At 58.2% G+C, this 112,754-nt stretch carries 111 protein-coding genes, 1 tRNA gene, 1 pseudogene and 1 riboswitch (2 of these 114 only partly in view); of the genes and pseudogenes, 51 read left to right on the forward strand and 62 right to left on the reverse strand.

The window, feature by feature from the left end:
* The 4 genes in view from ACR0NF_RS05575 to ACR0NF_RS05590 are tightly spaced (at most 13 nt apart) and all read left to right on the forward strand, a layout consistent with a single transcriptional unit that may run on beyond the window.
* Window positions 1-1,038, forward strand: the 3' portion of a protein-coding gene (locus tag ACR0NF_RS05575) for a formate dehydrogenase subunit gamma (RefSeq protein WP_480777895.1). It extends 171 nt beyond the left edge of the window; the window shows 1,038 of its 1,209 coding nt (coding positions 172-1,209); the start codon falls outside the window, past its left edge; it ends in the stop codon at window positions 1,036-1,038.
* Window positions 1,039-2,301, forward strand: a complete 1,263-nt coding sequence (locus ACR0NF_RS05580; RefSeq protein WP_480667052.1) for a c-type cytochrome — start codon at window positions 1,039-1,041, stop codon at window positions 2,299-2,301.
* Between the two features lie 13 nt (window positions 2,302-2,314).
* Window positions 2,315-2,440, forward strand: a complete 126-nt coding sequence (locus ACR0NF_RS05585; RefSeq protein ID WP_480667053.1) for a hypothetical protein — start codon at window positions 2,315-2,317, stop codon at window positions 2,438-2,440.
* Window positions 2,441-3,313 (forward strand): substrate-binding domain-containing protein, encoded by an 873-nt coding sequence (locus ACR0NF_RS05590; RefSeq protein ID WP_480777896.1) that lies wholly within the window; start codon window positions 2,441-2,443, stop codon window positions 3,311-3,313.
* 38 nt (window positions 3,314-3,351) lie between these two features.
* Here ACR0NF_RS05590 and ACR0NF_RS05595 read toward each other — a convergent pair whose 3' ends face one another.
* The 10 genes from ACR0NF_RS05595 to ACR0NF_RS05640 form a co-directional block, all read right to left on the reverse strand.
* Window positions 3,352-4,164, reverse strand: a complete 813-nt coding sequence (locus ACR0NF_RS05595) for an ABC transporter substrate-binding protein (RefSeq protein WP_480470074.1) — start codon at window positions 4,162-4,164, stop codon at window positions 3,352-3,354.
* Between the two features lie 22 nt (window positions 4,165-4,186).
* On the reverse strand, window positions 4,187-4,921 hold the full coding sequence (locus ACR0NF_RS05600; RefSeq protein ID WP_480470075.1) for an ATP-binding cassette domain-containing protein: 735 nt from the start codon (window positions 4,919-4,921) through the stop codon (window positions 4,187-4,189).
* Entirely contained in the window at window positions 4,914-5,627 is a 714-nt protein-coding gene (locus ACR0NF_RS05605) for an ABC transporter permease (protein ID WP_480470076.1), read from the reverse strand. Before ACR0NF_RS05605 ends, ACR0NF_RS05600 begins: the two co-directional genes overlap by 8 nt.
* 159 nt (window positions 5,628-5,786) lie before the next feature.
* On the reverse strand, window positions 5,787-6,776 hold the full coding sequence (locus ACR0NF_RS05610) for an ABC transporter substrate-binding protein (protein ID WP_480657968.1): 990 nt from the start codon (window positions 6,774-6,776) through the stop codon (window positions 5,787-5,789).
* A 56-nt stretch (window positions 6,777-6,832) separates the two neighbouring features.
* Window positions 6,833-7,678 carry an ABC transporter permease gene (locus ACR0NF_RS05615; protein ID WP_480777897.1) on the reverse strand — a complete coding sequence of 282 codons (846 nt, stop codon included), beginning with the start codon at window positions 7,676-7,678 and terminating at the stop codon, window positions 6,833-6,835.
* The gene (locus ACR0NF_RS05620) at window positions 7,675-8,592 is read right to left on the reverse strand and encodes an ABC transporter permease (protein ID WP_480470079.1); all 918 of its coding nucleotides are present in this window, start codon (window positions 8,590-8,592) and stop codon (window positions 7,675-7,677) included. The genes ACR0NF_RS05615 and ACR0NF_RS05620 overlap by 4 nt, the downstream gene beginning before the upstream one ends.
* Window positions 8,589-9,020 carry a GNAT family N-acetyltransferase gene (locus ACR0NF_RS05625; RefSeq protein WP_480470080.1) on the reverse strand — a complete coding sequence of 144 codons (432 nt, stop codon included), beginning with the start codon at window positions 9,018-9,020 and terminating at the stop codon, window positions 8,589-8,591. The genes ACR0NF_RS05620 and ACR0NF_RS05625 overlap by 4 nt, the downstream gene beginning before the upstream one ends.
* Entirely contained in the window at window positions 9,020-9,817 is a 798-nt protein-coding gene (locus ACR0NF_RS05630) for an ABC transporter ATP-binding protein (RefSeq protein ID WP_480777898.1), read from the reverse strand. Before ACR0NF_RS05630 ends, ACR0NF_RS05625 begins: the two co-directional genes overlap by 1 nt.
* A 54-nt stretch (window positions 9,818-9,871) precedes the next feature.
* Entirely contained in the window at window positions 9,872-11,326 is a 1,455-nt protein-coding gene (gene hydA, locus ACR0NF_RS05635) for a dihydropyrimidinase (protein WP_480777899.1), read from the reverse strand.
* A gap of 92 nt (window positions 11,327-11,418) precedes the next feature.
* Window positions 11,419-12,669, reverse strand: coding sequence for a Zn-dependent hydrolase (locus tag ACR0NF_RS05640; protein ID WP_480667143.1), 1,251 nt, complete (start codon window positions 12,667-12,669; stop codon window positions 11,419-11,421).
* Between the two features lie 171 nt (window positions 12,670-12,840).
* Between ACR0NF_RS05640 and ACR0NF_RS05645 the strand changes: the two genes are divergently transcribed.
* Window positions 12,841-13,449 carry a TetR family transcriptional regulator C-terminal domain-containing protein gene (locus tag ACR0NF_RS05645; RefSeq protein WP_480658573.1) on the forward strand — a complete coding sequence of 203 codons (609 nt, stop codon included), beginning with the start codon at window positions 12,841-12,843 and terminating at the stop codon, window positions 13,447-13,449.
* Between the two features lie 311 nt (window positions 13,450-13,760).
* On the opposite strand, the gene preA is transcribed toward ACR0NF_RS05645, so the two are convergent.
* From preA to ACR0NF_RS05660, 3 genes are all read right to left on the reverse strand, one after another.
* Window positions 13,761-15,065: an NAD-dependent dihydropyrimidine dehydrogenase subunit PreA gene (preA, locus tag ACR0NF_RS05650; protein WP_480470085.1), complete on the reverse strand. Its 1,305-nt coding sequence runs from the start codon at window positions 15,063-15,065 to the stop codon at window positions 13,761-13,763.
* A gap of 45 nt (window positions 15,066-15,110) precedes the next feature.
* Window positions 15,111-16,445: an NAD(P)-dependent oxidoreductase gene (locus ACR0NF_RS05655; protein WP_480777900.1), complete on the reverse strand. Its 1,335-nt coding sequence runs from the start codon at window positions 16,443-16,445 to the stop codon at window positions 15,111-15,113.
* Between the two features lie 159 nt (window positions 16,446-16,604).
* Window positions 16,605-17,237 (reverse strand): cupin domain-containing protein, encoded by a 633-nt coding sequence (locus tag ACR0NF_RS05660; RefSeq protein WP_480777901.1) that lies wholly within the window; start codon window positions 17,235-17,237, stop codon window positions 16,605-16,607.
* 150 nt (window positions 17,238-17,387) lie between these two features.
* Between ACR0NF_RS05660 and ACR0NF_RS05665 the strand changes: the two genes are divergently transcribed.
* The 3 genes from ACR0NF_RS05665 to ACR0NF_RS05675 all read left to right on the forward strand — a co-directional run bounded on the left by ACR0NF_RS05665 (window position 17,388) and on the right by ACR0NF_RS05675 (window position 20,457).
* On the forward strand, window positions 17,388-18,383 hold the full coding sequence (locus ACR0NF_RS05665) for a hypothetical protein (protein ID WP_480470088.1): 996 nt from the start codon (window positions 17,388-17,390) through the stop codon (window positions 18,381-18,383).
* Between the two features lie 72 nt (window positions 18,384-18,455).
* A complete protein-coding gene (locus ACR0NF_RS05670) occupies window positions 18,456-19,748 on the forward strand; it encodes an O-acetylhomoserine aminocarboxypropyltransferase/cysteine synthase family protein (RefSeq protein WP_480657984.1) in 1,293 nt (430 codons plus the stop codon).
* Window positions 19,749-19,752: 4 nt separating this feature from the next.
* Window positions 19,753-20,457, forward strand: coding sequence for a GNAT family N-acetyltransferase (locus ACR0NF_RS05675; protein ID WP_480777902.1), 705 nt, complete (start codon window positions 19,753-19,755; stop codon window positions 20,455-20,457).
* Between the two features lie 2 nt (window positions 20,458-20,459).
* Here the strand turns inward: ACR0NF_RS05675 and ACR0NF_RS05680 are convergent, their stop codons facing one another.
* Complete coding sequence (locus tag ACR0NF_RS05680) at window positions 20,460-21,155, reverse strand: SIMPL domain-containing protein (RefSeq protein WP_480777903.1); 696 nt, start codon at window positions 21,153-21,155, stop codon at window positions 20,460-20,462.
* A 164-nt stretch (window positions 21,156-21,319) separates the two neighbouring features.
* On the opposite strand from ACR0NF_RS05680, the gene ACR0NF_RS05685 reads away from it, so the two are divergent.
* Entirely contained in the window at window positions 21,320-23,359 is a 2,040-nt protein-coding gene (locus tag ACR0NF_RS05685) for a hypothetical protein (RefSeq protein WP_480777904.1), read from the forward strand.
* A 63-nt stretch (window positions 23,360-23,422) separates the two neighbouring features.
* Here the strand turns inward: ACR0NF_RS05685 and hppD are convergent, their stop codons facing one another.
* Window positions 23,423-24,520, reverse strand: coding sequence for a 4-hydroxyphenylpyruvate dioxygenase (hppD, locus tag ACR0NF_RS05690; RefSeq protein ID WP_480777905.1), 1,098 nt, complete (start codon window positions 24,518-24,520; stop codon window positions 23,423-23,425).
* A gap of 99 nt (window positions 24,521-24,619) precedes the next feature.
* Between hppD and ACR0NF_RS05695 the strand changes: the two genes are divergently transcribed.
* Window positions 24,620-25,123, forward strand: coding sequence for an Lrp/AsnC family transcriptional regulator (locus ACR0NF_RS05695; RefSeq protein WP_480777906.1), 504 nt, complete (start codon window positions 24,620-24,622; stop codon window positions 25,121-25,123).
* A gap of 20 nt (window positions 25,124-25,143) precedes the next feature.
* Entirely contained in the window at window positions 25,144-27,027 is a 1,884-nt protein-coding gene (locus ACR0NF_RS05700) for a monovalent cation:proton antiporter-2 (CPA2) family protein (RefSeq protein WP_480470095.1), read from the forward strand.
* A gap of 24 nt (window positions 27,028-27,051) precedes the next feature.
* Here the strand turns inward: ACR0NF_RS05700 and cobT are convergent, their stop codons facing one another.
* Window positions 27,052-28,062, reverse strand: coding sequence for a nicotinate-nucleotide--dimethylbenzimidazole phosphoribosyltransferase (gene cobT / locus ACR0NF_RS05705; protein WP_480657990.1), 1,011 nt, complete (start codon window positions 28,060-28,062; stop codon window positions 27,052-27,054).
* 79 nt (window positions 28,063-28,141) lie between these two features.
* On the opposite strand from cobT, the gene cobS reads away from it, so the two are divergent.
* Complete coding sequence (cobS, locus tag ACR0NF_RS05710) at window positions 28,142-28,906, forward strand: adenosylcobinamide-GDP ribazoletransferase (protein WP_480470097.1); 765 nt, start codon at window positions 28,142-28,144, stop codon at window positions 28,904-28,906.
* Here cobS and ACR0NF_RS05715 read toward each other — a convergent pair.
* The 6 genes from ACR0NF_RS05715 to ACR0NF_RS05740 form a co-directional block, all read right to left on the reverse strand.
* Window positions 28,903-29,664, reverse strand: coding sequence for an ion channel (locus ACR0NF_RS05715; RefSeq protein ID WP_480471903.1), 762 nt, complete (start codon window positions 29,662-29,664; stop codon window positions 28,903-28,905). The two genes, cobS and ACR0NF_RS05715, sit on opposite strands and share 4 nt — an antisense overlap.
* A gap of 123 nt (window positions 29,665-29,787) precedes the next feature.
* On the reverse strand, window positions 29,788-30,297 hold the full coding sequence (locus ACR0NF_RS05720; RefSeq protein WP_170792284.1) for a CarD family transcriptional regulator: 510 nt from the start codon (window positions 30,295-30,297) through the stop codon (window positions 29,788-29,790).
* 284 nt (window positions 30,298-30,581) lie between these two features.
* Window positions 30,582-30,920 (reverse strand): ferredoxin FdxA, encoded by a 339-nt coding sequence (gene fdxA, locus ACR0NF_RS05725; protein WP_010439399.1) that lies wholly within the window; start codon window positions 30,918-30,920, stop codon window positions 30,582-30,584.
* A gap of 66 nt (window positions 30,921-30,986) precedes the next feature.
* Window positions 30,987-31,352: an RNA-binding S4 domain-containing protein gene (locus ACR0NF_RS05730; protein ID WP_480470098.1), complete on the reverse strand. Its 366-nt coding sequence runs from the start codon at window positions 31,350-31,352 to the stop codon at window positions 30,987-30,989.
* A 6-nt stretch (window positions 31,353-31,358) separates the two neighbouring features.
* On the reverse strand, window positions 31,359-34,169 hold the full coding sequence (locus tag ACR0NF_RS05735) for a helicase-related protein (protein WP_480667067.1): 2,811 nt from the start codon (window positions 34,167-34,169) through the stop codon (window positions 31,359-31,361).
* Between the two features lie 23 nt (window positions 34,170-34,192).
* Window positions 34,193-34,801: a tetratricopeptide repeat protein gene (locus tag ACR0NF_RS05740; RefSeq protein ID WP_480470100.1), complete on the reverse strand. Its 609-nt coding sequence runs from the start codon at window positions 34,799-34,801 to the stop codon at window positions 34,193-34,195.
* A gap of 30 nt (window positions 34,802-34,831) precedes the next feature.
* Here ACR0NF_RS05740 and ACR0NF_RS05745 point away from each other — a divergent pair, with 30 nt between their 5' ends.
* From ACR0NF_RS05745 to ACR0NF_RS05755, 3 genes are all read left to right on the forward strand, one after another.
* Window positions 34,832-35,122 (forward strand): SCP2 sterol-binding domain-containing protein, encoded by a 291-nt coding sequence (locus ACR0NF_RS05745; RefSeq protein WP_010439389.1) that lies wholly within the window; start codon window positions 34,832-34,834, stop codon window positions 35,120-35,122.
* Window positions 35,122-36,093 carry an alpha/beta fold hydrolase gene (locus ACR0NF_RS05750; RefSeq protein WP_480470101.1) on the forward strand — a complete coding sequence of 324 codons (972 nt, stop codon included), beginning with the start codon at window positions 35,122-35,124 and terminating at the stop codon, window positions 36,091-36,093. The genes ACR0NF_RS05745 and ACR0NF_RS05750 overlap by 1 nt, the downstream gene beginning before the upstream one ends.
* Window positions 36,094-36,172: 79 nt before the next feature.
* Window positions 36,173-37,993, forward strand: a complete 1,821-nt coding sequence (locus ACR0NF_RS05755) for a M3 family oligoendopeptidase (protein ID WP_480470102.1) — start codon at window positions 36,173-36,175, stop codon at window positions 37,991-37,993.
* Window positions 37,994-38,021: 28 nt separating this feature from the next.
* Here the strand turns inward: ACR0NF_RS05755 and ACR0NF_RS05760 are convergent, their stop codons facing one another.
* The 5 genes from ACR0NF_RS05760 to ACR0NF_RS05780 form a co-directional block, all read right to left on the reverse strand.
* Window positions 38,022-38,918, reverse strand: coding sequence for a DMT family transporter (locus ACR0NF_RS05760; protein ID WP_480657999.1), 897 nt, complete (start codon window positions 38,916-38,918; stop codon window positions 38,022-38,024).
* A gap of 15 nt (window positions 38,919-38,933) precedes the next feature.
* Entirely contained in the window at window positions 38,934-39,203 is a 270-nt protein-coding gene (locus tag ACR0NF_RS05765; protein ID WP_480470104.1) for a DksA/TraR family C4-type zinc finger protein, read from the reverse strand.
* A gap of 56 nt (window positions 39,204-39,259) precedes the next feature.
* Window positions 39,260-40,234, reverse strand: coding sequence for a Gfo/Idh/MocA family protein (locus ACR0NF_RS05770; protein WP_480658001.1), 975 nt, complete (start codon window positions 40,232-40,234; stop codon window positions 39,260-39,262).
* 140 nt (window positions 40,235-40,374) lie between these two features.
* Window positions 40,375-41,271 (reverse strand): RNA polymerase sigma factor RpoH, encoded by an 897-nt coding sequence (gene rpoH / locus ACR0NF_RS05775; RefSeq protein ID WP_480470106.1) that lies wholly within the window; start codon window positions 41,269-41,271, stop codon window positions 40,375-40,377.
* A gap of 147 nt (window positions 41,272-41,418) precedes the next feature.
* Window positions 41,419-42,453 carry an RluA family pseudouridine synthase gene (locus ACR0NF_RS05780; protein WP_480667074.1) on the reverse strand — a complete coding sequence of 345 codons (1,035 nt, stop codon included), beginning with the start codon at window positions 42,451-42,453 and terminating at the stop codon, window positions 41,419-41,421.
* Here ACR0NF_RS05780 and ACR0NF_RS05785 point away from each other — a divergent pair.
* Window positions 42,452-42,754, forward strand: a complete 303-nt coding sequence (locus ACR0NF_RS05785) for a DUF6476 family protein (RefSeq protein WP_480470108.1) — start codon at window positions 42,452-42,454, stop codon at window positions 42,752-42,754. The genes ACR0NF_RS05780 and ACR0NF_RS05785 overlap by 2 nt on opposite strands.
* Here ACR0NF_RS05785 and nagA read toward each other — a convergent pair.
* The 4 genes from nagA to ACR0NF_RS05805 are packed head-to-tail and all read right to left on the reverse strand — an operon-like array spanning window position 42,751 to window position 46,540.
* A complete protein-coding gene (nagA, locus tag ACR0NF_RS05790) occupies window positions 42,751-43,872 on the reverse strand; it encodes an N-acetylglucosamine-6-phosphate deacetylase (protein ID WP_480777907.1) in 1,122 nt (373 codons plus the stop codon). The two genes, ACR0NF_RS05785 and nagA, sit on opposite strands and share 4 nt — an antisense overlap.
* A complete protein-coding gene (locus tag ACR0NF_RS05795; protein ID WP_480470110.1) occupies window positions 43,869-44,897 on the reverse strand; it encodes an SIS domain-containing protein in 1,029 nt (342 codons plus the stop codon). The genes nagA and ACR0NF_RS05795 overlap by 4 nt, the downstream gene beginning before the upstream one ends.
* 13 nt (window positions 44,898-44,910) lie before the next feature.
* A complete protein-coding gene (locus tag ACR0NF_RS05800; protein WP_480470111.1) occupies window positions 44,911-45,666 on the reverse strand; it encodes a GntR family transcriptional regulator in 756 nt (251 codons plus the stop codon).
* The gene (locus tag ACR0NF_RS05805; RefSeq protein ID WP_480470112.1) at window positions 45,653-46,540 is read right to left on the reverse strand and encodes a glucosamine kinase nucleotide-binding domain-containing protein; all 888 of its coding nucleotides are present in this window, start codon (window positions 46,538-46,540) and stop codon (window positions 45,653-45,655) included. Before ACR0NF_RS05805 ends, ACR0NF_RS05800 begins: the two co-directional genes overlap by 14 nt.
* Window positions 46,541-46,688: 148 nt before the next feature.
* Between ACR0NF_RS05805 and ACR0NF_RS05810 the strand changes: the two genes are divergently transcribed.
* The 8 genes from ACR0NF_RS05810 (at window position 46,689) to ACR0NF_RS05845 (ending at window position 55,032) form a co-directional block, all read left to right on the forward strand.
* Window positions 46,689-47,612: an N-acetylmuramic acid 6-phosphate etherase gene (locus ACR0NF_RS05810; protein ID WP_480470113.1), complete on the forward strand. Its 924-nt coding sequence runs from the start codon at window positions 46,689-46,691 to the stop codon at window positions 47,610-47,612.
* Window positions 47,609-48,859, forward strand: a complete 1,251-nt coding sequence (locus ACR0NF_RS05815; protein ID WP_480470114.1) for an ABC transporter substrate-binding protein — start codon at window positions 47,609-47,611, stop codon at window positions 48,857-48,859. The genes ACR0NF_RS05810 and ACR0NF_RS05815 overlap by 4 nt, the downstream gene beginning before the upstream one ends.
* A gap of 66 nt (window positions 48,860-48,925) precedes the next feature.
* Complete coding sequence (locus tag ACR0NF_RS05820) at window positions 48,926-49,840, forward strand: carbohydrate ABC transporter permease (protein ID WP_480470115.1); 915 nt, start codon at window positions 48,926-48,928, stop codon at window positions 49,838-49,840.
* Between the two features lie 10 nt (window positions 49,841-49,850).
* A complete protein-coding gene (locus ACR0NF_RS05825; RefSeq protein ID WP_010439354.1) occupies window positions 49,851-50,690 on the forward strand; it encodes a carbohydrate ABC transporter permease in 840 nt (279 codons plus the stop codon).
* Entirely contained in the window at window positions 50,687-51,721 is a 1,035-nt protein-coding gene (locus tag ACR0NF_RS05830; protein WP_480667079.1) for a Gfo/Idh/MocA family protein, read from the forward strand. The genes ACR0NF_RS05825 and ACR0NF_RS05830 overlap by 4 nt, the downstream gene beginning before the upstream one ends.
* Window positions 51,718-52,713 (forward strand): ABC transporter ATP-binding protein, encoded by a 996-nt coding sequence (locus tag ACR0NF_RS05835; RefSeq protein WP_480470117.1) that lies wholly within the window; start codon window positions 51,718-51,720, stop codon window positions 52,711-52,713. Before ACR0NF_RS05830 ends, ACR0NF_RS05835 begins: the two co-directional genes overlap by 4 nt.
* 206 nt (window positions 52,714-52,919) lie before the next feature.
* Window positions 52,920-53,141 (forward strand): hypothetical protein, encoded by a 222-nt coding sequence (locus ACR0NF_RS05840; RefSeq protein WP_480470118.1) that lies wholly within the window; start codon window positions 52,920-52,922, stop codon window positions 53,139-53,141.
* A gap of 172 nt (window positions 53,142-53,313) precedes the next feature.
* A complete protein-coding gene (locus tag ACR0NF_RS05845; RefSeq protein ID WP_480470119.1) occupies window positions 53,314-55,032 on the forward strand; it encodes a motility associated factor glycosyltransferase family protein in 1,719 nt (572 codons plus the stop codon).
* A gap of 45 nt (window positions 55,033-55,077) precedes the next feature.
* Here ACR0NF_RS05845 and ACR0NF_RS05850 read toward each other — a convergent pair whose 3' ends face one another.
* Window positions 55,078-55,503 (reverse strand): hypothetical protein, encoded by a 426-nt coding sequence (locus ACR0NF_RS05850; RefSeq protein ID WP_480470120.1) that lies wholly within the window; start codon window positions 55,501-55,503, stop codon window positions 55,078-55,080.
* Between the two features lie 44 nt (window positions 55,504-55,547).
* A tRNA-Leu gene (locus ACR0NF_RS05855) sits at window positions 55,548-55,634 on the reverse strand.
* Between the two features lie 129 nt (window positions 55,635-55,763).
* Between ACR0NF_RS05855 and ACR0NF_RS05860 the strand changes: the two genes are divergently transcribed.
* A complete protein-coding gene (locus ACR0NF_RS05860) occupies window positions 55,764-56,423 on the forward strand; it encodes a DsbA family oxidoreductase (protein WP_480777908.1) in 660 nt (219 codons plus the stop codon).
* Window positions 56,424-56,462: 39 nt separating this feature from the next.
* The gene (gene lipB, locus ACR0NF_RS05865; RefSeq protein ID WP_480777909.1) at window positions 56,463-57,119 is read left to right on the forward strand and encodes a lipoyl(octanoyl) transferase LipB; all 657 of its coding nucleotides are present in this window, start codon (window positions 56,463-56,465) and stop codon (window positions 57,117-57,119) included.
* 389 nt (window positions 57,120-57,508) lie between these two features.
* Here lipB and ACR0NF_RS05870 read toward each other — a convergent pair whose 3' ends face one another.
* On the reverse strand, window positions 57,509-57,928 hold the full coding sequence (locus tag ACR0NF_RS05870) for an HIT family protein (protein ID WP_480658020.1): 420 nt from the start codon (window positions 57,926-57,928) through the stop codon (window positions 57,509-57,511).
* Window positions 57,929-58,207: 279 nt separating this feature from the next.
* Between ACR0NF_RS05870 and ctaD the strand changes: the two genes are divergently transcribed.
* The 3 genes from ctaD to ACR0NF_RS05885 all read left to right on the forward strand — a co-directional run bounded on the left by ctaD (window position 58,208) and on the right by ACR0NF_RS05885 (window position 61,143).
* Window positions 58,208-59,866 carry a cytochrome c oxidase subunit I gene (gene ctaD / locus ACR0NF_RS05875; protein ID WP_480470124.1) on the forward strand — a complete coding sequence of 553 codons (1,659 nt, stop codon included), beginning with the start codon at window positions 58,208-58,210 and terminating at the stop codon, window positions 59,864-59,866.
* 146 nt (window positions 59,867-60,012) lie between these two features.
* Window positions 60,013-60,612, forward strand: coding sequence for a DsbA family protein (locus ACR0NF_RS05880; RefSeq protein ID WP_480667081.1), 600 nt, complete (start codon window positions 60,013-60,015; stop codon window positions 60,610-60,612).
* 45 nt (window positions 60,613-60,657) lie between these two features.
* The gene (locus ACR0NF_RS05885; RefSeq protein WP_480470126.1) at window positions 60,658-61,143 is read left to right on the forward strand and encodes a DUF2244 domain-containing protein; all 486 of its coding nucleotides are present in this window, start codon (window positions 60,658-60,660) and stop codon (window positions 61,141-61,143) included.
* Here the strand turns inward: ACR0NF_RS05885 and ACR0NF_RS05890 are convergent, their stop codons facing one another.
* Window positions 61,144-61,626 carry a GatB/YqeY domain-containing protein gene (locus ACR0NF_RS05890; protein ID WP_480470127.1) on the reverse strand — a complete coding sequence of 161 codons (483 nt, stop codon included), beginning with the start codon at window positions 61,624-61,626 and terminating at the stop codon, window positions 61,144-61,146.
* A gap of 183 nt (window positions 61,627-61,809) precedes the next feature.
* On the opposite strand from ACR0NF_RS05890, the gene carA reads away from it, so the two are divergent.
* Together carA and ACR0NF_RS05900 are read left to right on the forward strand one after the other, a co-directional pair.
* Window positions 61,810-62,976 carry a glutamine-hydrolyzing carbamoyl-phosphate synthase small subunit gene (gene carA, locus ACR0NF_RS05895; RefSeq protein WP_480470128.1) on the forward strand — a complete coding sequence of 389 codons (1,167 nt, stop codon included), beginning with the start codon at window positions 61,810-61,812 and terminating at the stop codon, window positions 62,974-62,976.
* Between the two features lie 80 nt (window positions 62,977-63,056).
* Window positions 63,057-64,967 (forward strand): glycosyltransferase, encoded by a 1,911-nt coding sequence (locus tag ACR0NF_RS05900; RefSeq protein ID WP_480470129.1) that lies wholly within the window; start codon window positions 63,057-63,059, stop codon window positions 64,965-64,967.
* Here the strand turns inward: ACR0NF_RS05900 and ACR0NF_RS05905 are convergent.
* Entirely contained in the window at window positions 64,924-65,571 is a 648-nt protein-coding gene (locus ACR0NF_RS05905; protein ID WP_480470130.1) for a GntR family transcriptional regulator, read from the reverse strand. The genes ACR0NF_RS05900 and ACR0NF_RS05905 overlap by 44 nt on opposite strands.
* 100 nt (window positions 65,572-65,671) lie before the next feature.
* Between ACR0NF_RS05905 and ACR0NF_RS05910 the strand changes: the two genes are divergently transcribed.
* The 3 genes from ACR0NF_RS05910 to ACR0NF_RS05920 all read left to right on the forward strand — a co-directional run bounded on the left by ACR0NF_RS05910 (window position 65,672) and on the right by ACR0NF_RS05920 (window position 67,937).
* Window positions 65,672-66,316: a pyrimidine 5'-nucleotidase gene (locus tag ACR0NF_RS05910; protein ID WP_480470131.1), complete on the forward strand. Its 645-nt coding sequence runs from the start codon at window positions 65,672-65,674 to the stop codon at window positions 66,314-66,316.
* 87 nt (window positions 66,317-66,403) lie between these two features.
* Complete coding sequence (locus tag ACR0NF_RS05915; RefSeq protein WP_480470132.1) at window positions 66,404-66,652, forward strand: hypothetical protein; 249 nt, start codon at window positions 66,404-66,406, stop codon at window positions 66,650-66,652.
* 88 nt (window positions 66,653-66,740) lie between these two features.
* Complete coding sequence (locus tag ACR0NF_RS05920) at window positions 66,741-67,937, forward strand: UbiH/UbiF family hydroxylase (protein ID WP_480777910.1); 1,197 nt, start codon at window positions 66,741-66,743, stop codon at window positions 67,935-67,937.
* A 10-nt stretch (window positions 67,938-67,947) separates the two neighbouring features.
* Here ACR0NF_RS05920 and ACR0NF_RS05925 read toward each other — a convergent pair whose 3' ends face one another.
* On the reverse strand, window positions 67,948-69,075 hold the full coding sequence (locus ACR0NF_RS05925) for an aminotransferase class V-fold PLP-dependent enzyme (RefSeq protein ID WP_480777911.1): 1,128 nt from the start codon (window positions 69,073-69,075) through the stop codon (window positions 67,948-67,950).
* 233 nt (window positions 69,076-69,308) lie between these two features.
* Here ACR0NF_RS05925 and ACR0NF_RS05930 point away from each other — a divergent pair, with 233 nt between their 5' ends.
* Entirely contained in the window at window positions 69,309-70,010 is a 702-nt protein-coding gene (locus ACR0NF_RS05930; protein WP_480777912.1) for a GntR family transcriptional regulator, read from the forward strand.
* Here the strand turns inward: ACR0NF_RS05930 and ACR0NF_RS05935 are convergent.
* On the reverse strand, window positions 70,007-70,465 hold the full coding sequence (locus ACR0NF_RS05935) for an Lrp/AsnC family transcriptional regulator (protein ID WP_480470136.1): 459 nt from the start codon (window positions 70,463-70,465) through the stop codon (window positions 70,007-70,009). The genes ACR0NF_RS05930 and ACR0NF_RS05935 overlap by 4 nt on opposite strands.
* Window positions 70,462-70,917: an Lrp/AsnC family transcriptional regulator gene (locus ACR0NF_RS05940; RefSeq protein WP_480470137.1), complete on the reverse strand. Its 456-nt coding sequence runs from the start codon at window positions 70,915-70,917 to the stop codon at window positions 70,462-70,464. Before ACR0NF_RS05940 ends, ACR0NF_RS05935 begins: the two co-directional genes overlap by 4 nt.
* Before the next feature lie 131 nt (window positions 70,918-71,048).
* Here ACR0NF_RS05940 and ilvC point away from each other — a divergent pair, with 131 nt between their 5' ends.
* A complete protein-coding gene (ilvC, locus tag ACR0NF_RS05945; protein WP_170689671.1) occupies window positions 71,049-72,071 on the forward strand; it encodes a ketol-acid reductoisomerase in 1,023 nt (340 codons plus the stop codon).
* A gap of 45 nt (window positions 72,072-72,116) precedes the next feature.
* Here ilvC and ACR0NF_RS05950 read toward each other — a convergent pair whose 3' ends face one another.
* A complete protein-coding gene (locus ACR0NF_RS05950) occupies window positions 72,117-72,572 on the reverse strand; it encodes an SRPBCC family protein (RefSeq protein ID WP_480777913.1) in 456 nt (151 codons plus the stop codon).
* Window positions 72,569-72,880, reverse strand: coding sequence for an ArsR/SmtB family transcription factor (locus ACR0NF_RS05955; protein WP_480470139.1), 312 nt, complete (start codon window positions 72,878-72,880; stop codon window positions 72,569-72,571). The genes ACR0NF_RS05950 and ACR0NF_RS05955 overlap by 4 nt, the downstream gene beginning before the upstream one ends.
* Window positions 72,881-72,958: 78 nt before the next feature.
* Here ACR0NF_RS05955 and ACR0NF_RS05960 point away from each other — a divergent pair, with 78 nt between their 5' ends.
* Window positions 72,959-73,861, forward strand: coding sequence for a DMT family transporter (locus ACR0NF_RS05960; protein WP_480470140.1), 903 nt, complete (start codon window positions 72,959-72,961; stop codon window positions 73,859-73,861).
* On the opposite strand, the gene glmM is transcribed toward ACR0NF_RS05960, so the two are convergent.
* The 9 genes from glmM to ACR0NF_RS06005 form a co-directional block, all read right to left on the reverse strand.
* A complete protein-coding gene (gene glmM / locus ACR0NF_RS05965; protein ID WP_480470141.1) occupies window positions 73,858-75,201 on the reverse strand; it encodes a phosphoglucosamine mutase in 1,344 nt (447 codons plus the stop codon). The two genes, ACR0NF_RS05960 and glmM, sit on opposite strands and share 4 nt — an antisense overlap.
* Before the next feature lie 34 nt (window positions 75,202-75,235).
* A complete protein-coding gene (folP, locus tag ACR0NF_RS05970) occupies window positions 75,236-76,234 on the reverse strand; it encodes a dihydropteroate synthase (protein WP_480667089.1) in 999 nt (332 codons plus the stop codon).
* On the reverse strand, window positions 76,231-77,151 hold the full coding sequence (locus tag ACR0NF_RS05975) for a dihydroneopterin aldolase (RefSeq protein ID WP_480658035.1): 921 nt from the start codon (window positions 77,149-77,151) through the stop codon (window positions 76,231-76,233). The genes folP and ACR0NF_RS05975 overlap by 4 nt, the downstream gene beginning before the upstream one ends.
* Window positions 77,152-77,253: 102 nt before the next feature.
* Window positions 77,254-78,627, reverse strand: a complete 1,374-nt coding sequence (locus tag ACR0NF_RS05980) for a multicopper oxidase family protein (RefSeq protein WP_480777914.1) — start codon at window positions 78,625-78,627, stop codon at window positions 77,254-77,256.
* A 73-nt stretch (window positions 78,628-78,700) separates the two neighbouring features.
* On the reverse strand, window positions 78,701-79,339 hold the full coding sequence (locus ACR0NF_RS05985; RefSeq protein ID WP_480470145.1) for a cell wall hydrolase: 639 nt from the start codon (window positions 79,337-79,339) through the stop codon (window positions 78,701-78,703).
* 186 nt (window positions 79,340-79,525) lie between these two features.
* Entirely contained in the window at window positions 79,526-82,087 is a 2,562-nt protein-coding gene (locus ACR0NF_RS05990; protein WP_480470146.1) for a putative PEP-binding protein, read from the reverse strand.
* A gap of 36 nt (window positions 82,088-82,123) precedes the next feature.
* Window positions 82,124-84,325: a glycine--tRNA ligase subunit beta gene (gene glyS / locus ACR0NF_RS05995; protein ID WP_480777915.1), complete on the reverse strand. Its 2,202-nt coding sequence runs from the start codon at window positions 84,323-84,325 to the stop codon at window positions 82,124-82,126.
* A 9-nt stretch (window positions 84,326-84,334) separates the two neighbouring features.
* Complete coding sequence (gltS, locus tag ACR0NF_RS06000; protein WP_480777916.1) at window positions 84,335-85,543, reverse strand: sodium/glutamate symporter; 1,209 nt, start codon at window positions 85,541-85,543, stop codon at window positions 84,335-84,337.
* A 3-nt stretch (window positions 85,544-85,546) separates the two neighbouring features.
* Window positions 85,547-86,068, reverse strand: coding sequence for a DUF6446 family protein (locus ACR0NF_RS06005; protein WP_480470149.1), 522 nt, complete (start codon window positions 86,066-86,068; stop codon window positions 85,547-85,549).
* Between the two features lie 78 nt (window positions 86,069-86,146).
* On the opposite strand from ACR0NF_RS06005, the gene ACR0NF_RS06010 reads away from it, so the two are divergent.
* Window positions 86,147-86,779, forward strand: coding sequence for a MarC family protein (locus ACR0NF_RS06010; RefSeq protein ID WP_480470150.1), 633 nt, complete (start codon window positions 86,147-86,149; stop codon window positions 86,777-86,779).
* A gap of 8 nt (window positions 86,780-86,787) precedes the next feature.
* Here the strand turns inward: ACR0NF_RS06010 and ACR0NF_RS06015 are convergent, their stop codons facing one another.
* Window positions 86,788-87,717, reverse strand: a complete 930-nt coding sequence (locus tag ACR0NF_RS06015; RefSeq protein WP_480470151.1) for a glycine--tRNA ligase subunit alpha — start codon at window positions 87,715-87,717, stop codon at window positions 86,788-86,790.
* Window positions 87,718-87,922: 205 nt separating this feature from the next.
* On the opposite strand from ACR0NF_RS06015, the gene ACR0NF_RS06020 reads away from it, so the two are divergent.
* On the forward strand, window positions 87,923-89,659 hold the full coding sequence (locus ACR0NF_RS06020) for a serine protease (protein ID WP_480470152.1): 1,737 nt from the start codon (window positions 87,923-87,925) through the stop codon (window positions 89,657-89,659).
* 53 nt (window positions 89,660-89,712) lie between these two features.
* On the opposite strand, the gene ACR0NF_RS06025 is transcribed toward ACR0NF_RS06020, so the two are convergent.
* Window positions 89,713-91,287: a thiamine pyrophosphate-binding protein gene (locus tag ACR0NF_RS06025; protein WP_480777917.1), complete on the reverse strand. Its 1,575-nt coding sequence runs from the start codon at window positions 91,285-91,287 to the stop codon at window positions 89,713-89,715.
* The gene (locus ACR0NF_RS06030) at window positions 91,287-92,735 is read right to left on the reverse strand and encodes a TrkH family potassium uptake protein (protein ID WP_480777918.1); all 1,449 of its coding nucleotides are present in this window, start codon (window positions 92,733-92,735) and stop codon (window positions 91,287-91,289) included. The genes ACR0NF_RS06025 and ACR0NF_RS06030 overlap by 1 nt, the downstream gene beginning before the upstream one ends.
* A gap of 55 nt (window positions 92,736-92,790) precedes the next feature.
* Here ACR0NF_RS06030 and ACR0NF_RS06035 point away from each other — a divergent pair, with 55 nt between their 5' ends.
* Window positions 92,791-93,585 carry a hypothetical protein gene (locus tag ACR0NF_RS06035; RefSeq protein WP_480777919.1) on the forward strand — a complete coding sequence of 265 codons (795 nt, stop codon included), beginning with the start codon at window positions 92,791-92,793 and terminating at the stop codon, window positions 93,583-93,585.
* A 337-nt stretch (window positions 93,586-93,922) separates the two neighbouring features.
* Here ACR0NF_RS06035 and folE2 read toward each other — a convergent pair whose 3' ends face one another.
* Both folE2 and metZ read right to left on the reverse strand, forming a co-directional pair.
* Entirely contained in the window at window positions 93,923-95,026 is a 1,104-nt protein-coding gene (gene folE2, locus ACR0NF_RS06040) for a GTP cyclohydrolase FolE2 (RefSeq protein ID WP_480667100.1), read from the reverse strand.
* Between the two features lie 180 nt (window positions 95,027-95,206).
* Window positions 95,207-96,397 carry an O-succinylhomoserine sulfhydrylase gene (metZ, locus tag ACR0NF_RS06045; RefSeq protein WP_480777920.1) on the reverse strand — a complete coding sequence of 397 codons (1,191 nt, stop codon included), beginning with the start codon at window positions 96,395-96,397 and terminating at the stop codon, window positions 95,207-95,209.
* A gap of 60 nt (window positions 96,398-96,457) precedes the next feature.
* A riboswitch (SAM riboswitch) is annotated at window positions 96,458-96,535 on the reverse strand.
* Between the two features lie 129 nt (window positions 96,536-96,664).
* Here metZ and ACR0NF_RS06050 point away from each other — a divergent pair.
* The 4 genes and pseudogenes from ACR0NF_RS06050 (at window position 96,665) to ACR0NF_RS06065 (ending at window position 99,581) form a co-directional block, all read left to right on the forward strand.
* The gene (locus ACR0NF_RS06050; RefSeq protein WP_480470158.1) at window positions 96,665-97,354 is read left to right on the forward strand and encodes a glutathione S-transferase N-terminal domain-containing protein; all 690 of its coding nucleotides are present in this window, start codon (window positions 96,665-96,667) and stop codon (window positions 97,352-97,354) included.
* A 240-nt stretch (window positions 97,355-97,594) separates the two neighbouring features.
* A pseudogene (locus tag ACR0NF_RS06055) lies at window positions 97,595-98,302 on the forward strand (TPM domain-containing protein); the annotation flags it as partial.
* Window positions 98,303-98,496: 194 nt separating this feature from the next.
* Window positions 98,497-98,820, forward strand: coding sequence for a 2Fe-2S iron-sulfur cluster-binding protein (locus ACR0NF_RS06060; protein WP_039534845.1), 324 nt, complete (start codon window positions 98,497-98,499; stop codon window positions 98,818-98,820).
* The gene (locus tag ACR0NF_RS06065; RefSeq protein WP_480777921.1) at window positions 98,820-99,581 is read left to right on the forward strand and encodes an FG-GAP repeat domain-containing protein; all 762 of its coding nucleotides are present in this window, start codon (window positions 98,820-98,822) and stop codon (window positions 99,579-99,581) included. Before ACR0NF_RS06060 ends, ACR0NF_RS06065 begins: the two co-directional genes overlap by 1 nt.
* 127 nt (window positions 99,582-99,708) lie before the next feature.
* Here the strand turns inward: ACR0NF_RS06065 and purD are convergent, their stop codons facing one another.
* Complete coding sequence (gene purD / locus ACR0NF_RS06070; protein WP_480470161.1) at window positions 99,709-100,971, reverse strand: phosphoribosylamine--glycine ligase; 1,263 nt, start codon at window positions 100,969-100,971, stop codon at window positions 99,709-99,711.
* 75 nt (window positions 100,972-101,046) lie between these two features.
* On the opposite strand from purD, the gene xseA reads away from it, so the two are divergent.
* Complete coding sequence (gene xseA / locus ACR0NF_RS06075) at window positions 101,047-102,534, forward strand: exodeoxyribonuclease VII large subunit (RefSeq protein ID WP_480658064.1); 1,488 nt, start codon at window positions 101,047-101,049, stop codon at window positions 102,532-102,534.
* A gap of 2 nt (window positions 102,535-102,536) precedes the next feature.
* Window positions 102,537-103,184: a glutathione S-transferase family protein gene (locus ACR0NF_RS06080; RefSeq protein WP_480777922.1), complete on the forward strand. Its 648-nt coding sequence runs from the start codon at window positions 102,537-102,539 to the stop codon at window positions 103,182-103,184.
* 2 nt (window positions 103,185-103,186) lie between these two features.
* Here ACR0NF_RS06080 and ACR0NF_RS06085 read toward each other — a convergent pair whose 3' ends face one another.
* Entirely contained in the window at window positions 103,187-103,582 is a 396-nt protein-coding gene (locus ACR0NF_RS06085; RefSeq protein WP_480470164.1) for a hypothetical protein, read from the reverse strand.
* 130 nt (window positions 103,583-103,712) lie between these two features.
* Here ACR0NF_RS06085 and ACR0NF_RS06090 point away from each other — a divergent pair, with 130 nt between their 5' ends.
* The 5 genes from ACR0NF_RS06090 to ACR0NF_RS06110 all read left to right on the forward strand — a co-directional run bounded on the left by ACR0NF_RS06090 (window position 103,713) and on the right by ACR0NF_RS06110 (window position 107,926).
* A complete protein-coding gene (locus ACR0NF_RS06090; RefSeq protein ID WP_480470165.1) occupies window positions 103,713-104,351 on the forward strand; it encodes a lysoplasmalogenase in 639 nt (212 codons plus the stop codon).
* Window positions 104,352-104,410: 59 nt separating this feature from the next.
* The gene (ftsY, locus tag ACR0NF_RS06095) at window positions 104,411-105,538 is read left to right on the forward strand and encodes a signal recognition particle-docking protein FtsY (protein ID WP_480470166.1); all 1,128 of its coding nucleotides are present in this window, start codon (window positions 104,411-104,413) and stop codon (window positions 105,536-105,538) included.
* A gap of 88 nt (window positions 105,539-105,626) precedes the next feature.
* The gene (locus tag ACR0NF_RS06100) at window positions 105,627-106,529 is read left to right on the forward strand and encodes an EamA family transporter (protein ID WP_480470167.1); all 903 of its coding nucleotides are present in this window, start codon (window positions 105,627-105,629) and stop codon (window positions 106,527-106,529) included.
* Between the two features lie 16 nt (window positions 106,530-106,545).
* Window positions 106,546-107,151, forward strand: coding sequence for an inner membrane-spanning protein YciB (locus tag ACR0NF_RS06105; protein ID WP_480470168.1), 606 nt, complete (start codon window positions 106,546-106,548; stop codon window positions 107,149-107,151).
* 106 nt (window positions 107,152-107,257) lie between these two features.
* A complete protein-coding gene (locus tag ACR0NF_RS06110; protein ID WP_480470169.1) occupies window positions 107,258-107,926 on the forward strand; it encodes a Crp/Fnr family transcriptional regulator in 669 nt (222 codons plus the stop codon).
* 228 nt (window positions 107,927-108,154) lie between these two features.
* Here ACR0NF_RS06110 and ACR0NF_RS06115 read toward each other — a convergent pair whose 3' ends face one another.
* The 5 genes from ACR0NF_RS06115 to gor all read right to left on the reverse strand — a co-directional run.
* Window positions 108,155-109,594, reverse strand: coding sequence for a Do family serine endopeptidase (locus ACR0NF_RS06115; RefSeq protein ID WP_480471904.1), 1,440 nt, complete (start codon window positions 109,592-109,594; stop codon window positions 108,155-108,157).
* Between the two features lie 184 nt (window positions 109,595-109,778).
* Complete coding sequence (locus ACR0NF_RS06120) at window positions 109,779-109,973, reverse strand: DUF2065 domain-containing protein (protein ID WP_480658074.1); 195 nt, start codon at window positions 109,971-109,973, stop codon at window positions 109,779-109,781.
* Window positions 109,973-110,869 (reverse strand): protease modulator HflC, encoded by an 897-nt coding sequence (gene hflC / locus ACR0NF_RS06125; protein ID WP_480777923.1) that lies wholly within the window; start codon window positions 110,867-110,869, stop codon window positions 109,973-109,975. The genes ACR0NF_RS06120 and hflC overlap by 1 nt, the downstream gene beginning before the upstream one ends.
* Window positions 110,869-112,008: an FtsH protease activity modulator HflK gene (hflK, locus tag ACR0NF_RS06130; protein WP_480777924.1), complete on the reverse strand. Its 1,140-nt coding sequence runs from the start codon at window positions 112,006-112,008 to the stop codon at window positions 110,869-110,871. The genes hflC and hflK overlap by 1 nt, the downstream gene beginning before the upstream one ends.
* Window positions 112,009-112,089: 81 nt before the next feature.
* Window positions 112,090-112,754, reverse strand: the end of a protein-coding gene (gene gor, locus ACR0NF_RS06135) for a glutathione-disulfide reductase (protein ID WP_480470173.1). Its footprint extends 694 nt past the window's final position; the window shows 665 of its 1,359 coding nt (coding positions 695-1,359); its start codon lies beyond the right edge, outside the window — the gene reads right to left on this strand; it ends in the stop codon at window positions 112,090-112,092.

The raw sequence follows: 112,754 nt of genomic DNA on the forward strand, positions 1-112,754 counted from the left end.
AGCTACCGGTCGGAAAACACCGGACAGGGCAATGTGGAAGGCTTGCTGGGGCAGTTCGGCACCCGCGGCGTGGCCTCTGACAGCGACGTCTACCGCGCCCTGCGCTACGGATCTGCGGATGTCACCGTTTCATCTCAGGGTCCTGCGGACAGCGTACTGATTCAAGACGGGGGGATGTGGTGGTTGAATTTCCGCACCGGCCCATTGCGTGAATACGGAACCTACATTCTGGGCGGAATGCTCGCGATCATCGTTTTGTTCTTCCTGATCCGAGGAAAAATCCGCATCGACGGAGAAAAAACCGGTCGCACGGTCCTTCGCTTCAACAGCTTCGAACGGTTCGGTCACTGGCTGTTTGCAGGGTCGTTCCTTGTGCTCGGGATCACTGGCCTGCTGACGCTATATGGCCGCGATTTCCTGATCCCGATCTTCGGCAAGGAAGGATTCGCCACCATCGCGCAGGGGTGCAAGTGGCTGCACAACAACCTCGCCTGGGCTTTCATGTTGGGCCTGATCATCGTCACCGTGAACTGGATCGCCCATAACATCCCCAACAAGACCGATCTGAAATGGCTGGCCGCTGGCGGTGGACTGTTCACCAAAGGAAGCCATCCACCCGCCAAGAAATTCAACGCAGGTCAAAAGGTTATCTTCTGGGCCTGCATCCTGTTGGGCGCCTCGATCAGCCTGTCTGGCCTGTCACTGCTGTTCCCGTTTGAACTGCCGATGTTCGCCAAGACATTCCAGATCGCCAATTCGACCGGTATTCCGCAGATGCTGGGCTTGAACTTACCCGTGCAGATGTCACCGCAGGAAGAGATGCAATATGCCCAAGTCTGGCACGTAATGATTGCCTATGTCTTCATCGCGATCATCATCGCTCATATTTACCTCGGCTCGGTTGGCATGGAGGGCGCATTCGACGCCATGGGAACCGGCGAAGTCGAAGAGCAATGGGCGCGCGAGCATCATTCGCTGTGGCTGGAAGAGGTGCAGGAAAAAGAGGCCAGCAAGGCAGCGGCCTCACCCGCAGAATAGATGCGCTGGCTGGTTCTTGCGATTGCACTGGTCCCCCTGCCCGCCTGGTCCGAGTTTTTCACGCTCAAGGGTCACGGCGGGCCGATCATGGGGATCGCGACTGCGCCGGACGGGCGCATCGCAACGGCCAGTTTCGACAATTCGGTCGGTCTGTGGACCGGGCAGACCCCAGAATGGCTGGAGGGGCACGAGGCGGCGGTCAATTCCGTCGCGTTCAACGGCACCGCGATCTATTCCGCCGGGGATGACTTCACATTGCGCCGCTGGCCCGGAGGTGACGTGGTTGGTCGGCACAAGGGCAAAATCGTAGGCATCGCGGCATCAAAAACCCACGTTGCTACCGCCAGTTGGGACGGCACCATCGGGCTGTGGCCCGTTGACGGGTCAGAACCGACTATGCTTGGACCAATTGGCAGCGGCGTGAATGCCGTTGTCTTTACTTCGGACGGGTCGCAGCTCTATTCGGCAGGCGTCGATGGTGCCCTTCGTATCTGGGATGTCGCCAGTGGTCAGGAAACGGACCGATTGATCGAGCATGGCTTTGGCATCAACGAATTGGTCCTGAACACGCAAGACGGCTGGATCGCCTATGGTGCCGTTGATGGCGTGACCCGCATTCTGAACCTGACCACAGGGGAAGAGCGAGACTTTACCCTCGATCGGCGTCCTATCCTTGCCATGGCGCTGAGCCCCGATCGCAAGCTTTTGGCGGTAGGCGATGGCGAGGGCTACATCATGGTCATCGACACGGCTGACTGGCGCATCGCTCAGGATTTCCGTGCCACACTGCGCGGTCCGGTCTGGGCGCTGGCTTTTTCTGCGGACGGCCGGAACATCCACGCAGGCGGGATTGATGAGGCAATGTACAGCTGGCCCGTTTCAGCGCTGGGCGATCGCGAGCAGATGGCCGCTGCCGAGCCCAGCTTTCTGAAAGACCCCGACGAGATGAGCAACGGTGAACGGCAATTCGCACGCAAATGTTCGATCTGCCACAGCCTGACCCCGAACAGTGAACGGCGCGCAGGCCCCACCTTGCATGACATCTTCGGTCGGCAGGCTGGAACCCTGCCCGATTATTTGTACTCGGACACGCTGCAAGACTCTGATATCATTTGGAATGAAGAGACCATAAATGCTCTTTTCGACGAGGGCCCGGACCATTACATTCCAGGGTCAAAGATGCCGATGCAGCGGATCACGCAAGCTCAGGACCGGATCGATCTGATCGCGTTCCTGCGCCGCGCCACCGCTTCACGGGACTGAGCCGGAGGAAACTATGAAAGCCTTTCTGACCGCCGTCGCCGCGATGGTCGTGATCACTGTCGCCGCTCCGTACACGCTGGATCAATTCGGTTTCAGCGCCGAGGAAAGAACGTCCGGCTCGGCAGTACGCCTCGACTGAATGTCACAATACCTGACCACCCGCGAACTGGCGGATCTGCTGCGCATTGGTGAGCGGAAGGCCTATGATCTGGCATCGTCGGGCGAAATCCCTTGCGTACGCGCCATGGGCAAGCTGCTGTTTCCCAAGGCCGAGATCATTGCCTGGCTCAACGCCTCACGCTCTGGCCCGCATGTGGCCGAACCGCCGCTGCCGCCAATCGTTGCGGGCAGTCACGATCCGCTTCTGGACTGGGCGTTGCGGGAAAGCGGATCAGGGCTTGCTACTTATTATGATGGGTCCTTTGACGGGCTCAACCGTCTTGCGGATCGCAGCGCCCAAGCTGCGGCCCTGCATATCCACGAGCCTGATGGTTTCAACACTCGGACCCTAAGCGACACAATGGGCGATGCCCCGATCATCCTGTACCAGATTGCCCACCGTCAACGTGGCCTGCTGCTGGCCCCCGGTACTTCCGGCATCTCGGGCTTTAAGGATCTGAAAGGTCGACGCATCATCCTGCGTCAGGACAGCGCCGCGAGCCAGCGGCTGTTTGATGCCGAGCTCAACGCACATGGACTAAGCCGCGATGATCTAAACACCCTGCCCGTCTGCGCACGAACCGAGGAAGAGCTGGCCACCGCGCTGCGCGATGGCAAAGCCGAGGCCGGGTTCGGCCTTGGGGCACTCACGCGACCCTACACTCTAACCTTCGTGCCCACCCATTCCGAGCGTCTGGACCTCGCTATCTGGCGTCGTGCTTTCTTCGACCCGCCCATGCAGACGCTGACCCGGTTCCTTTGGTCCGAACGTTTCGCCGAACGGGCCACCGAACTGGGTGGATATGACCTAAGCAATCTTGGCCAGATCCACCACAACGGTGCCAGCGGTTAAACTTTCACCATTTCCCAAAGCGCTTGCTTAAGACGCAATTACTGCGCGTTGGGGAAGAACAGCTGCTCACCATCCAGCGTGTATGACGCTATTGCAGCCTGCCCATCGGGGCCGGTCAGCCAATCAATGAACCGTTGCCCGGCGGCTGCACGCACACCAGAATGTTTCTCTGGATTCACAAGGATCACACCGTATTGATTGAAAAGACGCGGATCGCCCTCGACCAGAATCTGCAGGTTGCCCCGGTTGCCGAAAGACAGCCATGTCGCCCGGTCGGTCAGCACATAGGCGTCCATACCACTGGCCACGTTCAATGTGGCCCCCATGCCCGACCCGGTCTCACGATACCACTCGCCCGAGGCTGCGGTCGGGTCGACACCCGTCGCGTCCCAATGGCGCAGTTCGGCCTTATGTGTGCCGCTATCATCGCCACGTGAGGCAAACGGGACCTCGGCCTCGGCCACCGCGGTCAGGGCGGCCACGATGTCGCCGCCGCCGGCAACCCCGGCAGGATCGGAATTTGGACCAACCAGCACAAAATCATTGTACATGACGTCCAACCGCTCGACGCCCCAGCCATCAGCCACGAACTGCTCTTCGGCAGGCTTGGAGTGCACCAGCAGCACATCGCCGTCACCGTTGACCGCGTTTCGGATCGCCTGTCCGGTGCCTACGGCGACGACACGCACATCGATACCGGTTTCAGCTTCGAAACCCGGCAAGATGTAATCCAACAGGCCCGAGTTCTGGGTTGAGGTGGTGGATTGCACCACGATGAACGGCGATTCCGCGGTTGCCGGGGCTGACAGCCCAAGTGCAACCGCCGACGCCAGAATAAATTTCCGGATCATTCCAAACTCCATCTTTCGTAAATCAGGTTACCAATCCGCCAGCCAGATAGCGGCGGGACTCGGCGCTGCGCGGTGCGTCCAACACCTGCTGTGCGGGTCCATGTTCGACCACGCGACCGGCCTGCATCATCACAATATCTGCGGCCAATCGGCGGGCTTGTCCGATGTCATGCGTCACCATCACGATGCGTACACCGCGCGCCGATGCGCGCAACACCATCTGTTCGATCGTCTGCGTGGCACTCGGGTCCAACGCGCTGGTAGGCTCGTCGAGAAACAGCGTCTCAGGCTCAAGCGCCAGGGCGCGCAAAATCGCCAGGCGCTGCGCCTCGCCCCCCGACAGCGAGCGTGCTGACTGACGTGCCTTACCTTCCAATCCGCCTTCCGCGAGCAGTTCAACGATACGCTGCTTGCGCAAGCTGCGCGGCATAGCCTGCCGCTTCAGCACAAATTCAAGATTGGCCGCAACCGATCGGCGCAGCAGGACCGGGTTTTGAAACACCATTGCCTGTCGCGCCTTATGTGCAGCGTTAAGCGAACGCCCATCCTGAGTGACACCCCCACGATCCGGAGCAATCAACCCATGCAAACACCGCAGCAGAAGGCTTTTTCCTGCCCCGTTCGGCCCAAGGATCAAGGTCGGCCCCGGCCCATCGAGACAGAGCTGCGACACGTCAAGAAGCACCTTGCCTTTGCGGCTGATATGCAGATCGCGCACTTCAATCACGCCGGGCATCGCGGTTACCACATCACGCATGGCGCAACCCCTCCTGCTCGGCCCTCAAAGTCAGGGCGCTGACCATCGCATTCACCGCAACAGCAATCCCGATCAGAATAGCCCCCAATGCCAGCGCAAGCGCCAGATTGCCTTTCGAGGTTTCAAGCGCAATCGTCGTCGTCATCACACGCGTCACATGGTTGATGTTGCCACCCACGATGATCACCGCCCCAACCTCGGCAATGGCGCGCCCAAACCCAGCTAACAGCGCCGTAACCAAGGCCAAACGCGCATCCCAGAGCAGCACCGGAACCGAAGCCAGCCGGGATACGCCCAAGGATCGAAGCTGTTCAGAATACTCCTCAGCCAACATCTCGATCACTTGTCGGGTCAGGGCTGCCACAATGGGCGTAACCAAAACCACCTGCGCGATAATCATGGCGGTCGGCGTGTAGAGCAGTTCCAAGACACCCAGAGGGCCGGAACGCGACAGCATCAGATAAACCAGCAAGCCCACGACGACCGGCGGAAATCCCATCAGTGCGTTCATCAGGATAATCAGAACCCGCCGCCCCGGAAATCGCGCAACGGCCAGGGCTGCGCCGATTGGCATGCCGATCGCGGCAGAAATCAGCACTGCAAAGACCGAAACCCGCAGTGAGAGCAGCACAATCGCCCAAAGCTCTGCATCCACTTTCAGGATCAGAGTGAATGCCTGATTGAATTCTGATGCAAAATTCTGCATTTTCTTCTATGTTCGAGCTTTGCGTTCGTTAATTGCGTTATTTTACAAGTAAATTCTAAGGCATTCATCGCGCAAGTACAGACACAAATCCGACATCGCAAAGAAAAACGCGGCCCCAACTGGAGCCGCGTTCAAAGCATGGTCAAAGATCTTTGCGTCTTAGTTCAACGCCGCATCCGTGATCTGGTGAGTCCACGCACCTTCGGGCTGGGCGGTAATCACCGGGTCCGAGCCACCGGCCAGCAAAGTGGCCACCGTGCGCTCGAAATCGGCGGGGTCGAGCGCGCCGTTCGATCCGGCCGTCAGCTTGGCGATTTCACCCATCATGCGCTTTTGATGCTCTTCCGTCTGAGCGCCTGTCGCATCGTTTTCCAATACGATCTCAGCCGCTTCATCCGGGTTCTCTTCGGCGTATTTCCAACCCTTCATCGATGCGCGCACGAAACGCTCCATCTTATCGGTAAAGGCCGCGTCGCTCAGGTTCTCTTCCAGCACATACAGACCGTCTTCCAGCGTGGCGACGCCCTGATCTTCGTACTTAAAGGTCACCAGCTCTTCGGGCGTAACGCCAGCATCAATCACCTGCCAGTATTCGTTGTAGGTCATGGTGCTGATGCAATCGGCCTGACGCTGCAGAAGTGGATCAACATTAAAGCCCTGTTTCAACACCTCTACACCGCTTTCGCTTTTGCCATCGGTGCTGATACCCAGCTGGCTCATCCAGCTCATGAAGGGGAATTCGTTGCCGAAGAACCAAACGCCCAGCGTACGGTTTTTCAGATCGTCAGGTGACGAAATTCCGGCATCCTTCCAGCAGGTCAGCATCATGCCCGAGCTTTTGAAAGGTTGTGCGATATTGACCAGCGGCAGGCCCTTCTCGCGAGCGGCCAGTGCGGCGGGCATCCATTCGACGGTCACGTCCGCGCCGCCCCCGGCGATGACCTGAGTGGGTGCAATGTCAGGCCCACCGGGCAGGATGGTGACGTCCAGCCCTTCTTCATCGTAGAACCCTTTGTCCTTGGCCACGTAGTAGCCTGCAAACTGTGCCTGCGTGACCCACTTCAATTGCAATGTGACCTCATCCGCCGACCAAGCTGCAGTGGCAGCCAGGCTAAAGGCGGCAACCGCCCCGCTGAGTAGCTTCTTCATCTTCAAGTCTCCTAGTTGCTGTTATTGCCCCGTTTTCGGGGTCTGTTGAATTCCTCTTATCCTCGCTGCGACGGGTGCCAGAAGGTCACCGTTTTCTCGATCAGTGCGACCGCGCCGTAGAAAGCCGTTCCGGCAAGTGCAGCCACCACGATCTCGGCCCAGACCATATCAAGCGCAAGCTGCCCTACGCTGGTCGATATGCGAAAGCCCATGCCCAGCGTGGGCGAGCCAAAGAACTCGGCCACGATAGCGCCGATCAGCGCCAATGTGGTAGAAATCTTCAACCCGTTGAAAATAAACGGCATCGCAGCGGGTAAGCGCAGTTTCAGAAAGCTCTGCCAATAGGTCGCTGCATAGGTCTCCATCAGGTCGCGCTGCATGGCCGTTGCCTCGCGCAGTCCTGCTACGGTGTTCACCAGCATCGGGAAAAATACCATCACCACCACAACAGCGGCCTTGGAATGCCAGTCAAACCCGAACCACATGACCAGTATCGGAGCGGTTCCCACGATGGGCAAGGCGGCGACGAAATTGCCAACCGGCAACAACCCTAGGCGCAGAAAGTCCCAACGATCAACTGCGATCGCCATCAGGAAAGCGGCGGTGCAGCCGATGATATACCCACTCAGCGCACCTTTGATGATGGTTTGCCTGAAATCGGCCCACAGGATCGACAGACTGTCACCAAACCGTACAGCTATGACCGATGGCGCGGGCAGGATAACCAAGGGCACCTCGAGCCCGTGCACCAGCAATTCCCAAACGCCGATAACCGTCAGACCGAAGATCAACGGGGCCAGGAACCGGACCAGAGGCGTATCCGCCATGGGCCCACTGGCCAACCGGCTGTTGAGCCACCACCCCGCAAGCCACAGAAGAAGGGCCAAGAAAATCATGATCATTGCGCCATCCCCATCCGTCTAAGGACCGTACGCTCAATCAAACCCAGCAAGCCCACGAGGCATCCCGCAAGAATGGCCGCTGCAAACAGGGCCGACCAGATCTGCACCGTCTGGCCATAGTAGCTGCCTGCAAGCAAACGTGCGCCCAGACCTGCAACTGCTCCGGTAGGCAATTCGCCTACGATGGCGCCGACCAGTGACGCTGCGATCCCAATCTTCAGCGAGGCAAACAGATAGGGCATGGACGCAGGCAACCGCAGCTTCCAAAACCCTTGCGATTGACTGGCATTATAGGTGCGCAGCAAATCCAACTGCATCGCGTCCGGACTGCGCAGCCCTTTCACCATTCCGACGACAACCGGGAAGAAACTCAGATAGGCCGAGATAATGGCCTTGGGGATGATCCCCTGAACACCGACCGAATACAGGACAACAATGATCATAGGCGCAAGCGCGATGATCGGGATGGTCTGGCTGACAATCGCCCAAGGCATCACCGACAGGTCCATGACTTTGCTGTGCACGATCCCGACCGCCAACAATATGCCCAGACCCGTGCCAATCGCAAAACCCAGCATTGTAGCGCTCAGCGTGACCCAACCATGATAGATCAATGAGCGCTTGGAGGTGATCTTTTTGTTGATCGTCGTGTCCCACAACTCCAGCACCACGTCATGGGGTGTCGGCAGCCGAGGGCGATCCTGTTCCCATGTCTCGGGGATGGCAAAGCTGTTGTCCCAGACCAGAATGATATCATACTCCAGCAACCGCTCCTTCGCGGTTGGAGGATCGACCTCCTCACCTGCGCGTTCAGCAGCGTTCAGTGCACTGTCGATGTTCATAGGTATGCAGGCGATGTACCAGATGGCGACAATCGCGGCGATCACCCACATGACGGCTGTAATCTGTTTCATGCCCGCCACTCCATCCGGATGACCGGCACTGTTTCTGGAGGTGTTGGAGGCTCAGTACCGATTTCAGTGAAGCCTTCGCGTCGATAAAATCGTTGCGCATCCCTATTGGGCACATGCGTGGTCAGCCACAGAAAATCTCGGTTTTCCTTGGCCTTATCCAGCAATCTTTTACCGATACCTTCACCGGTCCTCAGACAATAAAGCGCGCCAACTTTACTCTCGACAGGATCAAGCGACATGTAACAATCAGCCGGGTCGCCTGAGACCCAGATATCGCGATGCGGAAACGCCTCGCGGATCAGCTCTTCGAGTTTCTCTTGAGGCAGATCGTCGGGCATCCAGTCGGTTTCGTCGATCCATGTCCAGATCACTTGCGCACAAGCCGCCACGTCATCGGGTTTCGCCCTTCTGATGTCGATCTCGTGCATCAGACTTCGTCTCCATGCCCTGCTCGCAAACCTTCGCGCACACGATGGGCAACTTCGATGAACTCCGGCGTGTCCCGAATGTCCAGAGGCCGCTCTTTCGGCAGAGGGCTGTCGATCACATCCGTAATCCGCCCAGGTCGAGGGCTCATCACCACGATCTTGGTGCTCAGATATACTGCCTCGGGGATCGAGTGCGTGACGAACCCGATGGTCTTCTCCGTCCTTGCCCAAAGATCCAGAAGCTGTTCGTTCAGATGATCGCGCACGATCTCATCCAAAGCCCCAAACGGCTCATCCATCAGAAGGATGTCCGCATCAAAGGCCAAGGCCCGAGCGATGCTGGCCCGCTGCTGCATTCCACCCGATAGCTGCCAGGGAAACTTGCCACCAAACCCTTCAAGATCAACCAGTTCCAGAACTTTGTTAACGCGCTCTTCCTGCTCGGTCGCGGAATAGCCCATGATCTCAAGCGGTAGTTTGATATTCTTGGCAATCGTGCGCCAAGGATAGAGGCCCGCGGCCTGAAACACATAGCCATAGGCCCGCTTACGCCGTGCTTCATCCGGTGTCATCCCATTCACGGTCAGCAACCCGCCCGTCGGCGTTTCCAACGCCGCGATACAGCGCAGGAACGTGGTCTTGCCACAGCCCGAAGGCCCGATGAAGCTGACGAACTCGCCTTTGCCAATCGACAAGTTCACATCTTTCAATGCATGGACAGGCCCGTCATTCGTCTGAAAAGTCAGGTCCAGCTGCCTTGCCTCAATAACAGGTTGAGTCGTGTTTTCTGTATTCATTCCATTGCCTTGAAGAATCCTGAAACCGGGCCACCAACAGGCGGCCCAAAAACCTTACACACCAGATGCCGGTATTCCCGTCCGTTCAACCGGTCGCGGAGCAGTCAGCTCTTTCCAGGTGCTCAGCGCTTTGTTCACGTGGGTGTTGGCTTCGCGCGCCACGAATTTCCCATGCCCCTCCTGGGTCTGGATTTCACCATCATGCACAGCCACCACGCCACGGGTCAGCGTAAAGCGTGGCAATCCGCGCACCTCTTTGCCCTCAAAGACGTTGTAGTCGATAGACGATTGCTGCGTCTCGGCCGAGATCACCTTGGCTTTGTTCGGATCCCAGACCACAAGGTCCGCATCCGCACCCACCAGAACGGCGCCTTTTTTCGGATAACAATTCAGTATCTTGGCGATGTTGGTTGAAGTCACAGCTACGAATTCGTTTGGCGTCAATCGCCCGGTGTTCACACCATGTGTCCAAAGCATCGGCATCCGATCTTCCAACCCTCCGGTCCCGTTCGGGATCTTGGTGAAATCGCCCACACCATAACGTTTCTGTTCAGTCGTAAAGGCACAATGGTCCGTCGCCACAACGCTCAGCGTTCCGGACTGCAGACCATTCCACAAGCTGTCCTGATGTTGCTTGTTCCGGAACGGAGGACTCATGACCCGTCGCGCAGCATGCTCCCAATCGTGGTGGAAATATTCGCTTTCATCCAAGGTCAGGTGCTGGATCAGAGGTTCCCCCCAAACACGCTTGCCCTGCATCTTGGCACGCCGGATCGCCTCGTGTGCCTCTTCGCAGGACGTATGCACTACGTACAACGGCACACCGGCCATATCGGCAATCATGATCGCCCGGTTGGTCGCTTCACCCTCCACCTGCGGTGGTCGCGAATAGGCATGCGCCTCTGGCCCCGTGTTGCCTTCAGCCAATAACTTGGCACTCAGCTCAGCCACCACGTCGCCATTCTCGGCATGCACCATCGCGGTGCCGCCCAACTCGGCCAGACGCTTGAACGAGGCAAACAGCTCGTCATCGTTCACCATCAGCGCGCCTTTGTAGGCCATGAAATGCTTGAACGTGTTGATCCCGCGCGTCTCGATGACGGTCTTGATGTCATCAAACACCTGTTCACCCCACCAGGTCACCGCCATGTGGAACGAATAATCACAATTCGCACGCGTCGACTTATTGTCCCAGCGCTTCAACGCATCCAGCAGGCTCTCGCCCGGATTGGGCAGCGCAAAATCGACAACCATGGTGGTTCCACCCGCCAACGCCGCCCGCGTCCCGCTTTCGAAATCATCGCTGGAATAGGTCCCCATAAACGGCATCTCCAGATGCGTATGCGGATCAATCCCCCCCGGCATAACGTAACAGCCCGTTGCGTCCAGTTCTTTATCGCCGCGCAGGTCCGGGCCGATCTCGGTAATCACTCCGCCTTCAACCTTCACATCCGCCTTATAGGTCAGATCAGCGGTCACAACGGTTCCGTTCTTGATCACAGTGCTCATCTTAAACTCCCTGATGCGGTCTGCGCCGCTTGCTTCATCTGGCTAAAAATATCCCGGGGGAGTCGCCCATCGGGCGACGGGGGCAGAGCCCCCTATTCCACGATCCCCGCCGTCTCAACGACCGCATGAAACAGAACATCCGCCCCAGCTGCAGCCCAATCTTTGCTGATCTCTTCGGCCTCATTGTGACTCAACCCATCTACGCAAGGGCACATCACCATTGCAGTCGGAGCCACCCGGTTGATCCAACAGGCATCATGCCCGGCACCCGAGATGATATCCATATGCGAATAACCCAACCGCTCCGCCGCATCGCGCACGGCGGCCACGCAGCCATCATCGAATTTCACCGGATCAAAGCCCCCAACCTTCTCGAATTCGATCTGCAGCCCCATCTTGTCGACAATTTTCTCTGCAGCAACTCGCAGACGGTTCTCCATATCGGTGATCACATCCAACTCGGGTGAGCGGAAATCGACCGTGAACACAGCCTTACCCGGGATCACATTGCGCGAATTCGGATAGACATCGATATGCCCAGCGGCACCGACGGCGTGCGGCGCATGCGACCAGGCGATCTCATCCACTTTTTCAAGAATACGCGCCATCGCCAGCCCGGCATTCTTGCGCATCGGCATCGGGGTAGACCCGGTATGCGCATCCTTGCCGGTCACTGTGATCTGGGTCCAGCTCAGCCCCTGACCATGGGTGACGACGCCAATATCCTTGCCTTCAGCTTCCAGAATGGGGCCCTGTTCGATGTGCAGTTCAAAGAACGCGTGCATCTTTCGCGCACCCACTTCTTCGTCGCCGCGCCAGCCGATACGGTTCAGTTCATCCCCAAACTTCTTACCTTCGGCATCCTCGCGATCATACGCCCAATCCTGAGTGTGCATTCCTGCGAACACGCCCGATGACAGCATTGCGGGCGCATATCGCGTCCCCTCTTCATTGGTCCAGTTGGTCGCCACGATTGGATGCTTGGTCTTGATGCCAAGATCGTTCAGCGTGCGAATAATCTCCAACCCGCCGAGCACGCCCAAAACACCATCATATTTGCCGCCTGTGGGCTGTGTATCCAGATGCGAACCCACGTAGACCGGCAGAGCGTCCGGGTCCGTTCCCTCGCGATGGGCAAACATGTTGCCCATTTGATCCAACCCCATGGTGCAGCCCGCGTCCTCGCACCATTTCTGGAACAATGCACGCCCTTCGGCGTCCTCGTCAGTCAACGTCTGGCGATTGTTTCCGCCCGCAACACCGGGGCCTATCTTGGCCATCTCCATCAAGCTGTCCCACAACCTGTCGCCATTGATCCTGAGGTTCTGCGCCGGAGCTGCCATCATGTTCTTCCCTGTTGCTAGCGATTTGGCTCGCTTTTGGTGTCTTGATTTGACCATCTGGTCAAACTCACGCTATCACGGGTTCGACATCAGTCAAGAAATTGCAGTGACCTGCCGGAATTTTCGACATATTCGACACCCAACTGGCCGAAAAAGAGACATCAGGTGAACATGCCCAAAGACCGCGCCCCGACACGGATTCAGCAAAAGAACCGCGCAGCGATTCTCGAGGCAGCTCTGAATGTATTCTCAGCGCATGGGTTTCGTGGAGCAACTGTCGACCAAATCGCGGCTGAGGCAGGGCTGAGCAAACCCAACCTGCTCTATTACTTCCCGTCCAAAGAAGCGATCCACACCGCCCTTTTGTCAGGCCTGCTTGAGGTCTGGCTGGCACCGCTGCATACCCTGGACGAAGACGGCGACCCGCTCGAAGAGATACTGTCCTACATTCATCGCAAGCTCGAGATGAGCCGCGATCTTCCCCGCGAAAGCCGTCTGTTCGCCAACGAACTGGTTCAAGGAGCGCCACGCATTCATGATGCGCTGTCCACAGATCTGAAAAAGCTGGTCGACGAGAAAGTCGAAATCCTGAACCTATGGATGGATCAGGGCAAGATTGCACGCGTGCATCCCTACCATCTGATTTTCTCAATCTGGGCACTGACCCAGCACTATGCGGATTTCGATGTGCAGGTCCGCGCGATCCTCGGCGAAGAAGACCCTTTTGAAGGCGCAACGCCCTTCGTCGAAACACTTTATCGAAAACTGCTGGCGCCTTAACAAAAGCTTTACCCTATTGGGAAATAGCTCGCGCCATGTTGACACGCTGAGACAACCCCGATCCCTGGATCGCCCAGCTTTTCTCGTCCCGCTCCGCACGAAGCGGCGCGGTAGTCCACAGCTCGGTTGCCTGGGTTGAGCGCGAAGTCGGTCACTCCGCTTTTCAGAGTGAAGTTAAGCGGCGCGGATATCACCTGATCCGCACCGCAAACCAATACATCGTCATCTGCCATAACGGCCCGATCGACATCCTGTTCTGAGAAAATTCTGCGAATTTTCTCGCCTAAGATTTTTCGACGAAAAATCTCGGCCTATTCAGCGGCCTTCGCCATCGGATTGTTGGGGTGAGTCGTCCAGTTGGCATATTCCGGATCAACGACCTTGCCCGTACGCGGATCAACTTCTCCGGCGGCCATCGGCACCATGGAAATACAGCCCTCAACCGGACAGACATCCACGCAGAGGTTACAGGCCACGCACTCGTCGTCGATGACATCGAATACCCGATCTGCCGACATTGAAATCGCCTGATGGCTGGTGTCTTCGCAGGCGGCATAGCAGCGCCCACATTTGATGCACTGATCCTGATCGATCTTGGCTTTGGCGATGTAGTTGAGGTTCAGATATTGCCAGTCCGTCACGTTGAGTACGGCGCGCCCGATCACTTCGTCGATATTGGTATAGCCTTTTTCGTCCATCCATTCCGACAAGCCAGCGGTCAGTTCGTCAATGATCTTGAACCCGTATGTCATCGCGGCAGTGCAGACCTGAACATTACCGCAACCCAGCGAGATGAACTCAGCCGCATCACGCCAAGTGGTCACGCCACCGATACCTGAGATCGGTAGCCCACGAGTGGCCTCAGCCCGAGCAATCTCTGACACCATGGACAGGGCAATCGGCTTCACTGCTGGCCCGCAATAGCCGCCATGGCTGCCTTTGCCATCAATCGAAGGCTCAGGGCTGAATGTATCTAGATTGACACTGGTGATCGAATTGATGGTGTTGATCAACGATACCGCATCCGCGCCGCCGTTCTTGGCCGCCGCCGCCGGTTTACGAATATCGGTGATGTTCGGGGTCAGTTTCACAATAACCGGGCGGTCATAATACTGCTTGCACCACCGGGTCACCATTTCGATGTATTCCGGCACCTGCCCAACGGCCGACCCCATGCCGCGCTCGCTCATCCCATGCGGGCAACCAAAATTCAGCTCGATCCCGTCTGCACCAGTTTCGGCCACGCGCGGCAGAATGGCTTTCCAAGCGGCCTCTTCACAGGGCACCATGATCGAGGCGATAAGTGCACGATCCGGATAATCCGCCTTTACGCGAGCCATTTCCTCAAGGTTCACCTCAAGCGGCCGGTCGGTGATCAGTTCGATGTTGTTGAGCCCCAACAACCGGCGGTCTGCGCCGTAGATCGCGCCATAGCGTGGGCCGTTCACATTCACGACCGGAGGCCCCTCGGCCCCCAAGGTCTTCCACACTACGCCACCCCAACCGGCCTCGAAGGCGCGGCGGACGTTATATTCCTTATCCGTCGGCGGTGCCGAAGCCAGCCAGTATGGGTTTGGACTTGAAATTCCCAAGAAATTTGATGTTAAATCAGCCATTTATCCGGCCTCCCTGATGCAGATTTGCATCTTTAACTTTGAGTTTCACACGCTTAGACTTGCGTGGATATCCATCGCGGCATCGCGGCCCTCGGCCACAGCGGTCACAGTCAGATCCTCGCCACCTGCCGCGCAATCACCGCCAGCCCATACACCGGTCATCGACGTGCGCCCGGCCCCGGTCACAGTGATCTTGTTACCGTCCAGCGTCAGCCCTTCCGGCACGCCATCCAGAGTCTGGCCGATGGCCTTGAGAACCTGATCGGCGGGGACACGGACGGTTTCTCCCGTTCCGGTCAAACGACCATCATTGCTGGCAGTATACTCCAATTCGATCTCTGCTGCGGCACCATTTCCGTGAATGGCCAATGGCTGGACATTGCACAAAATCCGAACGCCGTGCGAGGCTGCCAAGTCCTGCTCGTAGCGGCTGGCCCCCATCGCGTCGCGCCCCCTGCGGTAGGCGATGGTCACATGCTCGGCCCCCAGCAATTTAGACTTCACTGCCGCGTCCACCGCAGTCATCCCCCCACCTATCACAACGACATTCCGCCCTACCGGAAGATCTGCCAGATCGCTGGCCTGCCGCACATCGGAGATGAAATCGACCGCCGGACGCACCCCGTCTTTATCGACCCCGTCAGCACGCAGCGCGTTCACCCCTGCCAGACCGATCGACAGAAAAACAGCATCATAGTTTTCCTTCAGGCCATCCAGCGAAATAGTCTCACCCAGAACAGATCCGGTTTCGATAGCGATTCCACCGATTTTCAGCAGCCAATCGACCTCGGCCTGCGCAAAATCGTTGGTCGATTTATAAGCCGCAATGCCATATTCGTTCAAACCGCCCGGTTTGGGCTTGCCTTCGTGGATCACCACATCATGTCCCAGCATCGCCAGACGATGCGCACAGGCCAGACCGGCGGGCCCTGCTCCGACCACGGCAATTGTCTTGCCGGTTGATGCGGCGCGCTCGAAGGGATGCGCGCCCGATGCCATCACGTCATCGGTTGCATAACGCTGTAGGCGCCCAATCTCGACCGGTTTGCCTTCGGCCGTTTCACGTACGCAGGCCTCTTCACACAAGGTTTCGGTCGGACAAACCCGGGCACACATACCGCCCAGAATGTTCTGCTCCAGAATAGTCTGACCTGCCGCCTGCGGTTGCCCGGCCTGAATCTGGCGAATGAACAACGGAATATCGATATCCGTCGGACAGGCCGTCACACATGGCGCGTCATAGCAGAAATAGCAGCGATCCGCGGCCACGGCGGCCTCGTGCGGGGCCAATGGTGGATGCAGATCGGTGAAATTCGAGGTCAGCTCATCGCTGGAAAGCCGCCCGGAGACGATCCCGGGTGCCATCTGGCCCTGTGCCATCACTCTACTCCCTGTAGATATGTTTGTTATGAGGTACAGCTTGCCATAAACAAATTTTTTATCAATTGGTAAAATTTGTCAAATGGTCAAAAAAAGAAAAATCCGGACGAAAAGCCCGGATTTCAAAGAAATCTGCGTAATTTCGCAGCAGATGCTGCGTCAGACCATCCCGTCGAGATGTCCGGATTTGATCCAGACGCGCGCTCCAACCTCGCCAGCGACGGCAACCGAACCCGATCCGGGCGGCAGGCGCAGCCAGTCCCAGGTACCGAACTCTTCGCCCGCCTCAGCAAAGCTTCCCTCGATGACGAAGACCTCAAGCCCCTTGCTGGCATCCAGTTCAATACGCGCGCCAGCGGTCCAGCTTTGAACACGGACATCCTCATACGCATCCGTGAACAGATCGACATCCCGGCCCCCGTTGATCGAGCGACGCACCTCGGTGCGGTCATCAGGATCGAATTGATGCAGTTTGACCAGAATGGTCGCGCCCTCGCTGGCCGAGGGTGTATGGGATGATGTCGGAGGATTGCGAACATAGCTGCCAACTGGGAAATCTCCGGTCTCGTCCTGGAACACACCATCCAGCACCAGATATTCCTCACCCCCGTCATGGGTGTGCGCGGAAAACGCACTGCCAGGGGCAAAGCGCACAATAGTCGTCGCCCGGGCGACTTCCTCACCGATGCGGTCCAGCATTTTGCGTTCGACGCCGGCGGCCGGGGAGGCGACCCATTCTGTCTGATCAAAGTGAACGGCGACCCGCCGCGTGAAATCCGCATTGACCCGCATCTGCAATCCTCCTGCGTTGCTGCCCCATAAGATGGCATCCGGAACCGGAATTTCAAACCGGATCCGTTTGGGGTTTTGACGCCCCTTACGGCTTGTTGTACTCCCGGTTGAGGCAGATGCCGAATTCCGGCCCGATCAGAGAGCGACAAGATGCAGGCAAGCCCGGCGACATTCAACATCCTCATCATCGGGCAAAACAACCGGCTGCAATATGAGGCGTTGCTGTTTGCCGCATCATTGCGCCACAGTTCCCCAGGCTTCAAGGGTCGGTTGTTTGTGGGCGTACCACAGCCCGGCCCGCGCTGGCCCCAGAACCCGAGCATACAGGACATCGAGGTGCTGGAAGCGCTGCAGCATCTGGGTACTGAGATCCTGCCCTTCGATTCCCATACTTTCGGCGCAAGCTATCCCCACGGCAACAAGATCGAAGCCCTGCTGGCAATGCCCGAGGGCGAGCCATTCGTCTTCTTTGACAGCGACACGCTGATCACCGGCGAGCTTGCCGATGTTCCATTTGATTTCGACCGACCCGGTGCCTCGCTTAGAGTCGAAGGTTCGTGGCCCAAACCGACGCTCTATGGTCCCGGCTATGAAGGTATCTGGCGAGCGTTATATGACCGGTTCGGGCTGGATTTCGAAAGCTCTCTCGATCCCAGCCAACCGTCGGGATATTGGCGGCACTATCTGTATTTCAACGCCGGATACTTCTTTTACAAATGCCCCCGCCTGTTTGGTGAGCGCTTTCTCGACTACGCCCGCACCATCCGGGACGAGGAAATCCCCGAGCTGACAGGACAGGTTCTGGATCCTTGGCTTGATCAGGTTGTTTTGCCGCTGGTCATCCACTCGTTCGGCGGTGGTCGGGATGCATTGCCCGAGGGTCTGCTGGACGGATCGATCAGTTGTCATTATCGCCTGTTTCCGATGCTCTACGCCCGCGAAAGCGATCATGTGATCGAGGTGTTGGAAACCGTTGTGGCCCCGAACAAGATCAAGAAGGTGCTCAAAGGATATGACCCGCTGAAGAAGCTGGTGATCCAGCGCAAGGGTACGAAGATCCGGGCCTTGTTCGACCAGGACAACCTGCCAGCGCGCGAACAGGTCATACGCAAGACAATCAAATCCAAGGGGCTTTGGCTGCGGTGACGCAAGCGTTGTGCGTGACGGGTCAATGTCTTAGAGATTCATCAACAAACATTCCAACAGGAGATTTATTCGATGTCCGACGGCCCGACCTACGGTTTTGACACGCTGCAAATTCACGCCGGGGCCCGCCCCGACCCTGCCACGGGCGCGCGTCAGACGCCGATCTATCAAACTACGGCTTATGTGTTCCGCGACGCCGAGCACGCCGCAGCTTTGTTCAACCTGCAGGAAGTAGGTTTCATCTATTCCCGTCTGACCAACCCGACCGTCGCAGTGCTGCAAGAACGTGTCGCGACCCTTGAAGGTGGCGTCGGCGCGGTTTGTTGCTCGTCAGGTCACGCGGCGCAGATCATGGCGCTGTTCCCGCTGATGGGGCCCGGCTGCAATGTGGTGGCCTCGACGCGTCTGTATGGCGGCACGGTCACGCAGTTCAGCCAGACGATCAAGCGCTTTGGCTGGTCGGCCAAGTTTGTGGATACCGATGATCTGGACGCCGTGAAAGATGCCATCGATGAAAACACCCGAGCGGTGTTCTGCGAGTCTGTTGCCAACCCCGGCGGTTATGTCACCGATATCCGCGCGTTGGCGGATGTGGCGGATGCTGCGGGCATTCCCCTGATCGTCGACAACACCTCGGCCACGCCATACCTGTGCCGCCCGATCGAACATGGTGCGACTCTGGTCGTGCATTCGACCACCAAGTACCTGACCGGCAACGGCACCGTCACCGGTGGCTGTATCGTGGATTCAGGCAAATTCGACTGGTCGGCGAATGACAAATTCCCCTCGCTCAGCGAGCCCGAGCCTGCCTATCACGGGCTGAAATTCCACGAGACATTCGGCCCGCTGGCCTTCACTTTCCACGGCATTGCCATCGGCCTGCGCGATCTGGGCATGACGATGAACCCACAGGCGGCGCATTACACGCTGATGGGGATCGAGACCTTGTCCCTGCGGATGGAACGCCATGTCGAGAACGCCCAGAAGATCGCAGCATGGCTGGAGGCTGACGACCGCGTGGACTACGTAACCTATGCTGGCCTGCCCTCGTCGCCCTATCATGATCGGGTCAAGGCGCATTACCCGCGCGGCGCGGGTGCTTTGTTCACTTTCGCGGTCAAAGGCGGCTATGACGCCTGCGTCAAACTGGTCAACGCGCTTGAGATCTTCAGCCACGTGGCCAACCTGGGTGACGCGCGGTCGTTGATCATCCACTCGGCCTCGACCACGCACCGCCAACTGACGCCCGAGCAGCAAGAGGCCGCGGGCGCCGGACCGGGCGTTGTACGTGTCTCGATCGGGATCGAGGATGCGGACGATCTGATCGCCGATCTCGACCAAGCCCTCGCCAAAGCGAGCGCCTGATCCGATGGCTGGGCACGACACCAACGATCTGAGCCAACCCATCGGTTTGCCGCTAGAGGGCGAGTACCCGCGCCCCACCCCGCCTTATACGCCGATGGTTGGCCGGTTCTGCTCGGTCGTGCCGTTGGATGTAAACAGACACGCGCCCGGGCTTTACCGGGCGTTTGCCAATGATGCGGATGGCCGTAACTGGACCTATCTGCCCTACGGTCCATTTAGCGCCGAGGCGGAGTTCATCGACTGGGCGCATTTCAACTGCATGGATGCCGATCCGATGTTCCATACGGTGTTGGATGTAGACGAAACACCTGTTGGGATGGCGTCATATCTACGCGTCGAACCCGCGGCCGGTGCAATTGAAGTCGGTCACATCCACTTCTCACCACTGTTGCAGCGCAAACCGCAATCGACTGAAGTCATGTTCCTGATGATGCAGCGCGTTTTCGATGAATTGGGCTATCGCCGCTATGAATGGAAATGCGACGCTTTGAACGCGCCGTCACGTCAGGCTGCCGAGCGGTTGGGCTTTACCTTCGAGGGCATCTTCCGGCAGGCAACCCATTACAAGGGCCGCAACCGTGACACCGCCTGGTACTCGATCATCGACAGCGAGTGGCCCCGCATCAAGCAGGCCTTTCAGACTTGGCTATCACCTGAAAATTTCGATGAGGTGGGCCAGCAACGCCAACCGCTGCAAGCCCGCGCCTGAGATTACTCGGATATCTCGAAGTCCATCGAGATGTTGACCGAGACCGAAATCTCGCCGCCCGCAACCGGAAACCCTGCGGAATCGGACATCGCCATTTCACGCATCTGAGCGACCGGGCGCACGCCGCCACCGTGATCGTTGATCGAATTCACTGGGCCCAGCGTAATCCCTGCCGCTTGCGCCAGTTGCTGCGCCTTGGCTGTTGCATCCGCGACCGCTTTGGCCCGCGCCTCGGCCTCAAGTGGTTTGGGGTCCTGAACGCCAAAGCTCAGACCACCGAAATCATTGGCACCATCCTTGATGACCGCGTCCATGATCTGACCTAGCTTATCCAGATCGCGCACTCGGACCGACACCCGGTTCGAGGCCGTAAACCCGGTGATCTTGGGTGGTGCATTGCCGGAACTGCTCCGCCCCGACCAGACAGGAGACAGCGACAAGTCGCGGGTCTGCACGTCACGCGCCTCCAACCCCATTTCATCCAACCTCTTGAGAATCTGTGCCACCGCATCCGATGTCGCCTGCATCGCAGCCGAGGCCTGCTCATCTTGATTTGTCACCCCCAGCGTGATGGTTGCCATATCAGGCGCGGCGAGAGTGGTTCCGGTACCGCTGACCGAGATTCGGCGTTCTTCCGCATAGGCGGGCATGGCCGCGACCGCTGCGGTCATCGCAGCCAGAAAAGCAAGTGTCTTCAAGGTGATCCCTCCTAGTGACTTGCCTCCAAGATGGGTATCACACGCGGCACACGGCAAGAGGGTAACGCGCCTTTTTCTTTCCCTCGGCGGGTTCCTGCTCTAATCTCGGACGGCAAACATCCAAGCGTTTGCATTAAAGCTGACAATTATGGTTCATCCGGATTATGAAACCCGCCTTTGCGCTGTCATTTTCTGAAAACGGTATTTCCCTGCATCACCAGTCGGATGGCGACTGGTATTGCATCGGGACCGTTCCGTTGGATGCTCCGGATCTGCAGGATCAGATTCAAGCTCTGCGAGATCAGGGATTCGCGCTGGAAAACGATCTGAGTTGCAAGCTGATTATCCCTTCGGACCAGGTGCGGCTGTTGACGGTTGAAACCGATGGTCTGGACAGTGACGCAGCGGCGCAGAAGGTCGAAGGCACGCTCGCCTCGGCGACGCCCTATGAACTGTCGGAACTGGCCTATGTCACCGATGTCGACGGCCCTTTGACGCGTGTTGCCGCCATAGCGCAACAGACGCTGAACGAGGCCAGCGCATTTGCGACTGATCACGGATTCATCCCCGAGGCAATCTGGGTCAGCGCAACGGGCAAAGATACGCTGGACGAGCCGTTTTTCGAATTGCCGGTCACCAAGAATGAAACGGTCGAGGCCGCACCTGCTGCCTCAACGCCAGAGGTCTCGCCTCCGACCCCAGACCCCCAGCCAGAGCTGAAACTGGAGCCAGAGCCAGAGCCAGAGCCAGAGCCAGAGCCAGAGCCAGAGCCAGAGCCAGAGCCAGAGCCAGAGCCAGACAAGACACCGGATATCCCGGTGCATGCAATAGCTGATGAAGCCAAAGCGCCTGCCTTCGAGCCTACCTCTCTCACCCTGCCCACCGCAGCAAAGTCCGGGACTGATCTAAAACGCTTTGTCCTTCCCGCTATTGCCGCGTCGATTTTGGTCGGGATGCTGCTGGGCGTCTGGTCCTTCAACAGCTCTGAACCCGAAGCCATCGAGGTAGCCGAACCGCTGAATCTGGACCCGGAGCTGCAGCCGGAACCAGAAGTTGCGATGACAGAGCCTCAGCCCGAGGCACCTGAGTCGCAAACCCAGGACCCCGAGACCGCAAGCCTGACGCCGGAACCTGAGACACAAGATCCCGCGACCGAGGAGGAACCGGCCCTCTCGGCAACGGATGCGGCCATCTTAGAAGCGCTGAGTGTTGAACCGGAACCGGTCGAAGACATCGCGAAGCAGCTGGATGACACAACCGAATTTCATGCGTTCACGGGCACTGCTCCGGTTGAGCCCTCAGAACTCGACTCGGCGCCTGAACAGAACGTCGATGATCTTTATCTGACTTCGGTCGACCGCTCGGACCTGTCGACCGATATCGTCGCCCTCCCCTCGCTTGCCAGCCTGGATACGGATGCGCCAGTCGACCAGATCACCTTGCCCGGTCAGGCTGGGCAACGGTTCGAACTTGATGAGCGTGGCCTCGTGACGCCAAGCTCTGACGGCACGCTGAACCCCGCCGGGGTAATGGTCTATCTTGGGCGACCGTCTTCTGTTCCGCCCGAAGCACCAACCCGGTTTGAGACAGAACCAGCCGTTATTGAAGAGATTGACGAACGGCTCGCAGCGTTCCGCCCGCGCCCGCGTCCGGAAAACCTAGTGGACCAGTTCGAGCGCCAGCAGTTGGGTGGTCGATCCCTGCAAGAGCTTGCCTCGGTTCGCCCCAAGCTGCGGCCCGAGTCGCTGCAGGTCAAACCGGTAGTCGATGAAACGCCAACGGCGCTGGCGGTTGTGCGGGTGCCGCGCCCGAAGATCCGGCCAGCCGGCCTCGCACCGCGCGCGACGTCACAACCAAGCACTGGCGGCACTGCCCCGCTTGCGTCGACAGCCAACGTGGCCAGCAATTCCGATGAGGCCGGATCGTTCCAGCCCAAGGCGGTGAACCCCAAAATCCCGTCAAGCGCATCGGTCGCGCGACAGGCAACCATCGACAACGCCATAAACCTGCGCAAGCTCAACCTGATCGGCGTCTACGGTACCCCGGCGAACCGCCGCGCATTGGTCCGCCTGCCCAGCGGGCGTTACAAAAAACTGAAGGTGGGCGACCGTATCGACGGCGGCAATGTCATTGCCATTGGCGATAGCGAGTTGCGCTATCAGAAACGCGGCAAGAACGTCACGCTCAAAATGCCGCGTAGCTGATAGTCGAACGAAAAAGAGCGCCGCATCAAACGGCGCTCTGTCATCGATCCGATGTATTTGCGATCAGGCTGCCGAGATTTCACCCGATTCAATCTGCTCGCGCTCGATGGATTCGAACAGGGCTTTGAAATTGCCCTCACCAAACCCATCATCGCCTTTGCGCTGAATGAACTCGAAAAAGATCGGGCCGATTACAGTTTTCGAGAAGATCTGCAGCAGAATCTTTGTTTCACCACCATCCACGACGCCTTCGCCGTCGATCAGGATGCCGTGCTTCATCATACGGTCCTTCGGCTCGTCATGGCCGGTCACGCGGTCATAGGACATATCATAATATGTCTCATTCGGGCCGGGCATGAACGTCAGGCCCTTCTCGGCAATCGCATCGGTCGAGCTGTAGATGTCGTCGCTGCCAACCGCGATATGCTGGATACCTTCGCCTTTGTACTTCTTCAGATAGGACACGATCTGCCCGGTCTCACCGCGATCTTCATTGATCGGAATACGAATACGACCGCAGGGCGAGGTCAGCGCCCGGCTAAAGAGACCAGTGAACTTACCCTGAATATCGAAAAACCGGATTTCGCGGAAGTTAAACAGGTCGCCATAGAACTTGAACCACTTGTCCATGTTGCCCTTGAAGACGTTATGGGTCAGGTGATCGAGGTAATAGAACCCGTCACCCCGCGGTTTGGATTGCTTCAGCCACTCGAACTCTTCGTTATAGGGCGAGGTGTCATGGTACTGATCGATGAAATAGATCAGTGAGCCGCCGATGCCTTTGATCGCTGGAACATCCATGGTCTTGTCGGCAGCGTCGTAGGGCTCGGCCCCCTTGGAAACTGCGTGCTCATAGGCTTGCTGAGCATCCACGACGCGCCAGCCCATCGACGGGGCGCAGGGACCGTGTTCGGCCACGAACTTGGCGGCAAAGCTGTCGGGGTCTGCGTTCAGGATGTAGGTCACGTCGCCCTGCTGCCAAAGCTCTACTTTAGGCGTGTTGCGATGATAGCCGACATATTCGAAACCCATGCGCGCAAACAGGTCACGCAGTTCTTGCGGTTCGGGATGGGCAAACTCGACGAATTCGAATCCGTCGGTCCCTGCAGGGTTTTCATCACTGATGACAGATTTCGGGGCGTTATGCGGGAAAGGACCCATGGCGCGTCTCCTTGGAAAACAGGAATTTCTTTGCTGATTCAAAAATACGCCTTATTGAGCGCTGTTTCTGCGCATTGTTTTCGTATAAACTTAGTTCATATGCGTATTCCCCGCATCTTATCGACGAATTTTGAGGAAACGCCGCACGTGCTTGATCGGATTGATATCGGAATACTCGCGGCATTGCAGCGCGACGCGCATCTGACTTCGCAACAACTGGGCGACGTGTTGAATCTGTCTGCCAGTCAGGCGGGCCGCCGCCGACAACGGCTTGAGGCCGAAGGTTACATCACCGGATACACCGCCCGACTGGACCCGCTGAAGCTGGGGCTGCAGGTGCAAGGGTTCATTCAGGTGCATCTGGGCACACACGGCCCCGAACAATCCGCAAGCTTCGCCCGTATGGTCAATACGCGCCCCGAGATCTGCAGTGCCTGGACCATGACCGGAGAGGCAGATTACCTGCTTCACGTCTATTGTGACGACTTATCAGCACTCAACAGCTTGCTTCACGAAGTGATCCTGCCGCATCCTGCTGTTGCACGGGTGCAAAGCCAGATCGTTATGGACCAATTAAAACGCGACGCGCCACTCCCGACCTGAGCGCACAAGAGAGAGCATTAATGAACGAATTCCTTTATCAGGCATCGATCTATCTGGCAGCTGCGGTAATCGCGGTTCCACTATCTGCCCGTCTCGGGCTGGGATCGGTCCTGGGGTATCTAGCCGCAGGCATCGCCATTGGTCCAATTCTGGGTCTCGTCGGTGCGGAAACAGAAAGCCTGCAGCATGTGGCCGAATTCGGCGTCGTGATGATGTTGTTCCTGATCGGATTGGAACTTGAGCCCCGCGCCCTGTGGGATATGCGGGACAAGTTGTTGGGCCTTGGCGGGTTGCAGGTCGCCCTTTCAACCGCCGCCATTGCGGCTGTGGCCTTCTATGCGGGTCACCAATGGTCGGTTGCGCTGGCGGTTGGGTTAACTCTGTCTCTGTCATCAACGGCGATTGTACTGCAGACCCTGTCCGAAAAGGGCCTGATGCAAACAAATGGCGGGCGCGCGACCTTCTCGGTTCTGCTGACACAAGACATCGCGGTGATCCCGATACTGGCCTTCCTGCCGCTACTGGCTTTGCCCGCAAGTATCCAGATTGAAGACGACGGCTCGATCAACCGCGGCATAGAATCGGCAAAGAACGGGGAGTATCATGCTTCTTTGTCACTGGTCGAAGGGCTGCCCGGCTGGGCCGTGACACTGGTCACGATCGGAGCGGTCGCCTTTGTTGTTCTGGCTGGCATCTACCTGACCCGTCCCCTGTTCCGGTTCATTCACGCCACCCGCTTGCGCGAAATGTATACCGCACTGGCGTTGATGATCGTGGTCGGTATCTCGTTTCTTATGACGCTCGTGGGGCTCTCGCCGGCTCTGGGCGCATTTCTGGCCGGTGTCGTATTGGCCAGTTCTGAATTCCGGCACGAAATGGAAAGTGACCTTGAGCCGTTCAAGGGGCTGCTGCTGGGCTTGTTCTTTATCACCGTGGGTGCGGGAATCGATGTGGGGTATTTCTTTGCCGATCCGTTTGATCTGATCGGGCTCGCCCTGCTTGTCATTCTCGCCAAGGGGATCATCCTGTTTATCGTCGGGCGCGCGTTCAAGCTGCGGGGGCGCGATCACTGGCTGTTCACACTTGGGCTGGCACAAGCCGGTGAGTTTGGTTTTGTGCTACTGGCATTCTCGACGCAGCAGAATGTGATCCCGCCTGGCCTGTCGCAAAAGCTGCTGATGATCATCGCGCTGACCATGCTGATCACGCCGCTGCTGTTCATTATCTACGACTTGCTTTCACGCTATATGGGCGAGAGCAAGCCACAGGTCGAACCCGATCAGATCGATGAAAAAGGGCCCGTCATCATCGCCGGGATCGGTCGCTTTGGGCAGATCGTCAACCGGTTGGTACAGGCCAGCGGGTTCAAGACGGTGGTGTTGGACCATGACATCGAAACCATTCAACTGATGCGCCGTTTTGGGGTCAAAGGCTTTCTGGGCGATCCTACGCGCCCCGAATTGCTACGCGCCGCTGGTATCGAAAAGGCCGCCGTGCTGGTGGCCGCGATGGATGACTACAAACAAGTGACCCGGCTGGTCAGCTACGCTCGCCGTCAACGGCCCGACCTGCATATTATCGCGCGCGCGCGCGATCGCACTCATGTCTACGAACTCTATCAGGCCGGAGCCAACGATATCGTGCGCGAGATGTTCGACGGATCGCTGCGCGCAGGCCGCTATGTTCTGGAAAATATCGGGCTCAGCGAATACGAAGCCGCGCAGGCAGAACAGACCTTTTATCACCATGACCGGACATCAGTCCGCCAACTGGCGGAACTGTGGATACCTGGCATGCCCACTGCCGAGAACAAGAAATATATCGAACGCGCACAAGAGCTCGAAAAGGACTTGGAGACCGCCCTGCTGGAGCTCGCCGAGGAACACGCCAAGAAATCGGCCTGACCCTTACCGGATCAGGCCGTTAAATCAGCCGTCCGAGACCCCTGCTTCGGCAAAGGTAGCCATGCCGGAATGGCAGGCCACCGCGCTTTTGAGAATGTTGATCGCCAGCGCCCCGCCTGAGCCTTCGCCCAAGCGCAGACCGAGGCTTAATAAGGGTTCCTTGCCAAGCTTATCCAGCATAGCAGCATGCGCTCCCTCGGCGCTTTGGTGCCCCGCCACGGTGTGATCGAGCGCCGTCTCTGAGATCTGCGCCAGGCAGGCAGCCGCGGCAGTGCAGATAAACCCGTCCAGAATGACCGGAATGCGCAACACGCGCGCGGCGGCAATCGCGCCGGCCATGGCCGCAATCTCTCGCCCGCCGAGGCATCGAAGGATATGCAGACCGTCGCCCTGACCGTGCAGCGCGACGCCTTCCGCAACAACGCGGGTTTTGTTTGCCAGACCTTCATCATCCACACCGGTCCCGCGTCCGGTCCAGTCGGCAGCTTCCCCTCCGAACAGCGCGCAGGCAATGGCCGCGGCAGGGGTGGTGTTTCCGATCCCCATCTCTCCGACCACAAGCAGATCAGCCTGCGGATCAACCGCCTGCCAACCCGTGCGCAGGGCGCTCAGCAATTCCTCTTCGCTCATCGCTGGCGCTTGCGTGAAATCTGCGGTGGGACGTTCCAGCTCCAGCGCATGCACGTCCATCTTCGCGCCCGCGGCCTTAGCCAGTTGGTTGATCGCCGCCCCGCCATGTTCGAAATTCATGACCATCTGCACCGTCACCTCGGATGGGAAGGCCGAAACGCCCTGCGCCGTAACACCGTGGTTGCCCGCAAATACGATGACCTGAGGCGCGGTGATCTGAGGCCGCGCATCCCCGCGCCAACCCGCATACCAGATCGCCAGATCCTCAAGCCGGCCCAATGCGCCGGGTGGTTTGGTCAACTGGCCATTACGCGCTTCTGCTCCTTGTACGGCAGATGTGTCCACGCCGGGAGCGCCGGTCAGCGCATTGCGGAAACTGTTCAGATCATTGAGTTCGGGCAGCATTGAAAGCCTCGTTGCATCAGAGTGGTTGTGTGTGTTTAACCAATGCTGGCAAAGCAACAAGACCCTGAAAGGCCTGGGAGTGACCAAAAACGACACCGCCCCGTTTTCTGCGTGGGATATCCCGCTCGCTCTGGTCCTACTGACCCGCCTGCCCCTGCCGCGCCTGCCTGACGAGGCATTTGCCCGCCAGTCGCGCGCCGCATGGGCTTATCCGCTGGCGGGGGTTGTTGTTGGCGCGCTGGCCTGCGGCGTCGCCTGGATCGCGATCTGGGCGCAGTTGCCCACCTTCGCAACCGCCGCTTTGCTGGTGGCCACGCTGATCATCGTGACCGGAGCAATGCATGAAGACGGGTTGGCCGACACCGCCGACGGGCTCTGGGGCGGTTTCACATCCGAGCGTCGTTTGGAGATCATGAAAGACAGCCATATCGGCACCTACGGCGTGCTGGCTTTGCTGCTCGCGCAGATGCTTCGAGTTGCTGCCATCATGGCCTTGATTGGCGCGGGTTTGCTGACGGGCGTGCTTGCCGCGTGCATTTTCTCTCGCGCCATGATGCCTGCGCTGATGCGCGCGCTGCCGAACGCTCGCAAATCCGGGCTGAGCCATTCGGTTGGTGCGCCCCCTGCTACTGCGGCTCTGACTGGCATCGGACTGGCCATCGTCCTGTCATTACTGCTGTTGGGCGGATCAGCCATCGCGCCAATGCTCTGCGCACTGCTCGCAACGGCTTTTGTCGCGCGCCTCGCAAAGATCAAGATTGGCGGCCAGACGGGCGATATTCTGGGTGCCACTCAGCAGATTTCGGAGATCGCATTCCTTTTGGCGCTGACCGCATCGCTTTAAGATGCGCCCCCGGTTTCGATGCGCAACGTCGCGCCACAGTGTTTGCAATGCACGGCATCCGGATCGTGCCGGAACAGACCACAGCTTGGGCATTTGTAGCGTACCTTCTGCGGCATGAAGATCGCCTGCGCCAGACGAACGAACAGCGCCACGCCAACGACCATGATGAAAACCGAAAACAGCTTCCCCGCAGGTGTGCCAAGCGTGATATCCCCGAAACCGGTCGTCGTCAGCGTTGCCATGGTGAAATAAAGCGCGTCAATATAGGGGGTCTGCGCGTCCTCTGGGACAAAGAAGACCAGTACGGCAGTCGAGGTCGCAAACACAAAGACCATCAGATTGATCGCCGCGATCACGGCATCTTCGTGGGTCCTGAAAAACGGACTGTCCCGGCGCAGGTCCCGCAGCAGATGATAGGAATGTATCAGCCGCAATGCCCGCAAGATCCGCAGGAACGCCAGATTTCCGGTTAGGAATGGGTCAAGCAACAGCGAAGCGATCACCACGATATCAGCGAGCGTATAAACCTGACGCAGCAGTTTCCAACGATCTTTGGCGATCCACATACGCGCAGAGAAATCCAGCAGGATAATCAGCCCCACTCCGAGGCTTGCGACCGTAAGCCCCGGTCCGTGCGGGATGTTCGCGGTGGCGACAAAAAAGATGATTGAGGCGATGTCGAACAGGATGAGGCCATAGCGAAACCAGATCGAGACTGGCTCATGGCTGATGTAGAGGAACTTCACCGTCTGCTTCATCATGTCCCCGTATCTTCCCGCAGTTACAGAAAAATACCCGACAAGCGTCTCTGCACCAAGCGCCGACCACAAAAAAGGGCCGCCCCGGATATCGAGACGGCCCATGAAAGAGTTTGATCGTGATCAGGCTGCGCGCGAGGTCAGAACTTCGTCGACCTGTTTGGCGGCAGAAATCTCATCCGCACCGGACACCGCAGCCACTTCGCGGGTCAGACGCTCAAGCGCGGCTTCATACAGCTGACGCTCGGAATAACTCTGCTCGCGCTGGTCGTCGGTGCGATGCAGGTCACGAACAACTTCAGCGATCGAGATCAGATCACCCGAGTTGATTTTCTGTTCATATTCCTGCGCCCGGCGCGACCACATGGCGCGTTTCACCTTGGCTTTGCCTTTCAGCGTTTTCATCGCCTGAGAGATCACATCCGGAGAGCTGAGCGAGCGCAGACCGGATTCGGTGACCTTGTTGGTCGGAACCCGCAGTGTCATCTTGTCCTTTTCAAAGGAAATCACGAACAGCTCAAGCGAGAAGCCCGCGACTTCCTGTTCCTCGATCGATATGATCTGCCCCACGCCATGGGCGGGGTAAACAACATAATCGTTCGGGCGGAACTCAAGCTTTTTCGACTTCGACATTCAGATACATCCTTCGTTATGGACGGGGATATGAGACAACAAAAACACCCCAGCCGAGGCCCAGCACGGCCTCGTCAGGCGCATCTATTGTCACAAAATCAGGACTCCATAGTGAGCATACTTACGGAGCACGTCCCCATCACAGTCATCATTCAGGCTTAAGTATATCACAAAATTGCGACACTCAAAAGACCGGCCCTGATCAAAGGCAGAAAAATCGCCTTATCTCAATGCGATAATGTGTCGATTGGCGCGGATACGGCTTTACTTGACCACCGAATCGCTTAACCGCCTTCGCCGGGCGCTTCGGAGAAATACTTCTCCATCTTGCCTTCTTCGCCATCGCGTTCTTCGGCCTCGGGCAACGGGTCTTTCTTGGTGACGATCACCGGCCACATTTCCGAATACTTCCGGTTGAACTCAACCCATTGCTCCATGCCCGGCTCGGTGTCAGGGCGGATGGCATCTGCAGGGCACTCAGGCTCACAGACGCCACAGTCGATGCACTCATCAGGGTGAATGACCAGAGTGTTCTCGCCTTCGTAGAAACAGTCCACCGGACATACCTCGACACAGTCGGTGTATTTGCAGCCAATGCAGTTTTCGGTGACAACGTAGGTCATTGTATGGTTCCCATGTGCGCTTTGGGCGACTAGCTAATTCAGTCTGCCCGCCTCTTCAAGAGAAGATCACCCCTTTGAGGTGCGAGAAAGATCAAGCGCGCGCCTTTCTTTCTTGGTTGGGCGACCTTTTCCCTCAAAACCCGGATTCTTGGGCGGTGCATCCTGTTTTTCAGTCATATCGAAGTACAATGTTTGCGCCTCAGGCGCTGGACCACGGCGTTCACCCAGCTTTTCGATACGAACCACGCGGACGATCCGCCCCTGCGGGAAGGTCAGAACGTCTCCGGGTGCCACGGCTTGCGCTGGTTTCAGCACCCGGTTTCCGTTCAATCTGACATGTCCGCCGCTGACCTGTTTGGCGGCCAGGCTACGGGTCTTAAAGAACCGCGCCTGCCATAACCATTTATCAATCCGCAGCTTGGCCTCGGCCATTGTCGGTCAGTTGCCGTCCTTCAAACCCATCAGCGCGGCGGCGAATGGGTTGTCAGGATCAATTGCCTTTTCCTTTTTCGGAGGACGTGACGAGAAGCTCTTGGCACCCTGCGGCTTGCCGCCCTTCTTGCCCTGCGGTCTACGACCATCCTGCGGCTTACCACGTGATTTGCCCTTGCCCTGCCCTTGCTCGCGGCGCGGGCCGCGATTTTGCTGGCGCTGACGGCCCCAAGTAAAGGTATAGAACACCTCTACCTCCGGCTCATCCGATGCTGGTTCCGCAGCGGGGGCCTCGGCTGCCGCCTCGGTGCTTTCGGTGGCCTCGGCTGACGCCTCGGCGGGTGCACTAACCTCTTCCGGTGCGGCTTCTGGAGCCGGAGACTCTTCGACCGCAGGTTGCTCCGCCGCCTCTGCCACCGGCTGTTCTGCGACGACCGTTTTAACCTTTTCACGCTCGCCGCGTTCGGCCTTGTATCCCAGGCCCTGCATCAGATCAGCGAACTGATCCAGTGTCATGCCGGTGATCGAAAGCATGTCGGGTTTGGCTTCGAACCCACCCCGACTGTCTTCGGACCGCAACATATCGGCCAGGCGTTCCAGCATGTCGATCCGGATCGAGCGCTCGCCCGCGTCGCGGTAGCCACACATCGTGTCGTAGCCCTGCGGCGCATCCTTGGCGACGGGCACAGTGACCAGACCCGGCGGCGGTGCTTCGGGGAATTCCTGCAGGCCGCTGGACAGCGCCCACAACACCAGACGCAATCGCGTTGGCGCAGGTTTCAGCAACAGCGGCATGAAGATGGTGAACTGGCCAAAGCGGATGCCATGCTTGCGCAGTGCGCCGCGGGCGTCCTGATCCAGATCCTTGACCTCTTGCGCGACCTGCGCGCGGGGCAGAACGCCCAGCGCTTCGACCATGCGGAAGGCGAAACCTTTGGCCAGACCGGACAGTTCCTCGTCCCGAGACAGGTTCAGCAGCGGCTCGAACAGTGCGGCCACTTTGCGGTCGATGAAGTGCTGCAACCGGCGCTGCACCTTCTGTTCGACGTCCGGCCCTGCGGCCTCATCCACAAAAACCTCGACCATCGGCTTGAGAGGTTCTGCCCCGGCAACCAGTTTGCCGGCAGCGTATTCGCCCCACATCAGGCCTCCCTGATCGGTGAAATCAATTTCGGTATCGGGCGCGTTGTAGAAGCGGTCGGCACGCAGATGGAATTGCGGCGCGAGAGCTTGCAGCGAGGCCGATTTGAGCGCTTTCGCCTCAGCCCCTTGCGCGCTTTTGTCCGGTGTAAACCGGAACCCTTCCAGACGACCGACGAATTCGCCTTCGACGGTCACTTCACCCTTGTCATTTACTTCGGCCAAAAGGGCCTCCTTCTGTTTGAGCCGGCGCAGCAACACCGATGTGCGCCGGTCCACAAATCTCTGAGTCAGACGGTCATGCAGAGCGTCCGACAGCCTGTCTTCTACAGTGCGTGTTTCCTCACGCCAATGCGATTCGTCACGCACCCAGCCGTTTCGTTGCGCAACATATGTCCAGGTGCGAATATATGCCAACCTTTTGGAGAGCGCATCAATATCTCCGTCCGTTCGGTCGATGCGGCGGATTTGCCGCGCCATGAAATCGTCGGGGATGGATTGGCGTTCGTGCAGGTGGCCATAGATCACTTCGAGCAGGCTGGCATGTTCCGCGTGGCTGATGCCACGAAAATCGGGGATTCTGCACACATCCCAGAGCAAGCGGACGGATTGGCCATCGCTGGCACGGGCCATGATTTCGGTAATCTGCGACAGCGATTTCAATACGTTCAGATCGTCGGCGGGGCGCGCTTTGATCAGGTTTTCACTGTCGGGGCTGACCTCAAGCGACTCGATCAACGCTTCGATAGAGCCAAAGCGCAAAGCAGCATTCCGCCAGTTCAGCTTTTTCATCGGCGTAAAACGGCTGTCCATGATGGCCTGCGCGACGCCCTCATCCAGCGGCGGGGCTTCACCGGTCACACCGAAAGTGCCGTCAGACATGCCGCGCCCAGCGCGACCCGCGATCTGGGCCAACTCGTTCGGAGCCAGCGGACGCATCCGGCGACCATCGAATTTAGTCAGGGATGAAAACGCCACATGGTTGACGTCAAGATTCAAGCCCATCCCGATGGCATCGGTGGCAACCAGATAGTCGACCTCGCCATTCTGATAGAGGTCCACCTGCGCATTCCGCGTGCGCGGGCTGAGCGCGCCCATGACCACAGCCGCCCCACCCTTTTGACGGCGAAGCAATTCGGCGATGGCATATACGTTTTCGACCGAAAACCCGACGATGGCACTGCGTGGGGGCATCCGGCTGATCTTCTTGGACCCGGAGTAGACAAGCTGCGACATCCGCTCGCGCCGGACAAACTGTGCCTCAGGTACAAGCGCAGCGATCGCGCCGCGCATCGTGTCGGACCCCAAGAACAGAGTCTCGTTTGTCCCACGGGCGCGTAGCAGGCGGTCAGTGAACACATGGCCACGTTCGGGATCGGCACAGAGCTGGATTTCATCGATGGCCACGAAATCCGCACCCATGCCCTCGGGCATAGCTTCGACCGTGCAAACCCAATATTGCGTCCGGGGCGGTACGATCCGTTCCTCCCCCGTCACTAGCGCGACAACCGATGGGCCGCGAATGGCGACGATCTTGTCGTAGACCTCACGCGCCAGCAGACGCAGAGGCAGGCCGATGACACCGGTCCGATACCCCAACATACGTTCAATCGCGTAGTGAGTTTTACCTGTGTTCGTTGGGCCAAGTACGGCCACGATTCGGGATGACCCGCTCACCTTTGCCCCCTGCGCCCTGAGACTTACAGCGCCTTGCCTTCAACCTGAGGCTTCAGCCGATTCACGGCATTGGTTACTTCTTCGTGGTGGGGATGTATAGCCAGCGCACGCGAATAGGCATCAAGCGCCTGTTCGGGCTTTCCAACGATCTCGAAGATCAGGCCAAGACCGTAAATGGCCTCATAATTGTTCGGATTGAGAGTCAAAGCGTGCTCAAGATCCGCCGCCGCCATTCCAAACCGATCGATACCAAAGAAGGCCGAGGCACGCACGTGCCAGCCTTCAGCAAATTCAGGCGCGTGATCGGTGAGTGCGGTCAGATGATCCAACGCGGCTTCGACATCGCCATCTTCAAGCGCCTCGCGTCCACGCTCCAACAGCAAGTCCGCCGAGGCCGATCCCGACAACGACCACAACGCCTGCAATTGCCGATCAAGACCGATGGCTTGCTCAGGCGTCGATTGTGCCAGTTGTTGCAGCAGCACCGCCTCATCCCGCGAATCCGCCTCTTGCGCAGCGCAAGTGGTGGAAAACGTGACTATCGCAGCAAGTGCCGCGACGGTACCTTTGAGATTGTTGATTGCAATACCCATAACAATGGTCAGTGTAGCGTAGCGACCGGGGATGTCCATTCACGGCGCATGAACAATATGAGGAAGACCATGAGCGATATTCTGGAAAAAGCCGCGGCGGCATTGAATGAGAAACTGTCGGGCGGTGATTTCGACGCGTCAGCCAAATTTGCAATCGCCGATCTGGGGTCAATCATTCTGGACGCAAGCGGTGCGCGGGTCAGCGATGACGAAGCTGATGTGACCCTCAGCGCTGATGCAGATACGTTCGAGCAGATCCTCAGCGGTGACCTAAACCCGACCGGGGCCTTCATGTCCGGCAAGCTGAGCGTAGACGGCGACATGGGTATTGCCATGAAACTCGCCTCGGTACTGGCCTGATGGAGTATACGCCGGCCCCCTTATTCGAAGACGTGGCCGGCGGCCCTGCCGGTGGTGTGGCGCATTGGCTGACCACCGAAGACGGCAAACGCATCCGGGTGGCGCATTGGCGCCCCGATGATGACGCGCGCGGTACGGTGATGCTGTTCCCCGGCCGTACGGAGTATATCGAAAAATATGGCAACGCAGCCAAAGAATTCATGAGTCGCGGCTTTGCCAGCATGTCCATAGATTGGCGAGGTCAGGGCCTTGCGGATCGTCTGTTACCAGATGCGCGTGTCGGACATATCGAACAGTTCACCGATTACCAGCATGATGTTCGCGCGGTGCTCGAGATGGCAGAACGTCTTGAGCTGCCCAAACCCTGGTACGTGATCGGTCATTCGATGGGCGGAGCCATTGGGCTGCGCGCCGTGCTGGAAGGTTCTGACTTCACCGCCTGCGCCTTCACGGGGCCGATGTGGGGCATTTTCTTCACGCCGATCATGAAGCCGCTTAGCCAATTGACCGCCTATTGGGGACCGCGATTGGGATTGGGTGAGAAAACTCCGCCTACAACGTCACTGGAAAGCTATGTGGTCTCGCAACCCTTCGAAGGGAACGTTCTGACCCGCGATCCCGAGATGTACCAGATGATGCGGGACCAGTTGGCTGCGCATCCGGAACTGGCTTTGGGTGCACCATCCACGATCTGGCTGCGCGAGGCGCTGGACGAATGCGTCTGGCTGATGGAACAGACCGCGCCCGACATCCCTGCCCTGACCTTCCTCGGAAGCCATGAACAGATCGTCGACCGCAAGGCGATCCGTGCCCGCATGGCGAACTGGCCCAGCGGTACTCTGGTCGAGATACCCGACGGCGAACACGAGGTTTTGATGGAAGGACCCGACGTGCGCGGGCCAGTGTTTGACCAATTGGCCGCGCATTTCTTGGCAGCCAGCGCAAAGCCGAAACCCGAGCCCTGTCACTAAGGCATCGGCCTACAGGTTGCTTGTGATCCGGGTGCGCCGGGCCTAGATGTTTGCCAAAGCTATTTATTCGAGGTGATCCATGCGCGACCTACCCTTTCCCGTCCGTGACGCAAATGCCAGCGGCGGTTCCGATGATCTGGGCAATCTGCCGGAATGGGATTTGACGGATCTCTATGCCTCGGAAGACGCACCAGAACTGTCCCGCGATCTGGATTGGCTGGAAGGCGAATGTGCGTCCTTTGCCGCGGATTATGAGGGCAAGCTGGCCGATCTGGATGCCGCTGGTCTACTGACCTGCGTACTGCGCAACGAAAAGATCAACGCCATCGCTGGACGGATTATGTCTTTTGCGGGCCTGCGCTATTACCAGCTGACCACTGATGCAGATCGCGCCAAGTTCCTGTCGGATATGCAGGAGAAGATCACCGTCTTTACCACGCCGCTGGTCTTCTTCACGCTTGAAATCAACCGCATAGACGATGATGTGCTGCAGGCGCATTTCGACGCCAATGCTGATCTGGCGCGGTACGAACCCGTGTTCCGCCGCATCCGTGCGATGAAGCCTTATCAGCTGTCCGACGAGTTGGAAAAGTTCCTGCACGACCTCGGCGTTGTAGGTGACGCTTGGGAACGTCTGTTCGACGAAACCATCGCGGGCTTGACCTTCACCGTCGATGGCGAGGAACTGAATATCGAAGGCACGTTGAATCTGCTGACGGAACAGGACCGCGCCAAACGCGAGGCCGCCGCGCGTGAGCTGGCCAGCGTTTTCCAAAGCAATATCAAAACTTTCGCGCGCGTTCATAACACGCAAGCCAAAGAAAAAGAGATCGTCGACCGCTGGCGCAACATGCCAACCGCTCAAACCGGTCGCCATCTGTCCAATGACGTCGAGCCCGAAGTTGTGGAGGCTCTGCGCGAGGCTGTCGTGGCCGCCTACCCCAAGCTGAGCCATCGTTATTATGAGTTAAAGCGCAAATGGCTGGGTCTGGACGTCATGCAGGTCTGGGACCGTAACGCGCCGTTGCCAATGGAAGATACTCGCATCGTCGACTGGGACGAAGCCGAGAAGATGGTGATGGATGCCTACAACGCCTTTGATCCGCGCATGGGCGAAATCGCGGCCCCTTTCTTCTCGAAAGGTTGGATCGACGCGGCGGTGAAGCCCGGCAAGGCTCCGGGTGCGTTCGCCCATCCCACCGTCACCGAAGTTCATCCCTACGTGATGCTCAACTATCTGGGCAAACCGCGCGACGTGATGACCTTGGCACACGAGCTTGGTCACGGCGTACATCAGGTGCTGGCCGCCGATCAAGGAGAGATGCTGTCGTCGACCCCACTGACGCTGGCGGAAACCGCTTCAGTCTTCGGGGAGATGCTAACTTTCCGCAAGATGCTGGATAAGGCCGAAACGCCGGAACAGCGCAAGGTGCTGCTGGCGGGAAAGGTCGAGGATATGATCAACACGGTTGTTCGCCAGATCGCGTTCTATGACTTCGAGTGCAAACTGCACGCGGCGCGACGCGAAGGTGAGTTGACCCCCGATGACATCAACGCGCTGTGGATGAGCGTTCAGGCCGAAAGCCTTGGGCCCGCGTTCGAATTCATGGACGGGTATGAGACTTTCTGGGCCTATATCCCTCATTTCGTCCACTCGCCTTTCTATGTCTACGCCTACGCCTTTGGCGACGGCCTCGTGAATGCGCTCTACTCGGTTTACGAAAGCGGGGCCGACGGGTTCGAAGACAAATATTTCGAGATGCTGCGCGCCGGTGGATCAAAGCACCACAAAGAGCTTCTGGCCCCGTTCGGGTTGGACGCCAGTGACCCGGAGTTCTGGGACAAAGGCTTGTCGATGATTTCAGGCTTCATTGACGAATTGGAAGCGATGGAAAGCTAAATGGATGAGGCGGCCACTACGGGCCGCCTCATCCATCTTTGGCCTTCGTTATCGTGGTCAGAAAGATTGCGGCGACAATTAAGACCGCTCCGACAACGGCCAGAGGTGTGATGGTCGCGCCAAGGAACAGCGCCGAATTTATAAAGGTGAACACAACCGATGCTGCGAACAGCAGTGTTGCCGTCAGCGTCGATACCCGCGCAGCGGCCTCATACCAAAGATAGTAGGCAAGTGCGGTGGGCAGAACGCCAAGCAGGAACAGGAAAACCAGATCATTGGCGGTGGGCATCTGCAGCGAGAAGGCCGCGAGTGGTACCAACAGCACTCCGGAACACAGGAAGATCCCAAACAGGAAATTCAACCTTTCTGCGGTTGTTTCCGAAGACTGCATTGCTCGACTGCTTGAGATCAGGAACACAGCCCAACTGAGCCCTGCCCCGATCTCCATCAGATCGCCCAACAAGGGCTCACCTCCGCCTTCAAAGTCACGATAGACGGTGAGGACCACGCCCAATATCGCCAGCAGCGTCGCCAGAACCTCGGTACGACCGACAGGTGTATCGGCGAAGAAGTACAGGAATATCAACACGAAGAACGGCGCGGTATTCTCAAGCACCATCGCATTTGCGGCGCCGGTGTGCTCCAGACCGATATGGAAGAGAATATAGTTCACTACCGTCGACAACACCGCCAACCGGAAGTTCCAATCTCCAAACCGGATAGAAACTTGCGCCCCCATCAGGCGTAACATGCAGTACATCGCTAGGGCCGCAATGAATAGCCGAGATACAGCGATCTGCAACCCACCCAGATCGCTGGTCAGGTATCGCACGATTACACTATGCGTGCCCCACAAAAACGCGGCGAGAAAGCCAAGAACCAAACCGTTTTGCAGCACTGAATTTTTCTGCGACTGATCCTGCACCGGTTGCTCCAAGCGCTATTTCAATTGGCTGTCCTTCGATCCGCGTCGATTGATCCCGCCACGCGCCTTGAAACTGCTGTCACGCTCCTGCTGGCAGTCCAGACATAGCTTAACACCTGGCAGAGCGGTGCGGCGCTTCTCGGGGATCGGCTCTTCGCATTCGGCACAATGGGTCAGGCTTTCGCCCACGGGACGTTTTTGCGCCTGCATCCGCGCCAACTCGTCCGAGATCGATGCTTCGATTTGTTCGCTCACCGCGCCGTCGCGCGCCCAACCACCGGCCATGGAGCCCTCCTGATCCAGTCGAAGCAGAATAGTCGATACGCCCGGCCCGAGGCAAGCTACAGCGATACGGCGTTGTCAAAGACCTGATCGATCACCTCTTGCGTGCCGCGCACAAATTCCAACGGGCAAGGATATTCTGCGCCTTCGCGTATCGTCCGACCAAACGCCTCGACCTGCAATTCATAGTGGTTGTCACCGGGGAAGCGGGTCACTTGCATATCAAGGCCGGGGCGATGCAATTCGACCCGTGCTTCGCCAAAGACGCGCGCATTGAAAGGCGCGGTCAGGCGGATCACACCGCCCTCACCGTGAAACTCCATCTCTTGGTGGGGATGCATCCGGGTTGAGACATAGCTGGAGTAGGTAAAGTCGGGAAACTGCGCGCGAATTTCGGTGAAGACATCAACGTCATTCTCCCACCGGATGGCTCCGCTAACCGAGGTCGGCTCTTGCCCAGTTGCATATCGCGCGCTGCCGATCACATAGACGCCAATGTCGCGCAATCCGCCGCCGCCGGTCTCTGGCCGGTTGCGAATATTGCCTGTGTCCGCGCGATTGTCATAGCTGAACACGCCGGTTACGTGCACAAGCTTTCCGATCGCCCCCTCAGCAATCAGTTTACGAGCCAGCTGCCATTGCGGGTGATGTACGATCATGTATGCCTCAGCGGCCAGCAGACCAGTCTGATCGCGTTTAGCAATCAACTGATCGAATTCTTCGGCACGCATGGTTATCGGCTTTTCGCACAAGACATGCTTGCCTGCGTCCAGCGCCTTGAGGCTCCATTCCACGTGCAGGTGATTGGGCAATGGTATGTAGACCGCATCAATCGACGGGTCGGCCAGCAGATCATCATAGCTTTGATAAACGCTAAGATCGGGGCAGAATTGCTGGAACGGTTCGGCCTTGGAAGGGTCAGAGGTCGCCAGACCGGATAGGCGCGCGCCCTGGGCTGCATGAATTGCCGGCCCCATATGCTGGCGCGCAAATTTCGAGGCCCCCAGAATGCCCCATTGAACCGGTTTTTGCATGATCGTTCCTCCCCTGCCTCGTTAGCGCTATCGCATCATTATCAGCGCAGGACATTCCTGTCATGCGCTCCGCCACCCTTGCCAAAAGAAAACCGGCCTGAGCACGTCAGGCCGGTTGTTGTTTCAACAGTGCGACAGGCTCAGACTGAGCCCAGCATGCCTTTTTCACGCGCCAGCTCACGCATCTTTTTCTGCAACTTCTCGAACGCGCGCACTTCGATCTGGCGAATACGCTCGCGGCTGACATTGTACTGCGTGCTGAGTTCCTCAAGCGTCACAGGCTGATCCATCAACCGGCGCTGGGTCAGAATGTCTTTTTCGCGATCATTCAGCACATCCAGCGCAGCGGCCAGCAATTCACGCCGAGCCTCAAGCTCATCCCGCGCTTCATAGTCACCCGCCTGGTCAGCGTCTTCATCCTCCAACCAGTCCTGCCATTGCATAGTGCCTTCGCCTTCGGACCCTACGGTCGCGTTCAGCGAGGCATCGCCACCGGACATTCGGCGGTTCATGCTGATCACTTCTTCCTCGGTCACGCCGAGGTCTTGGGCAATCTTGGCAACGTTTTCGGGACGCATATCGCCCTCTTCCAACGCACCGATGCGGGCCTTGGCCTTACGCAGGTTGAAGAACAGCTTCTTCTGCGCCGAGGTTGTACCCAGCTTCACCATCGACCACGACCGCAGGACATATTCCTGAATCGAGGCGCGAATCCACCACATGGCGTAGGTTGCCAGACGGAACCCTTTCTCGGGGTCGAATTTCTTGACCGCCTGCATCAGGCCCACATTGGCCTCGGAAATCACCTCAGCTTGCGGCAGACCATAGCCGCGATATCCCATGGCGATCTTGGCCGCGAGACGCAGATGCGACGTGACCATTTTATGCGCGGCCTCGGTATCCTGTTCCTCGACCCAGCGCTTGGCCAACATATATTCCTCTTCCGGCTCCAGCAGTGGAAACTTGCGAATCTCCTGCATATAGCGGTTCAGACCACCCTCGGGTGTCGGTGCCGGAAGATTTGAGTAATTTGCCATTTATTTCCGTCCCTTGGACAAATGTTTAAGCCCTTAACATGGGATATGGGTACCAGACCCGACATATTCAAGAGGATCAACTACCAGTCTGAAATTAACCTGATGTAAAGAAAAGCTGAAATTGCCGGTTTCACAAGCCTTTGCAGTTTATGTCACCGGCTGCCGCAACGCAGAAATCAGATCTTCCATATCCTGCGGCAACGGCGCCTCAAATCGCAGCATCTCGCCCGAGACCGGATGTTCAAAGCCCAACACAGCAGCGTGCAGAGCCTGCCGGGGGAAAGAACGCACAGCCTCGGACGCCTCAGGCGCAAAGGCCTTCGCGGCCAATTTGCGTTTGCCACCATAGACCGGATCGCCAACCAACCCATGGCCGGCATGGGCCATGTGAACACGGATTTGGTGCGTCCGCCCTGTCTCAAGCCAGCATTCAATCAGTGACAAGCCACCGGGTTTGCCAAAAACCTCAACAATCCGCGCCCGGGTCACAGCGTGGCGGCCACCGTGAAACAGCACGGCTTGCCGTTGCCGGTCGGTCTTGTGCCGCGCCAGTTGCGTCGTCAGTCGCATGATGTTGCCCGGCTCAAAGCTCACGCCCTTTATCCCACGCAAGCGCGGATCGTTCGCATCGGGAACACCATAGCAAACCGCGCGATAGTAACGTTCAACGCTGTGCGCCTCGAACTGAGCTGCCAGCCCGTGATGTGCCGCGTCCGACTTAGCCACGACCAGCAGGCCGCTGGTTTCCTTGTCGATCCGATGCACGATGCCCGGGCGCTTCACGCCTCCTACACCCGATAAATCATCGCCGCAGTGATGCAGCAAAGCATTGACCAGAGTCCCGTTCGGAGAGCCCGGCGCCGGATGCACTACTATCCCCGCAGGTTTATTGATGACGATCAGGTCGTCATCCTCATAGACAACTTCCAGCGGGATATCTTCGGGGCCAATATGGCTGCCTTCAGCCTCGGCCACGGTGATCCCGACCTGCGCGCCTTCGGCAATTCGGGCTTTTGGATCATCGACAACCGCTCCATCGACCGTCACCGCCCCGTCACCGATCAGGCGGGTCAGGCGGGTGCGCGACAGGTTCTCTTCCGCTGGCACATCCCGCGCAAGCGCCTTATCAAGGCGGGGCGGCGGCGCGGCCGCGATGTGAAACTCTATCAGGCGGGTGCCCATGACTGTCCCTTCCGAACCTCAGGAACCGCAGGAAACACCGCAGCTTCGGTTGCTGCGGCGCATGGTCATGCTGTTGACCGCGGTAATGATTGGCGGGGTTCTAGTGACATTCGCCCTGATTGTCATCCGCCTATCGGATCGCACCCCGACGCTGCCGGATCAGATCGAATTGCCCGATGGCGCGCGCGCGCAGGCGCTGACCATTGGCAGCAACTGGTATGCTGTTGTCACCGACGACAATCGCATCCTGATCTTCGACAAGACGACAGGGAAACAGCGGCAGGAAATCACGCTGGATTAAACCGGGTTCGCTTTGCCCAAGTCTGAGGTAATCCGAATTGTGCCGCTGAGCGTCAATGGTGTCGGACCCGCGTTGATCAGTTGAGCGGGAATGCGTGTGGCCGCAGCCAATGCATCGGCCAATGAGATACCCACCTCACCCGTCAGGACCCGAATTGCGGTCGTCAGATCGAGATCGGCCCCCGCCAGAGTACCGTCCTCTAAAGTCAGCCTACCCTGCTCTCTCCGGATGAGCCGACCTTCCAATTGGAACTCGGGAAGGTCAGTGCCCGCGACGGCCATCGCGTCACTCACCAGAAAGATCTTCCCTGGACCGCGTTTAGCGGCAAAAGCGGCGCGCATCGTTTCAGGATGCGCGTGCACGGTATCCGCGATCAATCCAGCTGACAGATCCCCGTTGGACAGCGCCGCACCCACTAAGCCGGGTTCCCGGCTGCCAAACTGGCTCATCGCGTTGAACAGATGTGTCACGCAGCGCGCGCCAGCTTTCACATATTCCGTGCAGGTGTCGAACGGCGCATCGGTGTGGCCTAGCGAAACGATGACGCCTGCGCGGCTCAGAGCATCAACCTGATCAGTCGTCACGTTTTCCGGTGCCAAAGTGACCATCAACGCAGGCAATGCACGCGCCGCTGCCAGATATTGGCTTAGGTCGTTGTTGTCCATCGGACGTATCAGAGCACCGTCATGCGCCCCTTTACGTTTAACTGACAAATGCGGCCCTTCAAGGTGCAGACCCGCAATGCCCGAAACCCCACGCTGAACAGCCTGTATCGCGGCCTCAATAGCAGCTGAAGTCTTCTCAGGCGTGTCCGTAATCAGCGTCGGCAAGATCGATACCGCCCCAAGCCCACGATGCGCCTCAGCGATTCTCTGCAGGGTGTCGACCGAGGGATCGTCGTTGAACATCACCCCGCCCCCGCCGTTCACCTGCAGATCGACGTAGCCGGGGCTGAGGATATCTCCGGAAAGGTCCTGGATCTCGGTATCAGACGGCAGGTCGGCTCTTGGCACAATCGCATCGAGCGTCCCATCGACGAACCCGGCGGCGTGGTCGGTGAACAAAGTCTCTCCGTCAAAGATCGGGCCGCCTGCAAAGGTGATGGTCGACGTGTTCATACCGTTTCCGTCACTTTCCGCAGATGGCGCGGGGTATCGGGGTTGATGCCGCGTCCGGTCGCGACGGTTTCCACCATGCCATAAAACGACGCAATCGCTGCGACGGGGTCCGTCATCCAATGCGCCGTCCGAACATGTGGCAGCGAGACCGCATCCTTTACCCGGTCGGTCGTGGCGAAAACCTGAGCGCCTTTTGCGGCCAAGGCATCGGCAACCTCAGCAATGTTGGCCTCAGCAGCATCGCCGGATGAGAACGCAAGCACTGGGAAACCCTGATCCACGATGGATACGGGCCCATGCAGCACCTCGGCTGAAGAGTAGCTTTCCGCGTGGATCTGGCAGGTCTCTTTGAATTTCAACGCGGCTTCGTTCGAGATCGCCCAGGAGGTCCCGCGCCCCAAAGTGAACAGGGATTGGCCATTGATCGCCTCTATCACACTACCCCAATCACAGGTGATGGCCCGCGCCAGATCCTCGGGCAGTTTGCGGATCGCCGACAGCAACGCGGCGTCGCCCTTGACCTCGGCCAGCAGCCATAGCCCGGTGACCAGCGAGGTCACGAAGGTCTTGGTCGCCGCCACGCTCAGTTCCGGCCCCGCATGGATAGGTAGTGCCGCCGAGGCCGCATCCGCGAGCGCTGAATTGGTGTTGTTGGTGATGGCGACCGAATAGGCGCCACCTTGCGTAAGTGATCGAGTCAGGCGCACGATATCGGGGCTCTGACCCGACTGCGAGACCGAGATACACAATGCGCCAGGGCAACGCATATCCACGCCATAGATCGATTTGACGCTTGGCCCCACCGAGGCCATCGGCAGCCCCAAAAGCAGCTCGGAGGCGTATTTTAGGTAGCTACAGGCATGATCGGATGACCCCCGCGCGACCGAGATCAGAAAGCTCGGATCATGATCACGAACCGCCTGCGCCGCACCCTCAATGGCCACTGCACCGTCGGTCAAAAGCCGATCAACAGCGCACGGTATCTCATTGATTTCTTGCCTCATTTGCGTGGTTTTGGTGGACATTGTGCCCGGCCTTTCAGTTTGACAGACGCAGCTCTGCCACGAAATCGTAGGCATCGCCGTGATAGATGGATCGGGTGAGTTCCGCGACGCGCCCGCTTTCAAGATAGGATGTGCGCTGGATGCGAAGACCAGCCGTGCCTTCGGCAACGTCCAAAAGGCGCGCCTCGGGGGCTTCGAGATTGATGGCCGAGATTTTCTGGATCGCGCGCACAGGGCGATAGCCTGATTGCTCCAGAAACGCATAAAGCGACCCGGTGACCTCGGTCGGGTTGGGCAGGATATCCAGCGGCAGCGCCGCGCGTTCCAGAGCCATTGGTCGCCCTCCGGCGGCGCGCAAGCGGTGGATGCGGGCGACCTGATCATTGGCCGACAGGCCCAACGCCAGCATCTCATCCGGCGACGGCAGGAATATCCCCCGCTCCAGCCAGGTCGAGGTGGTTTCAAACCCGCGACGTTCCATATCCTCGGTGAACGAGGTGAGATGCGATAGCGATTGTTCAACCCGCGCAACCGGCTCGCGCACGAATGAGCCCGACCCCTGACGCTGCTCGATTGTTCCCTTACGCACCAGTTCCTGAATGGCCTTGCGCACAGTGACACGCGACAGATCAGTGAGTTCCGCGATCTCGCGTTCTGGCGGGAGGGAACTGTTCGGCGGCAGGATGCCTTCCGCAATCCCTTGCTCAAGCCTTTGACGTAACTGCACATAACGTGGACCGGCAGTATGGCCCAGCCAGCCCTCTGGCCTCAGGAAATCAGCAACGCTCATGTTCGATCTCCTTCCTGAAAGCGTGGGCCAGCGCGATTGCGCCCGATAGCGGATCACCCAACGGCTTCATTAAATCCTGCTGCATGGGTTCTGGAAGATAGGCAGCGTATTGCGGCCCAATGCCCCCGGTCAGACAGATTGGAAGGCCCGCGGCCCAGCCCATTTTCTCCAACCGTTCCCGCAGATACTCAGCGCCTGCCTGCATGATCGACTGCGCGAACGGATCCCCCTGCCCGGCATATTGAGTGACGACAGGAGCCAGAGCGCCAAACTCGGTGGGCGACATGTCAGATGCGGCTTTGACGATACCTGCCGTCCCTTTGAATCGTGACAAGAGCTGCGCAGACAGCTCGGACGGCTCACACACCGCATCAACACAATCCAGCACCTGGGACAACGCCCGCCGCCCAACCCATTGGGCCGAGGCCTGATCCCCCAGAACCGGCCCCCATCCTCCGGCGAAGCGCGGCTTGCCTTCAAGTTGCGCAGCCAGGAAAGACCCTGTGCCACAATGGGCTACAAAGCCATCACCCGGCCCGAGCGCCCCACGCAGGGCCGACGGTCGGTCATCCTCTATGCGTACATCTGAAAAAGGCAGCGCCCCGGCCAAGCGATCCGCGATAGATTGACCGGTAATCCCTGCCAACCCCAGATAAGCCGGCGCATCTGCGACCTCGGTCAGGTCAATGCCCGCCTGCTGACTCACCGCAGTTAAACCCCGCTTAAGCTCAGCACAGGATGCGTCAAAATCAGTAGATACATTCGCCGCCCCAACCTCGACCTGCCAGATCCGATCACCATCGGACAAGGCAACACGGCACCGCGTGCCACCGCCATCGGCGGCCAGAACAATGGTATCAGAGGCGCGAGTCATGTTGAGACCTTTATAATACCTTTAAAGGAATTTGAAGGCCAAAAAGCGACCTAATAGGCAAAATAACGCGATTTCAGTCACCTCAAACAAAATGGTAGACTAATGGTATCTAAAAGGTATGATATCGAAGAACTGGGGGGAGAATCACTTGCGCACACCTGTGACGGAACAGTTGCATCAGAAGGCCATTGGGCTCGACACACGTCCGCTGACGGATGTCGCTGCCCTATTGGCTCAGTCGCAGGCCACTGCAGCCTCTGCCCCGCTGGCAGCGACTGACCCGATCTGCGCAGGTGCGCGCGCCATGGCAACCACGATCCGAGCGGGTGGCAGCCTGTGTTACCTTGCTGCTGGATCCTCGGGCCTGATGGCCGCCGCCGACGCGTTGGAGCTTGGGGGCACGTTCTCGATCCCGACAGATCAGATCCGAATACACATGGCAGGCGGTCTGCCTTCCGGCGCGGAAATGCCCGGAGATGTCGAGGATATCTCTGCCACTCTCACAGATGAACTTGCCGATCTATCCCCTCAGGACACCCTGATCGCCGTCTCGGCCAGTGGAACAACCCCTTACACTGTCGCAGCGGCCCAAATCGCACGCGGCATAGGTACGACGGTCATCGGCATCGCCAACAACGCGGATACCGAGCTTCTGCGGTTGTCGGATCACGCGATCCATTTGCCGACACCGCCCGAACTGGTTTCCGGCTCGACCCGGATGGGTGCAGGTACGGCGCAGAAGATTGCTCTGAACATGCTGTCAACGCTGATGGCGATGGAGTTGGGGCATATTCAGGACGGCATGATGATCAACCTGCGCGCAGATAACGACAAGCTACGCGCCCGCGCCAACGTAATCGTGTGCCAATTGACGGGCGCCGACCCCGAACAGGCAGCGTCTGCGCTCACGACGGCGCAAGGCAATCTCAAATGCGCAGCCTTGCTGGCGGCGGGCGCTGCGTCGCTGGATGTGGCGCAGGCGATGTTGCGTGAGACCAACGATCACCTCCGCCCCGCTTTGAAGCGGCTGAAACAAAACCAAGAAACCACCAACCTGGGAGACACGAAATGAAACGCAAAGTTCTAAGCCTTGCCTTGATGAGCACGGCGCTGGTCACAAGCGCTTATGCGCAAGACGCCACGCTGACGATTGAAAGCTGGCGCAATGACGATCTGGCCTTGTGGCAGGAAAAAATCATACCGGCGTTCGAAGCTGAGCATCCCGGTATCAAGGTGATTTTCTCACCTTCTGCCCCAGCGGAATATAACGCTGTGCTGAATTCCAAGCTTGAGGCCGGATCAGCTGGCGACCTGATCACCTGCCGCCCGTTCGATGCCTCGCTGGCACTCTATGAGGCAGGCCACCTGACAGACCTTTCCGATCTGGAGGCGATGGGCAATTTCTCGGACGTCGCCAAATCCGCCTGGCAGACCGATGACGCATCAGCCAGCTTCTGCGTACCGATGGCATCGGTGATCCACGGCTTCATCTACAACAAAGACGCGTTCAATGAGTTGGGCATCGAGGTTCCAACCACTGAGGCCGAGTTCTTTGCCGCTCTCGACAAGATCAAGGAAGACGGCACTTATATCCCGATGGCGATGGGCACCAACGACCAGTGGGAAGCCGCCACAATGGGCTATAACAACATCGGCCCGAACTACTGGAAAGGTGAAGAAGGCCGTCAAGCGCTGATCAAGGGCGAGCAGAAGCTGACCGATCCACAGTGGGTTGCCCCTTATGCGACGCTGGCCAAATGGGCGGACTATCTGGGTGACGGATATGAAGCGCAAACCTATCCCGACAGCCAGAACCTGTTCACGCTGGGTCGTGCGGCGGTCTATCCAGCAGGAAGCTGGGAGATTTCGGGCTTCAACACGCAGGCCGATTTCGAGATGGGCGCCTTTAAGCCACCGGTCCAGAACGCGGGCGATACCTGCTATATTTCGGACCACACCGATATCGGCATCGGCATGAACGCGGCGAGCGAAAACCAAGAAGCCGCGCGCACCTTCCTGGCTTGGGTCGCAAGCCCCGAGTTTGCCAGCATATTCGGTAACGCCCTACCTGGTTTCTTCCCGCTATCCAGCACTCCGGTCGAGCTGGAAGATCCACTGGCCAAAGAAATCGTCGGCTGGCGTGAAGAGTGCGAAAGCACGATCCGCTCGACCTACCAGATCCTGTCGCGCGGCACGCCGAACCTGGAAAACGAGACCTGGGGTGCATCCGTTGCAGCCATCAAGGGTGCCGAGACACCCGAAGCGCTGGGTCAGCAACTGCAAGACGGTCTGGCCAGCTGGTACGCACCGCATCAGTAACACCTAGGCCACTCACACCGGACGCGGCCACCGCGTCGCGTCCGGACCTTTTCCCCGGAGATTCCCATGCAGACCCGCCGCACACGCTGGCACATCGCCGTTTTCCTCGCCCCTGCGGTGCTGGTTTACACGGCGGTGATGATCTTCCCCTTGTTCAATACACTGCGCCTCGCACTGTTCACCGAGGTCGATCAGACACGCATCTACGTAGGCCTGCAGAATTTCCGCACCCTGTTCTTCGATCCGATCTGGTCCGAGCAGTTCTGGAATGCTTTGGGTAACAACTTCTGGTTCTTCCTGATCCACATGCTGGTTCAGAACCCCATCGGTATCGCTTTGGCTGCGCTTCTCTCACATCCACGCCTACGCTTTGCCGCGCTCTATCGGTCCGCGATCTTCATTCCCACCATTCTGAGCTTTGTTATCGTCGGTTTCGCGTGGAAACTGATATTGTCCCCGCTTTGGGGCATCGCACCTTCGATGCTTGACGCCGTCGGCCTCAAGTCGCTGTTTGCACCATGGCTAGGCAAAGAAGAGTACGCGCTGACGACACTGGCACTTGTCTCGGTCTGGCAGTTCGTCGGCATCCCAATGATGTTGATCTATGCCGCCCTGCTGTCAATCCCCGAAGAAATCCTTGAGGCCGGAGAAATAGACGGCATCACCGGAGCCTCGGCTTTCTGGAAGATCAAACTGCCGTTGATCATTCCTTCAATCGGGATCATCTCAATCCTGACTTTTGTAGGCAATTTCAACGCCTTCGACCTGATCTACGTCTCGCAAGGCGCGCTGGCAGGGCCGGATTTCTCAACCGATATCCTAGGCACCTTCATGTACCGCACCTTCTTTGGCTTCCAGCTGCAACTGGGCGACCCGCATATGGGCTCCGCCATCGCTGGCGCCATGTTTGCCATCATCCTTGTCGGCGTCTGCATCTATCTCTTCGGCATCCAGACCCGGATGCGCCGGTATCAACTGTGAGGGTGAACGCATGAACAAAGCACGCCAGAACCCGCTGAACACGGCCGCCATGCATGGGGCGCTGATCCTCTACACATTGATCGCCCTCTTCCCGGTCTTCGTGATCATCATCAACAGCTTCAAAACCCGACGCTCGATTTTCCGCGAGCCACTCGCCCTGCCCGATGCCGAAAGCTTCTCGCTGATCGGTTATCAGACGGTGATGAAACAAGGGGATTTCTTCCTTTATTTTCAGAACTCGCTGATCGTGACCGTGGTATCGCTGGCTTTTGTTCTGTTGTTCGGCGCAATGGCTGCTTTTGCGCTGAGCGAGTACAAGTTCAAGGGCAACACCCTGATGGGCCTCTATCTGGCGCTTGGGATTATGATCCCGATCCGCATCGGCACCGTGGCGATACTTGAGATGATGGTGGCAACCGGGTTGGTGAACACCTTGTGGGCACTAATCCTTGTCTATACCGCACAAGGCCTGCCGCTAGCCGTGTTCATCCTGTCAGAATTCATGCGGCAGGTCTCGGATGATCTGAAGAACGCTGGCCGCGTCGATGGGCTGTCCGAGTACACCATCTTCTTCCGGTTGGTCCTGCCGCTGGTCCGCCCCGCCATGGCGACCGTGGCCGTATTCAACATGATCCCCATCTGGAACGACCTCTGGTTCCCGCTGATCCTCGCACCCGCTGAGGAGACCAAAACCCTGACACTAGGCAGCCAAGTTTTCATCGGCCAGTTCGTCACCGACTGGAACGCGGTTCTGTCGGCGCTCAGCATGGCGATCCTGCCGGTGCTGGTGCTCTACGTTATCTTCTCACGCCAGTTGATCCGCGGCATCACTTCAGGAGCTGTCAAATGACCAAAGTTCTGATCGCCGGCCTTGGCAATATGGGGCTGAGCCACGCTTTGGTCCACCATCACCACCCGGACGCGCAGATCGTAGGGCTGGTGAACCGATCCGGTCGCGTCGACCATCCTGACCTGTCAGGCTATCCGGCTTATTCAGATTTTCAGGCAGCTCTGACTGAAACCAACCCGGATCTGGTGGTCGTGGCGACCTACTCCGACAGCCACGCCGATTTCGCCTGCGCGGCGATGGAAGCTGGCGCGCATGTATTTGTCGAAAAGCCACTGGCGACCACTGTGGCGGACGCCAAGTGTGTTGTCGCAAAGGCCGTTGAGACCAACCGCAAACTGGTCATCGGCTATATCCTGCGCCACCACCCTTCTTGGATGCGCCTGATTTCCGAGGCGCGCGATCTCGGCGGACCCTATGTCTTCCGCCTGAACCTCAACCAGCAAAGCAGCGGGGCCGAGTGGGAGACGCACAAGGCCCTGATGCAGACCACCTCGCCCATCGTCGATTGTGGTGTGCATTATGTCGATGTGATGTGTCAGATCACTGATTCTGACCCCGTGCGCGTCCACGGCATGGGCCTGCGCTTAAGCGATGAGATCGCCGAAGACATGTACAATTACGGCCAGTTTCAGGTGGTCTTCGAGGACGGCTCGATCGGCTGGTACGAGGCCGGTTGGGGCCCGATGATGTCCGAGACTGCGTTCTTCGTGAAAGACATCGTGTCACCCAACGGCTCGGTCTCGATCACCGATGGCAACAAAGGTGCGTCAGCCGATATCGACGGCCACACGAAGGTCGGTGGCCTTCTGGTTCATCGCCCTGACGGCGACCAGACAATCGACATGCCCGATGAACCCGGCCATCAGGAGCTCTGCGACGCCGAACAAGCCTATATGTTGCGTGCCATCGCCGAGGATATCGACCTGACCCGCCACATGAACGATGCCGTGCAATCGCTCGCCATCTGCCTAGCTGCCGATGAAAGCATCCGCACCGGCCAACCCATTTCGCTGAAAGAGGCACGCACATGACCGCCCTGACGCTTACAAACGTGAACAAGTCCTTCGGCACCGTCGAAGTCCTTAAGGATATCAACATCGAAGTCGAAGACGGAGAATTCGTCGTCTTCGTCGGCCCCTCGGGTTGTGGCAAATCCACCCTGTTGCGTGTGATCGCAGGGCTTGAGGATGTGACTTCGGGCGAAGTGCGCATCGGTGGAGATCTGATGAACCTCACACCGCCCTCTAAGCGCGGCATTGCGATGGTGTTCCAGAGCTATGCGCTCTATCCGCATCTGAATGTGCGCAAGAACATGTCACTGGCGCTGAAACAGGAAGGTCAGAGCAAGCAGGTCATCGAAGAGCGCGTCACCAAGGCCAGCAAGATGCTGAATCTTGAGCCATACATCGACCGCTACCCTTCTGAATTGTCCGGTGGCCAACGCCAACGTGTCGCCATCGGTCGCGCCATCGTGCGTGAACCCAAACTGTTCCTGTTCGACGAGCCTTTGTCCAATTTGGACGCCGCCCTGCGCATGAACACGCGGCTGGAAATCGCAAACCTGCATCAGCAGCTTGATGCTTCGATGATTTACGTCACCCACGACCAGACCGAAGCGATGACACTGGCCGACAAGATCGTCGTGCTACGCGACGGTCGGGTCGAACAGGTCGGCAGCCCGATGGAGTTATATAACAACCCCGCCAACCAGTTCGTTGCAGGCTTCCTCGGCGCGCCCTCGATGAATTTCTTCCCCGCCAGCGTAATCGGCGACAGCGCGGACACAACGTTGGGCATCCGCCCAGAGGACTTGTACTTATCCGACGAAGGCCCTCTGACCGCGAACGTGACCCATGTCGAGCATCTGGGCGGAGACACCAACGTGATCGCGATGATGCAAGACCACCAGATCACTGCGCGTCTGTTCGGTCAGCATCAGGTCAACGCTGGTGAATCCGTCCATTTCGGCTATGCCCAGGATCGAACCTATCGCTTCGACCAACAGGGCGCACGTCTAAACTGACGAAAATCTCTGTTGTTTTTGGGATGTTGGCGTGTCGAGGAACATCCGGCACATCGAATAAAAGCTGATAAACCATTGCTTTATACATATAATCACCTTGCGTAGCGCTATCGCTTCTCCAGATGCGTGCTGTTTCGGTGAGTATTGTGTCTCGTTGTTGTTGTTAAACAGCCATGGCTTCATGGGCTTTTCAGCTACTAGGGCATTTGGCAGAGATGCTCTTGGTTCCGGCGCAAGTCCGTGAGGATGCGTCAATCGTTCCCACTGAAAACTACTTTCGGGCATTCGCGCGTGATATGACCATTCCGTGCTTCATTGATGCGGTTAATCCAGGTTCAGGACGCATTGATATTCAGAGCGCGAATGGCATCATTTGTTCAGCGACTATTCGCCTGCTGTCGCCAACCAAGGCCGATCTGACCACTTGATGCCATAACCGATCAACAATACAACCCCGATGAGAAATTTTTAAATGGGGATTAACTTATGGGCTTGAGAAGACAGTGGCGAAAATTCAAAGCGAGAAGGCTAAATAAACAGTTTCAACATGCCCTCAGCGCCAAAAGATCATTTGCCGATATGTTGGAGCCCGCCATACGCATGCATGAAGTCGCCAGGATTCAGCCGTCGACCGAAATCGTTTTCCAATTCGGCGTCGACAAGTCGATCGCAGACCTTCCCCATCTGAAGTCCCCAGTCCAACGAGCGTATGCAGCAGACTGTATTTTTCGAGCTATCCACTCGGTAGATCCGGCCCTGAGCTTGAGCGTACAGAGGCCATATTTTTTTGATAAAAGTGATCTTGTAAAGCTTCGCATGGCAAGAACTCTTAGGCGAGCGCAGAAGTATCAGTCTGCCCGTTATTGGTTGGACCGAATCAAATCGGATTCCCCGCAGAAACCCGCCGCAGATTTATTAATGATCGAAATCCTAGCTGAGTCGAACGAGTTCGATCACCTCATCAAATTTCTTGAGGTGAGCGAAAGCTTATCTGAAGCTATGCGTGCAAGCTCACTTATTGAAATTGGTGTAAGGTTTGAAGATAAAGAGTTGATCTCACGAGGGATCAGAATACTGAGAAATCCTCCACAAGGGTCAAAGCATCGCCAGAACCAAAAGTTGTTCGACTGGTTACGAGCGTTAGTCAATCGCAGTGGGCGTATACCGGAAATTCTTGATAAAGAAACTATATCGCAAATACTCGAAGTTTCGAGATCTATTGAGAAACGGTTGGAAAACGCAAAGCTAGAAGCCGTTTTGAAACAGCAACCGGTAAGCAGCCGGCGCAATCAATTCGATCAACTTAAGCGATTGGAGACGGTTATTTTTTCCGGCGACTGGGCGCAAGCCGCCCGCATTGCAGATGAAAAGATGCCATCAGCCGGTATTTTGCAGCGCGCAGAGATTCTTCACTACCATGATAGATGCCTCCTTGCAAAGGCAGCAGTCGGGGAAGATATATCTGGTCTAATTGAAGATGCCGTGGACGCCGCTATTGAAGCGCGTGACAACGACATGGTGGCATCTCTGTTCAGGAACTCCCTTTCCCGACTGCCGCATTCAACAAGGCTTCTGACGAGCTTCCAATCCTGGGCCGCGATGATCGGTTGGGCTGAATTAGAAGAATTGTGCCGAAACTGGAATGAAGCTTATTGTGGTGAAAAACCTTGGCCCTGCCCTCGCAGCAACCGTTGTTTTGTCGTCGCAAATGGTCCCTCTCTTAAAAAGATGCCACTTCACCTTCTTAATGGCGAGGACATAATTGTTGTAAATCGCGGCTTCAAAGCAATGTCTTTGGGGCTACCGAAGCCTCGCTTTCTAATAGTCAGCGATGCTGCCGTTTATCGGGATTATAAGAGTGAAATAGATGCGTTTCCTGCAGAAGCGACTTTTTTAAGCGGTACTGCAATAGCCTCTGCGCCTAGGCCGCTGCCAACAAACACATATGTCTTTGGCGATGGGCCGTTTAACTTGACGCACGGTCCCATCACCCCTGGTAAAAATATGTTCTTTCGGGGGGGATCCGTTGTACTGCAAGCCTGTCAGTTAGGCCATTTCATGGGTTACAAAGAGATCAATCTTCTCGGAGTCGACTTGGATTATTCCGGCCCGGTTACACACTTCTATGGCGGTGGGAAAAAAGAAGCACGCAGGCTGAACGCGTTCCGCTCAGGAGATAGCGGAGCCAAAGGAATAAATACCGCGATAAAGAACCTAGCGTCCGTTTTGAACAAGCAAGGCTGCGAAATCAATAACGTTGGCTATGGTGGCCAGTTGCATGTCCTCCCACGGAAGGGTTTTGAAGAAATTCTTCGATAGCTTTCTTATTGTGACGTTTGAAAACGCCTTAGAACATCCGGATCGCTACGATTCACTGATGTAGGCTCCTGCCTCTTCATCATAGGAAAGCTTCACGAGAATCCAGACATACCCACGCAGATCCATACTCTCAAGCTTAGCCTCGATGGACTCTTTGATATCGTCGGCCTCTCTCAACCACTGATTGGATGTATCTCCGACCGTGGTTCCCTCTTGAGAGTTATGTCGCGCAACCTGTTTTACTATCGGTTCGGGCGTTGAGCCCTCGCCAACTGACGCAAGTATTTCTGGTAATACTTCCTCTTGTCGAACCAAAGCCTCAGCCAAGTCCTGCGTTCCGAGACCCCGCACGATCTCTTTCCTACCGATGATAGCTTGGTATTCGTTGAGTACTGCGACTCTGACCGCGTGCCCCTTGCCTCTCATAAAGAGACCCTTTGGCACCCGTACATCCATCTCAAAAGGCTCCATTTGCCATTATATTCAGCGAAGAAACCTGTTGAAAATCAAGTACTTGGTGCGGTCGAGAAGACTCGAACTTCCACGGGTGTTACCCCACAGCGACCTCAACGCTGCGCGTCTACCAATTCCGCCACGACCGCACTGCCAATGACTTGGTAGGGGGCGTATAGACGCTGGACCGCGCGATGTGAAGAGGCAAAAACACACGTGATTGAATTCACTCGCTTTGGCCATATCTAAACGCAAAAGGAAGCATTCTGGAGCAGCAAATGGCCTCGCCCGATCCCCGCCCCACCGTACAGATTGATGTTGTATCTGATGTGGTCTGTCCTTGGTGTATTGTTGGCTTTCACCAACTCGATGCAGCCCTGAAGCAAGAGAATGTGTTGGCCCGGCTGCGCTGGCATCCGTTCGAACTGAACCCTGCCATGGGTTCCGAAGGACAGAACTTGCGCGAGCATATTGCCGAGAAATATGGCTCTACACTCGAGCAGAGCCAGCAAGCGCGCGAGCGGCTGACCGCTTTGGGGGCCGAACTCGGCTTTACTTTCAATTTCACCGATGAAAGCCGGATCGTGAATACCTTCGCCGCGCATCAGTTGCTGGATTGGGCGGAAATGCAGGGGCGTCAGCATCCGTTGAAGCTTGCCCTGTTCGAGGCCTATTTCACCAATCAACAGGATGTTTCCAAAACAGAGGTGTTGCTGGACGCGGTCGTGACAGCCAGGCTCGACCCGAATGCGGCACGCGTGGCGCTTGAATCGGGTGCGCATGTCCAGCCAGTGCGTGAGAAACAACAATTCTGGACCAGCCGGGGCATTTCTGGTGTGCCTTCAATGGTTTTCGGCGGGAAATACCTGCTGACCGGCGCGCAAGGCACCGACACCTATGCGCAGGTTCTGCAACGCTGTCTGGCCGAAGCTGCCTGACCCCTTCACCCTACCCCGCGGACGGTTTAAGAGACGGCTATGGAATGGAAGACCACTGACGGCCTCATTGATTACGAAGATGCCACCGCCTTCATGGAGGCGCGTGCCGCTGCGATTGCAGCGGGAGAGGCGGATGAATGCATCTGGCTGCTCGAGCACCCGCCGCTTTACTCAGCCGGGACATCTGCGAAGCGCGAAGATCTGACCGACCCGGATCGTTTTCCGGTCTATGAGAGCAAACGTGGCGGTCAATATACCTATCACGGCCCTGGCCAGCGGGTGGTTTATGTCATGCTTGATGTAGGCAAACGCGGACATGACGTGCGCCGCTTTGTGCAGCAGCTTGAGGAATGGGTGATCGCAGCTCTTGCCGAATTCAATGTTACTGGCGAGATACGCGAAGGTCGCGTGGGTGTCTGGGTACGGCGGCAAGACAAACCTCTGACGGTGACGGGACAGCTGGCTGAGGACAAGATCGCTGCCATAGGAATCCGCCTACGGAAGTGGATCAGCTTCCACGGCATTTCGATCAATGTCGAGCCAGATCTGTCTCATTTCACAGGCATCGTGCCTTGTGGAATCCAAGAACACGGGGTTACGTCTTTGGTAGATTTGGGCTTGCCGGTGACGATGAATGACGTCGACGTGGCGCTCAAAAAGACCTTTCAGGAAGTGTTCGCGACTGAAGCTGTCTAACATATACGTGATTCCACGTACTGGGAATGATCAAGGTCAAAATCCCGGACAACAATGTCGATTTTCCGGGCATTCTGTTTCGCAAACCATGCGGGTGTTTCCTTTGAATCGCCCCAATTCGCCTTAAATTCAGGGATTCTTCACATCCCCTCCTTACAAACGCCATCTAACCACATAGTATGTAATGGCCGTTCATGAGTGAGTGGTGTGTTAACCGGTGATCGCAGGGCTGCCCAGCGAAATCCGAGAAGTGTTTGGTTACGAGTCTGCCGTTCCGACCCCATATCGGAACGGCAATTCTCGTTTTAGGGGCCTGTTTTCCAGAACGTCCGAAACGGGACAAGCTCGCGCGTCAACCCCGAACTCAATCGCTAAGCTTGTCTGCCAGCTCAGGCCAATGCCGCACGGATCTTATCGGCATGTTCAGCGATCAGGTCGAAATCACCCATCTTGCCCGGTGGACGCATTGATACGTCCTCGTGTCGCGGCAAAACATGGACATGCAGATGAAAAACCTCCTGCCCGCCCGCGGCCTCGTTGAATTGCTGAATGGTAACGCCATCCGCATCAAAGGCGTCTTTCACGGCACGCGCCATTTTCTGCACCGTTGTCATCACCGCCATCAGTTGCTCGGGTGTAGCGTCAAGCATGTTACGGCACGCGGTTTTGGGGATGACCAGCAGGTGCCCGTCTGCTCGGGGCATGATATCCATCAGAGCCACAGTTTGATCATCTTCGTAGACGCGGTTCGACGGGATTTCCCCGCGCAGGATCTTGGCAAAGACGTTTTCGGGATCATATGCGGTCATCTCGGGCCTCCGATATTGCACTTCTGCGCTGTTCTGAGCCGCAGCTCGATGCGGGTCAAGCAGGTTTCCCCGATCACCACTTGAAATGACGGACGGAATTCCCAAATCCTTCGCATCTGAGGCCGGATCGTCGCGCAGCACAGCCTGCCCGCGACAATTAATCTTGATCCAGATCAAACTCGACCATTGAAGGTCGCCCCTTCGCATTCTAAAACCAGCAGGAATCCCGCGCGTTGGAGAGGTCCGACTGCGCGGTGTAGTTGCAACAGGAGGCACCTAATGGCAGACGCAGCCATTCATGGTCACGACCATGAAGACCAGCGCAGCTTTTTCACGCGCTGGTTCATGTCGACCAACCACAAGGATATCGGGATTCTCTACCTGATTTTCTCGGCGATTGCCGGGTTCATCTCGGTGGCGATGACCGTCTATATGCGGCTCGAACTGATGCACCCCGGTGTGCAGTACATGTGCCTTGAAGGCTTCATGGCCGATCCTTGTACACCTAATGGACACCTGTGGAACGTGATGATCACCTATCACGGTGTTCTGATGATGTTCTTCGTGGTCATTCCCGCCTTGTTCGGCGGATTTGGCAACTATTTCATGCCGTTGCAGATCGGCGCGCCGGATATGGCGTTCCCGCGGATGAACAACCTGTCCTTCTGGCTGTATGTCGCCGGTACCTCGTTGGGTGTCGCTTCGCTGCTGAGCCCCGGTGGTAACGACCAACTGGGTTCAGGCGTGGGCTGGGTTCTCTACCCACCGCTGTCGACGACCGAAGGCGGCATGTCCATGGACCTTGCGATCTTCGCCGTACACGTATCGGGCGCCTCCTCGATCCTCGGCGCGATCAACATGATCACCACCTTCCTGAACATGCGTGCCCCAGGCATGACCCTGTTCAAGGTGCCGCTGTTCAGCTGGTCGATCTTCGTCACCTCGTGGCTGATTCTGCTATCGCTGCCGGTTCTGGCGGGCGCAATCACCATGCTGCTGATGGACCGCAACTTCGGTTTCACCTTCTTTGATCCGGCCGGCGGTGGCGATCCGATCCTCTATCAGCACATCCTGTGGTTCTTCGGCCACCCGGAAGTGTATATCGTGATCCTGCCCGGTTTCGGCATCATCAGCCACGTGATCGCGACCTTCTCGCGCAAGCCGATCTTCGGTTACCTGCCGATGGTCTGGGCGATCATCGCAATCGGTGTTCTGGGCTTCGTCGTATGGGCGCACCACATGTACACCGTTGGCATGTCGCTGCGTCAGCAGGCGTACTTCATGCTGGCCACGATGGTCATCGCGGTTCCGACCGGCGTTAAGGTCTTCTCGTGGATCGCCACAATGTGGGGCGGTTCCATCGAGTTCAAGACGCCGATGCTGTTCGCCTTCGGCTTCCTGTTCCTGTTCACCGTTGGCGGTGTGACCGGCGTTGTGCTGTCGCAGGCTGGTGTGGACCGTGCCTACCACGACACATACTACGTCGTCGCGCACTTCCACTATGTGATGAGCTTGGGTGCGGTCTTTGCAATCTTTGCCGGTGTGTACTTCTACTTCGGCAAGATGACTGGCCGTCAGTACTCGGAGTTCTGGGGCAAAGTTCACTTCTGGCTGTTCTTCATCGGCGCCAACCTGACCTTCTTCCCTCAGCACTTCCTGGGCCGTCAGGGCATGCCGCGCCGTTATATCGACTATCCCGAAGCGTTCGCGCAGTGGAACTTTGTTTCATCGATTGGTGCCTTCGTGTCTTTCGCCTCGTTCCTGCTGTTCTTCGGCATCGTGTTCTACGCCCTGTTCCGTGGCGCACGTGTGACCCAGAACAACTATTGGAACGAATACGCGGATACGCTGGAATGGACCCTGCCCTCGCCGCCGCCCGAACACACGTTCGAGCAGCTGCCAAAGCAGGAAGACTGGGACAAAGGCCACGCGCACTGATCCCGGCCTGAATGACAGGAAAACCCCGCCCTTTGAGGCGGGGTTTTTCGTTCAGGCCCGGCTCTGATTGGCTGAGCAGTCGCCAGAACAGCAAAAATAGGCTATTCTGGTCCGGGCGTTATATCCGGCCAACCGGAGGGTTCATGATGCCCGAGATCGACTTCTGGTATTCTATCGGCAGCACCTACAGCTTCCTGACGATCAAACGTCTGGACGATTGGTGCACTGACCATGATGCCACGGTGAACTGGCGCCCGTTCAACGTGCGCACCATCATGTCCGAACAACAGAACATCCCCTTCGCCGGTAAACCAATCAAAACCGCCTATATGTGGCGCGATATCGAACGTCGTGCGGCCAAGTACCATATCCACGCCAACCTGCCTGCACCCTACCCGATCTCGGATCTTGCGCTGACCAATCAGGTCGCCCTGCTAGGGATGGTCGAGGGCTGGGGCGTGACCTACACCCAAGCGCTCTATGGTATCTGGTTCGAAGAGGGCATCGAGGCGGGATCTGAGTCTGCCATCACCGAAGCTCTGCACCGCGCCCAGCAAGACCCGCGACTAACCCTCGCGCGGGCACGCAGCCCGGACATTGTCTCAGCACTGGAGACCGAGACCAAAACCGCGATCCGGCTGGGAGTCTTCGGCGCGCCCAGCTTCGTCGTGCGCGATGAGGTGTTCTGGGGAGATGACCGACTGGATGACGCGTTGTCATGGGCACGTGTTGGACACGTGATCTGACAGTTTAGGCTTCGACTTTGTTATAGGCTGCGCTAGGTTCCGGCCATGCCCTATCGATGGACAGAAAATTCGGACACCGAACATGAGTTACGCCTTTGGCCGCATAACTCTCTTCCTCCGCGTGGCGCCATGATTGTCATCCTATCGGTGTTCCTGTTCGGGTTGATCCCGCTTCTGGCGATGTTAGGCTCGGTCGTCCTGTGGGGGCTGCTGCCTTTCCTGCTGTTGACGGTGTTGGGCCTCTGGCTGGCGATCCATACAAACTATCACGCGCGCAGCGTGTTCGAGGTGTTGACGCTAGACAAGACGCAAGCGCGCCTTGTGCACCATCACCCGCGCAAGGGTGATCAGGAATGGATCTGCAACCGCTATTGGGCCCGCCCCGAGATGCACGCAAGCGGCGGGCCGGTGCCCCATTACGTGACACTGATTGGTGATGGGCGCGAAGTTGAGATCGGTGCGTTCTTGTCCGAGGACGAACGGATCGCGCTCTACGATGATCTGAACCGGAAACTAAGTGATCCGGCGTGATTAACCGCCATTCGACGCGGCACACAGGTGGTCTTTGACCATCGGTCCGACCTTGCCGAAATCCATCTGACCGGTATAGCGCGTTTTCAACTCGCCCATCACCTTGCCCATATCGCGGATTGAACCCGCACCCGTCGCAGTGATGGCGGTCTGAATGGCCTTGCTGACCTCATCGTCATCCAGCTGTTTGGGCAGGAATTCCTCGATCACCTCAACTTCGCGCAATTCGCGCTCAGCCAGATCCAGGCGGCCACCCTCCTCGTAAGCACGTGCGCTTTCCTTGCGCTGCTTGGTCATTTTCCCAAGAATTTCAAGTACCTCGGCATCGCCGCAGCCCTTGGCCTCTTCATTATCAGACGCGCGCGAAGCGATGTCACGATCCTTAATCGCGGCATTGATCAGGCGCAGCGTCGACAGACGCTCGGCGGCTTTGTCTTTCATAGCTTGCTTCAGGGCGGCATTCACCCGTGATCGCATATCCATATGATCTGTCCATCCCCATGGAAAAGGAACCCCGACCATATCGAAACAAAAAGGCAGGCACAATGGGCGATGGATATGGTTAAGTTATTGATTTTCAACAATAGCCCAAAATTTGAACAGGCTTGACCCGGCGCTCTATCCCCCTTAGGTATGCGCCCGTTTACCTTGCAGGAGAGTCGCGCCATGGCACAGAACGCCCCGTCCAAGCCCACCGCATGTCTGGCATTGGCCGATGGAACGCTGTTCTACGGAGTTGGCTTTGGCGCAACCGGCCAAACCGAGGCTGAGCTGTGCTTCAACACCGCCATGACCGGCTATCAGGAGATCATGACCGATCCCTCATATGCGGGCCAGATCGTGACCTTTACGTTCCCGCATATCGGCAATGTCGGCGTGAATCCCGAAGATGATGAGACCGGCGATCCGGTGGCTGCTGGAATGGTCGTCAAATGGGACCCAACCGAGCCGTCGAACTGGCGCTCAGCCGAAGAACTGAAAGCCTGGCTAGCCCGCCGTGGTCGCATCGCTATTGGTGGCGTCGATACCCGCCGCCTGACCCGCGCCATCCGTCAACAGGGCGCGCCACATGTGGCGCTGGCACATGACCCGGAGGGAAACTTCGATATCGAAGCCCTGATCGCCGCAGCGCGTGGTTTTGCAGGTCTCGAAGGAATGGATCTGGCCAAGGAAGTCACCTGCGCCCAAAGCTATCGCTGGGATGAGATGCGTTGGGCGTGGCCCGATGGCTATCAGCGACAGGAAGCTCCGGTGCACAAGGTGGTCGCGATCGACTATGGTGCCAAGCGCAACATCTTGCGTTGCCTAGCCTCGGCTGGCTGCGACGTAACCGTATTGCCCGCGACTGCAACGGCTGCCGAGGTGCTGGCGCACAAGCCCGATGGAGTGTTCCTGTCAAACGGACCTGGCGACCCGGCAGCCACCGGTGAATACGCGGTTCCGATGATCAAGGAAGTGCTGGACACAACCGATCTTCCCGTTTTTGGCATCTGCCTTGGCCATCAGATGTTGGCGCTGGCGCTTGGTGGGCAGACGATCAAGATGAACCACGGGCACCATGGCGCTAACCATCCGGTCAAGGATATGGAAACCGGCAAGGTCGAGATCACTTCAATGAACCACGGCTTCGCGGTCGATGCCGAAACGCTGCCCGATGGCGTAGTCGAGACACATCGCTCGCTGTTTGACGGCTCGAACTGCGGCATCCGCATGACAGGTCGCCCGGTTTATTCGGTACAGCATCACCCCGAAGCCTCGCCGGGCCCGCAAGACAGTTTTTACCTGTTCGAACGCTTTGCCGCAGCCATGGCAGACCAAAAAACACAGGCTTAATGCCGAATTCAACAGCGTTAACCGCACGTTAACCCTGATCAAGCAACCCTGCCCAGCGTGACTTGCGGCAGGGTTTTCTTATGGTCGAATTGAATCTTCAGCGTCAGACACTGGCGCAACCGGTGCCCGGACCACATTCGCGCAAACCACTTGGCACCTGTCTGCTTGATCAAGGCATCATTACGTCCGACCAGCTGTCGCGTGCTTTGCGGATGCAAGCACAGCAGAACGCCCCACTGGGGGAAATACTGGTCGGGGAAGGTTGGGCCACGCGTGCACAGGTTCTCTCAGCGCTATCTGATCAAACTGGCCTGCAGATCGCCGATCTTGAGCAGGTCCCACCTCCTGCAGACATCTGTGCGCTGAAACCGGTCGAGTTCTGGTTGGATCACAATGTGCTGCCCTGGGTGCGCGTTGGGCCAATCCTTTTGATCGCTACAGCGCGCCCCGACGCATTCCCAGCGGTCGAGGAAACTTTGAAGGACGACGGTTATACCATCGTTCCGGTTCTGGCCGGACCTGAGCAGATCGACGCCGCAATCGCCCGTCATTACGCCATGCCGCTGGCACAGGCCGCAGAAACCCGCGTTATGGCCAGACAGAGCTGCCGCAATTGGTCGGCCAAAGCGCGGAGCGGCCCCATCATCGGATTTCTGCTGCTGGCCATCCTCTTCGTCCTCATTCCAATGGCCGGCCTCAGCCTTCTTTTGGGCGTTACCTTGCTGACGCTGGGCCTGTTCCTGATCCTCAGGCTGTCGGGGCTCGCCGCCTATCTGTGGCCCGGAAAGACACCGCCAGAGCCTGACACCGATGATCCTCTCCGCCTGCCCTGCGTCTCAATCCTGGTCCCGCTCTATAAAGAACGAGAGATTGCAGATGTCCTGATCGCGCGGCTAAGCCGCCTCACCTACCCCAAAGCACTGCTGGACGTCATTCTGGTGCTGGAAGAACAGGACGATGTGACCAAAGCAGCTTTGGAACAGATCAACCTACCAAGCTGGATGCGCGCCATCACCGTGCCTCAGCGCGGTGAACTGACCACGAAACCCCGCGCTATGAACTATGCGCTGGATTTCTGTCGCGGCGACATTCTGGGCGTCTGGGATGCGGAGGACGCTCCGGTTCCGGATCAGATCGAAACCGTCGTTCGCCATTTCGCGACAGCTCCTGAAGACGTCGTCTGCCTGCAAGGCGTGCTGGACTATTACAACCCGCGTACCAACTGGCGGTCGCGCTGCTTCACAATTGAATACAGCGGCTGGTTCCGCGTGATCCTGAAGGGCATCGCCCGTTTGGGCCTGGTCGTTCCTCTGGGTGGCACAACTTTCTTCTTCCGCCGCGACAAGCTGCTGGAACTGGGCGGTTGGGATGCCCACAATGTCACCGAAGATGCCGATCTGGGCGTCCGCCTCAGCCGCGCTGGATACCGGACCGAGATTGTGGATACCGCCACTTATGAAGAGGCCAACTTTCGCGCCTGGCCTTGGGTTAAGCAACGCTCACGCTGGCTAAAAGGATTCATGGTCACCTACCTGGTACACATGCGCGAACCACGAAAACTACTGCATGATCTTGGGGTTCTGCGGTTTATGGGCCTGCAGGCGTTTTTTCTGGGAACACTGGGTCAGTTTCTTCTGGCCCCGGTTCTGTGGGTGTTTTGGCTGATCTTCCTTGACCTGCCCAACCCGTTCCAACCGATCATGACGCCGGGCTTCCTGACCGCCTGCGTCTATGTTTTCCTTGTTGCCGAGGCCGCCAACCTTCTGGTCGGAATGCTGGGCGTCATAGCAGGAAACCGGAGGTTCCTGCTGCCATGGGTGCCAACAATGGCGCTCTACTACCCGCTGGGCGTTCTGGCCGCTTACAAAGGTCTGTGGGAACTGGCGGTTAACCCGTTCTTTTGGGACAAGACCCAGCACGGTCACGCAATCGAGGAATGCGAAACCGCTATTTCTCGCGCCGGATCGCATCCTGCTTCAGCCGGGTCATGAACGCGACCGAGATATGGTCCTGCAGCGCCTTGGCTGCCGCCTCCTCATCCCGCGCGGCAATGGCCTGAACGATGCCTTCATGCTCGCTCTGCGCAATCTCGCCACGCCCTTCCGCTGCCAGCGATGTTGTCGCCATCAGCGCCATGGTTCGGTGAACAAGATCAAGCTGCTGCACCAGATAGCGGTTGTGTGAGGCGAGGTGGATCTGCTCATGAAAGCGACGATTGGCCCGCGACAGCGCCGAAGGATCCCCGATCAATTCATTGTCGGCAATCACCATCTCCTGCAACACGCGGATCTCCTCTTCGGTAGCGTGTTTGGCCGCCAGCCTCGCAGCCAGACCTTCCAGTTCACGCCGCACGATATAGAGTTCGGCCATCTGGTTGTGATTGAGCGACGCCACAATAAGTGACCGTCCGTCCCGTTCTAGCAGGGATTGTGTTTCCAGCCGCTGCAGGGCTTCCCGGATCGGGGTGCGTGAAACGCCGAAACGCTCGGCCAGCTCGCTTTCCACCAGCCGGTCGCCGGGCTTGTAGATGCCCACATCGATCGCTTCGAGAATAAGGCTGTAGGCGTCCGTGTTGGACTGTTTGGATTGGGGCATCGGCTGTAGTGTCTCCTCGTTCGGACCTGTCTATCCGCCACACGCCCTGGCAATCAAGAGCGGCATTGAAAACCTCAGCCTACCGCCCTAAACCCAAAGCATGGTCAAACCTGCTTTTGCTCACGTCACCCAATGGGTGTTCGACCTCGACAATACGCTCTATCCGCCACATATGCGCCTGTTCGATCAGATCGAGGTGCTGATGACGGATTACGTGGTGCAAGCCATCGGTGTCGACCGGCCCGAAGCCGACCGGCTCCGCTCTCACTATTGGCGGGAATATGGTACCACGCTCGCTGGTCTGATGGCCGAGCATGATCTGGACCCCGATCCCTATCTGCACGCGGTCCATCAGGTGGATATGAGCCATATGGAGGCCGACATCGCGCTGGCGGACCACATCCGCGCCCTGCCCGGGCGGCGCATTGTCTACACAAATGGCAGCGCGCCTTATGCCGAACGGGTACTGACCGCGCGCGGTTTGGATGGGCTGTTCGATGCAATCTACGGCATTGAACATGCAGGCTATCGTCCCAAACCGCAAAAGGCCGCGTTCGAGGCGATCTTTGCACAGGATGGTATCGACGCCGCAAAAGCCGCAATGTTCGAAGATGATCCACGCAATCTGGCTGCCCCGCATGAAATGGGAATGCGCACTGTTCATGTTGCACCCGACCCGCATGAAGCCGACCACATTCACCATCACACAGATGATCTGACCGGGTTTCTGGGCCGCCTGCGATAGGCTGTCACACTGCGACGATCTGTGCGTTTCGCAGTCGCAGCATAGCGCCCATATGCACCTCAGCGACGAACAGAATCGGAGACCCCAATGACCGCGCTTGAGATGCCGCAGCGTCTGCCCCTGTGGCAGCGCCTTTTGTTTGCAGTTCCCCTGTTTGGCTGGATGGCCCGCGACGCGGTCAACGCCGAGGCTGAAGACCTGTACTACACCGCCGCAGCCCTCATTAGCATGTGGGGCTGTTCTATCCTGCTGTTTGGCCTGCCCGGCCTTTACATCCCGGCCCTGATGATGGTTCCGATGATGTTCCTTGTTCTTCTGCTGATCTCTCGGGGTTAGGAAGATACGAGACAGGATGTCACTTGGCACCTGCCGGTCAACGGCACTAGTGTCTGCGGCAACGGAGACTTGCCCCCATGACAAACCAATGACCGACAGCTGTGACATCCTGATTTCCGGTGGTGGAATTGCCGGATTGACTGCCGCCGCCGCCTTCGGCGCAGCCGGGTTCGATGTAATCTGCGTCGACCCAACCCCCCCGATCACTGAGCGGGACGTAGACGGTTCAGACTTACGGACCACGGCATTCCTGCAGCCCGCCCGTGGGTTGCTGGAGCAATGCGGACTTTGGGCCAAACTGGATGCCCATGCCGCCCCGTTGCAGGTCATGCGCATCGTGGATGCGGGCGGCGATGTGCCCAAACCGCGCGTGGTGCGAGATTTCAACGCCGCCGATATCTCGGATCAACCATTCGGATGGAACCTGCCCAACTGGCTGCTGCGGCGCGAAATGGTGGCACGGTTGGGCGAGCTGCCAAATGTCGATTTTCGGCCCGGCACGGGTACCGTTAGCCTGTTTACACGCACCAATGAGGCACGTGTGGGCCTGAGCGACGGAACCCGTATCCGCTGCAAACTGGTAATCGCTGCTGATGGGCGCAATTCTCCGATGCGCGAGGCCGCCGGTATCCATGTGCACACCACACGCTATGGCCAGAAAGCGCTGGCTTTTGCGGTTACGCACCCCATCCCGCACGAAAACGTCTCAACCGAAATTCACCGCTCGGGTGGTCCGTTCACGTTGGTCCCCCTACCCGATTGGCAAGGTCAGCCATCGTCGGCGATTGTCTGGATGGAACGCGGGCCGCGCGCCGTCGAACTGCTGAACCTAGAAGCCGAGGCGTTTGAAGCTGCGATGACGGAACGCTCATGCGGATTGTTCGGGCCTCTGAAACTGGCTTCGCGCCGGACGATCTGGCCAATCATCAGCCAATCGGCGGAGCGGCTCTCGGGAGAACGCCTCGCGCTGATGGCCGAGGCCGCGCATGTGGTACCCCCCATCGGCGCGCAAGGGCTGAACATGTCACTAGGCGATCTGCGCAGCCTGCTGGAACTGGCGCAGGCCCGCCCCGAAGATCTGGGCGATGCGCAGATGCTGGAGACTTATCACAAGGCGCGCCATACCGAAATCGAACTGCGCGTCAAAGGCATCGACCTGCTGAATCGCGCCTCGATGATCGAGGCGCGCCCTCTGCGCGATGCTCGGGCGATGGGTTTGAATGCACTCTATTCCTTGCCGCCCGTGCGCAAGACGCTGATGCAGATGGGCCTCGGCGTGCGCTGAAACCCTGCGCTTACAGAACCTGATCCAGAACCCGTTTCAGGCGTGCGATCGTGCCATCGACATCATAAAGCTTGTCTAAGCCGAACAAGCCCAATCGGAAGGTGCTGAACCCTTCAGGCTCGTCACATTGCAGCGGTACTCCTGCTGCGATCTGCATGCCCAATGCGGCAAATTTCTTGCCGTTCTGTACGTCTGGATCGGCGGTATAGCTAACGACCACGCCTGGTGCTCCGAACCCGTCAGCGGCGACAGAGATGACGCCTTTGCCCTTCAGATAGGCCCGTACGCCATCACCCAGCGCCCATTGCGCCGCCCGCAGCTTCTCGAACCCATAATCTTGCGTCTCCGCCATTGTATCCCGGAATGCACGCAGCGAATCCGTGGGCATCGTCGCGTGATAAGCGTGGCCACCATTCTCATAAGCCTGCATGATCTGTCGCCACTTCTTCAGATCAATCGCAAAACTGTCCGAATTGGTCTGTTCCAACCGCGCTTCGGCCCGCTCGGACAACATTACCAGGCCAGCACAGGGCGTCGCGCTCCATCCTTTTTGCGGAGCAGAGATCAGGACATCCACGCCAGTCGCCTTCATATCGATCCACGCGCAACCCGAAGCGATGCAATCAAGCACCATCAACGCGCCGACCTCATGGGCCGCAGCAGCCATTGCAGTCACATAGTCATCAGGCAGAATCACTCCGGCGGATGTTTCGACATGCGGAGCAAAGACGATATCCGGCCGATTATCGCGGATTGTTGCCACAACCTCATCAATCGGAGCCGGGGCAAAGGGCGACGGGCTAGCATTGCCGGTTTCACGTGCTTTCAGAACTGTCGCCTGAGCGGTCAGCGCGCCGGATTCAATAATCTGGCTCCAGCGATATGAGAACCACCCGTTCCGAACCACCAGTACATTGGCATCGCGCGCAAACTGCCGCGCGACGGCTTCCATACCGTAAGTGCCACCTCCGGGAATGACGGCCACACCGTCAGCATTATAAACCTCGCGCAGCATGCCCGAGATATCCCGCATCACTTGCTGGAAGCTGGCGGACATATGGTTAAGTGAACGATCCGTGAAGACCACCGAGAATTCTTCGAGGCCATCGGGGTCAACTGTATCCAGCAATGCAGGCATCTGGCATCCTTTTCTTTTGCTCTATCTGTTTCTGCCCTGTCTCGCGCCGTGCGTAAAGCGTCATGCGTCAGGCATCAGTTGACCCAAAGTAATCTACAACCATAAGTTTTACTTTGAAACTTTACGTGCAACAATTAGAGGAAATGACGCCAATTAGAGTCAGCCTCTCTTTACACCCTGACGTGTTTCTGAACAGATACACTCACTTTGAACAAGAACGGATAAGTTAACTCGTGACTGCGAAAAAGCGGATTAGTTTTCAGGTCGTCCGGGACGAAGTTAAACGGCGGATTGAATCCCGCATCTGGCCTCAGGGCTCACTTCTGCCCACAGAAACCCAACTCGCGGAAGAGTTCAATTGTGCCCGTGCCACGGTGAACCGGGCACTCAGGGAACTGGCCGAACAGGGTTTCGTCGAGCGTAAGCGCAAAAGTGGGACCCGGGTCAAGAAAGAGCCGCGCAAGCAGGCCAAACTGGAAATCTCCCTGGCCCGTCAGGCGGTTGAGAATCAAAACTCGGCCTATCGCTACTCGCTGGTCGAACGAAACGTAGTCTACAGCCCCGGTTGGTTGACCTCGCAACTGAATGTCGAGCCGGATGCGCGTGTGCTGCACGTGATCTGCATGCACTACGCCGATAACCGCCCCTTCCAGCTCGAAGAACGCTGGATCAATATCGAGGCCGTGCCCGATGTCGAGCATGCCGACCTCAACAAAAGCGGCCCGCATGAATGGCTACTGAACGCCGCACCATTTACCGAGGCCGAGATCGCCTTTTGTGCAATTTCAGCCGACAGCCGCCTGGCGGATTTCATGGGCACCACCACCGGCACCTCGATGATCCAGTTGGAGCGGACGACGTGGAAAGACGGGCAGCCGATGACATTTGCCCGCATGACGCATCATCCAGGCTTTCGCATCCGCACGAAATACTAACCAATCGGTCCCGGCAGACGCTCCTCGCTCAGCAACACATTGGCCTCGACCTCTCCGGCCCCTGGTAACGTCATCACCCTCCGCCGCAGTACCCGCTCGAAATCAGCGAGGTCCCGCGCCACAACGCGCAGACGGTAATCATAGAGCCCAAGCACATGCTCGACCGTCTGTACCTCGGGGATGGCGCTGACGGCGCGCTCGAAATCCTCAAGGCTGACCTGTCCTTTCCGCGCGAGCTTCACCCCCAGAAACACGGTCACGCCAAAGCCCAGAGCCTCGGCATTCAGGCGCAGTCGCCGCCCCTTGATCACGCCCGCCTCTTCCAGCCGTCGTATCCGTCTCCAGGTCGCTGGCTGCGACAGGCCGAGGCGACGCCCCAGCGCACCGGCGCTTTGCGTGGCATCCTGAACCAGCGCGCGCAGGATTTTGCGGTCGATCTCGTCCAATTCGATCATACCGGCAATACCTCATCCCGTTTGACCCGGGCGATATGCATTAATGCCTCGATATCGGCGATATGCGGCAGGGTCAGAATGCGGTCACGATAGACTTGCTGATAATGGCTCATGTCGCGCGCAAGCACCGACAGTCGCACGTCGACACGGCCCAGAAAGGTCTGGATCTCGATCACTTCGGCCACATCGCGCGCCGCTGCGGTGAATTCATCAAACGCCCGCGCCTGCGTTTTGTCCAGAGTGATCCGCAACGAGACCTCGACCGCATAGCCCAAGGCGGCCCAGTCGATCACCGCTTCCTGACCCTCGATCACCCCTGTGGCCTGCATCTTTTCAATCCGCCGCCAGCAGACGCCCGAACTGATGCGGCAGCGCTCAGCCAACTCTGCCGTGGTCAGGCTTGGTTCGGCCTGAAAGTGGCGCAGTATACGTCGATCAACATCGTCAAGCATGATTTTTTCATGTTTCTCTAAATTGAAGAATTATTCTTCACCTTTTTATCAAATACTCAATCCCAACCCTATCGCCAATAGCAAACCCGCAGGATAGAAGCACAGCAATCGAAACTGAAAGGACCGGCGAAATGCGCGTCTATTACGATCGCGATTGCGATATCAACCTGATCAAAGACAAGAAAGTGGCCATCCTGGGCTATGGTAGCCAAGGCCACGCCCACGCGCTGAACCTGCGCGACTCAGGTGCCAAGAACCTGGTTATCGCTCTGCGCGAAGGTTCGCCCTCGGCCAAGAAAGCCGAAGGTGAAGGTCTGCAAGTGATGGGCATCGCCGAAGCCGCAGCATGGTGCGACGTCATCATGTTCACCATGCCCGACGAATTGCAGGCCGAGACCTACAAGAAATACGTCCATGACAACATCAAGCCGGGCGCGGCCATCGCGTTCGCCCACGGCCTGAACGTCCACTTCGGCCTGATCGAGCCAAAAGAAGGCGTCGACGTCATCATGATGGCCCCCAAGGGCCCCGGCCACACCGTGCGTGGCGAATACACCAAAGGCGGCGGCGTGCCCTGCCTGGTCGCTGTAGACAACGACGCGACCGGCAAAGCGCTGGAAATCGGCCTGTCCTACTGCTCGGCCATCGGTGGCGGCCGCTCGGGCATCATCGAAACCAACTTCCGCGAAGAATGTGAAACCGACCTGTTCGGTGAGCAGGCGGTGCTGTGCGGCGGCCTGGTAGAGCTGATCCGCTGCGGCTTTGAAACTCTGGTCGAAGCGGGCTACGCGCCCGAGATGGCTTACTTCGAGTGTCTGCACGAAGTGAAACTGATCGTTGACCTGATTTATGAAGGCGGCATCGCCAACATGGATTACTCGATCTCGAACACGGCCGAATACGGCCAGTACGTCACTGGCCCGCGTATCCTGAAATACGACGAGACCAAAGCGCGCATGAAAGCGGTTCTGGACGACATCCAGCAGGGTAAATTCGTTCGCGACTTCATGCTGGAAAACGCCGTTGGCCAGCCCACCATCAAAGCGTCGCGCCGTGCCAATGATGAGCACATGATCGAGGAAACCGGTGCCAAACTGCGCGCAATGATGCCCTGGATCTCCGCCGGTAAGATGGTTGACAAAGAAAAGAACTAAGTCTGGCGTCAGCTAGAAAAAGGGCGGCCCCGGTGGCCGCCCTTTTTATTTGGCAACCGCGTTCGCATAGCATTCGCCAAGAACAAAGTCCCAGCCTTTGTCATAATTCGTACGCTTGTCTTTCGCCTCAGCCGCCCAGACTTCCCAACCGGAATGGGTCAAAGTCACTTTGGTTTGACCGTCCCCATGTGCATCAAACTGTACCTCTACCCGGGTGGAGAAATCTGCGTTCGTACCGGGATGCCATGTGAAGGCCAGCCGCTTACCCTCTTCGAAAACCAAGACTTCACCCCAGTCCGCACGTGCGCCGTCAAACATAGTCTCATAAATCGCGCCGCCGGCACGAGGTTCGATGACGACCGCAAGGGCCGGATTACCTTGGGAGGCAGAAACCGCGTGCCCATCCAGCGGCCACCATTTGGCAATTCTGTTGACGAAGATGTCAAAGGCACGCGCAGCTTCTGCATTAACCACAACGGTTTTCACAATCGGATCTGTCACGAACCTTCCCTCCCTGAATTCACCTCATCTGCAAAACTGCTCATGACATCTGTCCAGTATTTGTCGAGCCACGACCGAAGCGCATCCAGCCCATCCGGGCACACCGCATAGATCCGCCGCGTGCCTTCCGCTCGACACATCACCAGCCCTGCGTCAGACAGCACTTTAAGATGTTGCGAAACAGCGGGGCGGCTCACCGGCAATTCGGCGGCGATGTCCCCCACTGATCTGGGCGTGCACGCAACCGCTTCAAACACTTGCCTACGGGTGGTGTCCCCTAATGCTGATAACGCCTTTTCGTAAGTCATTGCTTACGGTAAGTTATAACTAACGGTATGTCAATTTCATCTCGTGACATGTTCAACATAGAGGGATAAGGGGATGGAATGGTTGAACAACCCTCAAAACGTGATTGGAGCGGCGTCTTCATTCTGGGCCTCATCTGGGGTGCCACATTCATGGTCGTCGCCATGGCGCTTGAGGGGTACGGCCCCATCACGGTCGCCACCTCGCGCACCACGCTGGGCGCGGTGACACTGTTGATTCTGATGCGGATCACGGGCCGCCGCATTCCAACCCTGACAGCTGAACTGATCATGTCGATCACGCTGATCGGTCTGCTGTCAACAGCGATACCCTTCATGCTGCTGAGCTGGGGGCAGCAATTCGTCCCTTCCGCATTTGCCGGGCTATCCATGGCAGCGATCCCGCTGATGGTTTTACCTCTGGCCCATTTCTTCTCGGACGAGCCGCTGAACCTGCGCCGTCTGGTCGGGGTTTGCCTCGGCTTCACCGGCGCTTTGGTGTTGATCGGGCCCGGCCTTGCGCAGTTGGGCCAAGGGGCCGAGCCTCTTGCGCAGCTGGCCTGCATCCTTGCTGCGCTGTGCTATGCCAGTTCGTCGATCATGACGCGTCGCTGCCCCCCAATTGATCCGCTGGTCCTTGCGGCCCTGACGTTGGTTGTAGGGGCCATCGTATTGGTACCTACCATGCTGCTGACCGAAGGACTACCGGCCTGGCAAGGCACCCGCCCGACCCTGGCGCTTATCGTGCTGGGCTTATTGCCCACGGCTTTTGCCACCCTGCTGCGGGTTTCGATCACGCGCAGTGCTGGTTCGGTCTTTCTGACGCTGGTAAACTATCAGGTGCCTGTCTGGTCGATGATCTTCGGCGCCTGGATCTTGTCCGAGGCGCTGCCGCTGCGCTTCTTCGTTGCACTTCTGCTGATCCTGACCGGCATGGCCATCAGCCAATGGTTCAGCCTGCGCAAAATGCTGATCGGGCGCTAACCCGCGACCGCTTCAACCTCGGCCACGATACCGTCAACCACCTGAGTTAGCAGAGCAGCGTCCTCGCATTCGGCCATCACCCGGATCAAAGGTTCCGTGCCCGATTTGCGGATCAGCAGACGACCCTGCCCGTTCAGTCGCGCCTCAGCTTCAGAAATGGCGGTTTTGACATTGGCCGCCTCCAACGGAGCTTGCCCAGCGGTGAACCGTACATTCTTGAGCAATTGCGGAACCGTTTCGAACTGGCGCGACAGCTCTGAAGCTTTCCTTTCGGACAGCACCATCTCGGCCAGGAAATGCAGGCCCGCCATCAAACCGTCTCCGGTGGTGGCATAATCACTCATCACGATATGGCCCGATTGCTCACCCCCCAGGTTAAACCCACCTGAACGCATCCGTTCGACCACATAGCGATCCCCGACCGAAGTACGCTCCAACCGCAGTCCCTGCCCGGCCAGATGCCGTTCCAAACCGAGGTTCGACATCACGGTGGCAACCAGCGCATCGCCTTTCAGCCGCTCCGCTTTTGACCAGGCAGAGGCGAGCAGTGCCATCAGTTGATCGCCATCGGCAACTGCACCGGTTTCGTCAATCACCACAACCCGGTCAGCATCACCATCAAGGCAGATACCCACGTCGGCCCCATGCGCCACAACGGTTTCGGCAGCGGTCTGCGGTTGCGTCGAGCCACATCCCAAATTGATGTTCTTGCCATCCGGCGCGATACCGACAGGGATCACATCGGCGCCAAGCTCCCAAAGCACCTCGGGCGCGGTGCGATGTGCAGCGCCGTTCGCGCAATCGATCACGACCTTTAATCCGTCCAGCTTCACGTCTCGGGGCAACGAGGATTTCACGCGTTCGCCATAACGGAAGCGCGCATCATCCACGCGGCGTGCACGACCAATATTCTGCGCCTGAGCCGGCTTCACGCCTTCTTCAATCAGCCGCTCAATCTCAAGCTCGGCCTGATCGGACAACTTGAATCCGTCCGGTCCAAAGAATTTGATCCCGTTATCCTCGGCCGGGTTGTGGCTGGCCGAAATCATAACGCCAAGGTCCGCCCGCATCGAGCGGGTCATCAGACCAACTGCAGGCGTCGGCACCGGTCCCAGCAGCAACACGTTCATCCCGGTCGAGGTCAGACCCGCCGTCAGCGCGTTTTCCAGCATATAGCCCGACAGTCGTGTGTCCTTACCGATGACAACCCGGTGTACACCCGAAGCGTCACGGCGGAAATATCGGCCCACTGCGGCCCCTATGCGCAAGGCCATATCAGCCGTCATCGGATAGGTGTTGGCGGTCCCCCGCACCCCGTCGGTTCCGAACAGCTTGCGCATAAGTCTTAACTCCTGAAATTCCTTTGTGCCCGGATTACCGGACGGCGGACCAAAGACGCAAGGCTTGAGCAGTTTCAGCCACGTCATGGACACGTATAATCTGCACGCCCTGTGACAATCCCGCCAGAGCAACGGCAATTGACCCCGGTGCACGGGCATCCTTGCGCGGCTCCTTGCCGATCTGGCCGATAATCCCCTTGCGGGACACACCCAACAGGATCGGGCAGCCAAGGCCGTGGAACAGGCTGAGATTGCGCAACAGGATCAGGTTGTGCTCCGTGGTCTTGCCAAATCCAATGCCTGGGTCGACGATGATCAGATCGCGACTTAGGCCAAGGCTCTCAAGATGCGCAATCTGCGCCGCGAGAAAGTCATATACATCCAGCAAAACGTCATCATATTGCGGATCATCCTGCATCGTCGTCGGATCGCCCTGCATGTGCATCACACAGACAGGCGCTCCAATCCGGGCACAAAATGGAGCAAGCTGTGGGTCGAAGGTAAAACCCGACACATCATTGATCAGCCCTGCCCCAGCCGCATGCGCCGCCTCAGCGACGCGGGCCTTACGCGTATCGATCGAAATCAGCGCATCGGTCTCGGCCCGGATTGCTGCGATCAATGGTTCCGTGCGGGCGATCTCTTCCTCGGCGGGTACGAAATCGGCGCCAGGGCGGGTGGATTCTCCGCCGATGTCCAGAATGCTGGCCCCGTGACCGACCATCCCGACAGCGGCTGCGCGGGCCGCGTCGACCGAATTATGCACGCCCCCATCCGAGAAACTGTCGGGCGTTGCATTCAGAATACCCATGATCTGCGGCTGCGCCATATCCAGTCCGGCTATGGCCGCGCGTGGATGGGTGAGATACTCCATGTACGTATCTGGAATATCGCCAATTTCTACAATCTCAGAGGTTTTGCCTCGTTGCAGCTTTTCAGCTTGCGTGAACCACAATTGCTGACCCGCCAGCGGCACAGCGCCCGACGGGCGCAGAGGCCCGTGCTGAACAAGCGGTCGGTAATAGACAGTCACAACCGCGCCTGATCCACGGAAATTGCACGCAGCGGCGTCTTTGGTGCATCTGGCAGTTCACCACCGATCACCATCATCTCGCTGGCCTCAAAGGTCGCGGCAAACCATGCTGCCAGCGCAACCGCATCTGACGGCGCCGCTGAGGGGCCATCCACGGCGTCCAATACAATTTTTGACGGTGCCCAAACACAGATCTGGTCGTTTTTCATCGCCCAATCCAGCTCGGTCCGGGTCGAAACGACCACGCATCGATGGTCGCGAGCAGCCAAAACCCAGGCGTTCTGCTCGATCGCCAACAGGTCGATCCTGCGCTGTGTCATCGCATGCCCGGTCTGCGGGACCGCAAGATCGGATGCGCCGACACAGAGGATCAAAGGGCGTTGCCGGTTCTGCAGCTGGTCGATCCAACCAGCCAGATTGCTCGACGCAATCGCCTCGTTCGACAGAAAGACCAGCCGGGGATGCGGTCGTTCTTCTTCGGCCACATCATGATGTACCGCATCTTTGCCGCGCACGATCTCGACCCCCAGAGCACCGGGCCCGCGATCCAGTTTTTCGATGCGTACGAAAGCTCTTACAGCCTGAGGCTCAAGCAAGATACGTTCAGCCACGCGGTCGGCCAAAGTTTCCAGAAGATTCAGGCGCTCAGCGGCAAGTTCAAACGCAATTGCTTCGGTTACACGATCATAGGACAGGATACGATCCACATCATCGTCGATCGGATCGGTCAGCGGGCGCACTTCGACCACGATGTTGAAACAGATGCGCTGTGTGGTGCCGCGCTCGGCCTGAAAGGCCCCGATCTCAACCTCTACGATATGATCCCGCAGAGAGATTCGATCCAGCGGACCGCGCGTGGCGGTTGCTTCGGACCGTTCAGACGGATGCGCGAAGGCAAGGCGGATTTCAGAGCTCATCTGATGGACCTTTTCAGACGTGGAGGGCTAATCAGCCCACATTAAGCGATGTGCGGGCATATAACACTGCAGCAAACGCCTTTCCAGCCATCGAATCCGGCGTCAGACGACCCGGTACCAACTCATCATACCCGAGGCGGCATGACCCAGCATGTGGCAATGCAGAAGCCAATTGCCGGGATTATCGGCCAGCAACGCGATCTGCCGGGTCTGTCCCCGCTCGACCAACACTGTGTCACGCCACGGGCCCAGACTGCCATCCGGCAGGATCAGCCTGAAATGGTGGCCGTGCAGATGCATCGCATGCGGAAATGCCGTCTCATTGACAAACTCTATACGGTGGACGTTGCCCAGCTTCGTATCCAGAAACGGATCGGAGGGCCGCTCAGCATAGCCGTTGAGCGCCCAGAACCGTCCCAGTTGCGCTAGTTCCTGGCCCGAAAGTTCAGTATCCCCCAATATAGCGCGATCCAACCAGCGCATCGCGCCACCTTGTATCGCCATGCGATGCAGCGGCGCACCCTCCAGTGCTACCTCAGGTAACGGATTTGCGGGTAACGGCTTCACCCCGGAACGAACGGAACGTGCCGTAGCGCCTGTCACATCGAACCTAACCAACCCAAACGCGCCGTCACGCTCTATACTAACGACACTTGCGGTCTGCCCTGCCTCTGCCGAGACATCGACAATCAGGTCGGCCCGCTGTGCCGGTGCAAGCGGAAAGCTTTCTTCAATGGCGAGAGGTGTCTCAAGCGGCATCCCATCAAGCGCCACGATCCAACCTGTCAAACCGTCGAGCGAAACATCGAAAATCCTGGCATTTGCGGCGTTAATCAACCTCAGACGCAAACGTTCGGCGGATTTCACCGGGTAGGATGGGTCAAACCGTCCGTTAACAGACATAAGATTGCCTAACCGCCCAGCGTGGCTCAGGTCATGGCCATTGTCGAAGTCATCGGTGATCTGACCGGTCTCGGGATCCAACCGCCAATCGTCCAGCATCAGAGTAAGATCCTGATCGACATCCGGAGCGACGGCCTCTTCCACGATCAACGGACCATAGAGCCCGCGCGCCACCTGTTCGACCGAGCGATTATGTGCGTGATACCAAAAGGTTCCCGCATCCGGCACGACGAAATCATAGTCAAAGCGGGCCCCCGTGGGCACCGCATCCTGCGTCAAGCCGGGCACACCGTCCATCGCGTTGTCGATCCGGATGCCATGCCAATGCACCGCAGTTGCCTGTGGCAGATCGTTCACCAGCGTACGCTGAACCCGTTTGCCTTGACCGATCCGAATTTCGGCCCCCGGAACGCCCGCTCCATAACTCCATACCGACGTCTGCGGATAACCGTCGGGCGCAATCTGTTGCGTAGATTGTTGGGCGATCAATTCGATATCTGACGCCAATGCTGCACGCGGCAACATCGACATTGCCAGAGCCGATTGCATGAACTGTCTGCGCGTAGTGATCATCGCGAGCCTCCCGGCTCGCAACATAGAGGCAAAATCGGACTGCGCCAGCACCCTTCCAGCGCTGGTGCGTCAATCAGTTGCTCGCTGTCCGATAATTGTGGCGATAGAAAATATGCACACCGATCCGCGCGGTTTCCTTGTAAACCCGCGACCATGACGGGCGAACCGCCTTGGTATGGTAATGCGTCGCCCCGGCGGTCATCTCTTCTGCCACACCGTCAATCGCGGCACGCGCCACCTTGGATACACGCTCATACGCCCGCTTTTCGTGGATGACTTCTTTTTGACCATCGCAAGTGTAGGTGAACTGGCACTGATAGCGTTTGCCGGTGCCCTGCTTAATCACACCACACAGCGAATCCGGGAAGCGGGCGCTGTCGACACGGTTCAGGATCACTTCGGCAACTGCGAACTGGCCGCGCACGCTTTCGCCGCGCGCTTCGAAATACAGCGCCTCAGCCAGACAACGGAAACCCTCGTCCCCGGTCGCTTTGGGCTGCTGATCCAGCCAATCCTTGGTGTAAGAAATCTCGATCTTTTCCGGCGTCTGACGCGGCTTGAACAGCTTCAGATAGTCACGGAAATTCTGTGCTGGCAACTCGTTACGGGCAACCAACTCAACAGATTTACCTTCGTTCTGCCTTTCGGCAAACGACAAACTTGGCAGCAAGGCTGCAGCCCCCACGGCAACAGCCAATATGTAGCGTCTCATCAGATAACCTCGCACAGGCACTTCCGCGCCAAACCCTCCCCCGGCGGGCGCGACGAGGCTGATACCCTACTTGAGGGCAGACGTCCAGTTTTCTGAAAAAGCCAAGAGAAAAACCGCTCACGCCGCCGATTTTTGTCGACAGCGGAACGTTTCCTGAGCCACTATTTCTAGGTAGGAGACAGTTAGTCAACCCCCAAGTTTGGACGAAATTGCCAGTTGAGCGGCTGACAGCCGAGCGACGGGAACCCGGAACGGAGAACAGGACACATAGTCGAACCCGAGCGCCCGGCAGATAGCGATTGATTCGGGGTTGCCACCATGTTCGCCACAGACAGAAAGTGTAACGTCTGGTTGAGCTTGACGCCCGCGCTCCGCCCCTAGCTTGAGTAACTCACCCACCCCGTCTGCATCCAGAACGTGAAACGGATCTTCGCCAAACACGCCTAGGCGGACATATGCCGACATGAACCGACCAGCGTCATCCCGGGACAAACCATAGGTCATTTGGGTCAGGTCATTGGTCCCGAAACTCAGGAAAGATGTATTCGGCGCGATTTCATCCGCTCGCAGACAGGCACGTGGCGTTTCCACCATGACACCCAGCCTATAGTCGAGCTCTTGTCCACGCTCCGAGGCCACCTCGGCAGCCACCGCATCGATGCGCGCTTTCACCAGTTCAACCTCGCGCTTGGCCGAGACCAATGGGATCATCACCTCGGGAACCACGGGCGCCCCCTCTTTACTGGCCTCAAGCGTCGCTTCGAATATAGCGCGCGCTTGCATGTCATAGATCTCGGGCACGGTCACCCCCAGACGCACGCCGCGCAAACCCAGCATAGGATTGTATTCGCGCATCGCCTCGACCCTGCGTTCGACATCCGAAACCGGAAGATCAAGCGCCTCGGCCAGTTCTCTCTGACCCGTGCGCGTGGTGGGTAGAAACTCGTGCAAAGGCGGGTCGAATAGCCGGATGCACACCGGCTGCCCCTCCATGATTCTGAACAGCTGCACGAAATCCTGCCGCTGCATCGGCAGCAGACGTTCCAGCACCGCAGATCGTCCCGAAGGCGTCTGGGCAAAGATCATTTCACGCATCACGGTCAGGCGGCCCGGATCAAAGAACATGTGCTCGGTCCTGCACAGGCCAATGCCCTGCGCCTGAAAGTTACGCGCTGTTTGCGCGTCGGCAGGCGTATCCGCATTGGCGCGAATTTCGATGTCACGCTCGGCGTCCGCCCAACCCATCAGCGTTTGAAAGCAATCGTCCAGTGCCGCCTCAAGCATCTCGGGTTGTCCGGCCAGAACTTGACCTGAGGTGCCATCGATGGTCAGGACATCGCCAGTTTTGAACACGCGCCCGTCCGGCGCAGTCAGCATCTTTTTCTTGGTCTGGAACCGCATCTCGGACGCGCCTACGATACAGGGCAGACCCAGCCCCCGGCCAATCACGGCAGCGTGGCTGGTGATCCCGCCCTTTTCGGTCAGCACCGCCACGGCTGCATGCATCCCCCGCACATCCTCGGGCGAAGTTTCACGACGCACCAGAACACAAGGCTCGCCACGCGCGGCGCTGGCCTGTGCCTCTGCAGCCGTGAAAACGATGCGGCCAGTCGCGGCACCGGGGCTGGCGGCAATACCGGTGGTCAGCACGTCACGCGCTGCCTCGGGGTGGACCTGACGGTGTAGCAATTCATTCAGCGAATGCGGGTCGATCCGCATCACCGCCTCTTGCGGCGGGATAATACCGTCTTCGGCCAGACGGACGGCAATCCGCATTGCCGCGCGCGAGCCACGCTGAACCCGGACCCCATCCAGAATATGCACGTCGCCATTCTGCACGACGAACTCAACCTGCATCTCTTCACGCAGTTTTTCACGCATTAGCGCCGCGTGGGTCTTGAGATCGGCAAAAGCCTCGGGCGCGACGTCTTCCAGCGATTGTCCGCGCTCATCCCTTTCCAGATACAGCGCCGAGACGCCTTCGCCCAACGCATCCCGACCCTGGCTCTGGCTCAGATAACGACCGGTGATCTGCGGCATGCCCGTCGTCGGGTCGATCAACTGCAGCACACCCGAGCCGCACTCGCCCTGCCCGACACCCGGGATCATCTCTTGAACGACCAGCCCCAGCCCGGCATCCGCCGGCGCGCCCTTGGCCTGCCGTAGCAAACGGGCCGAAGTTCCGTCCCACGCCCGCGCCATCGACCGCAGCACGCCGATCAGTTGCTCGCCCCGGTCCTGCGGGAACGCTTCGTCGGTTTCATCTTCGTAGGCGCGCAAAGACAAGCTCAACCCTTCACGTCCATCCGCCTCGATGTCATCAAATACATCCGGGTCCAGTCGGGCCACGTGGATCGCATAGCTCTGCACAAACCGCAAATAGAGTGCAGCCGCCGCATCCCGTCCCATACCCGCCGACAAGTCCAGATAGCGGGCATCGTTCATGCCGATATTCAGGACCGCGCCCGGACCGCCCCAATCGGGGTCTTCGGAACTGGGGCGCACACACAACAGCGCTTCGGCGTCGAACTGTTCCATGATGGCCGCGATGTCAGGTACATGCCCTTCGGCAATTCGCTGCACCGCGTCAAAAGAGAGCGCTACGGTGCGCGGCACCGGCATCTTAAGCCGAACCAGGCGTTGCAAGCATTTCGCCCGCCCGCCATGGGTATTGGCGGCAACGGGCGCTTTCGAGGTAATAAGCGTGGTCTGCGGATTATTCTGCACTGCGGCACCTTTTGGTTTCACCGCAGCATAAGCCCCTGCGCCCTTGGCGCAAGGGCGTTATCCCTCGATCAGGGTCAGATCGGCAACGCTGGAGCAGACCTTGCGGATCTGGCTCAGCAGGTTCAGACGGTTGCGGCGCAGGATGTCATTGTCGGTGTTGACCTGCACATCCTCAAAGAAAGCATCCACGGGTGCCCGCAGCACAGCCATCGCCGCCATAGCGGTCGGGAAATCCTCGGCCTTCAGAGCGGGATCGATTTTGGCCTCTGCCGTATCAAGCGCGGCGAACAGCGCCTTCTCGCTGTCAGTCTCGGCAAATTTCACATCCGCACCATAGGAGTATTCCACCCCATCCTTCTCTTCCGCCTGAGACAGGATGTTATTGGCCCGCCTGAACCCCTGCACGAGGTTCTCTCCATCCTCGGTCGCAATCACCGCGTTCAGCGCACGGGCGCGTTTGACCAGCAGGTTGAGGTCGTCATTGCCGTCCATCGCGATGCAGGCGTCGATGATATCGGGACGGATGCCCTCTTCACGCAGGAAGACCTTGAGGCGGTCGTGGAAGAAAGACAACAAGTCCGACGGGGCCGCAGCAACGATTGCGTTCGCAGCCTCGACCTGATGCGCCAGATCATGCACGCGCTTGGCGGCGGCCTCTGCCTCGTCGTCAGACGCCTGCGTTTGGCGCGCTTTGGCCTCTAGCAGAGCTGCCTGCCATTCCGGCAGTTTCAACAGATTACCTAGTGCAATTGCAAAAGTCTGGTCCAGCGGCAGGCGCAGATCGTTGGTCAGGATCAGGCGGATTACCCCAAGCGCAGCACGGCGCAGGGCAAACGGGTCTTTCGACCCGGTGGGTTTCTCGTCAATCGCCCAGAACCCGGTCAGCGTGTCCAGCTTATCGGCCAGTGCCACTGTCACCGACAGCGGCGCAGTCGGCACGTCATCAGACGGTCCCAACGGCGAATAGTGTTCCTGTGCTACGGAGGCCAATTCGGGGCGCATACCCGCAGCCGCGATATAATAGCGGCCCATCAAGCCCTGCAGTTCTGGGAATTCATAGACCATCTGCGAGCTCAAGTCGGCCTTGGCCAGATGCGCTGCATCTTTGGCCTGACGCGCATCAACACCCATGACGTCGGCCAATTCACCGGCCAAGGCAGCGATACGCTCAATCCGCTCGGCCTGCGTACCCAGCTTGTTGTGGAAGGTCACGTTCTGCAGATCGTTGCTCCAGACGGTCATGTCCAACTTGGCGATGCGCAGGTCATTCTCCCAGAAGAACTTGGCATCCGCCAAACGCGCCGACAGCACCTTTTGGTTCCCCGCCAGAATGGTCGCGCCATTATCGGCGGTCTCACGGTTGGCAACCGTTATGAAGCGCTCGATCCGCCCCGTCTTGGGATTCTTCACGGAAAAGAACTTCTGATGCTCTTTCATCGAGGTCTGCAGCACCTCGGGCGGCAGCTCCAGAAACTCCTCGTCGATCTGCCCCATCAGCACGACAGGCCATTCAACCAGACCGGCCACTTCGGCCAGAAGACCCTTGTCATCAACAACTTCCAGACCCGCGGCGAAAGCCATGTTCTGGGCATCGTTCCAGATATGCTCGGCGCGCTCCTCGGGCGAAAGCACCACAAAGGCGCGTTTCAGCTTGGCCGCATAGTCCTCGAACGAAAAAACGGAAAACCGGTTCGGGGCCATGAAGCGATGGCCTTCGGTGGTATCACCAGAGGTGATCCCTTCGATCTCAAGCGGTACAACCTGCGCGCCCGCTTCATCGCTGAGGACACACAGGATCGAGTGCAGCGGTCGCACCCAGCGCATCGAACCCGCGCCCCAGCGCATCGATTTTGGCCAGGGGAAGTTGCGGATCGTCGTTTCCAGCACTTCAGCCACAATCTCAGCCGCCGGACGACCGGCTTTCTCGATGGTCGCGAAATAGACCGCACCTTTGGGCGTATCACGCTCTTCGAGTTGGTCGCGGGTCAGTCCCGCCCCCCGCAGGAACCCTTCGATGGCTTTGTCGGGCGCTCCGACCTTAGGGCCTTTACGCTCTTCCCGGATGGTGGGGCTTCCGGCCAACAACCCTTCGACCGCCAGTGTCAGGCGGCGCGGCGTGGTCAAGGCCGCAGCCGAGGCATAGGTCAGTCCACCCTCGACCAAGCCGTCCGTGATCCGCTTTTTCAGGTCTTCACCAGCACGGGTTTGCATCCGCGCGGGGATCTCTTCGGAAAACAATTCGATCAGCAGGTCGGGCATAGTCGGTCCTTAGAAACTCACAATCGTCTGGATGACGATTGCATTGGCGATATCCACAAAGAAGGCGGATACAAGGGGCAGTACGATAAAGGCAATAGGCGACGGGCCATATCGCTTGGTCACGGCGGTCATATTTGCAATCGCGGTTGGGGTTGCGCCCAAAGCGAAGCCGCCAAAGCCGGCGGCCAATACAGCAGCGCGATAATTCGAGCCCATCAGCGGGAACAGGACCCAGATCACGAACACCACTGCAAAGAGCGTCTGGGCGGTCATGATCAACGCTATCGCAAGGCCAAGCTCAGCTATAGTCCACAGTTGCAGGCTCATCAGGGACATCGCCAGGAACGCCCCCAATGCGAATTCCGAGATCAGCGCCAGCGATGGCGTCCGCGCCACGGGTGGGGCGTTGGGCGCAAGCAGCGCGCGCAGATTGGCAATGATAATCCCCATGATCAGGCAGGGCACGAACAAAGGCAGTTTCAGCCCCGCAGCGCTGATGGCTTCGCTCAGGATCACGCCTGAAATGATGGCAAGGTTGAGATATAACAGAACCCGCATAACCGTCTGATGGTCGATTGCGGATTTCTGATCGACCTCATTGGGCAAACCAACTGTGTGCTCTTCCTCGGGACGACTGGGGTTGAGCTTGCGCCCTTTAACCAACAGCCGCGCAATTGGACCCCCGACCAGAGCGGCCAATACAAGGCCCAAGGTGGCAACGGCAACACCCAACTCGGTCGCGCCTTCGAGCCCGGTGGCTTGTGCGACTTCTGGCGCCCAGGCGATCGCAGTGCCGTGGCCGCCGATCAATGCCGCCGAGCCAAACAAAACGCCCGCCTGCGCTGGATAGCCGAACAGAGCCGCCCCCGCCGCCCCGATCACGTTCTGTGCAACGATAGTCAGCAGCGTCAAAATCAGAAGCAGGAGCAATGGCTTGCCGCCTGCGATTAAATCCGAAAGCCGTGCATTCAATCCAATACCGGCAAAGAACAACACCAACAGGAAATCCCGTGTGGTCAGACCAAAGGACAGCTCAACGCCAAATAACAGATACAGAGTCAGTACCACGAGCGAGGCCAACAGGCCCCCGGTCACCGGCTCGGGGATGTTGAAGCTGCGGAGCGTTGCGATGCGGGCATTGATCTCAGCCCCAAGCAAGTAGACCGCGAAACCCAGCGTCGCGGTCAAGAAATCCGGGATCTCAACGACCAACTCCACGTGTCACTCCTGCGGTCTGGGCGGGCAATCTTCACCCACCACGGTGCCGTCATAGGCTTTCTCACCGCAATTGTTCAGCGCGTGCCAGACATAGCCCTTGCCGTCCCGCGAGATAGCAACGATGCGGTCGACCCCGTAATGGATGTTCTTCGCGCCCAAGAAAGCCTGCGCCTGCCCCGATTTCAGCGCATCGGCCAAAGCGACTGCATTGTAACATTCAAACCATCCCGGCGCGGTCAAAGGTTCGGCGTCTTCTACGGCAACAAACCCGGCCAGTTGATCAGGCGTCAGATCGGTTTCGAAACAGGCCCGATACCGGATCGGAGAGCTGTCGGCATCTATCGCCTGAAACGCACTGTAGCTGATCGGTTCCGGCACCTCGGCTCCTGCGACCATCAGAGTAACATCCTGGCCTGGCTTCGGCGTGACATCATAATAGAAGCCGTAAACCTGCAGGTAATACATGCTCCCACCCGCCAGAGCGGCCGAAAACAGAAGGATCAGCGCCAGAAGCTTCCCGGTCATCGTTTATGCGGCCTCTTTCATATTCTGGGGAAATAGGTCAGGTTTCAAACCATTACAGGCAGATGTAAGGCGACAGAGATGGAAACCACCCTTGCCGTTGGATTCTTCGGTGCATTGTTCGCGATCATGAACCCGATCACGAATCTGCCAGTGTTTCTGAGCGTCACCCAAGATCTGCCTGCTGCTGATCAGCGCAAGGTGGCGCTGAAAACGGCGCTGTACTGCCTGATACTGGGAGGCGCCTTTGCCTCGGCCGGAAGTCAGGCCCTGGGCCTTTTTGGCATCAGCGTTGACCATTTGCGCGTTGCCGGTGGACTGGTTGTTCTGATGATCGGGCTGAACATGCTGAACGGCAACGAAAGCAGCTCGCATCACGGCACCGATGGAGAGAAGCAATCCTATCCCGCGCCCGAGACGGTCGCGTTCTACCCGCTGGCCTTTCCCATTCTGGTTGGCCCCGGTACGATCACCACGCTGATCCTGTATGCACATCACATCAAAACTCCGATCGAAGCTATTGCTTATGCAGGTGTTTTTCTGGTCGTGGTCGGCCTGCTTTTGGTGACATTCTGGAATGCCGCCTGGCTGGCTGAACGGTTGTCTGACAATGCCCGCGTGATCATGAGTCGCTTTATGGGCATGATCCTGTCTGCCATAGCGATCAGCATGATCGCAGACGGCCTGAAGGCGTTGCTGCCCGGTCTGGCCTAAGCCCGCCATCAAGCTTCGAACCCGGCAGCCTCGGTCTGCACAAACGCATCTGCGCATTGCTTGGCCAGCGCCCGGACGCGGCCGATATAGGCCTGCCGCTCGGTCACCGAGATCACGCCCCGCGCATCCAGCAGGTTGAAGATATGGCTGGCCTTGATGCACTGGTCATAAGCTGGATGCGCCATGATGATGCGTTTGCCGGTCTTCGGGTCGTCATGCTCCTGCGCCAGAATGGTCGCACATTCCGCTTCGGCCTCTTCGAAGTGACGCAGCAAGACCTCGGTATTGGCCACGTCAAAGTTCCAGCGCGCGTATTCCTCTTCGGTCTGCTTGAAGATATCGCCATAGGTCAGCGGGCTGGGCGACTGAGGATCGTTGAACGGCATGTCCATCACGTGATCGATGCCCAGCACATACATGGCCAGCCGCTCAAGCCCATAGGTCAACTCGCCCGAGACCGGTGCACAGTCGTGGCCGCCAACCTGTTGGAAATAAGTGAACTGGCTGACTTCCATGCCATCACACCAAACCTCCCAACCTAGCCCCCATGCGCCGAGCGTCGGGCTTTCCCAGTCATCCTCAACAAAGCGGATGTCGTGCAGGTCCATATCGATGCCGATGGCTTCGAGCGAGCCGAGATACAGGTCCTGTAGATCCGGTGGGCTGGGTTTGATCAGCACTTGGTACTGGTAGTAATGCTGCAACCGGTTGGGATTCTCGCCATACCGCCCGTCTGTCGGTCGACGCGAAGGCTGCACATAAGCCGCAGCCCACGCCTTGGACCCCAACGCGCGCAAGGTGGTCGCCGGGTGGAACGTGCCCGCGCCGACTTCCATGTCATAAGGTTGCAGGATCGCGCAGCCTTTCGTCGCCCAATAGGTCTGAAGCCGCAGGATGATCTCCTGAAATGAACGTGGTGCGCTTTTGGGTTCGGTCATGACATATCCCTTGGACGCCCAGGCGCCCGGTTCCGGTGGGTTCGGCCCTTCCTATGCAAGCCACCAAAGGGCGTCAACGGGCCAATGAGCCACTCTGTCACTGCGCGGCCACACACAGAATTCCCCGTAATCCGGGCATGGTCATCAGGCTGCGATTCCGCGTAATCTGCGCCAAAGTGAAAACACTGCATAAAACGGGCAGACAATGACACGCGTATTTACGGTTATTACATTCTTTTTCCTCTTCGGCCTGCGCGCCGCTTTTGCCCAACAGGACGCGGGCGTCTGGGTTCAGATCGAAGCGCAGCCGTCGCTGCGTGAGGCGCAGGAACGGGCGCAGGCCTATGCCAACGCCCTGCCTGACGTAAACGGGTTCCAACTGAACTCTGGCTGGTATGCCATTGTTATCGGGCCCTATTTGCGCGATGATGCCGAGCAGGTTCTGCGTGTCTATCGCGCTGAACGCCAGATCCCGTCTGACAGCTTCATCGCTTTCTCCAGCGCACTGAGGCAGCAGTTCTGGCCTATCGGTGCCAACATCCTAAACCGCGGGGTGATTACAGCCCCGGTCCAGCCCGAGCCGCAGGAACAACCACAAGCCGGTCTGACCCCGCAAGACGCAGACGAAACGCGCGCTGAGGCATTGCAGGGCGAACGCCTGTTGACCGCGCAGGAACGCAAGGTCCTGCAAACTGCATTGCAAGCCGCCGGTTTCTACAACTCGACCATCGACGGCGCCTTTGGTCAGGGCACCCGCCGCTCGATGGCGGATTGGCAGCGGTTCAACGGCTTCGAGGCGACCGGTGTTCTGACCACCCTGCAGCGCAAGTCGCTGATAGATGACTACAACGCACCGCTGATCAGCGTCGGGATGGATCGGTATTCCGACCCGCAAGCCGGGATTGATTTGGATATGCCGCTGGGTGTGCTGGGTTTTGATCGTTATGAGGCCCCATTTGCCCATTTCAAACCCAACTCCGACCTGAGCGCCAAGGCGCTGTTGATCTCTCAGGAAGGCTCCCCGGCCACGCTACGCGCGCTGTATGAAGTGATGCAATCGCTTGAGATCATCCCGTTGGAAGGTGAACGCGCCTTGCGCGGCAACAGCTTTACTATCGAAGGGCGCGGCAACGGCAGTGTCTCATTCACTCAAGCGGCGTTGAAAGACGGCAAGATCAAAGGGTTTACCCTGGTCTGGCCTGAAGGGGATGAGGCGCGTCGTGCGCGCGTTTTGGCTGCGATGCGCGCCAGCTTTGCTACCAATGACGCTGTGCTGGATGCTGGCGCAGGCGCGGACGCCGAACAACGTATCGATCTGCTCTCAGGCCTGCAAATCCGCAAACCGAGGTTGTCCCGGTCGGGCTTCTTTGCCGACGCCGACGGAACTGTACTGACTGTCACCGAGGCCGCAGACAACTGCACGCGCATCACGTTGGATGGCGATCAAGAGGTTCAGGTGGCATGGCAAGATACCACTCTGGGCGTTGCTGTTCTGCGCCCAAACCGGACACTCGCCCCGATCAGCGTCGCCGAGTTCCGCGCCGAACAACCACGAATCCAGTCTCAGGTTACTGTGTCTGGCTTTTCTTACGAAGGCGCGTTGGGGGCTCCGACCCTGACCTTTGGTGAAATCGCTGATATTCGCGGCCTCAACGGCGAAAACGGTGTCAAACGTCTTGCACTGGCCGCACAGCCCGGAGACGCAGGTGGGCCGGTCTTCGATGACAGCGGCAGTGTGGTTGGCATGCTGCTGCCTACACCATCCGACGGGCGCGCCCTGCCGGATTCGGTGAGCCTTGCAGCAAATGTCGAACGTCTGACCGAGGTTCTGACCAAGGCGGGTATCTCGGGTCAACCGGCGCAGGGCTCGACCCAGATTTCCCCAAATGAGCTGAGCCGTAGGGCCAACGGGATGACCGTTCTGGTGCACTGCTGGGATTAATTCATTAAGATCAGGGAAAAGGCGCAGCACTTAGGTGCGGCGCCTTTTTTAGCTCACAAGATGTCCGGCGTAACCCGGATCAGCGTCGGCTTCCCTGCATCAAAAGCGTCGCGCACGGCAGTTTGCATCTCGTCCAGAGTTTGCGGCGCGGCAGACCGCGCCCCGAAGGCTTCGGCCAGCTTACAGAAATCGGGGTTGCGTGCGACGACCGCATTAGGCGCGATCTGCCCGCGTATCATGCTGTCTTCAATCTCTTTCAGCTTGCCATTGTCCCATAGGATAATGGGCAACGACAGGCCAAGTTCCACGGCAACCCCAATCTCTTGCATCGTATAGTGAAAGCCATAATCACCTACGATCACCGCAGTGGGCTTTCCCCGCCGCGCCACTGCGCCACCAATCCCTGCAGGCACGGCGTAACCCAGCGTGCCAAACCCGGTCGGGTGGTGCCAGTGATGGGGGACAGCCATGTCCCAGACCTCTTTCGAGGCGTAGGCAAACTGAGTCATATCCGAATAGATCATCGTATCCGCTGGCATCGCCGCCCTGAGCGCATCGGCCACCGGGACAATCCCCGGACGTTCTGCATCTACTTCGGTCCGCCAGCGGGCGCGGGCTTCGCGCACCTCTTCCTCGGACCATCCGGTAGCTGGCTTAGTCTGCTGGATAGCTTCCCAGAGCGCTTGTGCAAAACTCTCGCCATCTGCCTGAAACTTTACAGCAGCGCGGTGTCGATCCGATAAAACCTCGGGGTCCAGATCGACACGCACCATGGTCGCGGAGTGACCCAGATCTTGCCGCCAAAGGTCAACCTCGCCTAATTCGGCACCGACAACCACGATCAAATCCGCCGAGCTGATCACTTCGACGCTGCCCGGACGGGGCAGCATTGATCCAAAATCCAACGGATAATCGGCCCCAACCAAGCCGCGCCCGGCATAGGTCGTGAAACAAGCCGCCCCCAGCTGTGTTAATATCTGCCGCCATAGGTTCGACCGGCAGCCACCGCCCAGAATAAACAATGGCCGCTGCGCGTCATTGAGCAAGGTTAGAACCGACGACACATCTGGAGGCAGGGCGTTTTTATCCAGCGCAGAAGGATTCGGGATCGGCGCAGCGCTGGCCTCGGCCTGCAGTTGCGCAATTGGCACCTGAATATGCTTCGGGCGCGAGCGTGAGAGTTCAAACTCTTCAAACGCACGTTCAATCAATCCGTATGCCGCCTGCGCATCGTTTGCCTGACAAGACCAGTCCGCCACCGTCTCGGCGGCGGCGCGCTGGTCTTTCATCTGATGCAATTGACCGCGCTGCGCATCAATCTCGTCCAGGCAAGAAGACAGCACCAGCATCGGCACCGAATCCGAGTATGCCTGCCCCATCGGCGTCATGATATTGCACAACCCCGGCCCGGTAATGACGTAGGCCACACCCGGCTTGCCGGTTGCGCGGGCATAGCCATCGGCCATGAATCCGGCCCCTTGCTCATGCCGAGCCAAAACATGGGTGATCCCGGCCTCTTCGATGCCGCGATACATCTCTTGATTATGCACGCCGGGAATGCCGAAAATCACATCGACGCCGCGATCCTTCAACATATGCGAGATTTGCGCGCCCAGCGGTCGCTTCATTATCCCCTCCAGAACTGAACCGTGAAGATTGCGTAGACGGCCAGCAATTCCAGGCGACCGACCAACATGCCGATGGTCAGCAGCCATTTCGCACTGTCATTCAAACCCGCAAAGTTGCCCGCAGGCCCGATCTGGTCCCCCAGCCCCGGCCCGACATTGGCCAGCGCCGTCGCCGCCCCCGAGACAGACGTGATAAAATCCAGCCCTGTCAACGCGAGCGCCCAGGACAGAACCCCCATCGAGAGCACGAAGAACATGAAGAAGCTCATGACCGATGTCAGAACATCCCTGCCAATTGCCCGCCCGTCATAGCGCGGTACAAACACTCCGTGAGGTGAACGGATGCGGCGAATTTGCGTTTTGATCGAAGCAAAGAGCAACTGATAACGGAACACCTTGATCGAACAGGCGGTCGATCCTGCGCAGCCTCCGATCAGGCCGATCAGAAAGAACAACATGACAGGGAAACTACCCCAGCCCATATAATCGACACTCGCATAGCCGGTACCCGAAATGATCGACGTGATGTTGAACAGCGACTCGCGGAATGCCTGCTCCCAATGGTGCGGGAAGACCGAAGTCAGGAATACAGACATGATCATGACCAGCACCGCGATTGTCCCCAGAAACGCCCTGATCTGGCTATCTTTCCACAATGAGCTTGTGTAGCCATTTGCCAATTGCACATAGCGCACGAAGGGTAGCGCTGCGAGGATCATGAAGACGGCAGCGGCATATTCCATCGGCCCTGAGAAGCGTGCAAATGAGCTGTCGTAATTCGAAAAACCACCCGTTGCTATGGTGGTCATGGAATGCACAACAGCGTCGAAGAAGCTCATGCCGAAGCCCGCATAAACCAGAGCGCAAACGACGGTGAGGAAAACATAGATCAGCGAAATCTGCCCCGCGATCTCCTGCGCGCGCGGCAGGATTTTCCCCATCGTTTCAAACCCTTCCGAGCGGAAGATCTGCATACCACCCACCCGCAATTCGGGCAAGAATACCATGGCGACGACGATAATGCCGATACCGCCCAACCATTGCAGCACGCCGCGCCACAGCAGCAGACCCTGTGGTAAATCATCGAGCCCGGATATCACAGTCGAGCCGGTGGTTGTCAGACCCGACATCGCCTCGAAATACGCATCGACAAAACGCAGTTCCGTCTCGCCGAACAGAAATGGAATGGCGCCAAAAATCGGCAGCGCCACCCAGACCCCTGAGGTCAGCAGAAAGGTCTGACGGATGGTGAGACCCTCGCCAACCCCATTCGAGCAACTCATCGCAAGAACACTGCCGGTCAAAAGAGTAATGACCGCGCTTTCAAAGAAAACGTGCCACTCATCCCGCCCTTCGATCAGGTCGGCAAGCATCGGCAACAGCATGGTCACCCCTAGAATGGCGACCAACAGGCCAATCACGTATCCGACCGGGCGAAGATCCATCATGACGGGCAGCGTTGGCGCGCTAGCCCGACGGTGTCAAGCAGATGATCCGCGTTAAGTGTCGGATTTCGCAGATGCGGTCGGCATTGCGGGCGGTTTCGATGGTGCCCGCGTGCGACGAACGGCGGATTTGGCCTGCTCTGCATGCACCGCGGCGATGGGCTTTTCAGGCGCTGGCTTGGCCGGGGCAGTCTTCGCAGCTGTAGCTTTGACCGGAGCGGGCTTCACTGCAGCGGTTTTCGCAGGTGCTGGCTTTGTCGCTGCGGGTTTGGCCGGGGCGGGTTTCGCAGCCGTGGCTTTGCTCGGAACAGGCTTCGCTGCTGTGATTTTCGCAGGTGCCGCCTTGGTCACCGCTGGCTTGGCCGGGGCGGGCTGTGCAGCCTTAGCGGCTGGCTTTGGGGTCACCGCAGGTTTAGGAGCGTTTGTGGCTTCCCTCGCCTTTGCCGCGGCTGCTGATTTAAACGCCGCAACAGCTTTCGCTTCGGTCGACACGGGTTTCGCAGCAGCTTTGGCAGGGGCCGCTTTCGGTGCGGGCTTGGCCACAGGAGCCGACTTGGCCGCAAGTGCGGGCTTGGCCGCAGGAGCGGGCTTAACCGCCGCAGGTTTCGTCTTGGGTGCGGCCATTGCTTTAGGGGCGACCTTGGGTTTCGCTGCCGCTTTGGGCGTTGCTGCCACTACTTTCGGTTTAGCTGCGGGTTTCGCTTTCGGCGTCGCCGGTTTTGCCGGTGCCACCTTGCGCGCCGCAGGTGCCGGTGTTTCGATCGTTTTCAGCCCTTGCAAGGGCGCCATAGGCAGTTCAAAGGCTGCACGGGTCATGATCTGCATGATCTCCATCTGGCTGACCATCGCATAGCCGGCCACACGAATGGCCGCTGCTTGAAACTCAAGCGGTTGAGAAATCGGATTCATTGCATGTCTCTCCTGATAAAACCGAGGCAGCCGGAAGAAGAGTAAAGGACCTCGTCCGCCCCAATCGTCCGGGCGGATTTGCAGGTTCGCGGTCCAAGGCGTCGCACGTCCCGGCTTCCTTTCGGGCTGCACGACCCAGCTTGCGCGGGCGTGCAGCAGCTGCACTCGGGCCCAGTTTAACGCAAGTCAGGGCGCAGATGCAGCATTTCCTGCTGCATTGCGGCAAAAAGGCGCCCATGCGGGAATTTTGATCGTTTTTCCAGCAGCTTCCGTCGGGTCAATCAACCAACATGGAACAACGTGGTGAACAAACGCGGGTCCAGGCTGGCAGATTCGAAGGTTGGACCCTCGGTCAGAATCGATACGGCATCGTGGCTGTGCAGGCTTTCCTGATGACTCGCGATCACCCGAAAATCGCCGACATGATGATCGGCCTGCAGCTCGGCGCAGAACAGACGCGCGGCATCCTCGACGAAGATCGGATTCGCGGCGTTCAGCTCGGCAAAGGCCTGTTCATCCTCGCGCTTGACCATCACTTGCGTTTCGGTCGGAACCGCACGACGGCAGAGCGCGATCAGATCCTCGAACCACAGGCAGTCGGCGTTGCAATCGACAACAACGGAAATCCGGGCCACCGAGCGCTGCGAATGCGGTGTTGCCAACTGTCCACGCGTGGCGCGCGCGTGTTCGCTTAGCTCAAGTGAACACGGGCATGTCGACGAATAGACATAGTCCAGATGCATGATCTTCAGACGCTCACCACCCCGCTCGACCAGTTCCAGCGCGATGTCGTAGTATTGGTAACCGGACAAGCCCGAGCGCAGGCTCTTGATCTGATCCGGATAGGAAAAGCGCATCTGAATGCGCGCATCCAGGCTGTCCAGATCAGATAGATAATCGCTCAAGGCCGCTTCCATCACCTCAAAACTGAAGGTGCGTTCGGCGTGCTTGTAGAAAGACCGCATGATCCGGGACATGTTGATGCCCTTCTTCTCAGCCTCAAGACTGACCGAGCCGGTCACTGAAGTCTCAAGCGTCAGTTCTGCACCATTCTTGCGGTGAAATCGGATGGGCAGTCGAAAATTCGAAATGCCAACGTGCTGGATTTGCTGTTTCGACCCCCGGATCAGGCTGGAGGGACCATTTTGCAGGTCGGGCAAGGTGACCTTGTAAGCCGCGTTCGACTCGAAATCCTCGGGATACTCGCGCGATAGGGCCGGGTAATTCGTCGACACAAGACCCGGAACAAGTTGCGCAACCGCTGGATCAAGCTGACTGATCTCGGCAGCCGAGGCAGATTTCGCCCAGTCGCGCAACAGCTTAAGCGCTGCTGCGGCCTGATCGTGATCAGGCGTCTCGTTGATATCGCGCGGATGAATGTTCATTTGCACGGGTCCCTTGCTAGGCCGTCGGTTATATACGACCGAGGTTTAATTACCAGTCCGGAACGATACGCGCGGGATAGCATCCCGGATCGAAATTAAATGAGAAAAACCGTCACTTTTCAACCAAAAGCGGCCAATCAGGCGGGTTAAACCCGCCTGACCAAGAATTACCAGCAGGCGCTAACCCTGAGATGCAGCCAAAGCCCGCTCAATATCCGCCAGCAGATCGCCCGTATCCTCAAGCCCCACTGACAGGCGGATCAGGCCCGGCGTAATACCCAATTCATCCCGCTGCTCTTCACTCAGACGCTGGTGCGTAGTGGTGGCTGGATGGGTTGCAATCGACTTGGCATCGCCAAGGTTGTTCGAGATTACTGGGATCGTCAGCGCATTCAGGAACGCAAAAGCACCTGCTTTGCCACCCTTGATGTCCAACGACAGAACCGTACCGCCTTTGCCGCCCAACTGTTCCTGCACCAATGCGTTCTGTGCATGCGTCTTCAGACCGGGATACAGCGTCCGCTCCAACGCTGGATGCCCCTCAAGAGCTTCGGCAATCTTCTGCGCGCTGTCGGCCTGCGCATTCACGCGCAATGCCATGGTTTCAATACCTTTGACCATGATCCACGCGCTAAAAGGGCTGAGCGCACCGCCAGTGTGTTTCATGTAAGGCTCGACCGTACCGCGGATAAACTCTTTTGTACCGATGATCACACCGCCCAACGCACGCCCCTGCCCGTCAATATGCTTGGTCGCCGAATAGACGACCACATCTGCGCCCTGTTCGATCGCGCGCGAGAAGACCGGGGTCGAGAACACGTTGTCGACGATCACAGTTGCACCAACTGCATGAGCCAGTTTCGACACCGCAGCAATATCGATCACTTCAAGCGTCGGGTTTGACATGGATTCGAAGAACACCGCCTTGGTCTCAGGCCGGATTGCAGCCGCCCAAGCATCCAGATCGGTGCCATCCACAAATGTCACCTCGACACCGTAGCGGGTCAGGATGTTTTCGAGGATGTACAGGCAGGACCCGAACAGCGCCTTGGCCGAAACCACGTGATCGCCCGACTTCAGCATCGAAGTCAGCGCACCATTCACAGCAGCCATGCCTGAGGCGGCAGCAAACGCGTCCTCGCCCCCTTCCAGCGCGGCAATGCGTTGTTCGAACATCGAAACGGTCGGGTTTCCGTAGCGGGCATAGATGAACTCATCCGGGCCGGTCTCAATGAACCGGGCCTCGGCCTGCTCGGCATTCTCATAGACAAACCCTTGCGTCAGAAAGATCGCCTCGGAGACTTCGTTATACTGACTACGACGAATGCCGCCATGGACGGCTTGGGTGCGTTTGTTCCAGCTCTCGCTCATGTCATTCCTTTCAGCCCTCGAGGGGGCAAACAAAAAACCCCAGACGCGGCCAAGCGAAAGGGGTCTTTCATCCTGACCTTTTAGCGGTGTTGTTTAGCGTGGCCCGCAATCCGGTAACAAATCGCCACGTATTGGGCATGCGTTTACGCCGCGTCCCGCCGATGGTCAAGACCGGTCGGATACCGGTCACGCTTTCGTAATACAGCAACGCTGCCCCTTGCCGCGCGCGCCTAAACCCTCATGATCGCGATAAGCTGAGGAGTTATCATGATCGATCTGTATTTCTGGCCCACGCCGAACGGCTGGAAGGTTTCCATCGCTCTGGAAGAGATGGAGTTGCCCTATTCGACCCATCTGATCAATATCGGTAAGGGCGACCAGTTCGACCCCGGATTTCTGAAGATCTCTCCCAACAACCGCATGCCCGCCATCGTCGACCCGGATGGCCCTGACGGCGCACCCGTTTCGGTTTTTGAAAGCGGTGCGATCCTGATGTATCTGGCGCGTAAAACAGGACGATTCTACGGCAAAACCGAGCGTGAACGGATCGCGGTCGAGGAATGGCTCATGTGGCAGATGGGCGGCGTTGGCCCAATGGCTGGCCAGGCGCATCACTTCCTGAAATACGCCCCGCAGCTGGACCCACCGCAAGACCTTCCCTATCCCAAGGACCGCTACCGTTCCGAAGTCGCCCGCCTATATGGTGTTCTCGACCGCAGACTGGCCGAAAACGAGTATGTCGCAGGCGATTTCTACTCCATCGCCGACATGTCGATCTGGGGTTGGGCAAGCCTTTGGGAAGGGCAGCAGCAGGTACTGGAGGACAAACCGCACTTCACCCGCTGGCTCAACATGATGAGCGCCCGCCCCGCAGTGCAAGCAGGCCGCGCGCTACATGCGGAATTGCGCGGGGATCATAGGGACAAACAGGCTCAGGGGGTCTTGTTCAGGCGCTGATCACGGTCAAAACCGCTAATGGAATACGGCGAATAAATCTCTCAGGTTCTGATCAAATCCTGATTGCCGCGGCATAACCTTATGATATGCTTCAGCAAAAATCCGCGAGTAGCCATGAGAATTGTATTCGTCTTATTTGTAGTTTGGGCCAGCGCTGCGCTTGGACAAACCTATCCCGATTATCAAAGTACAACCGTCAATGACTTTGCCAATTTGCTCAGCCCGTAGGAGGAGAAGGCACTTTCCAAACAACTAGGTAAGCTCAGACGCGAGACAGGGGTTGAATTGACCGTCCTGACGCTGCGCACTCAAAGCGACTATGCCCACAATCTGACGCTCGAACAATTTGCAACCGGACTGTTCAACCACTGGGGGATCGGCGACGCTTCGCGAAACGATGGTGTGCTTGTGATGGTCTTGCGAGACGACAGGGCCATGCGAATCGAGCTTGGCGCCGCTTATGGGCGAAATTGGGATCAGGCCACGCAACGCATTATTGACGATAAATTCCTCCCGGCCTTCAAAACAAACAATTATGCAATTGGAATCAAGGTCGGTACCACAGCTGTCATAGATCAGATCGTACAACCTTTCCGCACTGGAAAGGCCGCACCCGCCAAGAAAACAAATGATGATCCGGGTCTCTGGATGTTTGGTCTCTTTGCAATGATGATTATGATGCTCAAGGGCCGCAATTTCATAAGCGATAGCTTGGTGCGATTTCGAACCTGCCCAAGATGTGGCAACCGCAGTCTGCGGCAGAGGCGCCGCATCACACTTGCCGCAAGCACAACCACGGCTGGTTCAGGCGTTCGCCGAATTGAATGCCTTAAATGCGATTATGTTGAAGAAACAAACTATTACATACCTCAGATTTCCAATAGCTCCGGCGGAGGTAGTTTCGGCGGCGGTCGATCTGGTGGTGGTGGAGCATCCGGGCGTTGGTAGCATCCATCGGACAAACGCTTTGCCTAAATTCCCCTCCTTTGCCGCGTTGTGACTGTGTCGCCCGAAAAGAACATCAGGCTTCACCAAGGCCGCAAATATCCGTTCGCGGCATCCAAGGTCGCAATTCCCACTAGAAACACTTAACTCCCTTCACTAAGGAAGAATTCGACAATCGAAGAAGGAAGACGCACGCAATGGCAAAGATCACCTATGTCGAGCATGGCGGTACCGAACACACAGTCGAGGTCGCCAACGGACTGACGGTCATGGAAGGGGCCCGTGACAACAATATTCCCGGCATCGAGGCCGATTGCGGCGGCGCCTGCGCCTGCTCGACCTGCCATGTCTATATCCACCCCGACTGGGTCGAGAAAATCCCGGCCAAGGACGACATGGAAGAAGACATGCTTGACTTCGCTTACGAACCCGATCCTGCCCGCTCGCGCCTGACTTGCCAGATCAAGGTCACCGACGCGTTGGACGGCCTTGTTGTGCAGATGCCCGAAAAGCAGATCTGATGTTCTCCAAAGCGCCGCGTCCCCCGGTTCGCCTATGGCAATCTCGGTCGCGCGGCGCGTTGTTGACATCACTCGTGTGGCTGACTGGAACGCTCCCCGCGCTTTCGGCAGACAGGATCGCATCCGCACATTTTTCCGAACCCACCAAACGCTATGCACATGGTGTACTCGGTGACGCTATTGAGTATGGCGCGCTCGATCTGGTCCTTGATGGTATAGGCTCGGACCAATCCACTCTTACCATTCGCCTCTCATCGGATCGCGTGTTCGAAGATCTCATGCCTCGGTTGGCAGATGTGGATGGCGATGGAGCACCCGAAGTTATCGTCGTCGAATCCCAGGCTAAGACCGGCGCACAATTGGCGATCTATAACGCGCGAGGCACGAAAGTTGCCGCCACACCACATATCGGTACCCGCAATCGCTGGCTCGCCCCAATCGGTGCAGTCGATCTTGATGACGACGGCAATGTCGAAATCGCTTATATCGACCGTCCCCATCTGGCCAAAACCCTGCGCATATGGCGCTATAAGGATGGCGATCTGACCGAAATCGCGACGATCCCCGGCCTGACCAACCACCAGATCGGAGAGGACTTCATCTCCGGCGGCCTACGCCAATGCGACGGCGCACCTGAACTGATCGTTGCCAGCGCCGACTGGTCCCGCATTATCAGCGTCTCATATAGAAATGGCTGGCAAACCACCGACCTCGGCCCGCTCAAAACCCGCGAAGACCTGGCTGCGGCCCTGGACTGCTGATCCGCCCTTAATCTGACCAACAAGGACCTTGGGGGTGAGGTCGCAAGGCCGAGGGAGCAAAGCCCTCTGCCCCAAACAATGCCCTCTGACTCAAAACAATAAAGACGGGCGAAGCCCGGCAATCAGATCAGAGAGCCCGCCAGCCGATATCGCGGCGATAGAACCCTTCGGGCCAGTCAACGCCGTCCACCATCGCATAGGCCCGGTCCCGCGCCTCCTGCAGTGTTTCGCCGCGTGCCGTCACATTCAGCACGCGGCCACCGGACGCCACGACCTGCCCGTCGACTGCTTTGGTGCCAGCGTGAAACACCATGTTGCTGCTGTCCTCCGGCAACTCGCCCAAACCAGAAATCGCCGAACCTTTCTCGTAAGCTCCCGGATACCCTTTCGCTGCCATGACAATGGTCATGGCGTGATCGTCAGCCCAGTTAACCCGTGTCTCACCCAATCGCCCTTCGGCAGCGGCGTGCATCAGGTCCATGGTTTGCGCCCCCAGACGCATCATCAGAACCTGGCATTCCGGATCGCCAAACCGCACGTTGTATTCTACCAGCCTGGGCTGACCGTCCTTGATCATAAGGCCAGCATACAAAACCCCTTGAAACGGCATTCCCCGCCGTTTCATTTCGGCCATGGTTGGGCGAATGATGTCGTCCATCGCACGTGCCTCAACCTCTGGGCTCAGAACAGGCGCCGGAGAATAGGCCCCCATACCACCGGTATTCAGGCCGGTATCCCCCTCTCCGACACGTTTATGATCCTGAGCGGTGCCAATCGACAGAATTTCATCCCCGTCACAGAGTACGAACAGCGAGGCTTCCTCACCCTCCATGAACTCTTCGATGACCACCTCAGCACCGGCACCGCCAAAGGCACCACCAAACATATCATCAATGGCGTCCAGTGCGGTCTGCTCGTCCATCGCCACGATCACGCCCTTGCCTGCAGCGAGACCGTCAGCCTTGACCACGATGGGCGCACCCTGTTCACGGATATATGCCTTCGCGGGATCCGCTTCGGTAAATCGCGCGTAAGCTGCTGTCGGTGCCTTCGCCGCGTCGCAAATCTCTTTGGTGAAGCTCTTGGAAGCTTCCAGCTGCGCCGCTGCGGCCGAGGGGCCAAAGACCAACACGCCTGCTTCGCGCAAACGATCCGCAACACCCGCCGCCAGCGGGGCCTCGGGGCCAACGATCACAAAATCGATTGCGTTTTCCTCGGCAAAACTGACAACGGCTCCGCCATTCTCGATGTCCAATGCAGCGCAATCGGCGATCTGAGCAATTCCGGCATTGCCCGGTGCCACGATCAGACGGTCGCATTTGGGGTTCTGCATCACTGCCCAGGCCAGGCTGTGTTCGCGCCCACCGCTCCCGAGAATGAGGATATTCATGACTGCTCTCCGATCTGCTTGGCCTCGCTTGCCGCGCGTTCTAAGCTGGGCGAGCATTTGACACAAGGCGCTGAAATGTCCGACCTGCTTGACGACCCCATTCCCGGCCAAAATACCCCTGAATACACCGTCTCGGACATTTCCGGAGAGGTGAAGCGCACGCTCGAAGGCACGTTTGGGCGAATCCGGGTACGCGGCGAGGTCGGGCGCGTGTTCAAGGCCCGCTCGGGGCATCTGTATTACGACATCAAGGATGATCGGAACGTATTGGCCTGTACCACGTGGAAGGGCCAGATATCTGGCCTGTCGGTTGTGCCTGAAGAAGGACTCGAAGTAGTCGTCACCGGTCGCTTGACGGCCTTCGGTGCCCAGTCAAAGTATAACCTGAACGTCGATGAAGTCGCAGTCGCCGGACAAGGCGCTCTGATGGCGCTGTTGGAGAAGCGAAAAAAGCAGCTCGAATCCGAAGGTCTATTTGCGCCTGAGCGCAAGAAACCCCTGCCCTATCTGCCAGAAATCATTGGCGTCGTCACCTCACCTTCGGGTGCGGTGATCCGTGATATCTTGCACCGCTTGCGCGACCGCTTTCCCCGTAAAGTCCTGATCTGGCCCGTGGCCGTCCAGGGCGCCAACTGCGCCCCTGAGGTGACCCGCGCCATCGAAGGTTTCAATGCGCTCACACCAGGCGGCGCGTTGCCCCGCCCCGACCTGATCATCGTCGCGCGCGGAGGCGGTTCAATCGAAGACCTCTGGGGGTTCAACGAAGAAAGCGTCGCCCGGGCCGCAGCCGCCTCAGACATTCCACTGATTTCAGCCGTAGGTCACGAAACGGACACCACACTGATCGACTATGTCTCGGACCGCCGCGCGCCGACCCCGACGGCCGCTGCCGAACTCGCCGTACCTGTTCGCATGGAACTGCTGGCCTGGACCGGAGAACAAGGCGCCCGCCTGTCCCGCGCCGCCACCGACGCCGTGCAACGCCGAAGCCAACGCCTGCGCGACCTGTCCCGCGCCCTGCCGCGCCCCGAGGCACTGCTGGACAGCCCGCGTCAACGGCTCGATCAGGTGGCCGAGCGCCTGCCCAGCGCATTGATCCGGGGCGTACAAAATCGACGTGTCAAACTGCTTGATACCTCGGCTCACCTGCGCCCCTCGACCCTGCGCAACCTGGTCGAAACCCGCCGCGACCGCTGGCGCAACCTGTCGTCGCGCTTGTCCCTGCGCCCGATTCAGCGAGAACTGCAAACCCGACGTGAGACACTGGATCGCCTGTCAGAGCGTCTGAACACCGCGCAAACCACACGCCTGGATCGCATGCGTCAGCAACTAGACGCCACCGACCGCCTGCGCGAAACCCTCAGTTACAAAGCAACGCTGGAGCGCGGCTATGCCGTTGTCCGCGCAGGAGATCAGGTTCTGACCCGTAAAGCCGAAGCCGAGAAGCACACCAGCCTGGAGATCGAATTCGCAGATGGCAAGTTCAGCACCGGCCAAAGCGACACGATCAAACCCAAACGCACGCCCAAACCGCCGACTCCCGATCAGGGGTCACTTTTTTAGCTATGCTTAAAATCTGGGGCCGAAAAACATCTTCGAACGTACAGGCGCTGATGTGGTGCATTGGCGAACTAGGCCTGAAGTATCAGCGTCACGATGTCGGGCACAGGTTCGGCGGTCTGGACAGCCCCGAATTCGCCGAACTAAACCCGAACCGAACCATCCCGGTTCTTCAAGATGGAGATAATACCCCGCTGTGGGAGACCGGAGCTATCCTGCGATACCTCTCATCCCGATATGGCGATGATGCATTTTGGCCTTCAGACCCCGTGCGGCGCGCAGAGATCGACAAATGGGCTGAGTGGGCCAAGATCAACATAGCCATGGCTTTCACAGTGCCCGTCTTCTGGCGTGTGACAAGAACAGCACCCGCGTATCGTGACGATACTATGATCACACAAGCTGTTTCTCATTTGGAATCCAGACTGGCCATAGCTGATGCGCAACTGTCGCAAACGGAGTATCTGACGAGTCCGAGTTTGACACTGGCCGATATACAACTGGGACACATCCTGTACCGATACTACGATATCGATATCAAACGTGCGTCATTCCTCAATCTCCGCCGCTACTACGAAACATTGACCCAGAGGCCCGCGTACCAGCATCACGTCATGATCAGTTATAAGGAATTAGAGGTCTCAGATCACTGACATCAAACCCCGATTTCGGGTCCGTAACAGATCATCTCTTCGCCGACATCCTCGGCCTCATAGAGCTCTGTCGCTGTCGGATCACCTTCGAACTGCGCAATCAGCCTGCCCCCAAACTCGGTGAAAACCCAGCATTGCGGGTCCAACCTGTCTTCGTACAGAAAACATATCTGGTCTTCGCGCTCATACCAGACACCTTCCTTGCAGTCCCCATCCAGAAATGACCAGATCACGCGCCGATTGGGTAAATATCGCTCAACCCCATAGGCCTGACCGTCAAAGCCATAGAACAAGGTCTTTCCACGGGTATAGGCGTCAAACTCGGTCCCCGATAACGGCGATTGCGCCGCAGCGGATTGCGCAAGAAGCGCCAGCAGAATCATAGACAGTCTGTACATAGCAGCATCTTGTCAGATGCCGCCCACTTGCACCAATCAACCTTTCCACAGCGCAGACTACCCTCACGTCACATCTTGATGACCTCACTCAATCATGACGACATGAACGTAACACTCTTGGGGAGGAACAATGCCGACACTTCTTTTCTGGGCGGCGGCGGCTTGCACACTGGCCTACCTACCGCTCACGGCCCGCCCCGCTGGTATTCTACGCACCCAGTTGAAGACCGCATCCGTCGCGTTGTTGGCGCTCATTGCATGGCTCACGGCTGCCCCCTGGTTGCTCGTCCTCGCTCTGGCCCTATGTGCCATCGGCGATGCCCTGTTGTCGCGCGAAACCGAGGCCACCTTCATGGCCGGGATCGCAGCTTTCGCCGCCGGACATCTCGCCTACATCGCGCTGTTCCTGACACATCCGGTCAGCGATCCAAGCCTGATCCTGACGCAACCCGTTATCTTCTGGTCATTGCTGGTTCTGGGCATCGTCATGTCCACCCTGCTTGCCCCGCGCGCCGGAGACCTCAAGGGGCCGGTTCTCGCCTATATTCCGATCATCCTAGGCATGGGTATCGCCGTTCTGTTCCTGCCGGACGCGGGTGCATTGCGCTGGGCCTTGCCCGCTGCAATGGCGTTCATCGCGTCTGACCTGATCCTTGCGACCGAGAAGTTCCTGTTGCCTGCCGACCACCCTGCCCTAAAGCTGACGCCTTACATGATCTGGCCACTCTACTGGGGTGCGCAGGCCGGGTTCCTGATCGCCTTCACCTGACCCTTTGCAACTGCCGCCAATCCGCATTAGGTGAGGGGAACACCTGCGGAGACCTAGAAATGGCGTTTTTCTCAAAGCTCAAGGACAAGCTGTTCAAATCCTCCTCACGCCTCGAAGAGGGGCTGGACGCGATTGTCGAGGATGGCGGCGAGGAAACTGCACCCGATCCGGTGATTCCGAAACCCGAACCGGAACCGCAACCGGTCCCCGAGGTGCCCTCACCGGCACCCACGCCCCAGCCCTCCGAGCCGCCCTCTCCCGCACCTGCAGACCCCGCACCGGCCCCACCGCCTCCCGAATCCAAAGGCCTGCTGGGCCGTCTGTTCAGTCGCAGCGATACCCAAACCGTTGTCCGTCGTACGCTGGATGACGACATGCTGGAACAGCTCGAAGAGCTGCTGATCGCCTCCGACATGGGCGTCGACACCGCCCTGCGCGTCACGTCGAACATGGCCGAGGGACGCTTTGGCCGCAAACTTTCGACCCAGGAAATCAAGCAACTGCTGGCGCAAGAGGTGGCCCGCGTGATGGAGCCCGTGGCCAAACCCATGCCGCTTTATCCAAAGCGACCGCAGGTGGTTCTGGTCGTGGGCGTCAACGGCTCCGGCAAAACCACCACCATCGGGAAACTGGCCAGCCAGTTCAAAGCTGCAGGCAAAAAGGTGGTTATCGCCGCCGGAGACACCTTTCGCGCCGCCGCGGTCGAACAGCTGCAGGTCTGGGGCGACCGCGCCGGTGTGCCGGTGCTGACCGCCCCCGAAGGCTCCGATCCCGCCTCTCTGGCCTTCGACGCGTTGACCAAGGCGCAAAACGAAGGTGCCGACCTGCTGATGATCGACACCGCAGGCCGCCTGCAAAACCGCGCAGACCTGATGGAAGAGCTGGCCAAAATTGTTCGCGTCATCCGCAAGGTCGATGAAACTGCACCGCACAACACCCTGCTGGTACTGGACGCCACCACCGGCCAGAACGCCCTCAGCCAGGTCGAAACCTTCCGCAACCTCGCCGATGTCTCAGGCCTCGTAATGACCAAGCTCGACGGCACCGCCAAAGGCGGCGTACTCGTCGCACTGGCCGATAAGTTCGGACTTCCTATTCACGCCATCGGCGTCGGCGAACAAATCGACGACCTCGCACCCTTCGATCCCGAAGAATTCGCCGCCGCCCTCATCGGCTTGCAAACCTGATCCGCCCCTTCATCTGGCAAAAAATATCCTCGGGGGGTGTGGGGGGCAGACCGCCCCCCACCTTCTCCATCCAAGCGAAAGCCCTGATTTGAGCGACTGGCTGATCTCCCTTGAAGGCACCGAATCCGGCCACCACCTCGCCCTCGGCCTCGCGCTAATGGCGGCGTTCCTGCATGCAGTCTTTGGTGCCTTGCAAAAGGGCCGCCACGACCCCTGGATGTCACGCGGGGCGATTGACGCCTGTTATTGCCTGATGGCCATGCCTTTCGCCTTCTTCGTCGTTCCATGGCCCGAACCCTATATGTGGCCCATTTTTGCCGTCGTTTGGCTGATCCATATCGGCTACAAGATCCTGCAAGCGATGGCGTACACCAAAGGCTCCTATACCGTCGTCTATCCTGTGGTGCGGGGGACCGGCCCACTATTCACAGTGATTGGGGCTAATCTGCTATTCGGTGAGACGTTCTCGACCATCCAATGGCTCGGCGTGGGCACTCTGATGGCAGGCATCTTCGGACTGGCAGCGTATAACCTGCGCTATCTCGAAACCAATCGTGAAACTCTGGGGATCGCCCTGGCGCTGGCGATCGCCACCGGTCTCTTCGTCGCTCTCTATACCACCTATGACGCCTACGGAATCCGTGCCACAGCCGACCCGTTCACCTTTCTAGCGTGGTTTTTCATGATCGACGGGGCTGCCATGCCGATCTATGCAGCTCTCAGATACCGCGCCATGATCCATCGTCCGGCGCTCGGGCCTCTGATGCTACGTGGCCTTGCGGGCGGCATAATTGCCCCCATGTCTTTCGGTGCCATCATGCTCGCCACACGGCTCGACAAGGTAGGAGAAGCTGCGGTTCTACGCGAAACCTCCACCGTCTTTGCCGCGCTCATCGGCTGGCTGGTTCTGAAAGAAACTGTGGGACCCAGACGGATCACATTGATGGCATTGATTGCACTCGGCGCCGTAATAGTTGAAATGGGCGGATAAGCAGCAGGTCGGAATCATGGCAGAGAAAAAAGACATCAACCCATTCCTCAAACAGGTGCTCGAACTCGGGCCCCCGCTTGCCTTCTTCTTCATTTACTTGCGCCTGCGTGATGACAATTTCGTGATCGGCGGCATCGAGTATTCGGGTTTTATTGTCGCCACCATCCTCTTCGTTCCCCTGATGCTGGCCGCCATGGGCATCCTTTGGTACCTGACGGGCAAGCTCGGCCGGATGCAAATTTTCACCGCCTTCATGGTGATTTTCTTCGGTGGCCTCACTGCGTGGTTCAACGACGAGCGCTTCTTCAAGATGAAAACCACGCTGGTCTACGGCTTCTTTTCCGTCATCCTCGGGATCGGCCTTTTGCAGGGAAAGTCCTATCTGGCTTATGTTCTAGACGAGATGCTGCCCATGCGTCAGGAAGGCTGGATGATCCTGACTCGCCGCCTGTGCGCCTGTTTTGCGGTGCTCGCAGTGGCCAATGAACTGATCTGGCGCACGCTGTCGACAGATCTCTGGGTCAAGATCGAAACCTTTGGATTTCCGATCGCGCTCATGGCGTTCCTGATGCTGCAATTCAGCATGCTGCAGCACTATATGGACGATCCGGACAAACAATAGAGCGCGGCCTGACCCAAGGAAAAGCCGACAAAAACCTTGGCTTAGGCGCAAAGCTGTGGAAAGTTGATCGAACTCGCACCACTCACCACCGGAGACCTGCGCCCGTATGATGGCATTTCCCAACAGTGGATTTCTTTCTGAAGCTTCTGAAGAGCTGCGCAAGATGCTGGCCTCACTGGCCTCCGAAGTTACTCTCGACAGCGGCGACGTCCTGTTCGAACAGGGCGATCCGGGAGAGGCGCTTTATGCGATCCTCACAGGCACGCTCGAAGTGTCTTTTCTGGCCATGAGCGGGCGCAAGCTATCGCTCAGGCTGATGCGCCCGGGTGAGGTGTTTGGCGAGATAGCGCTTTTTGACAGCGGCCCCCGCACCGCCACGGTTACAGCAGCCGATCCTGCCAAAGTTCTGCGGGTTCGGCATAAGGATGTGATGGATCAGATCCGAAAGAACCCTGATCTGGCGGTTGACCTGATCCGTTTGGCCGGTGTGCGCATGCGCTGGATGGGTGACCAGTTGAACGAACAGGTCTTTCTGCCAATGCCGATCCGGCTGGCGCGCAAGCTGCTGCATTTGGCCGGCCAGCAGGACACACCGACCGCGCGCATCACCCTGTCGCAAAGTGAACTGGCCGAATTTGTCGGAGCCACGCGTGAGGCGGTATCGAAAACCATTTCGACATGGAAACGGGACAACGTGGTCGAAGCCTCACGCGGAGGATTGCAGATTCATGATCTCGATGCGCTGCGGCAACTGGCCGAATCCGATTTAATCTAACTTTTTGGCACAGATGTGATCCGCTTCACATACGCGGCTTGAAGATTGCCCTAAGGTCAACCCTGTTACTGTAGGAGGTCGGTTTTATCATCCCCGATATCTGTCCACCGACCTCTCCCTGTACCAGAGCCATATGCCTTCCCCGGCATATGGCTTCTTTCTTAACAAAGTATTAAAAAAGGCCGGGGTCTTGACCCCGGCCTGTCATTTTCCAGACTAGTCGTGAGATTACTGTTCTAGGCTCAGCGCCACGAATCTGGGTTCTCCACCACGGCGCACCAACAGCAACAGCGACTTGCGACCAGCCTCACGTGCCTCATCCATCCGCGCCTCAAGATCGGCGATCGAAACCACCTTCTGCTGGCCAGCTTCAGTGATCAGATCACCAGCGCGCAGCCCCTTCTCAAAAGCTTCGGAAGAATCATCGACATTGGTCACCAGCAACCCTTCGGCGTCGGCATCCAATCCCAGCTCTTCACGCTGGCTGTCACCCAAAGGTGCGATGGTCAGACCCAGAATATCCTTGTCCTCTTCGGTCGGTGCCTCAGCCTCAGGTTCTCCACCCTCATCTGTGCGCTCAGCATCCTCACGACGGCCCAAGGTCACCAGAACGGTTTGCGTGCCGCCGTCGCGATGCACAACCACGCGCACGGATTTGCCCACGGTCGTCTCACCGACCTGACGCACCAGCCCACGCGTATCTTCAACTTCGACGCCATCAAAGCTGATGATTACATCTCCGGCCAGCAGACCAGCTTCTTTCGCCGGGCCCTCGGGCACGTCACTGATCAGCGCGCCGCCGGGTTTATCAAGACCCATTGCCTCGGCCATATCTTCGGTCACATCCTGAATGCGCACACCCAGCCAGCCGCGGCGCGTCTCACCGAATTCGCGCAGCTGATCGACAACCTTGATCACCACGTTCGAAGCCATCGAGAACCCGATCCCAATCGAGCCACCATTGGGCGACAGGATCGCGGTATTCACACCGATCACCTCGCCATCCATGTTGAACAACGGTCCGCCCGAATTTCCCCGGTTAATCGCCGCATCCGTCTGGATGTAGTCGTCATAAGACCCGCTCAGCGCCCGATTCCGGGCCGATACAATCCCCGCTGAAACCGAAAAACCCTGCCCCAGCGGATTGCCCATCGCGATAACCCAATCACCGACGCGCATGGTGTCGCTATTGCCGAACTGAACGTATTGCAGCGGCCCCTCGGCTTCGACCTTCAGCAGCGCGATATCAGTTTTCTCGTCAGTGCCGATCACTTTAGCAGGCAGTTCCTTTACCGGCTGCCCGTCGCCAGGGAAGAATTCGATCAGAATTTCATCCGCTTCGGCAATGACGTGGTTGTTGGTGACGATAAAACCGTCTTCCGAGATCACAAATCCCGACCCCAGCGCATTGCTGCGGCGCGGGCGGTTTTCGCTGTTGCCGCCATTGCGGTCCTGGAATTCACGGAAGAAATCTTCGAACGGAGAGCCTTCGGGCACGATCCCCTGCGGGCCAGTCTGCCCTTCGATCAGGGTCGAGGTAGTGATATTCACCACCGCCGGGCTGATCTTTTCGGCCAGCGGCGCAAGGCTGTCACGGGCCTGCGCGGCCAATGTCTGCGCCAGAACCAGCACCATCCCCATGAAGGCCAGCCACATCAGCCGTACCATCACACCAACATCGTCCCGCCGGACGGACACACTGCGCGCTTTCGCCTGCACTTGGGGTTCTCCTTGTCGATCGTTCTTCAGCGGGACCTAGCTTGAGGTCCCCTCTTAGCAACCAATGTAGTCAGTTTGGCCAAGCCCGCAACTCGGGATCGCGGGGAAATCACCGGCAAGTGAGAACCTTGTATCAAAAGCCAACCTGATAGGCTCCCCAGAGCAGGATAACGCCACTGACTACGCACAGCAGCCCCATTAAGCGTCGCGCCTGTTCTGGCAGTGCTCGTAATGCCTCTAACATGCGTTCAATAAGCGAAGGGGCCAGCGCATAGGCCAGCCCCTCGACAATCAGTACCAGCCCGAAGGCCAGAAGGATCATACCCATTACTCAGAAGCCGCAGCCGCTGGCGCCCGCCGACCAGTCGGCGAGGCAAGGTAATTGAAGAACTCGGAATCCGGGCTCAGGATCAATGAGCTGTTGCTCCCTTGCAGAGCATTCTCATAGGCGGTCAGCGAGCGGTAAAATTCAAAGAACTCCGGGTCTGCCCCATAGGCTTCGGCAAAGATCGCGTTGCGTTCGGCGTCAGCCTCACCGCGAATGATCTCGGCCTCGCGGTTGGCGTCCGATACCAGTTCGACCACGGTCCGGTCGGCCTGCGCACGGACACGCTGAGCAGCCTCGTTACCGCGGGCACGTTCGTCGGTTGCTTCACGTTCCCGCTCGGCCTTCATCCGGTCAAAGGTCGCCTCAAGGTTGGCCTGCGGCAGGTCGGTCGCTTTCAGACGTACATCGATCACGCTGACCCCCAGCGCGCGTGCCTCGGCGATAGCGCTGTTGCGGATGCGCAGCATCAGAGCGGCACGATCCGAACTCAGGATGTCGCGGGACGAGACCGAACCCAGAACCTCACGCGTTTCAGCGCGCAGGATGCGATCCAGACGATCCTCGGCCACCGGGATACCGCCGACACCAACGGCCTGACGGAACTGTTCCAGATCGGAAATCCGGTAGCGCGCGAAGGCATCGACCACAAGGCGGCGATCATCCAGAGGCGTCACTTCCAGCGGCTGCACGTCGATCGACAGAATTCGGTCATCGTAGCGCACGACTTCCTGAATCAGTGGAATTTTGAATGCCAAGCCGGGCTCTTCCTTGACTGCTACAACGCGTCCGAATTGCAGAACAAGCGCGCGCTCGCGTTCATCCACGATAAAGATCGAGGACAGTACACCGACAACCGCAATCACGATGACCGGCAGAATGAATGTTGCTTTACGCATCAGTTGTTCCCTTCGGTCTGGCTACGGCGCAGTTCGTTCAGTGGCAGATATGGCACGACGCCCTGCCCTGATCCGGTCGAGTTTTCATCCAGAATGATCTTGTCCACATCACCCAGAACCTGCTCCATCCGCTCCAGATACAGACGTTTGCGGGTCACATCCGGCGCTTTGGAATATTCCTCGAGAACCGCGCTGAAGCGGCTGGCCTCACCCTGCGCGCTGTTGATCTGCTGGGCGCGATAGGCCTCAGCCTCTTCCAGCACCTGCGCCGCTTCACCACGCGCTTCGGCCAACACACGGTTGGCATAGGCGTCAGCGACGTTCTGCAGCCGGTCACGCTCCTGCGCAGCGGCCTGAACGTCTCGGAAGGCGGCGATCACGTCCTGCGGCGGGTCAGCCTTGTCAAAGTTCACACGGACGATATTCACGCCCGAGTCGTAGCTGTCCATTGTCTGCTGAATCAGCTCCTGCAGACGTTCGGCGATGATACCACGATCCCGGTTCAGGATCGGGGCCAGTTCGCTTTGCGCGATGATCTCGCGCATCGCCGATTCTGACACGGCACGGATCGTCTGACGTGGGTCGCGCAGGTTGAACAGGTACTTGGCCGGGTCATTGATGTTCCAGACGACCTGATAGTCGATATCGACCACATTCTCGTCACCGGTCAGCATCAGACCATCGTCGCTGCCACGCGCGCCGCCCATGTCTTCGTTCTGTTCGCGGGTGACCGGGATAACCTCGGCAGTCACAAACGGCCACGGGGCAAAGTTCAGACCGGGATTACCAACGGCCGAGAACTCACCCAGGAACAGTTCAACCGACTGTTCTTCGGGCTTGACGGTGTAGAAGCTTGCCAGCCCCCACAAGACCGCAGCTGCCACAAGACCAATCGCAACGGTGCCCTTAGTAAACGCCGGACCACCGCCGCCTGAGCCGTTCGTACCACGGCCACCGCCGCCACGACCGCCCATCAGAACGCGCAGCTGCTCTTGACCCTTCTTCATCAGCTCATCGATCTCGGGGATCTGCGGGCCGTCGCCTTCGGGGGGCTTGCGCCCGTCCCCGTTGTTACCCCGATTTCCTCCGCCGCCGGAAGAGCCTCCGCCCCCCCAGGGGCCACCGCTGTTGCCCGCCATATGTGTCTTTTCCCTTGTTTAGACCGTGTAGGACCGTGTGATCACGGGTTCCCTTGTAACTTGTGTGCGCCCGGTTGCAAATCAAGCCGTGCGCACAGGTTGCCGCATTGTCACCAATTCCTCGGCCATGACCGGGTGAACGGCGACCGTGCGGTCGAAATCTTCCTTGGTTGCGCCCATCTTTACGGCGATACCTGCCAGCTGAATCATCTCGCCCGCGCCGGGTGCAACAATGTGGCATCCCAGCACCTTACGCGTTGCCTGAGACACGATCAGCTTCATCAGAACCCGCTGTGTACCGCCGGCAAACGCCTTTTGCATCGGCTTGAACGAGGTGGCGTAAATCTCAACCGGCTCTTGCGACGCTGCCTCTTCCTCGCTCAAGCCCACGGTGCCGAATTCAGGCTGTGTGAAGATGGCAGTGGGTATTAGCTCGTGATCAACCGGGGTTGGATTGCCTTTGAACACCGTTTCCACAAACGCCATACCTTCGCGGATTGCGACCGGAGTCAGGTTGACCCGATCCGTGACATCGCCGATGGCGTAGATCGAAGGCACGCCGGTCTGGCTGTACTCATCCACGATGATCTCACCTTTGCGGCCACGTTCGACGCCCAGCGCTTCCAGCCCCAGATCATCCGCATTCGGTGCACGACCCGTGGCATACATCACCACGTCGAATTGGTCCTGAGTACCATCGGTTGCTTTGACACGGATCTTGTCACCATCCTTGGCCATCTCAAGCA

This window comes from Ruegeria sp. CF4 (assembly GCF_056537345.1).

Excerpts from the sequence above, each read along its gene's own strand:
- ACR0NF_RS05580 (WP_480667052.1), top strand. The coding sequence starts at position 1,039 with ATGCGCTGGCTGGTTCTTGCGATTGCACTGGTCCCCCTGCCCGCCTGG.
- ACR0NF_RS05585 (WP_480667053.1), top strand. The coding sequence starts at position 2,315 with ATGAAAGCCTTTCTGACCGCCGTCGCCGCGATGGTCGTGATCACTGTC.
- ACR0NF_RS05590 (WP_480777896.1), top strand. The coding sequence starts at position 2,441 with ATGTCACAATACCTGACCACCCGCGAACTGGCGGATCTGCTGCGCATT.
- ACR0NF_RS05595 (WP_480470074.1), bottom strand. The coding sequence starts at position 4,164 with ATGATCCGGAAATTTATTCTGGCGTCGGCGGTTGCACTTGGGCTGTCA.
- ACR0NF_RS05600 (WP_480470075.1), bottom strand. The coding sequence starts at position 4,921 with ATGCGTGATGTGGTAACCGCGATGCCCGGCGTGATTGAAGTGCGCGAT.
- ACR0NF_RS05605 (WP_480470076.1), bottom strand. The coding sequence starts at position 5,627 with ATGCAGAATTTTGCATCAGAATTCAATCAGGCATTCACTCTGATCCTG.
- ACR0NF_RS05610 (WP_480657968.1), bottom strand. The coding sequence starts at position 6,776 with ATGAAGAAGCTACTCAGCGGGGCGGTTGCCGCCTTTAGCCTGGCTGCC.
- ACR0NF_RS05615 (WP_480777897.1), bottom strand. The coding sequence starts at position 7,678 with ATGATCATGATTTTCTTGGCCCTTCTTCTGTGGCTTGCGGGGTGGTGG.
- ACR0NF_RS05620 (WP_480470079.1), bottom strand. The coding sequence starts at position 8,592 with ATGAAACAGATTACAGCCGTCATGTGGGTGATCGCCGCGATTGTCGCC.
- ACR0NF_RS05625 (WP_480470080.1), bottom strand. The coding sequence starts at position 9,020 with ATGCACGAGATCGACATCAGAAGGGCGAAACCCGATGACGTGGCGGCT.
- ACR0NF_RS05630 (WP_480777898.1), bottom strand. The coding sequence starts at position 9,817 with ATGAATACAGAAAACACGACTCAACCTGTTATTGAGGCAAGGCAGCTG.
- hydA (WP_480777899.1), bottom strand. The coding sequence starts at position 11,326 with ATGAGCACTGTGATCAAGAACGGAACCGTTGTGACCGCTGATCTGACC.
- ACR0NF_RS05640 (WP_480667143.1), bottom strand. The coding sequence starts at position 12,669 with ATGGCAGCTCCGGCGCAGAACCTCAGGATCAATGGCGACAGGTTGTGG.
- ACR0NF_RS05645 (WP_480658573.1), top strand. The coding sequence starts at position 12,841 with ATGCCCAAAGACCGCGCCCCGACACGGATTCAGCAAAAGAACCGCGCA.
- preA (WP_480470085.1), bottom strand. The coding sequence starts at position 15,065 with ATGGCTGATTTAACATCAAATTTCTTGGGAATTTCAAGTCCAAACCCA.
- ACR0NF_RS05655 (WP_480777900.1), bottom strand. The coding sequence starts at position 16,445 with ATGGCACAGGGCCAGATGGCACCCGGGATCGTCTCCGGGCGGCTTTCC.
- ACR0NF_RS05660 (WP_480777901.1), bottom strand. The coding sequence starts at position 17,237 with ATGCGGGTCAATGCGGATTTCACGCGGCGGGTCGCCGTTCACTTTGAT.
- ACR0NF_RS05665 (WP_480470088.1), top strand. The coding sequence starts at position 17,388 with ATGCAGGCAAGCCCGGCGACATTCAACATCCTCATCATCGGGCAAAAC.
- ACR0NF_RS05670 (WP_480657984.1), top strand. The coding sequence starts at position 18,456 with ATGTCCGACGGCCCGACCTACGGTTTTGACACGCTGCAAATTCACGCC.
- ACR0NF_RS05675 (WP_480777902.1), top strand. The coding sequence starts at position 19,753 with ATGGCTGGGCACGACACCAACGATCTGAGCCAACCCATCGGTTTGCCG.
- ACR0NF_RS05685 (WP_480777904.1), top strand. The coding sequence starts at position 21,320 with ATGAAACCCGCCTTTGCGCTGTCATTTTCTGAAAACGGTATTTCCCTG.
- hppD (WP_480777905.1), bottom strand. The coding sequence starts at position 24,520 with ATGGGTCCTTTCCCGCATAACGCCCCGAAATCTGTCATCAGTGATGAA.
- ACR0NF_RS05695 (WP_480777906.1), top strand. The coding sequence starts at position 24,620 with ATGCGTATTCCCCGCATCTTATCGACGAATTTTGAGGAAACGCCGCAC.
- ACR0NF_RS05700 (WP_480470095.1), top strand. The coding sequence starts at position 25,144 with ATGAACGAATTCCTTTATCAGGCATCGATCTATCTGGCAGCTGCGGTA.
- cobT (WP_480657990.1), bottom strand. The coding sequence starts at position 28,062 with ATGCTGCCCGAACTCAATGATCTGAACAGTTTCCGCAATGCGCTGACC.
- ACR0NF_RS05715 (WP_480471903.1), bottom strand. The coding sequence starts at position 29,664 with ATGAAGCAGACGGTGAAGTTCCTCTACATCAGCCATGAGCCAGTCTCG.
- ACR0NF_RS05720 (WP_170792284.1), bottom strand. The coding sequence starts at position 30,297 with ATGTCGAAGTCGAAAAAGCTTGAGTTCCGCCCGAACGATTATGTTGTT.
- fdxA (WP_010439399.1), bottom strand. The coding sequence starts at position 30,920 with ATGACCTACGTTGTCACCGAAAACTGCATTGGCTGCAAATACACCGAC.
- ACR0NF_RS05730 (WP_480470098.1), bottom strand. The coding sequence starts at position 31,352 with ATGGCCGAGGCCAAGCTGCGGATTGATAAATGGTTATGGCAGGCGCGG.
- ACR0NF_RS05740 (WP_480470100.1), bottom strand. The coding sequence starts at position 34,801 with ATGGACATCCCCGGTCGCTACGCTACACTGACCATTGTTATGGGTATT.
- ACR0NF_RS05745 (WP_010439389.1), top strand. The coding sequence starts at position 34,832 with ATGAGCGATATTCTGGAAAAAGCCGCGGCGGCATTGAATGAGAAACTG.
- ACR0NF_RS05750 (WP_480470101.1), top strand. The coding sequence starts at position 35,122 with ATGGAGTATACGCCGGCCCCCTTATTCGAAGACGTGGCCGGCGGCCCT.
- ACR0NF_RS05755 (WP_480470102.1), top strand. The coding sequence starts at position 36,173 with ATGCGCGACCTACCCTTTCCCGTCCGTGACGCAAATGCCAGCGGCGGT.
- ACR0NF_RS05765 (WP_480470104.1), bottom strand. The coding sequence starts at position 39,203 with ATGGCCGGTGGTTGGGCGCGCGACGGCGCGGTGAGCGAACAAATCGAA.
- ACR0NF_RS05770 (WP_480658001.1), bottom strand. The coding sequence starts at position 40,234 with ATGCAAAAACCGGTTCAATGGGGCATTCTGGGGGCCTCGAAATTTGCG.
- rpoH (WP_480470106.1), bottom strand. The coding sequence starts at position 41,271 with ATGGCAAATTACTCAAATCTTCCGGCACCGACACCCGAGGGTGGTCTG.
- ACR0NF_RS05785 (WP_480470108.1), top strand. The coding sequence starts at position 42,452 with ATGACTGTCCCTTCCGAACCTCAGGAACCGCAGGAAACACCGCAGCTT.
- ACR0NF_RS05780 (WP_480667074.1), bottom strand. The coding sequence starts at position 42,453 with ATGGGCACCCGCCTGATAGAGTTTCACATCGCGGCCGCGCCGCCGCCC.
- nagA (WP_480777907.1), bottom strand. The coding sequence starts at position 43,872 with ATGAACACGTCGACCATCACCTTTGCAGGCGGCCCGATCTTTGACGGA.
- ACR0NF_RS05795 (WP_480470110.1), bottom strand. The coding sequence starts at position 44,897 with ATGTCCACCAAAACCACGCAAATGAGGCAAGAAATCAATGAGATACCG.
- ACR0NF_RS05800 (WP_480470111.1), bottom strand. The coding sequence starts at position 45,666 with ATGAGCGTTGCTGATTTCCTGAGGCCAGAGGGCTGGCTGGGCCATACT.
- ACR0NF_RS05805 (WP_480470112.1), bottom strand. The coding sequence starts at position 46,540 with ATGACTCGCGCCTCTGATACCATTGTTCTGGCCGCCGATGGCGGTGGC.
- ACR0NF_RS05815 (WP_480470114.1), top strand. The coding sequence starts at position 47,609 with ATGAAACGCAAAGTTCTAAGCCTTGCCTTGATGAGCACGGCGCTGGTC.
- ACR0NF_RS05820 (WP_480470115.1), top strand. The coding sequence starts at position 48,926 with ATGCAGACCCGCCGCACACGCTGGCACATCGCCGTTTTCCTCGCCCCT.
- ACR0NF_RS05825 (WP_010439354.1), top strand. The coding sequence starts at position 49,851 with ATGAACAAAGCACGCCAGAACCCGCTGAACACGGCCGCCATGCATGGG.
- ACR0NF_RS05830 (WP_480667079.1), top strand. The coding sequence starts at position 50,687 with ATGACCAAAGTTCTGATCGCCGGCCTTGGCAATATGGGGCTGAGCCAC.
- ACR0NF_RS05835 (WP_480470117.1), top strand. The coding sequence starts at position 51,718 with ATGACCGCCCTGACGCTTACAAACGTGAACAAGTCCTTCGGCACCGTC.
- ACR0NF_RS05845 (WP_480470119.1), top strand. The coding sequence starts at position 53,314 with ATGCATGAAGTCGCCAGGATTCAGCCGTCGACCGAAATCGTTTTCCAA.
- ACR0NF_RS05850 (WP_480470120.1), bottom strand. The coding sequence starts at position 55,503 with ATGGAGCCTTTTGAGATGGATGTACGGGTGCCAAAGGGTCTCTTTATG.
- ACR0NF_RS05860 (WP_480777908.1), top strand. The coding sequence starts at position 55,764 with ATGGCCTCGCCCGATCCCCGCCCCACCGTACAGATTGATGTTGTATCT.
- lipB (WP_480777909.1), top strand. The coding sequence starts at position 56,463 with ATGGAATGGAAGACCACTGACGGCCTCATTGATTACGAAGATGCCACC.
- ACR0NF_RS05870 (WP_480658020.1), bottom strand. The coding sequence starts at position 57,928 with ATGACCGCATATGATCCCGAAAACGTCTTTGCCAAGATCCTGCGCGGG.
- ctaD (WP_480470124.1), top strand. The coding sequence starts at position 58,208 with ATGGCAGACGCAGCCATTCATGGTCACGACCATGAAGACCAGCGCAGC.
- ACR0NF_RS05880 (WP_480667081.1), top strand. The coding sequence starts at position 60,013 with ATGCCCGAGATCGACTTCTGGTATTCTATCGGCAGCACCTACAGCTTC.
- ACR0NF_RS05885 (WP_480470126.1), top strand. The coding sequence starts at position 60,658 with ATGCCCTATCGATGGACAGAAAATTCGGACACCGAACATGAGTTACGC.
- ACR0NF_RS05890 (WP_480470127.1), bottom strand. The coding sequence starts at position 61,626 with ATGGATATGCGATCACGGGTGAATGCCGCCCTGAAGCAAGCTATGAAA.
- carA (WP_480470128.1), top strand. The coding sequence starts at position 61,810 with ATGGCACAGAACGCCCCGTCCAAGCCCACCGCATGTCTGGCATTGGCC.
- ACR0NF_RS05900 (WP_480470129.1), top strand. The coding sequence starts at position 63,057 with ATGGTCGAATTGAATCTTCAGCGTCAGACACTGGCGCAACCGGTGCCC.
- ACR0NF_RS05905 (WP_480470130.1), bottom strand. The coding sequence starts at position 65,571 with ATGCCCCAATCCAAACAGTCCAACACGGACGCCTACAGCCTTATTCTC.
- ACR0NF_RS05910 (WP_480470131.1), top strand. The coding sequence starts at position 65,672 with ATGGTCAAACCTGCTTTTGCTCACGTCACCCAATGGGTGTTCGACCTC.
- ACR0NF_RS05915 (WP_480470132.1), top strand. The coding sequence starts at position 66,404 with ATGACCGCGCTTGAGATGCCGCAGCGTCTGCCCCTGTGGCAGCGCCTT.
- ACR0NF_RS05920 (WP_480777910.1), top strand. The coding sequence starts at position 66,741 with ATGACCGACAGCTGTGACATCCTGATTTCCGGTGGTGGAATTGCCGGA.
- ACR0NF_RS05925 (WP_480777911.1), bottom strand. The coding sequence starts at position 69,075 with ATGCCTGCATTGCTGGATACAGTTGACCCCGATGGCCTCGAAGAATTC.
- ACR0NF_RS05935 (WP_480470136.1), bottom strand. The coding sequence starts at position 70,465 with ATGATCGAATTGGACGAGATCGACCGCAAAATCCTGCGCGCGCTGGTT.
- ACR0NF_RS05940 (WP_480470137.1), bottom strand. The coding sequence starts at position 70,917 with ATGCTTGACGATGTTGATCGACGTATACTGCGCCACTTTCAGGCCGAA.
- ilvC (WP_170689671.1), top strand. The coding sequence starts at position 71,049 with ATGCGCGTCTATTACGATCGCGATTGCGATATCAACCTGATCAAAGAC.
- ACR0NF_RS05955 (WP_480470139.1), bottom strand. The coding sequence starts at position 72,880 with ATGACTTACGAAAAGGCGTTATCAGCATTAGGGGACACCACCCGTAGG.
- ACR0NF_RS05960 (WP_480470140.1), top strand. The coding sequence starts at position 72,959 with ATGGTTGAACAACCCTCAAAACGTGATTGGAGCGGCGTCTTCATTCTG.
- glmM (WP_480470141.1), bottom strand. The coding sequence starts at position 75,201 with ATGCGCAAGCTGTTCGGAACCGACGGGGTGCGGGGGACCGCCAACACC.
- ACR0NF_RS05975 (WP_480658035.1), bottom strand. The coding sequence starts at position 77,151 with ATGAGCTCTGAAATCCGCCTTGCCTTCGCGCATCCGTCTGAACGGTCC.
- ACR0NF_RS05980 (WP_480777914.1), bottom strand. The coding sequence starts at position 78,627 with ATGATCACTACGCGCAGACAGTTCATGCAATCGGCTCTGGCAATGTCG.
- ACR0NF_RS05985 (WP_480470145.1), bottom strand. The coding sequence starts at position 79,339 with ATGAGACGCTACATATTGGCTGTTGCCGTGGGGGCTGCAGCCTTGCTG.
- glyS (WP_480777915.1), bottom strand. The coding sequence starts at position 84,325 with ATGCCCGACCTGCTGATCGAATTGTTTTCCGAAGAGATCCCCGCGCGG.
- ACR0NF_RS06005 (WP_480470149.1), bottom strand. The coding sequence starts at position 86,068 with ATGACCGGGAAGCTTCTGGCGCTGATCCTTCTGTTTTCGGCCGCTCTG.
- ACR0NF_RS06010 (WP_480470150.1), top strand. The coding sequence starts at position 86,147 with ATGGAAACCACCCTTGCCGTTGGATTCTTCGGTGCATTGTTCGCGATC.
- ACR0NF_RS06015 (WP_480470151.1), bottom strand. The coding sequence starts at position 87,717 with ATGACCGAACCCAAAAGCGCACCACGTTCATTTCAGGAGATCATCCTG.
- ACR0NF_RS06020 (WP_480470152.1), top strand. The coding sequence starts at position 87,923 with ATGACACGCGTATTTACGGTTATTACATTCTTTTTCCTCTTCGGCCTG.
- ACR0NF_RS06025 (WP_480777917.1), bottom strand. The coding sequence starts at position 91,287 with ATGAAGCGACCGCTGGGCGCGCAAATCTCGCATATGTTGAAGGATCGC.
- ACR0NF_RS06030 (WP_480777918.1), bottom strand. The coding sequence starts at position 92,735 with ATGATGGATCTTCGCCCGGTCGGATACGTGATTGGCCTGTTGGTCGCC.
- folE2 (WP_480667100.1), bottom strand. The coding sequence starts at position 95,026 with ATGAACATTCATCCGCGCGATATCAACGAGACGCCTGATCACGATCAG.
- metZ (WP_480777920.1), bottom strand. The coding sequence starts at position 96,397 with ATGAGCGAGAGCTGGAACAAACGCACCCAAGCCGTCCATGGCGGCATT.
- ACR0NF_RS06050 (WP_480470158.1), top strand. The coding sequence starts at position 96,665 with ATGATCGATCTGTATTTCTGGCCCACGCCGAACGGCTGGAAGGTTTCC.
- ACR0NF_RS06060 (WP_039534845.1), top strand. The coding sequence starts at position 98,497 with ATGGCAAAGATCACCTATGTCGAGCATGGCGGTACCGAACACACAGTC.
- ACR0NF_RS06065 (WP_480777921.1), top strand. The coding sequence starts at position 98,820 with ATGTTCTCCAAAGCGCCGCGTCCCCCGGTTCGCCTATGGCAATCTCGG.
- purD (WP_480470161.1), bottom strand. The coding sequence starts at position 100,971 with ATGAATATCCTCATTCTCGGGAGCGGTGGGCGCGAACACAGCCTGGCC.
- xseA (WP_480658064.1), top strand. The coding sequence starts at position 101,047 with ATGTCCGACCTGCTTGACGACCCCATTCCCGGCCAAAATACCCCTGAA.
- ACR0NF_RS06080 (WP_480777922.1), top strand. The coding sequence starts at position 102,537 with ATGCTTAAAATCTGGGGCCGAAAAACATCTTCGAACGTACAGGCGCTG.
- ACR0NF_RS06085 (WP_480470164.1), bottom strand. The coding sequence starts at position 103,582 with ATGTACAGACTGTCTATGATTCTGCTGGCGCTTCTTGCGCAATCCGCT.
- ACR0NF_RS06090 (WP_480470165.1), top strand. The coding sequence starts at position 103,713 with ATGCCGACACTTCTTTTCTGGGCGGCGGCGGCTTGCACACTGGCCTAC.
- ftsY (WP_480470166.1), top strand. The coding sequence starts at position 104,411 with ATGGCGTTTTTCTCAAAGCTCAAGGACAAGCTGTTCAAATCCTCCTCA.
- ACR0NF_RS06105 (WP_480470168.1), top strand. The coding sequence starts at position 106,546 with ATGGCAGAGAAAAAAGACATCAACCCATTCCTCAAACAGGTGCTCGAA.
- ACR0NF_RS06110 (WP_480470169.1), top strand. The coding sequence starts at position 107,258 with ATGATGGCATTTCCCAACAGTGGATTTCTTTCTGAAGCTTCTGAAGAG.
- ACR0NF_RS06115 (WP_480471904.1), bottom strand. The coding sequence starts at position 109,594 with ATGGTACGGCTGATGTGGCTGGCCTTCATGGGGATGGTGCTGGTTCTG.
- ACR0NF_RS06120 (WP_480658074.1), bottom strand. The coding sequence starts at position 109,973 with ATGGGTATGATCCTTCTGGCCTTCGGGCTGGTACTGATTGTCGAGGGG.
- hflC (WP_480777923.1), bottom strand. The coding sequence starts at position 110,869 with ATGCGTAAAGCAACATTCATTCTGCCGGTCATCGTGATTGCGGTTGTC.
- hflK (WP_480777924.1), bottom strand. The coding sequence starts at position 112,008 with ATGGCGGGCAACAGCGGTGGCCCCTGGGGGGGCGGAGGCTCTTCCGGC.